The sequence below is a fragment of the Polynucleobacter sp. UK-FUSCHL-C3 genome (genome assembly GCF_040409815.1).
Classification (GTDB): Bacteria; Pseudomonadota; Gammaproteobacteria; order Burkholderiales; family Burkholderiaceae; genus Polynucleobacter.
The window spans coordinates 1,720,911-1,834,166 of sequence record NZ_CP099959.1 but is presented as its reverse complement, the minus strand read 5'-3'; the positions used below and the strand labels follow the sequence as shown (position 1 = coordinate 1,834,166).

Below are 113,256 nucleotides of genomic sequence, written 5' to 3'. Positions count from 1 at the left end.
AACCTGGCAGGTCATTATTGTGATGGGCGCTTTGCTTTTAGGGGGCGTTGTTTATCTCTATGCAACCGCCCGTTCAGAGTTAGCTCCAACGGAAGACCAAGGGATTGTTTTGATGTCAGCGATTGGACCACCAAATTCAACGGTGAACCAGATGCAAGGCTATGCTGATCAAATATTTCAGATTGCAAGTAATGAACCTGAGTATAAGCAGATGTTCCAGATTACGAGCCCAACATCTAGCTTCGGCGGCGTGATCATGAAAGACTGGGGTGAGCGCAGCCGCAGCGCGACCAAGTTTCAAGAAGACTTGCAAAATAAGTGGAGCAGTATTGCTGGAACACGGGTGGCAGCGTTTCAGTTCCCAGCATTACCGGGTGCGCAGGGATTTCCGGTCCAGGTAGTGATTAATACCACCGAGCCCTATACCAATTTAAATGAGGTATCACAGCAGGTCTTAGATAAGGCAAGGCAAAGTGGCATGTTCTTCTTTGTGGACTCTGATTTGAAGATTGATAAGCCACAAGATGTCTTGCAAATTGATCGCGAGAAAGTAGCTGCCTTAGGGATGTCTCAAAGAGATGTCGGTAATGCACTATCCGCTGCATTGGGCGGTGGGTTTGTGAATTACTTTTCGGTAGCAGGCCGTTCGTATCGGGTGATCCCGCAGGTTAAACAAACCGATCGATTAAATCCCGATCAAATATTAGATTACTACATTAAGACACCAAGTGGAGCGATGGTTCAAGCAAGAACAATTGCAAGTATCGAAAGCCGAGTTGTGCCACAGTCAATCAATCGGTTTCAGCAACTCAACTCTGCGACTATTAGCGGTGTTAGTACGCCATTTGTGTCGCAAGAGGAAGTATTAAGTTTCCTAGAAAAATCGATTAAAGAAGCAGCCCCTTCGGGCTACTCGGTTGACTACGCTGGACCTTCGCGACAGTTCAAGGCAGAATCTGGCGGCTTTTTGATCACTATGGTCTTTGCCGTGTTAATTGTGTTTTTAGTTCTAGCTGCGCAGTTCGAGAGCTTCAGAGACCCCTTGGTTATTTTGGTTTCTGTACCACTTGCCTTATTTGGTGCGCTGATCTTTATTAATTTGGGCTTTACAACCTTAAACGTATATACCCAAGTAGGCCTAGTAACTCTCATGGGCTTAATTAGTAAGCACGGTATTTTGATAGTTGAGTTCGCAAACGAATTACAAGAGGCTGGACGTAGCAAGCTTGAGGCAATTATTGAGGCGAGTAGCGTACGCTTGCGCCCTATTTTGATGACCACCGCTGCCATGGTGCTGGGCGTGGTTCCCTTGGTGATTGCATCAGGGGCTGGCGCAGCCGGACGTCAATCGATGGGGATAGTGATTTTTACTGGGCTTGCGATTGGTACTCTATTTACTTTATTTGTTGTGCCAGCCATGTATCTGTATATCGGCGCCGATCATCAGCAAAAGAAATTTAAGCAAGCTTAATCGCTATTGAATCGCTTTTATAAAATGAGTGTTCGTACAAATCATTTCGTACCAGCGTTTGATGTGTATCAGCTCTGTCCGTGGACCTGTTTTATCAGGGTACTGATCTGCCAGCATGATCCAGCGCTTAACGCATAGTGCAATAGTAATATCGCCCAGATTAAATTTGGAGCCCGAGCAAAAAGCTTGATTGGCAAGGACGCCATCAAAAATACCCAAAAGTCGATTAGATTCTTGGAAAGCATTTTTGATGGCAGTGTAATCACGTTCTTCCTCGGGGACACGAGTAAGGCCAAGAAATGGAACGCGCAATGATGGCCATAGAGTACTAATTTGCCAATCCATCCATTTCTCAGAAGAGGCTTGGCTTGCAAGATCATCTGGGAAGGCATTATTGGAGTCATACTTTTTAGCAAGATAGCGCATGATGGTATTGGATTCCCACAGAACAAGAGCTCCATCTTCTAGGGTTGGGACCAGGCCATTGGGATTTAGTTTTAAATAATCCGGGGTCTTATTGATACCAAAATGTAGACCCGCATCAATTTGTTTAAAGTCAGATCCCTCGTCCAAGCCAAGTTCCGCGAGTACCCAAAGTACTTTTTGGACATTAATCGACGATTTTCTACCCCAAAGTGTCATCATTTGATACTACCTTCTGGATCAAGAGCAAGTTGATTAAATTGACTTTGTGCAAACAAAAGTGGATGGCGATCTGAATCTTGCTCGATACTCAAAACACGCGCCACGATAATATGATGATCGCCGCCTTCATGAACAGCAACAGTTTCGCATTCAAAATAAGCCAAACAATTAGCAAGACGCATTAAACCGCTTGGCTCAATCCGGTGTTCCATTTGAATACTATTTTTATTAAGTTGTTTTGCAAAGACAAGAGCCAACTCTTTCTGATTAATATCTAGGACATGAATTAGTTGCTTCTGCCCAATACGGAAACAATTGCATAAGTCCGATTGACTGCCAATGCTCCAAAGTACCAATGGGGGGTTGAGCGATACCGTGTTAAATGAGCTTATTGTGATTCCAACTGGTTGTGCATCTTCATTTAAGCCGGTAATGACCGTGACACCGGTGGCAAAGCAAGAAAAAGCTCGTCTGAGTTCCTGGGCAGAAAATTGATTTTGCAATGACTTCTACTTTTATTTAGAGTTTGAGGGTTTTAGACCAGGAATAGGGATAAGCAGTTCATTTTCTTCGGCTTTCACACACTTAAAGCGATAGTCTTTGCCAGCTTTTGATATGAAACTCGCTCCAATATAAAAATCATCCTTACAAATTTTATTAGCAAAATCCATGACTTGTTGGGACTCAGCGCTAGAATTAATCAGGCGCATATTGCCCAAAGACATCTTCAGCTCAGAAGAGGCGCATGCGCTTAGAAAAAGAGGTGCTGCTAGCAGGATGAATACAATACGTTTCATGTAAAAGCCTCATAATGAACTTTGAAGTAGTAGGATAAACGCTTTTGCAAAATTTGATTTAGTTATCCCATTCATTTACTGATTTAGGAAAAAAATGTTTAGAGCCATTTTAATAAATAAAGATGAGCAAGGTTACCATGCTCAATTGAGTAATTTAGATGAAAGCGCTTTGCCAGAAGGAGATGTTCGCATCAAGGTGCATTATTCCACTCTAAATTACAAAGACGGTTTAGCCATTACCGGTAAGAGTCCGATTGTGCGGAGCTTTCCTATGATTCCAGGAATTGATCTTACAGGAGAAGTGATTGAGAGCAGCAGCTCGGAGTTTAAGCCGGGCGATCTAGTTTTATTAAATGGTTGGGGAGTGGGCGAATCTCATTGGGGCGGATTAGCTCAGCAGGCGCGACTTAAATCTGAATGGCTAATACCCCTTCCTAAAGCATTGACAGCAAAGCAATCATTGGCCATTGGGACCGCTGGGTATACCGCTATGTTGTGCATTATGGCGCTCCAAAAGCATGGTGTGCGAGTGGGCGATGGTGAGATATTAGTAACCGGTGCAGCCGGAGGAGTAGGCAGTTTTGCAATTAGCTTATTGCATGAGTTGGGGTATACCGTGGTGGCGAGTAGCGGTCGTCCAGAAGAGACTAATTATTTAAAGTCTTTGGGCGCCAGTGAGGTAATTGAGCGCGCCAGCCTTTCTCAGCCTGGCAAACCCTTGGCAAAAGAGCGCTGGGCTGCCGTGGTCGACTCAGTGGGAAGCCATACCTTGGCTAATGCTTGTGCCGCAACTAAAGCGAATGGCGCAGTAGCAGCATGTGGTCTGGCTCAAGGGATGGATTTCCCGGCAAGCGTTGCCCCTTTTATATTGCGCGGTATCACCCTGTATGGCATTAACAGCGTCACACAAGTAAAGGCAGTGCGGATAGAGGCCTGGGACTATTTAGCAAAACTTTGCAAACCGCAACAACTACTGGAGATTGCTAAAGAGATCTCCTTAGAAGAAGCCATCCAGGCTAGCAGTGATTTGATTGACGGTAAGATCCGTGGCCGCGTAATTGTGGATGTAAATCGTTAAATACACCTATGTCACTAGTGAGCCCACTGATCACAAAGTTTAAGAAAATTTTTGGGGAAAGATATTTTTTAGACGAAGAGAGTGATCGTACTCAATAAAATCTGGAATCTCTCCAGAAAGTAAGCGATCTTTATAGCTTTGCCACATTGCTGGATCAAATAAATCAGCATGATGCTTCAGCAGTAGTTGTTTAATACGATCATTTCCTAGCAAAAAGGTTTTATAAGTTTCAGGGAAGATATCTTTAGGCCCAATGCGATACCAAGGCTCACTTGCCATTTCATCGTCTTCATTGCGTGGTGCCGGGACGTGACGTACCTCACAATCAGTTAGGTACTCAATTTCATCGTAATCATAAAAAGCAACACGACCATAGCGCGTTACACCAAAATTTTTATAGAGTAAGTCCCCAGGGAAAATATTTGCAGCAATTAAGTTCTTAATCGCTTCTCCGTACTGAATTACCCCGTCCTCTACTTCGCTTGGAGAGCCCTCTTGCAGACGGATATTGAGCGGGGTCATCCGTCTTTCAATATAAAGGTGCTTGATGATGAGCTCTTTTTCTCCAGTGGGATTGATACTAAGTTCTAATAAGGAGGAGCACTGCTCTTGTATTTCAGAAAGTAGCTCAGGCGTGAAGCGCTCTAAAGGGAATGCTACATTAGAAAACTCTAATGAGTCGGCCATGCGCCCTACACGGTCATGCTGTTTCACTAATTGATATTTCGCCATAATTTGTTCACGGCTCGTTTCCTTGGGCGGTGGGAAATAATCTTTAATTAGCTTAAATACATAGGGATAGCTAGGTAAGTCAAATACCAGCATAACTAATCCCCGAATTCCAGGGGCGATCCGAAACCTATCGGTAGAGTGCATCAAGTGATGTTGAAAGTCTCTATAAAACAAGTTCTTACCATGTTTTTGTAAGCCCACCATATTGTAAATTTCTGCACGTGGCTTGTGAGGTAAGAGGCTACGCATAAATGTGACATAAGCTGATGGCACCTCCATATCAACTAAAAAGTAGCTGTGTGTAAAACTAAATATCAGACGCAAATGTACTTCAGTAAGTAAGACCCCATCAATAACAAGTTGGCCTTTCGGGTTATGCATCAAAGCTATAACAAGAGGGAATATTTTCTCCCCATTAATAATGCGACCCATAATATAAGCTGTTTTATTTCTAAAAAATAAAGTACTGAGAGCATGAATTTGAAAATCGGTCGAGCTATTGGTATCAGCTAATGAGTTTTCAATTAACTCAGTCGTGAGAGTGAGATCACGCTCTAGATTCTCAAAGGGATTTTGTAACTCAAAACTCGTCAGTAAGTTGCGCGTGACTGCTCTAAGCCCACTAATATCACCAGGATAGTAGGCTCGATACGATGGTTTACTTGGCGCTTCATCATTCTCAAGATATTCAGTGGAGATGGTAGGGCGTATGAAGATAAACTTATTATTAAAATACCTGCTCGCTAAGATACGGGTGGTTACCGAATTAAAAAAGGTCTCAGCAAGCTCTGGTTGATGTAAGTTAGACAGTAGTCCAATGTAATGAAGCTTAACTTGTTGCCAGATCTCATCTGAAATTGCATGGGCATCAAACTCCTCTTCAAGCGCTTCGGCCGTCTCAATGACTCGCTGATCATAAAAGGTGATTCGGTCGCGTAATAGTTGACGGATGTTGTGCCAATCTTGTTTCTCAAAGGATTCCTTTGCGGACTTACCAGCTTCCCTAAAAATACTGTAATGCCGCTGAAAACCCATTAACAAGGTCTGTGCCATATCAAAGGCTACCTGCGAGGATAATAGTTTTGGAAAGGGATTGTTCATAATAAGAGTGTATCTAGCATTTAAACTGGACTCAAATGACCCAAACTAACCCACCCTCTCAGCCTGCAAGTCCGCTGATTTATCCATATGGGGAGACCTTAGTGGAAGCAGGCCACACCATGGAGATTGCCCCAGGGATCTATTGGATCCGGATGCCTTTACCCTTTGCTCTTGATCACATCAACTTATGGTTGTTAAAAGACCGAATTGCCGATCAAGAGGGCTGGACGGTGATTGATTGTGGGATTACCAATGACGAGACTAAAACTCATTGGGAGTCTATTTTTGCAAAACATCTATACGGATTGCCGATTTTGCGTGTCTTGGTTACTCATATGCATCCAGACCACATTGGCCTTGCACATTTTTTATGTGAGCGATGGAAGGCCCCGCTATGGGTTTCCATGAGTGACTTTCTCATGGCACAGTGGTTAAGTAGTAAGGAGGGCGGAGTTGCTGTCGGCGCCAGTAGCGGCAGTGGTGGTGCAGCAGATCATTACGCTCGTCATGGTTTAGTAGGTACCGAAGACCTAGAGCGCATTCGAAGCCGTTCTGATTATTACAGTCGGCTAGTGCCACAGGTACCGCGTCGTTATCGCCGTATCATGGAGGGCGATGAGGTCCAAATTGGAGATCATCGATGGAAGGTATCCATGGGCTATGGTCATGCTCCTGAGCACGCTACTTTTTATTGCACAAAACTCAATATTTTTATTTCTGGGGATATGGTGTTGCCTCGGATCTCAACGAATGTGAGTGTGTATGATGCCGATCCTGATGCTGACCCCTTGGGTTTATATCTACGCTCATTAGAGCAATGGCTATCTTTACCGGTAGATACCCTCGTGCTGCCATCACATGGAAAGCCCTTTAAGGGCTTACATACTCGGATTGAGCAGTTGCATGAGCATCATCGCGCCCGTTTATCCGAAACCCTTGAGGCTTGCCAAACCCCTAAACATGCCTTTGAGATTATTCCTGTTCTATTTCGACGAAAGCTTGATAATCACCAACTTAGTTTTGCGATGGGAGAAGCTATTGCCCACCTGAATTATCTGTGGCATCAGAAGAAGCTGCGGCGCTCGCTTTGCGAGGACGGGATTTGGCGCTTTTGCGCGGCTTCGCCTTTGTAGAGCTTGTCTTAGCCTCAGAGCTAGAGCTTGGCGGGTTTGTCATGGCATCCCCAAAGGATTTGATTGCTAAGAGGGTCGCTCTTTGAACCTCCAAGGTTTGTATGGTGGATTTCAGGATATTCAGGTTGAGGGAAAGCCAAGACTCCACACTTTTGAGGTCTTTAATGCGCTTATCCAGTTCTTCAATATCAAAAGTAGGCATACCACCATTAAAGCTAGACATGCCCGAGCTCATGCCGGGCATAAAAGGGGAGCCTGCATTCGCCGTATTATTTTGATCCCACATGGTTTTGAACATCTCTAGGCTTTGATTGAAATCCGGGATAGCGCTAAACATAAATTCTCCTAACAGGCTAAATAGTCACATTATCGATAAAATAACGGGTTGATGAAGATTAATACCACTTCTGCAGTAATGCAAACCCAAACTAAGCAATCCAAGTCGGGGAAGCCCTATACCCGAGGGGCAGCCTTGCCTTCGCTCCTAAGGCAGCGCATTTTGATTCTGGATGGCGCGATGGGCACCATGATTCAGCAGAAAAAGTTTAGCGAAGCGGATTATCGAGGCTTAAAACATAGCCAGCGCTTTGCTAATCATCCAATCGATTTAAAAGGAAATAATGAGCTCTTGGTCTTAACGCAGCCCGAAGCCATTCGACAGATCCACGATGAGTATCTAGCAGCTGGTGCAGACATTATTGAGACCAACACCTTTGGCGCTACCTCGATAGCGCAGGAAGACTACAAAATGCCGGAGCTTGCTCGTGAGATGAATCTTGCAGCGGCTAAGTTAGCTCGTGCAGCATGCGATCAATTTAGCACCCCGGATAAACCTCGTTTTGTAGCCGGTGCGATTGGACCAACACCTAAGACAGCAAGTATCTCTCCGGATGTGAATGATCCAGGCGCCCGCAATGTGCATTTTGATGCTTTACGTAAAGCCTATCGCGAACAGGCAGAAGCATTATTTGAAGGCGGCTCAGACCTTTTTTTAGTAGAAACAATTTTTGATACCCTCAATGCAAAAGCAGCCCTTTTTGCACTCGATGAATTTTTTGAAGACTCGGGAGAGCGTCTACCAGTAATGATTTCTGGAACCGTGACAGATGCTTCAGGCAGAATTCTTTCCGGACAAACAGTTGAAGCATTTTGGAATAGCTTGCGACATATTAAGCCGCTCACTTTTGGTTTGAACTGCGCACTTGGAGCTGCATTAATGCGACCCTACATTGCGGAGCTAGCACGTGTTTGTGATGTTGCTATTTCATGTTATCCCAATGCAGGTTTACCTAATCCGATGAGTGATACCGGTTTTGATGAGACCCCAGAGGTTACCTCGACTCTAGTCGATGAATTTGCCCGCGATCACTTGGTTAATCTAGTTGGTGGTTGCTGCGGCACTACCCCGGAGCATATTCGAGCGATTGCACAAGCAATGACAAAGCGTCAGCCTCGCCCCTTCTATTCGGAGGCGACAGCGGAAATATGAGTCAATTACCCGTTATTCCAATGCGCTTATCCGGCCTTGAGCCCTGCAACATCTCTCCCCAAATTGGCTTTGTCAATATCGGCGAGCGCACTAATGTCACGGGATCAAAAGCTTTCTCGCGCATGATTCTGAATAATCAGTTTGATGAAGCATTAGCCGTTGCTAGACAGCAGGTCGAGAGTGGTGCACAGATGATTGATATCAATATGGATGAAGCCATGTTGGATTCAGAGGCGGCGATGGTGCGCTTTCTGAACTTGATTGCATCTGAACCTGACATTGCACGCGTCCCCATCATGGTTGATTCTTCGAAGTGGACGGTGATTGAAGCGGGGCTTAAGTGTATCCAAGGCAAACCTATTGTTAACTCTATCTCTTTAAAAGAGGGTGAGGAGCAATTTAAGCACCAGGCTAAATTAATTAAGCGCTATGGTGCCGCGACTGTTGTCATGGCTTTTGATGAAAAAGGTCAAGCCGATACGTATCAGCGCAAAACAGAAATTTGTAAACGATCTTATGCGATTTTGGTGAATGAATTGGATTTTCCTGCCGAGGATATTATTTTTGATCCGAATATTTTTGCAATCGCTACGGGTATTGAAGAGCACGATAATTATGCAGTCGACTTCATTAATGCAACCCGCTGGATTAAAGAAAATTTACCAGGCGCAAAGATTAGTGGTGGCGTCTCGAATGTGAGCTTCTCATTTAGAGGAAATGATCGCGTACGTGAAGCAATCCATACGGTATTTTTGTATCACGCCATTTCAGCTGGCATGGATATGGGCATCGTTAATGCAGGTCAATTGGGAGTCTATGCCGATTTAGATCCTGAGTTGCGCGAACGCGTGGAAGACGTGGTGCTGAATCGCTTTAAAGAAAAAGATGGGCAAAGTCCCACCGAGCGTTTGTTGGCTATAGCCGATCAATATAAAGGCGGCGGCATTAAGCAGGAAGAGAATTTAGTGTGGCGTGAAGAGCCTGTTCGGGAGCGTTTAACCCATGCCCTAGTGCATGGTGTAACCAATTTTATCGTGGATGATACCGAGGAATTGCGCGCTGAGATTATGGGTAGAGGGGGGCGGCCAATCGAGGTGATTGAAGGCCCGCTGATGGATGGCATGAATGTAGTTGGCGACCTTTTTGGCGCTGGAAAAATGTTTTTGCCACAGGTTGTTAAAAGTGCGCGGGTGATGAAGCAAGCAGTTGCCCATTTAATTCCCTACATTGAGGAAGAAAAGAAGCAATTGGTTGCCGCTGGTGGCGAGAGTAAAGCTAAAGGCAAGATTGTGATTGCGACCGTAAAAGGCGATGTGCATGATATTGGTAAGAACATTGTTACTGTCGTTTTGCAATGCAATAATTTTGAAGTAGTAAATATGGGTGTGATGGTTCCATGTGATCAGATATTGAAAAAAGCAAAAGATGAAAAGGCTGATATTGTCGGCCTCTCTGGTTTGATTACACCCTCTTTAGAAGAAATGACCTATGTTGCTCAAGAAATGCAACGCGATGATTATTTCCGACAGAAAAAAATTCCCTTATTAATTGGTGGGGCGACCACTTCGCGAGTTCACACGGCAGTAAAGATTGCGCCTCACTATGACGGCCCAGTTGTTTATGTACCAGATGCCTCTCGCTCTGTATCGGTGGCTTCGAATTTGTTATCGGATGAGGGCGCAAAGAAATTTATTGATGAGATGCTTGCTGATTACGAGCGGATTCGGCATCAGCATGCCAATCGTAAAAGTGTTCCACTAGTTAGCCTACAAGCTGCTAGAGATAATTATGAGCAATTGGACTGGAGTACCTATAAGCCCAGCAAGCCTAAATTTATTGGTAGGCGTGTATTTAAAAACTTTTCTTTGGCAGAAATTGCGAAGTTTATTGATTGGACTCCTTTCTTTCAGACTTGGGATTTGGCTGGCAAGTTTCCGGCAATTCTAGATGACGAAATTGTTGGTGATGAAGCCCGTAAAGTTTATGCCGATGCTCAAGCAATGTTAGAGAAATTAATTAAAGGACAGTGGTTGCAAGCGGATGCAATTGTTGGCTTATTTCCTGCGAATAGTCAGGGTGACGATATCTTGCTATATCCCGATGAGAGTCGCAGTAAACCATTTTTGATTTGGCACAATCTGCGTCAACAGTCAGAGCGACCTGTAGTGGATGGAGTAAAGCGCCCTAATCGGTGTTTGGCAGATTACGTAGCTAATCAAGCGAGTGGTATCCAAGATTATGTTGGCTGCTTTGCCCTGACTACCGGCCACGGAGTCGAAGAAAAGGTGGCGCAGTTCTTGGCGAAGCACGATGATTACAGTGCGATCATGCTCAAAGCATTAGCAGATCGTTTAGCAGAGGCTTTTGCAGAGTTAATGCATTGGCGTGTTCGAACAGATTTATGGGGCTACGCTCCTGGCGAGCAGTTGACTACCGAAGAACTCATTGATGAGAAATATCAAGGAATTCGGCCAGCACCTGGTTACCCAGCCTGCCCGGACCATCAAGTTAAGTTTGCCATGTTTCATGCAATGAAAGCTGATGAGATTGGGATGACCCTCACCGAATCTCTAGCAATGAATCCTGCGTCAAGCGTGAGTGGCTTTTATATTGCCAACCCTAATGCCATGTATTTCAATGTGGGCAAAGTTGCCTCCGATCAGGTAGGTGACTTTGCGAGGCGAGCAGGGCAGTCCCCTGAAGAGGTAAGACGCTCTTTAGCAACCCTCCTCGACTAATTAACTCCCCAAACAACCGGTTCATTATTCTTTTGAGCTTGTCTGAGAAGTTCTATAAAGGGAAACGCACGTCGACCCAGGGGGTCCTTTTTTAGGCCTTCAGACTTTTCAGATGGATCAGTATTTTTCGGCTGAGCAGTTCGTTCTAATTGAATGGCTTGGTCGAGTCGCTCAATGAAAGTAGGAATTTGCTCTGGCAACAGAATTCCTTTTTCTTCATAAGGGCGTTGCATCACTGCAAAGATCCGTTCAGTGAGATCATCTAGCATGATGACCGGAGCGCAATTCTTAGATCGAAATTGATGAATCATAGCCTCAGCATACCATCACTGATAAACTCTCATCTCTATGTTGTTAGTTCAAAAAAACCAACTCGTACACCTACTTGCCAATGCATTAAATGCCATTGCGCAAGAGCGCGGCCTTGCCGCCGGAGAATTTCCGATCCCTCACTTGGAGAGACCAAAAGCAGTAGATCATGGTGATGTGGCATGTAATATCGCATTACAGATTGCCAAAGCATGGAAAGCAAATCCCCGTGAATTAGCGCAGCTGATTGTGGCTCGTTTGGAGTCAAGTCCAGAATATCAAAACTTAATCTCCAGTTCGGACATCGCTGGCCCTGGCTTCATTAACTTTCGCTTAAGCCAACATGCAAAGTCGGCAGTTGTACAAATGATTCTGAATGATCGTAATCGATTTGGGCGGCGCGATCGCTCTGGGGTGCAAGATGCATCGATGCCGACTCGTGCCATGATTGAGTTTGTCTCAGCTAACCCAACGGGACCCTTGCACGTCGGGCATGGACGTCAGGCTGCTTTAGGTGATGCTTTAGCTAATCTAATGGATAGCCAAGAAATTAAAGTGCATCGGGAGTTTTATTACAACGATGCTGGGGTGCAGATTCATAATCTTGCAATTTCGGTACAGTCTCGCCTAAAGGGCTTAAGTCCCGTCAGTTCGGATTGGCCTAAAGATGCTTATAACGGTGAATATATTGCCGAGATTGCACAGTCGTATCAATCAGAGCAAAAAGACGAGAATGATCTAGAGGCTATCCGAAAATTTGCAGTGGCCTATTTACGTAAAGAGCAAGACATTGACTTAAAGACTTTTGGGGTTCGTTTTGATGAGTTTTATCTTGAATCCTCTTTGTATTCTGATGGAAGTGTGCAGAAGGTGATTGAGGATCTGGCAAGTGTTGACAAAACCTATGAGGCTGATGGAGCGCTTTGGCTGAAGACCACTTTAGACGGTGATGACAAAGACCGTGTCATGCGTAAATCAGATGGTAGCTATACCTATTTTGTACCCGATGTTGCTTATCACATTAATAAATGGAGTCGTGGTTTTGAGAAGGTAATCAATGTACAAGGTAGCGATCATCACGGTACGATTGCACGTGTTCGCTCTGGTATTCAGGGGGTAGCTCAGAAACGTCATTGGGCGATTCCAACCACATATCCAGATTATGTTTTACATAAGATGGTGACAGTCGTTAAAGATGGTGCAGAAGTAAAGCTGTCTAAGCGCGCTGGCTCCTACGTAACCCTCAGAGATTTGATTGAGTGGTCTGGTGGCGTTCATGCGCAAATGTCAGTAACAGAGCGAGAGCTGGCATTACAGCGTGGACGTGATGCGGTTCGGTTTTTCTTGATCTCACGAAAGGCCGATACAGAATTTGTTTTTGATGTGAACTTAGCGCTTCAGCAAAATGACGAAAATCCCGTTTTCTATGTGCAATACGCGCACGCTCGCATTTGCTCGATTTTGCAGCAGTGGGGTGGGGAGCAAAATAATCTCAGCGCTGCTAATTTAGATCTTTTGGATAGCAAAGCAGCGGATCATCTCTTACGTCGCTTAGCAGAGTATCCAGAGGTCTTAGCAAACGCTGCCCAAGATTTAGCTCCGCATGCCGTAGCGTTTTATTTGCGGGATTTAGCAGGAGATCTCCATACTTTTTATAATGCAGACCGTGTTTTAGTCGATGAGCTTGATCTAAAATTGGCCCGCCTAGCTTTATTATCAGCCTGTCGTCAGGTTTTAGAAAATGGCTTAAAAGTTTTAGGGGTTTCAGCCCCAAGCAAGATGTGATCTATTGAGTGCAATGGAGTGTTTAGTTTTTCCATCTTGAAGCGGGTAAGATAGAGATTATGAAGCCATACGAACATCAAAATACGGCCACACAGAGCATTAATTCTCATTTACTGCGTTCGTCGCAATCGGGTGGCATCATCATGGGCGTGGTCATTGGCCTATTGGTCGGCGTTGGCCTGGCACTATTAGTTGCTTGGTATTTAACAAAATCTCAGCCCCAAGAAAGACCTGGAGTTCGTGCGCCAAGCGCACCATCGTTTATGAAACCCGTCCCTCAAAAGGCAGAAAGAGAAGAGGAGGAGGAGACCTCGGTCGCCCCACCTCAGGTCGATCTTAATAAGCCTTTACAAGGAAAGAATGCTGGGCCTGGGGTGCGCGATCCAATTGCTGATATCGCTTCAGGAAAGACCCTTGATCCTAAGCCAGAGGCTAGAGGCGATACACAGTTTTATGTACAAACAGGCGTCTTTAATCAGCGCGCAGATGCTGACGCTCAAAAGGCTAATTTGGCGATGCAAGGTATACAGACTCAACTCAGTGAAAGTTCTGTTGAGGGGGTTACAGTTTGGAGAGTACGAATCGGTCCTTTTACTAGCATTGAAGACACTGCACCGACTAGAAGTAAGTTAACCATTATTGGCATTAAACCGACCGTTATTCGAGTTAATAAATCATGATCCATATGTTTAAATACCTCTCCATTTTTTTGATACTTTTTGGTTTACAGCACGGGGCCGTTGCACAGGCGCCCGTGAAAGTAGAAGAGGGATTTGATTATCGTGTGTTAACAATCACCCAACCTATTGATACCAAGGGTAAGGTCGAGGTTATCGAATTCTTTTGGTACGGCTGCCCACATTGTTATGAGTTTGAGCCAGAGCTTAAGGGCTGGATAAAGCGACAGAATAAAGACGTTGTGTTCAAGAAAGTCCCCATCGCCTTTCGAGAGGAGCTAATGCCTCATAGCCAGCTCTTCTATGCACTGGAGTCCATGGGCAAAGGCGATACTTTAAATGACAAAATTATGTTTGCGATGCATCGTGAGAACAAGCGTCTGCTTAATGAAAATGAGATTGCAGATTGGGTGGCGGCCCAAGGAGTGGATCGAAATGCATTCTTAGCTACTTATCGTTCGTTCGCCGTCTTATCAAAAGCTAGGGCTGCCAATCAGTTGGGAAATTCTTATCGTATTGATGGGGTGCCGACGGTCGCTGTTCAGGGTAAGTACATTACGTCACCTTCGATCGCAGGAACTAGAGCCAAGGCCGTCAATGTAATGGACTTTTTAGTAAGCAAAGTTCGGAAAGATGGTTATAAGTAAGTCAAGACAAGTTAGATTTTGACGAACTTACGTACGATCCAAAAATATATAGGGTACGGCAGGATTCGGAGAAATTTCAGGAATCCTGAGAAGCGTTTAGGAAAATGAATATCAAATTCACCACGCCCTATACCTTCTAAGATCTCAATGGCAGCCTCTTCCGCCGAAATAAGAGCGGGCATCTCAAAGTCATTTTTAGCAGTAGCCTCGGTGGCAACAAAGCCAGGCGAGATCATATGCACCCCAATCCCTTTGGGCTGAAGATCATAAAAAAGGGTTTCGCAGAAATTAATCATGGCTGCTTTTGTGGGCCCATAGGCCAGAGCTTTTGGTAGGCCGCTGTAGCCTGCAACGCTGCCTACAATGGCAAGATGCCCACGCCCTACTTGAAGCATATCTGGAAGCACGGTAGCTACAGCCCGCATTGGACCCAGAATATTGGAGTCAACTGTTTTTTGAGCATCTTCCATATTGAAGTCATCTGCTCGCAAGGGAATATAGATGCCAGACACAAAAAGTAATAGATCAATGCCACCCCATTGCGTCTTAATCGTCTGATAGGCGCGGGCAATCGATGATGGGTCGATGACATCAACCGGCACAACAAGTGAATGAGAGGGATCCGCAGATTGCGCAATGGCCTCTAGGCGCTCAATACGTCGACTAGACAAGGCTAATTTTGCCCCACGCTTTAATAATGCGCGTGCACACGCTTCGCCAATACCACTTGAGGCGCCAATGACCCAAACGCACTGATCCGTGAAGTCTGGAATGGACGCCTGTTTCATGGAGCGCCCCTACTTTTTTGATGGCTGAGGGTGAACTGGACCACATCGATATTCTTTTCTTTAAAGCCCGCCGCACAGTAAAGCAGATAAAAATTCCATAACCGTATAAAAGCTTCATCAAAACCAAGTTCTTTGATTTCAGAGATCTTCTGATTGAAGTTGTCAAACCACATGCACAGAGTTTTGGCATAGTCCTGACCAAATGCAAATTCCATCTCAATTTGAAGGCCTGCATTATTGGCATGATGTTGGAATGCTTCCCGAGATGGCAGCATACCTCCAGGAAAAATATACTGCTGAATAAAGTCAGTACTTTTGCGATATCGATCAAATAAATTCTCATTAATCACAATCGTCTGAATACAGGCCTTGCCATCTTGTTTTAAGCAACGTGCCAAGGCCTCAAAGTAACTCGGCCAATACTGCTCACCGACGGCCTCGAACATCTCAATCGAAGCAATCCCATCAAACTGATCTTTACAATCTCGATAATCCTGCATTCGTACTTGATGATAGTTAGGCCGGTGTCGCGCAAGTCGTTTGGAGGCATATGCTTGCTGTTCGGTCGACAGTGTTAAGCCTGTAATACGGTGACCAGCATGTGCTGCTGTTTCCATAAAACCTCCCCAGCCACAACCAATCTCCAGTAATTCACTATTTGGCGCTAGATCTAAGGATTTGAGGATGGCTTGATATTTAGCAGCTTGAGCATCCTCAAGAAGAGACTTTTCCTGTGCATTAAACCATGCGCTAGAGTAGGTCATGCTGGGATCTAGCCACAGGGTATAGAAGGCATTACCCAAATCATAGTGGGCATGAATATTTTTACGACTACCCACTTTACTGTTGCGATTCAAATAGTGTCGTATCCGATAGACCAAGGACCCAAACCAATTGCCATAGATAGCCTGCTCTAAGACATTGCGATTTTGAACTGCTAGGTCTAAGAGCTGTTCGAGGTTTGGGCTATCCCAATCTCCCCGAATATAGCCTTCAGCAAAACCAATATCACCATGCCTGAGGATATCTTTAAATGCACTCCAACGATGAAAGCGGATTTCAGCCTGGAGGGGATCCTGGGGTTTACCAAACACCCTCCTCTCGCCATTTGGGAAATACAAGGTTAGGTAGCCAGCGGACAGCTCCTGTAAGAGTCGCTCAATCGTTCTAGCAGCAAACGGGATGACGGCACCCACGTCCGGCTCATTAGAGCGTGAGAAGTTCAACTTCGCTAATAAAGACTGGCCAGGGCGCATCATGAGCTAATTTCCATCTTTGGAACATCAGGTTTGGAATGAAATGGTACCCCTTTTAGCCAAAGTTTGAGCGCTTGCCAATGAATCCGAGCAATAACTCCAAAAGTCATCATGGGGTATTGGAATTTGGCACGTCGTAGGGCTATCTTCGAGAGTATGTGGTCTTGACCACTAATGCTGGTGTAAATCAGGGGCTTTTGATCAAGATGTAACTCAATGCGACAAACAGAATTTGATTTACTTTCACTATCTTTGGAAAATAAAAAGCGAAAGCGATATTCACCGGAGACATCGCAAAAAGGAGAAACATGAAACTCTTTTTTACTGATGAGGGTTTCTCCAGAATACAGGGGTTCACCATTTTCTTTTCGTAATAAATAGCAGTGACGTTCGCCAAATGTGTTGTTAACTTCTGCTAAAACTGCACATACCGAATGGTCTGCACGTGTATAGATCCAAAAACTCACTGGGTTAAAGACATAACCCAAGATCCGTGGAAAGGTTTGTAACCAAATTTCTCCATCAGGGATATGGATACCTTCTTTGGCAAACAAATCTTCTACCCATTCCAAGCTATCCTTCTCACCCTTGCCATGGTCTTGATCATAAAAAGAGTAGAAGGCCCAGTGATTATCACCGATACCAAACTGTTCCAGTAGTGCTGGATTTCGCTTGCGTTCACGCATCGGAATCTTGAGAGTAAACACATCGTAACTAAAGCGATTCTGAGCAGGACGTAAACGAGAGTGCTTTACTTGACCATAGTTGATGAAGGGCTTATGCATTAGTTGGTTGATTGTAAGGGCGGTCTTGTTAGGGGCGAATGGAGTGAGGCAATCAGATCAGCCGCCACCAGCTCCCCAGATCGTAAGCCATCCTCATGAAAGCCATACCCAGTCCATGCCCCACAATACCAAATACCAGATTTACCCTGAATCAAGGGTAAGCTCTTCTGAGCGTTTATGGCAGCACTATTAAAAAGAGGATGCGCATACGAGATCTCAGCAAAAATCGTTTCCGGTTTAGGTGCGGTAAGTGGATTAAGACTCACAATAATTGCTTGCTCATCAAGACTAAAAGGTAATGGTTGTAATTTATTAATGAGGTAGTCCACACTCACCTCATGATCACCAAGCTGTGACCCTGCAGTTTTGTAGTTCCAGGCAGCCCAGCAGCGTCTCGTTTTAGGAAGAACAGTGGAATCGTGGTGCAAGATTGCCTTATTTTCTTGATAAGGGATCGCTTCAAGAAGGGATTGATCAAACGCATCAATACCATGCAAAAGTTCTAGACTTTGATTGCTGTGACAAGCCATGACAAGCTCATCAAAATAATGAACGCCCTTGGCGCTGATGAGTTCAACACGACGATCAATATCTTTTGCACTCGGTACATTAACCTTAAGAACTGCTTCGTTGATTAACTTAAAACGATCAGGATGCATGGAGTCTAAGATGCGTTTAACGTACTGCTTTGAACCGCCTTTGACGGTGAGCCACTGAGGCCTATTTTGAACTTGGATTAGACCGTGATTGTGACAAAACCGAATCATGGTCTCAATAGGAAACTCGAGCATTTGTGCAGTAGGGCAAGACCAAATCGCACCAATCATGGGTAAGAAATACCACTCCCGAAATGCCGTCTTAAATCCGTGCTGATCTAAAAATGAACCAATCGATTGTAATTTTGCAGGGTCTGTACCATGACCAGAACTTTGTTGTTGCAAAGCCAATTGCGTTGCTAATTGATTAAAGCGCACAATATCTTTAATCATTCCCCAAAAGGCGGGACGGGCGAGATTGAGACGTTGTCCAAAGAGGGTGTTGAGACTATCTCCAGACCACTCTAGAGATTGATCAATAGAGACCGAAAACGACATCTCGGAAAGCGCAAGCGGAACCTTTAGTTCTTCAAATAAACGCGTGAGACGGGGATAGGTTTTGCGATTAAATACTAAGAAGCCTGTATCAACACTACAAGGAATCCTGCCACGTGCTGTTTGTACCTCAATATCCACTGTATTACTGTGTCCGCCAATATGTTGGCCGCCTTCAAATAAAGTCACATGAACGTCCGCATTCTTTTGCAAAGAGTAGGCACAACCCAGCCCAGAAATGCCAGCACCAATTACAGCAATCTTCTTCATCGATGAATGGTTTTGATTCAGATGACTCACGAAGACTTACCCTTTAGCAACTTTTCAATTTCGGATGTAATCGATTTGCCATCCGGTTTGGACAAGCTATTGTATGACTCGACAATATTACCGTTACGATCAATTAAGTATTTATAGAAGTTCCATTTTGGGCTTGTACCGGTTTTGCTAATCAACATCTTAAATAGTGGATTTGCATCCTTACCGCTAACAGAGCTTTTGGCAAACATTGGAAATTTCACATCATAGGTGTTCTTACAGAACTCGGCGATCTCTTTATTGCTTCCAGGTTCTTGCTGACCAAAATCATTTGATGGAAAACCCAAAATCACAAACCCCTTATCTTTATAACGGGCGTAAACTTTTTCTAGGCCTTCGTATTGACTAGTAAATCCACAAAAACTAGCTGTATTAACAACCATAATTACCTTACCCTGGTATTGACATAGGTTTTGAGGCACCTCATCTTGTAGCCTTAAAAAGGTATGCGAAAGTGCTGGGGCGCAGGTGGCGCTGGCTGGATTTGCATTGGCATCGCTTGGATTGAGCATTAGATTAAGTACCATCAGAGGAAGAAAAAAAAGCCATTTCATAAGGTAAACCGTCTTCGATAGGGGAGAAGCTTAAAGTCTAACGCCTTCTAGAATCTTATGTTTGCTGAGGGATTTTTGAGTTTCGAGGCATTTTACTGACAGGTTCTCGGATAGATCATCTAGAATCTCAGAATGACCCAGCTAAGTTTGAAGCCACCAGCCTTTGAGTCAAAGGTTTGTTCCACAGAGGCCAGTAATCTAAGCCAGAAGCTATTGGCTCTTCCCCGCCCTCTAGTATTTACAAACGGAGTGTTTGATATTCTTCACCGTGGCCATGCTAGTTATTTGGCACAAGCACGCGAGCATGGCGCTAGCCTAGTAGTGGGTGTGAATTCGGATGCATCGGTCAAATTGCTAGGCAAAGGAGATGACCGACCGATAAATTCAGAAGGGGATCGAATGGCCTTGCTGGCTGCCCTAGAAAGCGTAGATCTAGTGATCTTGTTTTCAGAACAAACCCCCGTTGAGTTAATTAAACGAGTTCGTCCCGATGTGTATGTCAAAGGTGGCGATTACGCCATTGAAACGCTCGAGGAAACAAAGGTAGTGAAATCATGGGGTGGTAAAGCCTTCGCCATTCCATTTATTTACGATCGCTCAACTACCAGCCTATTGGGAAAAATACGCTCTTAGGCCGCCGTCACTACTTTTTGGTTTTGACCCAAGCCCAAAGACCACGCAATACTAGTCCCTGTACCCTTTCTGCCTTGATATTGTTTTGATGAAGTCGTATCAAGAGAGTATCTGCATGTCCGCCGTCAATCCAAATACGAGATATAGGCTGATTCCTATTTTTTGCAAACTCTAGGGCGCCCATTAATGCCCCAGCTTGCGCGAGCAAACAACCTTCCTCAATAGCGCTGGAAGTATTCAGGCCGATTCCAGAGCTCTTTATTCCATCCTCCGGAATATCTAGCCTTGCGGTATTTTTAATCAAGCTATTTCGCATTAATGAAACGCCCGGAAGGATCCAGCCACCATAGTGCATTCCATTGCTTCCCAAAAAGTCAATCGTGCTTGCGGTTCCTGCACTCACAATCAAGGTGTTATCACTAGATAGTTGGCGTGCTGCAATGATGGCCGCCCAACGGTCTGCACCTAGAGTTTGAGTTTGTTGATATTGGGTGCGTAACTGAGGGTATTCAGAGTTACCGAGTAGACGGTCTGTTGGAATTCCTTTCCAGTCCGCCAAGAGATTTTGTAGTGACTCGTAATAGGATTCTGCAGCCACACAACAGATACCAATCCGTTCTGGTTGTGGGATAGTACTTTTAATATAGTGTGCAAGTTCTGCGCGATGCTCTTCTGAGTCTAGTAGTTTGGTATCAATTGCCCCAGAATAAGCCCACACCTTCTTCTGACGCTCGCTAGGGTCACGATCATTTTCAACACAAGACCACTTGAGTCGAGAGTTGCCAATATCAAAGAGAAGAAGATTGCTCATGATCGTTTTTTAAGGGATAGATCACCAGCATAAATCACTTTTGCAGGGCTTCCAGGATGCTCTTCCAATAGAAGTGCCCCCTCCTGACTGACCCCTAGTGCAATCCCAGAGTATTGGGTCTTACCAAACTCGGTAATCTCAACCGCTTGATTTTGATAAGCATCCCAATTTTTCCATTCCGATTGAAAGGGGGCAAAACCCTCTCGGTTAAATACATCTAAATAGTTCCCTAGGGCATCAAGCAAGTTGAGCCACACTAAATCAGCTTCTATTCTTACCTGCTTCGTGTTGCATTGTGCCAGAGCGGCAATTGGGATCTGACTAGACTGTTCGATCTCAGTAGAGTGCTCTAGATTGATGCCAACCCCAATGATCATCCATGTTTTTTCAGTGGGGCTTGATGAGGCAAGTTTGCCACCTTCAATTAATAGCCCCCCCAGCTTCTTTCCATGAATCAGTAGATCATTAGGCCATTTAAGACCAACGCCCAGGCTATGCAATTTTTCTTCGGGCAATTGCAAACTATTTGCAATTCCTTTGATCGCAGCCAAGCCGCAAACTAAACTTAAGCCATGAAGACCTTGACTGTCGTGTGCAAAGGGATAGGCCAGGGAGAAGCATAGAGAACTTTGCGGGTTAGCAAACCAGCGCCTACCCGCCCTGCCCTTACCTTTCGTTTGATGGCGTGCTAGACGGGAGACTGGATCAATGAGCTCCCCTGCTCGCCAGCGGGCCATTAAATCTTCATTCGTAGACTCGGTTTGACTAACGCGCTCGAGGATACAGTTCCAGTTCATTTGTATATTGTAGAAAGGTCTAGATAGAATGGGTACTTATGTTCAATAAGCTCAGAAAAGACCCTGTTAAAAAGGGTGACGATTAAGTGCGAGAGCCACATCGCCTGAATTGGCCTTTACAAGCAATGCCTCTGGCGCGTGCTATTGCGATCGTCTATACCTTGTTAATTTTCTATGGTTGCCTAAACCCGTTTAATTTTGATCTTAATTTCGGTTTAGACCTCTTTGCGTGGTGGTATGGCCCTTTACCGAAGTACATCACATCATTTGATATGACCGCCAATGTATTGGGTTATATACCCTTGGGCTTCGTATTGGTGTTTGCGGTTTATCCGCGATGGCAGGGCTTAGCGGCTGTGGCCATTGCCTTGATATATAGCGGCTTAGTATCGGCGTCTATCGAGAGCGCACAAACTTGGCTACCTACCCGTGTGCCGACTCAAATGGATTGGTTCGCAAATATGTTGGGAGCATTTATTGGGGCGCTCATTGCAGTCCCTTTGGGACCGAGCTGGTTGTCGGGTAGCGCAGTACGAAAGCGATTTGATTATTGGTTTGGAACGCGATGGTTAAGTGTCACCCTATTTATTTTGTTTCCCTTTGCACAGATTTATCCACAAAGCTCATGGTTGGGAATGGGCTTCTTAAGTTTAGGACCCGATCTTTCTCCAAATTGGGGTACACAAGTGATTAATCACACGATTCAGGAGGGGCTCATCACGGGTCTGAGTTGGCTAGGAGTCGGACTGTTCTTCTCTTTGGCTTTGCGGCCCAATGTATCCAAGTACAAACTCCTTATGGTGCTCTTGCTGGTGACCATTCTCATCAAATCCTTATTTACGGCCTTACAGTTTGGTGCTGAGTATGGTTTTGTATGGCTCAGTGTGGGCGCTATCTGGGGTATGGTATTGGGGAGCCTATTTATATTAATAGGCCTAGACTTATCCGCACGCATCCGCCTAATTACCTGTATCACTGCCTTTATTGGTCTTATGGCACTGGTCAACTATTTTCCGGATAATCCATATTTTGCAATTAGCCTACCCCGCTTAAATCAAAGTCGCTTAGTGCACTTCAACGATTTGATGCAATGGCTTTCTTGGCTATGGTTGCCAGTAGCCTTGATATGGCTGGCTCACTACGCTAGGGGCATTAAACGCTAGAAAGTTACCCGAATTACATTCCATCGATATAATTTTGTTATGAGCTATCAATATCACCTATTTTTCTGTTTGAATGATCGCAGCAACGGAGATGATTGTTGCATTCGTCATAACTCCCAAGCCCTTTTTGACTTTACTAAGAAACGCGTTAAAGAATTAGGCTTAAATGGCAGCGGTAAGGTTCGTGTCAATAAGGCAGGTTGCCTAGATCATTGCGCCAATGGCCCAGTGATGGTGGTCTATCCACAGGGCACTTGGTATTCCATGATTGATACTGAAGATATAGAAGAAATTATTCAATCTCATCTAGTGCAGGGTAAGCCCGTTGAGCGCTTATTGATCTAGCCATATTTGAGCATGCTAAATGCTCTATGCATCTATGAATAGCCGCACTCACTTGATTACTGTTCCGGGCCCAGCGGGCCTGATTCAGTTATCAGTCGACTTACCCGATGAACTCAAACAAGACCCACATTTTGCTGTACGCGGCTTAGCTTTAATTGCACACCCACACCCTTTGTTGGGCGGCACGATGGATAACAAGGTCGTACAAACCTTGGCAAGAACATTTAATCAGCTCGGCTATGTCAGTGTGCGGCCTAACTTCAGAGGGGTGGGCTTATCAGCAGGCACCCATGATGAGGGCCGGGGAGAGCTAGACGATCTTTTGATGATCAGCGATTGGATGCGAACCCCACAATCATGGTTATCTCATTTAAATCAGGCTAGTGAGCAAGCATGGATCACTAAAACTAATCAACTGCCACTCGTATTGGCCGGGTTCTCGTTCGGAAGTTATGTTGGTAGTCATTTAGTACATCAACTTGGCGAGCTCGGTAAGCCCGTCGAGCGATTTGTGATGGTTGGTAGTGCTGCTGGTAAATGGAAGTTAGCGGATTCTGTACCTACTGATACTATCGTTATTCATGGTGAGAACGATGAGACCATTCCATTGTTGGCGGTATTTGATTGGGCTAGACCTCAGGAGTTAACGGTTCATGTCGTCCCAGGCGCGGACCATTTTTTCCATCGCAAATTACACTGTATTCGAAACATTATTTTGTCGCATTGGTTAGGCCAAGTTTCGTAATAATCTATTCATGAACTCAAAAGAAGCCCCCGAATCACTCATTCAGTACCCTTGCGATTTTCCGATTAAGGTGATGGGAAAGGCCACCCCAGAGTTTTTACCAGCAGTAGTGCATATTGCAAAACAATTTGATTCGGGTTTTCAAGAAGGAACCATAGAGCAGCGCCCATCGCGTGACGCAAATTATTTAGGCCTCACGATTACAGTCCATGTTCATAGCCGCGAGCAATTAGATGAAATTTATCGAACGCTCTCAACGCACCCCTTAGTGAGCGTGGTACTTTAAGTGGATCTCTAGGCATACGATGCAAATAAGTCCAGTATTGATCAAAAATTTGGGACTTGTTGACTATCAGGAGACCTATGAGGCAATGCAGCGCTTTACCAAAGAGCGCTTACCTGATACTCCCGATGAGCTTTGGGTTCTGCAACATCCTCCTGTATTTACTTTGGGCCTTGCGGGCAACCCAGCCAATCTTCATCAACCAATTGCGCACATCCCATTACTTGAGGTTGATCGCGGTGGCGAGATTACCTATCACGGTCCAGGTCAAATTGTTATTTATCTCCTTCTGGATTTAAAGCGCAAGACGCTTTTTGTGAAAGAATTAGTTAGCGCTATTGAACAATCTGTGATTGATGCCTTAGCTGGATATGGGGTGATGGCTGAGCGCAAGCCAGGAGCGCCAGGAATTTATATTGCCAAGCAAAACCAACCCACCTTATATGAGGGTGCAAAGATCGCGGCGCTTGGCCTAAAGATCACCAAGCAATGCAGTTATCATGGACTAGCTCTCAATGTGGTGATGGATTTAGGCCCTTTTGGGGCAATCCACCCTTGTGGATATGAGGGTTTGCAGACCGTTGATATGAAAACTCTTGGAATCAGCGAGAATATCGACTTAGTCGCCGCGCGCTTAGTAGACCATTTAAAAAGGCAATTGCATCTTGCACCAGTGTTATGAGTAATCCAAAAAAAGAATACGATCCGCTGCAAAAACAAAAGTCGGCCGACAAGACCGCTCGCATTCCAATCAAAATAGTTCCTCTGGCAGAGATTCTTAAAAAGCCTGATTGGATTCGGGTTAAGGCTGCCTCCAGCAGTTCCCGATTTACAGAGATTAAAAAGATCTTGCGCGAAAACCAGTTGGTCACAGTATGTGAAGAAGCGAGTTGCCCTAATATTGGTGAGTGCTTTGGTAAGGGTACGGCAACTTTTATGATCATGGGCGATAAGTGCACAAGGCGATGCCCTTTCTGTGATGTTGGACATGGCAGGCCAGATCCCTTGGATCAGAATGAGCCTGTTAACTTAGCCAAGACGATTGCTGCTTTAAAACTTTCATATGTCGTGATCACGAGCGTAGACCGTGATGATTTGCGTGATGGTGGCGCACAACATTTTGTAGACTGTATTACTCAGACCAAGAAACTTTCTCCCGCAACCAGGGTTGAGGTATTGGTTCCCGATTTTCGGGGGCGTTTAGAGAAAGCGCTTGACGTTTTTGCGAGTGATCCATTGGGTCTTCCCGATGTGATGAATCACAATCTAGAAACCGTCCCGCGTCTTTATAAACAAGCTCGACCAGGATCGGATTATGCTCATTCCTTAAAGTTGCTAAAAGATTTTAAGGGGCGCTTTCCTCACATACCAACAAAAAGTGGTCTGATGGTGGGTTTAGGTGAGACCGATGCAGAAATTTTGGATGTGATGCGCGATATGCGTGAGCATGATATTGATATGTTAACGATTGGTCAGTATCTATCCCCCTCCAATCACCACCTCCCTGTGCTGCGCTACGTTCATCCAGATGTCTTTCAAGATTTCGAAGAGAAGGCTTATCAAATGGGCTTTAGTCATGCAGCCGTTGGTGCAATGGTGCGCTCTAGCTACCATGCTGATCAACAAGCGCATGAGGCTGGTGTTGTTTAGGCCCTATCAACAGCTTCGTACCCTAGTCCTTTGTTTCTGCTTTGCATTTACTTTGTTGGCGTGCAGTCCTAAATTAGATTGGCGGACCGTTAAAAATGAGTCTCTTGGCTACGCTGCCCTTTTCCCTAGAAAGCCTCAATTAATCGATCGTAGCTTGAGCTATCAAGACAACAAACTTAAACAGTCTCTTGAGTTCGTTAAAGCGGATGACGATATCTTTGCCGTGATGACCACTGAAATCCCTGTGGCTCTCGCAAATCAAGTTTCGGCAATTGAGCAGCTACTAAAGTCGGTTCTTTTACAGCAGACTTTATCACCCAACCAAACCACCCCATCAGAATTTAATCAGGTGAAAGAAAGTAGCTCCAAAATAGGCGCTATTGGTCATCAGAAACAAGCAAGTCAGGATTATTTTTTAGATTTACCTCAAGCTAAACGAGTGATGCGGATTCGGTGGTTGATACGACCCATGGCAGACGGAGGGCTTTATTTGTATCAAGTTAGTGTAGTGCGGGCTCAAACACCTTCAAATCCCATGCCCTCCTTAGAGCAAGAGAATATCAATATCTTTTTTGATGAGTTCCGGCCAAATTAAGAAAATGAGTAAAGCGCATTACTCGCACTGGTATCGACAGCCCGACCAGCACTTAGCTTTGCCACTGGAGAGCACATTTGCCTTGCGTGTATTTCTGTGTTTTGCATTTGCCTACTTTATGTCCTATGCATTTAGAACCATTAATGTAGTGATTGCTCCTAATCTTGTTGATGACCTTGGGCTGAGCAATGCCGATTTGGGTCTTCTTTCCTCCGCCTACTTTATCGGTTTTGGCGCTACTCAAATTCCGCTTGGGCTGGCCCTGGATCGCTTTGGCTCCCGCATTACAGAGATATGGGTGATGACCCTGGCGGTCGTCGGCGCACTGATATTTGCCATCGCTGAGGATTTCACAACGCTGGTGATGGCCCGAGTGCTAATTGGCATGGGCGTCTCAGCATGTTTAATGGCGTCATTTTCGGGCTTTCGGGCTTGGTATGCGCCAGCACAACAGGGGCAATTAGCGTCTGCGATGCTGGTATTTGGGACCAGCGGTGCTCTAGCCAGTACATGGCCTGTCCACTTAGTGACCCCTTACATCGGTTGGCGTGGCGTATTTTTAGTGATGGCTGGCCTAACGTTTTTAGCTATTCTGATTTTGTATTTTGGTTTGCCAGTTAGAAAGTCCGCCTCCGTTGAGAGGCAGGCGTATCGATCATCTACAAATTTATCGTGGCAAAGCTATAAACCAATCTTGACCAATGCATTTTTCTGGCGCATTTTGCCTTTGGGTACATATTGTTATGGTGGCTTTATTGCGATTCAAACACTATGGTTTGGCCCATGGTTAATCGAGGTGATGGACTACCCACCAAAAACTGCAGCACAAATCGTATTTGGGTTCAATGTTGTTTTACTGCTCGCCTATCTCTTTAATGCGTGGGTTTTACCAAAGTTAGCTCGCGTTGGAATCGATACGATGCGCTACATGACATGGATGGTTGGCATCTCGATGATCATGCAAGCGTGCTCATATTTTTGGCAAACATCGTTCGTTTGGATTTGGTGGTATCTGTTTGCGGTTACCTGCGCATCTTTTGTTTTGGCTCAAAGTATTATTGTTTTATATTTTCCTAAGCATTACTCAGGACGAGTAAGCACTACCTATAACCTCACACTATTTGTCGGCGCATTTATTGTGCAGTGGGGTATTGGGCATATGCTCGACTTCGGAATTGCACAGGGTTGGAATAAAGCCAGCGCTTATGATCTGGCCCTTGCAGTTTTTCTGGTAATTCAGATCTTAGGATTTATTTGGTTTCTCATCGCCCCACGCTATTTTCCGATGACTGTTTTATATGATGATGAAAAACCTTAATACAGCAAATTAAGACTTCTTCTCTAGATCTGCAACTTTAGCCTCAAGGGCCTCTAACTTCTCACGCGTTTTGGCTAAGACACGAGATTGAATATCAAACTCTTCGCGGGTCACTAAATCCATTCTCTGGAATCCTTGACTCATCATCGCTCGCACATTCTTTTCAATGTCTTTGGCCGGCGAGTTCCGAATGGCCTCACCAATTTTGTTTTGCATATCGACCGCAATGGTCTGCATTTGCTCGAATACTTGACTGGGTTTTTGCATCCGTAAATTGTAGGGGCAATGGGGAATAAAGGTCGATTGCACTGATTTTGTGCAAAAAACTCTTGAATGTATTGCATTAATTTGGTGCAAAAGCCCAATAAAACACTGATTTTCCCTAAATTGAATCATTAATAGACCAACCCTAATCCTCAATAAAGTACTTAAGTAATTGATTTAAATGAATATTTACATAGCTGGCACACTTATTGCAAAAGACCCTATGTAGTGATTTTTTCATTCAACCAGAAAAATAGGAGTTTTTATGAGCATTTTTAAGAAAACCACATTGGCACTAGCCATTTCAGCATTAGCAGGCGGCGCATTGGCACAGTCTGCCCCAGCTCCGGCACCCGCCCCAGCGCCCGCAACAAGTCCTATTACAGCCAACGTTACTGTGGTCAATGACTATCGTTATCGCGGTATGACCCAATCAAATTACAAACCAGCTATTCAAGGCGGCTTTGATTACGCTCATGAAAGTGGCTTTTATATTGGCAATTGGAACTCATCTATTTCATGGATCGGTGATTCGTATCCCACAGGGAGCAATACAGGAGGTGTTGTTTCTGCTCCAGTAGAAATGGATTTCTATGCGGGTTTTAAAAAAGAATTCCTTGGTGCAGGTTTTGCATCTGACATTGGTATCCTTCAATACTATTATCCATCAAATGGCATTCGTCAAGCAGTTCAAAATACTACCAATTGTGGAACAACAAGTAGAGCAACTTGTGGAACTAATCCAAATACAACAGAGTTGTATTTGGCACAAAACTTTGCGTATGGACCGGTAAGTGGCTTTGCAAAAGTGTCATATTCAATTACAAATATTTTTGGGTATTACAACAGCAAGGGATCTTATTACCCAGATTTAACATTAAATTACGATACAGGGGTAATGGGTCTAACCCTGAATGCCCACGTCGGATATCAATATATTAGCAACACACAAACTTCTGGTGGCATTAAATATGATTTTTCATATACAGACTATAAGCTTGGAATTACAAAAGATTTTGGAGGCGGATTAATAGGCAACATTTCTTATGTTTCTACGTCCAATCCAAAAGTTGGCACAGCATATTTGTGGTCAACAACCACAACCCAAACCGCTCAAAGTGGCTCAGGAAAAAGTGGCGGCCTAATCTCCCTCACCAAAACCTTCTAATTCCTCTCACTATCTAGGAGATATACATGAAAATGATTACCGCAATCATCAAGCCTTTCAAGCTTGACGAGGTGCGCGAGGCTCTCTCAGAAGTTGGGGTTTCGGGTATCACCGTCTCAGAAGTGAAAGGCTTTGGTCGACAAAAGGGTCACACCGAGCTCTATCGTGGCGCTGAGTATGTCGTCGATTTTTTACCTAAGGTTCGTATTGAAGCTGCGGTAGAAGATGGCATTCTGGATCGCGCCATTGAGGCGATTGAGAAATCAGCGCGCACAGGGAAGATTGGCGATGGCAAGATTTTTGTCTCTTCAATCGAACATGTCGTTCGTATTCGTACCGGTGAAACCGGTACCTCAGCACTTTAATAGGGGTCAAACATGTTTAATTGGATGAAACGAGTTATTGCGGCGGGAGTCATGGCGCTTGCAGTCACCACTACTACCGGTGCTCTAGTTGCCCCTGCATACGCTGCAGATGACAAGAAGCCTGCTGTTACAGCACCTGCTGCTGCTCCCGCAGCTGCCGCAGTACCTGCTGAGCCAGCACCAACGCCTAACAAGGCTGATACAACTTGGATGATGGTCTCAACAGCATTAGTGATGTTGATGACATTGCCAGGCTTAGCATTGTTTTATGGCGGCCTTACACGTAGCAAGAACGTTCTATCGATCTTGATGCAATGTATGGTGGTGTTCTCACTAATCGCAGTGCTTTGGGCGGTTTATGGGTATAGCTTTGCATTCACAGAAGGCAGTGCTTTCTTTGGAGGCCTGGATCGATTGTTCCTGGCGGGGCTAACACCAGAGAGTAATGCGGCAACCTTTAGTAAGGGTGTTGTTATTCCTGAGCTGATGTTTATGGCATTCCAAGCAACCTTTGCATGTATTACATGTTGTTTAATCATTGGCGCATTTGCAGAGCGTGCTAAGTTTGCTGCTGTTCTCTTGTTCATGATCATTTGGTTTACCTTCAGCTATTTACCCATTGCACATATGGTTTGGTTCTGGGCTGGTCCAGATGGCATCAAAGATGCAGCTTCACTAGAGGCAGTTACTAATGGTGCTGGTTGGTTATGGCAAAAAGGCATCCTCGACTTTGCAGGTGGTACTGTAGTTCATATCAATGCTGCTATTGCCGGTTTAGTGGGTTCCTATGTTATTGGAAAGCGCATTGGCTACGGCAAGGAAGCAATGAAGCCTCATAACTTGGTTTACACCATGGTGGGTGCCTCACTCTTGTGGTTCGGCTGGTTTGGATTTAATGCCGGATCTGCATTAGAGGCTAATGGTAGCGCTGCACTTGCATTTGTTACCACTTTACTTGCAACAGCTGCTGCGGTGCTGGGTTGGACATTGGGTGAGTGGATCACCAAAGGTAAGCCATCAATGTTAGGTGCCGCTTCGGGTTGCGTAGCAGGTTTAGTTGCAATTACACCCGCAGCTGGTTTTGTTGGCCCAATGGGTGCCATCATTATCGGTTTTGTAGCTGGCGTACTTTGCTTGTGGGGCGTATCAGGCCTCAAGCGCATGTTAGGTGCTGATGATAGTTTGGATGTCTTTGGTGTTCACGGAATTGGTGGTATTACTGGCGCTCTGCTCACCGGTGTATTTGCTGATCCTGCCCTTGGTGGTGCTGGCATATATGACTACGTTGCAAATGCAGTAGCAAAGGATTACTCCATTGCAAGCCAAGTGGTCGTCCAAGCTCAAGGTGTCGTTTTGACATTGATCTGGTCTGGCGTTGTAGCATTTATTGCCTTCAAGATCGCTGACCTAGTATTTGGTTTGCGTGTCAAGGAAGAAGCAGAGCGCGAAGGTTTAGATATTACCTCGCATGGTGAGTCTGCCTACGAGTCTTAAAAGGGAATGGGTTTGTTGGTTTTTGGTGATTCCGGCAAACCCAGACTAATTAGAGATTTAAGCGTTGCAAGCATGATTTAGTCTGTTTATTTTTACCCCTCACTAGGCGACACTGGTTGGTTGCCTAGTTTTTAAGCGCGGAATCGAGAGATTCCGCGTCTTTCTTTCAAAAAAACTTACAATGCGGATATGGTCCCGCATCTTATTACCGCCCTTAGTGGCCCCCTTCTAGAGCTTGAGTCCAAAGTACTCGAGGCAACTCCGACAATAGAGCGCTGGTTTAGGCTGGAGTGGCAGGAACATACCCCGCCCTTTTATTGCTCGGTTGATTTGCGTAACTCTGGCTTTAAATTATCCCCCGTTGATACCAATCTCTTCCCGGGCGGCTTTAATAACCTTTCTCCGGAGATGCTCCCTCTGGCAGTTCAAGCTGCCATGGCTGCGATTGAGAAGATCTGCCCCGAAGCTAAAAACCTATTACTAATCCCCGAACGCCATACCCGCAATACTTTCTATTTGCAAAACATCGCTTGTTTGTCATCGATTCTGCGACAAGCTGGTCTTAATGTTCGCTTGGGCACTTTATCGGATGAAATTAAGAAACCGACTGCGATTGATTTACCAGAGGGGGGACGTTTAGTTTTAGAGCCTCTGACCCGTTTAGGTTTGCGCAAAACGCGTTTGGGCTTAAAAGACTTTGATCCTTGCTCAATCCTGCTCAATAATGATTTATCAGCAGGCATTCCACCCATTTTAGAAAATGTCCATGAGCAATATTTATTGCCCGGTTTGCATGCTGGCTGGCCAATACGACGTAAGTCCAATCATTTCTTGGCCTATGAAGAGCTTGCCAAGAAATTTGCCAAATTAATCAATATTGATCCGTGGATGATTAACCCCTATTTTGCTCGCTGTTCAGGAATGAACTTTCATGAGCAGAAGGGTGAAGAACAATTAATGGCAGCGGTTGATCAAGTACTCAAGAAAACTGCTAAGAAGTATCGCGAGTACGGAATAAAAGACAAGCCTTATGTTGTTGTGAAACCCGATGCTGGAACCTATGGCATGGGGGTCATGATTGCCCATGATGCAAATGATCTGAAGAATTTAAATCGACGCGATCGTAACAAAATGAGCGTGGTTAAAGAAGGTCTAGAGGTTAGTGATGTGATCGTACAAGAAGGTGTGTATACCTTTGAGAAGGTGAATGAAGCAGTCGCTGAACCCGTGGTTTATATGATTGATCGCTATGTGGTGGGCGGTTTCTATCGCGTTCATACAGATCGCGGCCCGGATGAGAACTTGAATGCCCCCGGTATGCATTTTGTGCCATTGGCATTTGAACAAAATGCAATGCCAGACATGCGGGCAAAGCCCGGAAGTGCTGCACCTAATCGTTTCTATTTATATGGCGTGGTGGCCCGCTTGGCCCTGCTAGCTGCCTCACTTGAGCTGGAGCGAACCGATCCAGACGCAGAGGCTGCCTAGTATTGGCCATTGCCATGAAACTTCTTTTTATTACCGACCCGCTTGATTCTTTTAAGGTAGAAAAAGATACCACCTTAGCCATGATGCGTGTCGCTCAAAGTGCCGGGCATGAAATTTGGTATACACAAAGCCATGATTTATTGTGGGGTCAAGGCAAAGCCAGGGCGCGAGCCCAGCCTCTAACAATAACGAGCGATCTGATTTGGTATCGATTAGGCGAAGTTGAAGAACACTCTTTAGACTACTTTACTGCGGTCTTGATGCGCCAAGATCCACCGTTCACGGTCGAGTATTTAACAAGCACTTGGATATTGTCAGCAGCAGTGCTGCAGGGTGCGCGGGTGTTTAATAATCCAGATGCTGTTCGTAATCATTCAGAAAAGTTATCCATTACTGAGTTCCCTCAATTTATTCCTCCCACCTTGGTAACGCGGGATATTCATGCGATACGGGATTTTCATGGGCTACATCACGATATTGTTATTAAGCCATTAGATGGCATGGGTGGCATGGGCGTATTTCGGGTGGGCTCCAATGGTCTAAATCTAGGAAGTATTGTTGAGACTCTGGGTGAAAACGGTTCGCGCACTTTAATGGCGCAGCGATTTCTCCCAGAAATTACAGCCGGAGACAAGCGGGTTCTCTTAATTGGTGGCGAGGTAATGCCTTATGCATTAGCCAGAATTCCGCAAGGAACGGAGATACGTGGCAATCTAGCAGTGGGCGGCAAGGGTTTAGCCATGGCGCTGACAGCCCGTGAAGAAGAGATAGCAAATCATCTTGCACCCATATTAGCGCAGCGCGGATTATTTTTGGTGGGCCTAGACATGATTGGGGGATATTTAACAGAGATTAATGTAACTAGCCCAACTTGTTTTGTAGAAATCGCTCAACAAACCGATTACGATGTTGCAAAAAAATGGTTAACACGACTTGAAAAGGAGTTAGCGTAACCATGCCCGGTATCTTAATTGTGGCGCATACGCCGATTGCAAGTTCCATGCTGGGGTTTATTGAGCACACTTATGGTGAACTGCCAGTTCGGGTTGCAGCAGTCGATATTCCACCTCACGAAGATGTGCGCATGAGTGAAGAGAGGGTAATGACAGCGGCAACGCAAGTCAAAAGTGCGGCTGGCATTTTGGTCTTAACGGATTTAATGGGCGCCACTCCCGCTAATGTGGCGTCCCGTTTAACAAAACCGGGTTTATTAGATTGCAAGATTTTGGTCTTAGCCGGTATCAATTTGCCAATGCTAATGCGAGCAATTTCCTATCGAGGCGATGGCTTGGAATCCGTTGCCCTTAAGGCGATGCAAGGGGGACAAAACGGTATTGTTCGGCTGGGGACACCAGTTACTCATGTAGATACCTCTGTAAATGAAAAGGTTGGGGATCCATAATGCCAAAGGTCGATATTGAGATCATCAATAAATTAGGTTTGCATGCACGCGCCTCGGCCAAGCTTTCTCAATTGGCGAGTGAATATCCTTGTGAAGTATTTCTGAGCAAGAACGGGCGCCGCATTAATGCTAAAAGCATTATGGGGGTGATGATGTTGGCCGCCGGAATTGGAAGTGTCGTAACGCTAGAAACCATTGGCGAGCAAGAGGATAAAGCTATCGCAGATCTTTGCGCTCTAATCAATGACCGTTTTGGCGAGGGTGAGTAGGTATGAGTTTTGCTCTCCATGGCGTATCAGTTTCAAAAGGGATTGCTATTGGTAAAGCAGTACTGATTTCGCGGGCGGCACTCGAGGTTAGCCATTATTTAGTTGAGCCAGGAACCGAAGAGCTCGAGGCAAATAAACTATTGCAAGCATTTGAGCGGGTCAGTAATGAGTTGAGTGCTCTAAAGACTACATTGCCAAAAGATGCCCCTCAAGAGATGGCTGCATTTTTAGATGTTCATCAAATGATTTTGTCAGACCCAACCTTGGCACAAAAGCCACTCGAGTTGATTCGTCAAAAGCGTTTAAATGCTGCGTGGGCCTTAACTACAGAGTTAAATGATCTGCTCGAGCAATTTTCGGAGATTGAGGATCCGTATCTTAAAGAGCGAGGCAATGATATTCGGCAGGTTGCAGAACGCGTTATAAAGGCAATCCATTCGCAAAATCGTCAAACAGTGATCGGGGGTGAAGGTTTAATCTCCGGTGACTTTGACGATGGAACAATTGTGGTGGCTCATGACATTGCACCTCACGATATGTTGCGTTTTAAGGAGAACGACTTAAGCGGATTTGTAACGGATTTAGGGGGGAAGACCTCACACACTGCAATTGTGGCACGCAGTTTAGAGATTCCGGCACTGGTCGGCATCCGCCATGCGAGTGACATTATCGAGCACGGTGATTGGTTAATTATTGATGGTAATGCGGGGATTGTGATTGTGGCGCCCGATGAGGCTCTGCTAAGTGAATACCGCACTTTGCAATCTGAACAATATCGTAAGACCCAAAAATTACAAGAGCTCAAATATAGTCCGACCAAAACAAAAGATGGTGTTGATATTGAACTCTTTGCCAATATCGAGTTACCCGAAGATACTAGACACGCAATTGAATTGGGCTCTGTGGGCATCGGCTTATTCCGTTCAGAGTTCTTATTTATGAACCAACAGCACGGCCTGCCCGATGAAGAAAAGCAATATCAAGAATATACGCGTGCTGTTGAGGCTATGTTTGGCTTGCCCGTAAATATTCGAACGATTGATATTGGCTCTGATAAATCCTTGTCCGGAGCGGAGACCGGGAGTACGGGCACGTCACCGTTAGGTTTAAGAGCAATTCGGTGGTCATTATCAGAGCCTGAGATTTTTTTAACCCAACTGCGCGCTATTTTGCGGGCATCGGCTCACGGTAAGGTACGACTCTTATTGCCAATGTTAGCGCACGCTCAAGAGATTTATGAAAGTCTTCGCTTGATCGATAAAGCAAAACAACAGCTTCGCGAACGTAGTCAGGCTTTTAATCCAAATATTGAAGTGGGCGCCATGATTGAGGTACCAGCGGCTGCTTTGATGATGCCTCTCTTTGTAAAACATTTTGATTATTTATCGATTGGTACTAATGACTTAATTCAGTACACCTTGGCAATCGATCGAGCTGATCATGCGGTCGCTCATCTATACGATCCATTAAATCCAGCGGTACTAAATTTGATTGCTTCGGTCATTCGGCAGGCCCAAAAGGCGAACGTGCCAATTGCAGTATGCGGGGAGATGGCAGGAGATCCAGCGCTAACTAAGCTTTTATTGGCAATGGGGCTTACTGATTTCTCAATGCACTTTAGTCAACTACTATTAGTTAAGCGTGAGATTTTGCAAGCGGATACACGAAAGCTGAAAAAGCATATTGATGAGCTCTTAGCCTCTTTTGATCCTGTAGAACAAAGCAAAATAATTAATCGCCTAGATTCAATCCACTAACACTTATTGACGGTGAGCCCCGCATACCGGGCAGTCGGGATTTCGTCGTATCTTGATTTCATCGATTTGCGAATTACGGGCATTCCAAATGAGTAGTCGCCCCAGGAGAGGCTCACCAAAACCAATCAAGATTTGTAAGGCTTGTGCGGCCTGGAGCGAGCCAATAATTCCAACTAGTGGAGAGAAGACGCCCATACTGGCGCAATTAGTTTCAGCAAAATTGGGGTCTGGTGGGAAAACACAGGCATAACAGGGTGAGCTCGGTTGCCTAAAATCAAATACACTGACTTGAGCGTCAAATCCAATTGCCGCTCCTAAGACCAGCACTTTCTTATGTTTGAAGGCGGCTCGATTAATGAGATGACGGGTCGCAAAATTATCGGTGCAATCAATCACCACCGATGCCTTTATGACAAGCTCTTCAAGTAATGCTTCATCGGCTTTTTGTTTGATGGCATTAATGATGATCCCAGGATTAAGGCTATTTAGAAATCGTTTTCCAGACCCAACCTTAGTCATGCCAACACTGTTGTTTTGATGCATGATCTGACGCTGTAAGTTAGTAAGCTCAACCCGATCGTGATCCACTAGGGTAATTTGACCCACTCCTGCTGCAACTAAATAGGGAGCACATGCAGAGCCTAAGCCGCCTGCACCAATCACTAAAACATGGCTATTGAGTAATTGCTCTTGACCCGCAATATCAATCTCTTCGAGCAGAAGGTGCCTAGAGTATCGTAGTAATTGCTCGTCATTCATGAGCAAAGAGAACTATTCAAGCTTGGATGCTGAGCGCTTCACAGTTTGACCGCTCAGAAAAGCAACAGCCTGTTGCAACATAAAATCATCGTTGCTTCCAAACTCAGGAGGGCGCTTACTTTTATCTTTTTCTCGTTCTTCAGGCGTCTTCTTGGCGTTGCGCTCTTCAATTAGCTGCAGCTCTTGAAGGCGGCGCTTCTCACGGTCTTTAATTAATGCTTCTTCTGAAGATTGCTTATTGCGTAAATGTTTTTCACTATCGATTTCACGAGTGATTAACACATCGTCAGGATCGCCATCTTTATTCTGATCAACCGGAATATCCGGTTTAATTCCAAACGCCTGAATCGATCGACCATTGGGCGTGTAGTAATAGGCTGTCGTAATTTTGAGTGCAGAGTCATTGCTAAGCGGTCTAACGGTTTGCACAGAGCCCTTACCAAAGGTGGTCTTACCAATGATGGTGGCGCGCTTGAAGTCTTGCAGAGCGCCTGCAACGATCTCAGAAGCGGATGCAGAATAAGCGTTCACCAGAACGACCATCGGTATTTTTTTGAAGAGAGGTGGAACCTCATCGAGAGGGTCGCCGGACTCATTAAGCTTATACATGGCAGGCACTGCATTAAATACCTGTTTGGAGTCAGGAGCCTGTCCTTTTGTAGAAACAATGACTGCACCTGGGGGCAAGAAGGCCGCCGCCACTCCAACAGCGCCTTGCAACAGACCGCCGCCATTATTACGCAGATCGAGCACTAAGCCTTTTAGCTTTGGATCTTTATTGGCAAGCTCAGCTAATTTTTTAGCAAGATCAGGAATGGTGCGTTCTTGGAAGCTCGTAATACGAACCCATGCAATATTGTTATCCACAATTTTTGCTTTGATCGATTGCACTTTAATTTCTGCACGTGTAATCGTCACCGGGAAGGTGCGTTCTTCACTCTTGCGGAAAATCGTGAGGGTAATTTTAGTACCTGGAGTGCCGCGCATAGTGCGCACTGCTTTATCTAAAGACATGCCACGGACAGGCTTATCGTCTAAGCGCGTGATTAGATCACCTGCTTGGAGGCCTGCCTTTGCAGCGGGCGATCCTTCAATCGGATTAAGCACCTTGACCAAACCGTCTTCCGAGGTAATCTCAATACCGAGACCCGCAAACTTGCCAGCAGTTTGCTCTTGCATCTCAGAAAAATCTTTTTTATCCAAATAGGCGGAGTGTGGATCAAGACTGCTGACCATGCCCTTGACCGCATCAGTTAACAATTGCTTATCCTCAATGGGCTCTACATACTCGCGTTTAATTTGCCCAAAGACATTCGAGAGTGTCCGGAGCTCATCTAAAGGAAGGGTATTAGTGCCCTGTTGAGCAGTAGCAGAGAGTTGAATGGTCGCGGCAATCCCGGCGACTAATCCGATTCCTATGAGGGCAATATTTCTAAATAGCTGGCGCATGCCCCTATTTTGCCTCTAAATAGAAATGTTGTTGCGGTTTTAGTTCATCGTCTAGCTCATATATCAAGGGACTGCCATTGGGGATGTTAATGCCCATGATGGCCTCATCGGAGACTTGGTCTAGATGCTTGATCAAAGCGCGAATACTATTACCATGAGCAACCAAGATAACCCTTTTACCTATCTTTAGGGCTGGAGCAATGGATTCATTCCATAGGGGCAAAACGCGCTGCACGGTATCTTTTAGGCATTCCCCTTGGGGGATGTCTTGCTCGTTTAGCTTGAAATAGCGGGGGTCTTTGGCAATTTCTGCGCGCTGTTCTTGGTTTAGCGGTGGGGGTGGAATTTCATAAGAGCGGCGCCAGATATGGACCTGCTCATCCCCAAATTGAGCTGCAGTCTCTGCCTTATTAAGACCGGTAAGACCGCCATAATGCCGTTCGTTAAGCCGCCAGCTATGTACCACCGGCACCCACATTAGATCCATGGAGTCTTGGATATGCCAGAGGGTCCGAATTGCTCTTTTGAGAACCGAGGTATAGGCGATATCAAATTCGTAACCCGCCTCCCTTAAAAGCTTTCCGGCATTCAGGGACTGCTCAACGCCGGTGGGGGTTAAATCGATATCGGCCCAGCCCGTAAACCGATTTTCAAGGTTCCACGCAGATTGGCCATGGCGCACAAGGATGAGTTGTTTCATAGATGCATTCTATAATCTAGCAATGGACTTCTTAGCTCAAACAGACAATTTAGTACTCGCCGCCTTAATGATCATTTCAGGTATGGCTCTATTCATGCCGACATTATCAACCCTAATGACTGGCAAGGGTCTAAGCCCTACCGATGCGACGATTTGGATAAACCGTCGCAAAGCAAATGTGATTGATTTGCGCTCGGAGGAGGATTTTAAGGCAGGCCATTTGCCCAATGCTAAAAATCTAGCCTTGGAGAGCCTTGATGCCGGCCTGAAGGCTTTGAAATTAGATCAGAAATTGCCAGTAGTATTGATTGGTCGTGGATCAGCGCATTCCCAAAAGGCTGCCAAAGAATTACGAAAATTAGGATTTGCTGAGGTGGGCGTTTTAGACGGTGGAATCGGTGCCTGGCATACCTCTGGTTTGCCTTTGATCAAGTAGACGGAGTCCTTATGCCTGAAGTATTGATGTATAGCACCCGTGTCTGCCCATACTGCGTAATGGCAGAAAAGCTCTTACAAAAAAAAGGTGTACTGAATCTTCAGAAAGTGTTGATTGATGTCGACCCCAGTCGGCGTGAAGAAATGATGACCCGTACGGGTCGCAGAACAGTTCCACAGATCTATATTGGCGATCACCACATTGGCGGTTATGACGATCTTGCAGCATTAGATCGCGCAGGCGGGCTTGATCCCCTGCTAGGATAATTTTTAGTTCTTACTCCCATCTTATCTAGAGAAAGAGATTTAACATGAGTGATGCTGCACCTAATTCTGCAACGGGTACTAATGACCCCTCCTTTGTGATTCAACGCATTTATTTAAAAGATTTATCTTTAGAACAGCCTAATGCACCAGGCATTTTATTGGTCGCAAGCGAACCACAAATTCAGGTAGAGCTTGATATTGCAGTAGATCGTTTGACCGATGAGTTATTTGAGGTTGCGCTACTGAGCACAGTTACAGCGAGGGTAGATGGTAAGGTTATGTTCTTGGTTGAGGCAAAACAAGCAGGTATTTTTGAGTTCAAAAATATTCCACCAGAGCAGATTGACCCGATGCTTGGTATTACATGCCCAACAATAATCTTCCCATATTTGCGCTCCAACGTTGCCGATATTATTAGTCGCGCAGGCTTTCAACCCATTCATCTCTCGGATATTAACTTTCATGGCATGTATGAGAATCGCTTGGCGCAAGCCGAAGCCGCGCAAGGTGCTCAAGCGGGTTCTGGTGACGCAGAAAGCAAGATTATCCTGCCCAACTAATGAATATCACGGTTCTTGGTGGTGGAGCATGGGGTACGGCAATCGCCCTATCTGCAGCCCGCCATCATGCCCCTTATTCGGTCTGTTTATGGGCGCGTGACCCACAACAGATGCAGGCACTGCAAATCGATGCAGAGAACAAACAATATTTACCCGGTATTTCGCTCCCTACGGAACTTCTACTAGAGGCTGATTTTCAAAAAGCTCTGGGCAGATTGCGCTTAGGCGACCTATTGGTTATTGCTACACCAATGTCTGGGTTGTCCCAAATCTTAGGGGATGTATTGATACAAGCGAAACATCCGCTCAATATTTTGTACCTATGCAAAGGACTAGAGCCCAATACTGCCTTATTGCCGCATCAAGTATTACAGCGTGAGCTAGCAAAGCATCCAAGCCATACGCATGCTTTTGGAGTTTTGTCAGGGCCGAGCTTTGCGCGAGAGGTCGGTGAAGGTTTGCCGTGTGCGCTAACGGTCGCTAGCCATCAAAAAGAGTTCTGTGAATTAGTCCAGCAGGTATTTCATCATGGAAATATTCGTGTATATGCCAGCGATGATTTAATTGGAGTGGAACTAGGCGGCGCGATTAAGAATGTCCTTGCGATTGCCGCAGGAATTGGTGATGGACTAGGCTTGGGAATGAATGCACGGGCTGCATTACTAACACGTGGCTTAGCAGAAATGATGCGTTTAACCAAGGCAGCCGGCGGTAAGAGTGAGACCTGCATGGGCTTAACTGGTTTAGGCGATTTAATTTTGACCGCAACCGGTGATTTATCACGTAATCGGCGCGTTGGCTTGTCCTTGGCAGCAGGCCAAGATCTAGAACACGTTTTACACGCATTAGGCCATGTGGCAGAGGGTGTCTTGTGCGCTAAAGCAGTGACTGATTTAGCAAAGCGCCTTCAGGTAGAAATGCCAATTTGTGCCACCGTTGTGGAGGTTTTAAATGGCAAATTAACCGTTGAGCAAGGCGTGCAGGCTCTCATGGGACGCGAACCCAAGGCCGAGTCTTAAAGACCTCCAGTAAATTGGTGTTGCCTCCACGCCTCATAGACCACAATCGCAACCGAGTTTGCAAGATTGAGACTTCGACTTGCAGGTAGCATGGGCAGTCGTAAATGATTGTCTTTAGGAATAGCCGCTCTTACCTCAGCACTAACCCCTTTTGTTTCTGAGCCAAAGACAAAATAATCATCTTTAAGAAATTTGCTGGTTAACAGGGATGACTGCCCTTTCGTTGTTAAGGCAAATACACGCGATAGATTTGCTTTACTCTTCTCTAGAAAATCAGTCCAGCTTTGATAAACCATAATGTTTGCAAACTCGTGATAGTCAAGCCCCGCCCTCCTTAACTTGGCGTGTTCGAGTGGAAAGCCAAGCGGTTCAATTAGATGAAGTCTTGCTCCAGTATTGGCACAGAGGCGAATAATATTCCCCGTGTTTGGCGGAATCTCGGGTTCAAATAAAACAACATTAAACATGCTGCGATCATATTGCAAATGGAGCACTCTTGGGTAGAGTTCGCAACACAACCCAAGCACTTACATGTTTAGCGCCATGATTTTTTAATAAGGATGCGATTGCATTCATCGTTGCCCCAGTGGTCATTACATCATCAAAAACAATAATTCTTTGGTTCTTAAAGCGCCCGGACCAATCTGTGTTTAGGTAGAACAAGTCCTGTGCCATCTCTTTGCGCATCTCTCGATTCCGCTGCGCTTGCGATGTCTCATCGTCGATGCGACCTAAGGCATTGGGTATCTTGCGAACGGTTTTAGGTAGCTGAATACGTTTCGCAATCTCCCAGCTTTGATTAAACCCTCGTTTTGTTAATTTGCGAACCCCAAGAGGGACTGGTAGAAGATAGTCGGCCGAACTTTGTAGGGTGACCTTAGCGGCACAATGGTTCCAAAGATAGGAGAAGCCTGCTGCACAGGCAAGTCGCCTTTGGTACTTATAGGCATGAAGAGCAGTTTGTAAGACACCAGCGTACGAGTCTATATAAAAAGTCTCGTCATAGGCTGGGCTATGTTCTACACAGCTAAAACATGGTGACTCGGGTGTTGCAATAGGTATGCCGCAAGTAGGACAATGCGGCGGTCCATTTAGCATATTCAGTGTAATTTTTGCTAGGCAATTAGCACAGAGCAATTTAGTTTGCACCTGTTCACATGCCATACACAAAGTTGGAAGCAGAAACTCAACAAAGGGGGTAAATAAATGCATGGGGCGCTGAGTATACTGAGCCCATGTCCACGTCTCTCTCATGGCTACAGGCTGAAATTTACCAACGGATGCTCGAAAAATTAGAGCCTATTAAATTACAGCCCAAGGCAATCTTGATCGGACCTGATTTTCCGGGTCTTCGTATTGGGCAATTCTCAAGACGATTTCCAAAGGCAAAAATTGATACCGTTGCTGACCCTCATTTAAGCCTTAATCAGGTAATGTGGCTTCGTATGCATCGTGCCTTGGGGGCTTTGTTTGGTCGGGGGAGGCTCTTTGGCCAAAGGCCGAGTGATCTAGAAAATCACTATGGGCTGATTGTCAGCGCCCTAGAGTTTCAGCAGTTCGAAAGACCACACGATTTGCTTGAGATAGCATATCGGCAAATATGTGAGGATGGCTTACTGTGTTTTAGCTATTTGGGACCAGATACTGGAAAAGAACTACGCGCATCACTTAAAGCAAGCCCTTATATAAAGAGTTTGCCGGGGGCATTGGATATGCATGACATTGGGGATGCACTTGTTCAAAAAGGCTTCTCTGATCCCGTGATGGACATGGAGTATTTGTATTTGGAATATGAATCGGAAACTAATTATCTAAGGGATGCCCTTGCTATTGGGCTCGTTCAGCCTGGCACGCCCCCAGATGCCCTGAGCGGGGCACTGAGAGCAAAAAGAATGACCCTAGAAATTGTTTATGGACACGCATGGGTTCTTGGTAAGAATCTGAGTAAATCGGATGGGAAAACAGCATATATTCGCCCAGATGCAATTAAACGTAAATAGTTACAAATCTCTTTTATAAGTAAGTACACACATTTAATTATCTGTAGAAAGGGTTTATCCCGAGCCCCTTTCCAAAATGAAGCCTGTCAGGCAAATCATCCTATAATCGAGTGTCTAAACTGTGATTAATGGCAATAATGGCACTTCACTTAATCTCGGGTGCCTCGGTAAATTTTGAGAAAAAAATGAACATTAGTAAATTCTTTGCAAAAACGTGGCTATTTCTTGGATTCAGCATTTGGAGTTTTGGTGTTGCAGCGCAAGATATGCCAGGAGGCCCAAAGGTCAATCAATTAAATTTCACAGCACCAGCAACCAAAATAATGGAAGAGATCCATTGGCTGCATTGGTTCATGATGATTATTTGTGTCGTCATTTTTGTTGGCGTATTTGGCGTGATGTTTTATTCCATCTTCAAACACCGCAAATCAAAGGGAGCCCAGCCAGCCTCATTTCATGAGAGTACATCGGTTGAAATTATTTGGACTGTAATTCCTTTGCTCATTGTGATTGGTATGGCCTTACCCGCTACAAAAACAGTGGTGGCTATGAAAGACACAACTAATGCAGACATCACAATTAAAACCACTGGATACCAGTGGAAGTGGGGCTATGACTACATTAAAGGTGAAGGCGAAGGAATTAGCTTTTTATCAACCTTGTCTACCTCACGTGAAGCCATCAATAACTTGGCGCCAAAGAGCCCAACATATTTGATGGAGGTTGATAATGAAATGGTGGTGCCTGTAAATAAAAAAATTAGGATGATCACCACAGCTAACGATGTTATTCATGCGTGGGCAGTTCCAGCTTTTGGTGTGAAGCAAGATGCTATTCCAGGATTTGTTCGAGATACTTGGTTTAAGGCTGATAGGGTTGGCACATATCGTGGCCAATGTTCTGAGCTTTGTGGTGCGCAACATGCGTTTATGCCAATCGTGGTCAAGGTTGTCTCTGATGAGGAATACACCCAATGGGTAGCTCAGAAGAAAAAAGAAATGGCTGCCACAGCGGATGATCCAAGTAAGGTATATACCCTTGCTGAGCAGATGGATCGTGGTGCTAAGGTATACGCTAGCAACTGTGCTGCTTGCCATCAAGCAAATGGTAAGGGTGCGGGAGCCTTCCCAGCCTTAGATGGTAGTAAGTTAGTGATGGGGCCAAAGGCTGCAAATTACAACATCTTAATTAATGGAAAAGGTGCCATGCCTAAATGGGGCGGCGTGATTTCTGATGGTGAATTAGCGGCGGTCATGACTTATACCCGTAATGCATGGGGTAACAAAACAGGTGACGTGATTCAGACCCAAGAATTTGCAACCGCACGTGCTGCAAAGTAATTTAATGAACTATTTTTATCGATTGATATTGAACTGGAGCAAAGTATGAGCAGCATATCCACAACCCACGATCACGCTCACGATCATGCACATGACCATCCGCATGGCTGGAGACGTTGGTTATTTGCTACCAATCACAAAGATATTGGGACGATGTATCTCATCTTCTCCTTTGTGAGTTTATTAGCTGGCGGTGTAATGGCCTTGGGTATCCGTTTGGAGTTATTCCAACCTGGCCTGCAATACCTGCGTCCAGAATTCTTTAATCAATTAACAACTATGCATGGTTTGGTGATGGTCTTTGGCGCCATCATGCCAGCCTTCGTTGGCTTTGCAAACTGGATGGTCCCATTGCAAATTGGTGCCTCGGATATGGCATTCGCACGCATGAATAACTTTAGTTTCTGGATTTTGCCAGTTGCTGCTTTATTGCTTTTTGGTTCCTTCTTGGTTCCAGGTGGAGCACCATCGGGTGGCTGGACACTGTATGCGCCTCTTACCTTACAAATGGGCCCTGGCATGGACATGGCTATTTTTGCTCTCCATTTGTTAGGTGCTTCTTCCATCATGGGCTCGATTAATATCATCGTGACCATTTTGAACATGCGCGCACCCGGCATGTCTCTCATGAAGATGCCAATGTTCTGCTGGACTTGGTTAATTACAGCCTATTTATTAATTGCCGTGATGCCCGTACTAGCGGGCGCCATCACCATGGTTCTCACCGATCGTCATTTTGGTACCAGCTTTTTCTCAGCTGCCGGTGGTGGCGACCCAGTAATGTACCAACATATTTTCTGGTTCTTCGGCCATCCCGAGGTGTACATCATGATTTTGCCAGCCTTTGGCATCATCAGTGAGGTTGTACCTGTCTTTGCAAGAAAGAGACTGTTTGGTTATGCCTCAATGGTTTATGCGACATCGTCGATTGCCATCTTATCCTTCATTGTTTGGGCGCATCATATGTTTGCTACTGGTATGCCTGTGACTGGCCAACTTTTCTTCATGTACGCCACGATGTTGATCGCCGTACCAACGGGAGTCAAGATATTTAACTGGGTAGCCACCATGTGGAAAGGTTCAATGACTTTTGAGACCCCCATGCTGTGGGCGATTGGTTTTATCTTTGTGTTCACAATTGGTGGATTTACTGGACTAGTACTTGCCATGGCACCAATTGATATTGGATTGCAAGATACCTATTACGTTGTTGCCCATTTCCACTACGTATTAGTAGCAGGATCTCTATTTGCAATGTTTGCAGGCTTTTATTACTGGTGCCCAAAATGGACTGGTCGCATGGCAGATGAGTTCCGTGGAAAAGTACATTTCTGGGGCTCTATGTTTTTCTTTAATTTAACCTTCTTCCCCATGCACTTCTTGGGCTTAGCTGGCATGCCACGTCGGTATGCAGACTACCCAACACAGTTTGCCGATTTCAATTTAATTGCCTCGATTGGTGGTTTGGGGTTTGGTTTGATGCAGGTTTATTTTTTACTGTTTGTCATTTTGCCCGCCTATCGTGGCCATGGTAAGAAGGCGTCAGATAGCCCTTGGGAAACTGCCAATACTTTGGAGTGGTCGATTCCATCGCCAGCACCATTTCACACCTTTGAACAACCACCCAAAGTTAGTTAAACGGAGTTGTTAGTGACCCAACGATCCAATTCAATGATGACCAACCGCCGCCTCGCGGCGGTGTTGTTATCAATTGCGTTGGCGTTTTTCTTGGGAATTGTCGTGAAGTACTGGATATTTGGTTGATCTATGGCTAGTAACCTCGGCTCCCTTAATAAACAAATCTTACTCAAGCTCCTTTTGCTAGCTGTCTTGATGTTTGGTTTTGGGTATGCCTTGGTGCCTTTGTATAAAGCACTGTGTGAAGTCACTGGTATCAATGTGATTACGAGCAAAAATAATTATGGTGTTCGGGCGCATGGCGCAAGCAAGCCCGGAAACACGCAGGTCGATTACTCGCGTAAGATCACGATTGAGTTTGACTCAAATAGCCGTGGACCTTTTGCGTTTAAGCCAGTCAAGAATTTTCTTGAAGTACATCCCGGCGAGCTACATGAAATTGTGTATGAGGTTGTTAATACTAAAGACCGTGCTATCGCCGCTCAGGCAATTCCCAGTTATGCCCCAAAGGCAGCTACCGAATTTTTCACAAAGATTGAATGTTTCTGTTTTCAAGAGCAGGCTCTTAACCCCCATCAAATCCGCCAAATGCCAGTGGTCTTTATTGTTGACCCTAATTTGCCTAAAGATGTGAAGACAATTACGCTTTCATATACTTTTTTTGAAACGGGCATAGCAAAACCAGTTGCACTGACGCAGCCATCAAAAGCGAGTGGATCGTGAAAAAGAAATTAAATCTTCTTCAATCGATCCGTGCTGTTTTATGGGCCTTTTTGGGCGTACGCAAGAACTCAGAACTACAAAACGATGTTGCTAGTCTTAGTTTTGTTCACATCATTATTGCTGGTGTGTTGGGCGCCATAATTTTTATGGCAATTCTTTTGTTGATTGTTCAGTTAGTTGTATCAAATTAATTTTTAAGCTAGAAAGAGCACGATGTTTTCGAACTCCACTCCTTATTATTTTGTTCCAAGTCCCTCGAAGTACCCTGTATTAGCAAGCATCGGCTTGCTTGGCTTTGGTGGTGGTATGTCTGCATGGGTTAATAACCTATCGTGGGGCGGCCCTTTGGTTTTGGGCGCAGTCATTTATATCTTGGTTGTGCTGTACGGCTGGTTTGGAGATGCAATTTCTGAAGGCAATACGGGAAAGAACGGTGTTAACGTTGACATCTCATACCGTTGGTCGATGAGCTGGTTCATATTCTCTGAGATCATGTTCTTCGCAGCCTTTTTCTCAGCCCTGTTCTACGCACGCAGCATTACAGTTCCTTGGTTGGGCGATGTGGACAATAAGATATTGTGGCCAGACTTTGTAGCGGCTTGGCCCACACTTGGCCCAACAGGCCTCGTCGAGAAATTCAGTACGATCGGGCCTTGGCCGATCCCCACAATTAATACCTTGCTGCTACTGAGCTCTGGGGTGACTGTCACCTATGCACATCACGCATTACGTGAAGGGCATCGCCAACAGGCAATTTATGGCTTATTTGCTACAGTACTTCTGGGAGTGATCTTCTTAGGTTTTCAGGCTTATGAGTACATTCATGCTTATTCGGATTTAAATCTCAAGTTAAGCTCTGGTATCTACGGCTCCACATTTTTTATGTTGACCGGTTTTCATGGATTCCATGTATTTCTAGGTGGTCTGATGCTGGCTATTATCTTGCGTCGTTTAATCCGTGGAGATTTCTCAGCCGATAATCATTTTGGTTTTGAGGGTGCTGCGTGGTATTGGCACTTTGTTGACGTTGTTTGGCTGGGCCTTTACATCGTCATTTACTGGATGTGAGTCATTAACGGTAGCTTCGGCCACCGTTTTTATTGGGCAACCTTTAGACCGGTGGATTGGATTAGGCCAAAGTAGTAGGCGATCCAAATGCCTATAAATAAGGCAATGGATAAGCCGATTCGTAGCATTAAAGAATGAACCATCCTGGAGCTCTTGCCCTTATCTTTCATCATGAAGTACAACGCTGATCCTAGGCTGCCAATAACAAGCAGCAGGACCAAAACAATTATCCATTTCATTACGGTACCGAGCCCTTGAGTTTTTTTTCTGTCTTCATTGTAGAGCGTAGAGTGGCGACTGTGGCGGCAATCGTAGTGATTGCGATTGGCCTCCTTGCTGGGCGCTGGCAATTGAGTCGGGCGGAGCAAAAAATAGTGTTGGCTAATCAAATTGCTACGATGGCCGCTAAAGAACGGATTGATCTAAATGCCAAGGCATGGACTTTATCAGAAGTCGAGTTTCGGGCTGTCCAGGCGCGCGGTCAGTTTTTATCCAACGAGATTGTATGGTTAGATAATCGCCCTAAACCAAACCACGGTAGCCTAAGTCAGGCGCATTCCGGCTTCTATGTATTGATGCCATTTCTCTTGGACGGACCGGCCACTCAGGTCATCTGGGTAAACCGTGGGTGGGCTCCTCGGAACAGTCAGGATCGACTCATATTACCAAGTATTAATACGCCTACAGGCAGGGTCACGATAGAGGGAGTGGCATTTGCGGGTGCTGGAAAGGTATTGGAGTTGGGTGACCAACCAAACTCCAAAGATCGTCCACGCATTCAACAAAATCTTGATCTTGCATATGAAGAAAAGCAGTTAAAGTACCCGCAGCTCCCATTTGTGATACGACAAAATGACCCAGATCGTAATGATGGCTTATTACGAAATTGGCCACCGGCAACGGTTGGAGTTGATCGCCATTATGCTTATGCTTTTCAATGGTTTGCTTTAGCAGCAGCGGCCCTCGTGTTTTGGTTTACAACCGGTTTTATGCGTTACCGCAATAAAGATAAATCGTTTTAATGGGACAAGACGCCAGTGAATGATCAAGATTTACTAATACCAGCCAGTCAAGTGGATCGGCAAGCGGTAGACGCAAGAACGCGACGGGGTCGAATCCAGATGATCTTGCTTTTATTGGCCTGTGCTGCTCCAGTCATTGCATCCTACTTAGCCTATTATGTTTTTAAGCCTGAGGGTGGAAAAACAAACTATGGGACTCTGATACAGCCTCCCCAGGCAATTAATCCCAGCTGGCTGGATATTTCCTTTAGCGGAAAGTGGACTCTTTTAGTAGCACGCCCCGCCAGCGAGTGTCGCAAAGGGAATGATGCTTGTGTAGAGCTCTTATATCTGATGAGACAAGTACGTCTTGCATTGGGGAAAGAGAAGAACCGCGTACAGCTTGTTTGGGTGGTCAGCGATCGCTTGCCCGTAGATCCTGATATCAAACAGGCCTACGATCCAGAAACTGCTGGATTTATCATTGTTCCTGCCCCAGATCCAAAAAATAGCACAGTCTGGTTGACCTGGTTAAATCAGCAGAATCTAGGGAGCGGGATTCAGTTGATAGATCCCAGTGGCGAAAAGATGATGGTGTTCCCCGATAAAGCAGAGTCAAAAGATTTTGTCAGAATGCGTAAAGATTTAGATCGTCTACTGAAGCTAAATCGCAAAGGTGAAAAAATATGATTTCCGAATCGGCTCTATTAGTTTTAGAGCTTGCTGGGATTGCCTTTGTCTTTGCCGGCTTACCTTTGGCTTATCTGGCGCGTAGAAAAGGCTTAGATATTTTTCAGAAACTAAATTGGGCAGTCGTCTTTTTAACCTTCGACCTCATTTTATTTGGCGCATTTACGCGTTTGAGTGATTCAGGTCTGGGCTGTCCGGATTGGCCAGGTTGTTATGGCACCTCAAATCCCTGGAGGGCGATGGAGGAGATCCGCGCCGCTGAGGTAGCGATGCCCACAGGACCTGTAACCGTATTTAAGGCTTGGGTAGAAATGATCCATCGCTATTTAGCAATGAGTGTAGGGGTATTAATCATTGCTCAAGTAGTTTTAGCCTTTAAGCAAATAGGGGCGCAACGCAGATTAGCCATTCAAGGCAGTCTATTTCTGCTGGTCTTGGTGTGCTTACAGGGCGCCTTCGGTGCTTGGACGGTAACCTTGAAGTTGCAACCCATTATTGTGAGTATGCATTTGATCTTGGCCCTAATTTTATTTTCTAGTATGGTTTGGTTTGCTCAGCGTAACGATAGCAAAACAATATCTTCAAAGGCTCAAGGTAAATCATTACCGATTACATGGATTGCATTCGCTACGATTACTTTACTTATTCAAATATTTTTGGGGGCGTGGGTTAGCACAAACTATGCGGTATTGGCTTGTCCTGATTTCCCAACCTGTATGGGCGCATGGTATCCCACCATGGATTGGCAAAACGCATTTTATTTATGGCGTGAGCTTGGTCAAGCAAAATCAGGTGAGGTGATTCCGATGACGGCTTTGGTAACCATACACTGGACTCATCGTGTTGGAGCCATTTTTGCATCCATTGTTTTGCTCTTGCTTGCAATCAAAGCATTACGCCATAGCCAATCAAATATTTCTTTTTGGGGCAAGGCTATTCTCGGTTTGTTAGCCTTACAAATAATTACGGGCATATCAAATGTTGTATTCCAGTGGCCTTTAGTTGCTGCCCTTCTCCATACCGGTGGAGCAGCGGCTATCTTATTTTGCTTAGTACGACTGAGTGCAGGAAGTGACTGTTCTTTTTTCTCGGGTCGTGATGTAGAGGGGCAGAGGTCATCGTGAGCACTTCGTCTTTTGAGCGCCCACCAATGCCCCGTTGGCGTCAGTATTGGGTTTTAACAAAACCACGGGTTACTCAACTTGCAGTCTTTTGTGCCATTATCGGTATGTTTTTGGCAACCCCGGGCATGGTTCCGTGGCCCATCCTGATTGGAGGTTCCATCGGTATATGGTTGCTAGCAGGTGCTGCGTTTGCAGTGAACTGCTTAATTGAGCAAGCTGTTGATGCGAAGATGCGGCGTACAGCATGGCGCCCATCTGCTACCGGAGAAATTACCCCCTTCCAAATTATTATTTTTTCATGCGGGCTTGGTGGCGCTGGTATGGTCGTTCTATGGTTTTATACCAACCCCTTAACGATGTGGCTTACCTTTGCCACCTTTGTTGGCTATGCGGTTATCTATACCTGGTACCTAAAGCCCGCAACTCCACAAAACATTGTAATTGGCGGCCTTTCAGGAGCGATGCCCCCCGCCTTGGGCTGGGTTGCTGTGACCAATCAACTCTCAGCCGAAGCTTGGCTACTCGTGCTGATTATTTTTGTATGGACGCCACCTCATTTTTGGGCACTTGCTCTGTACCGTCGTGAAGATTATGTACAAGCAGGATTACCAATGTTACCCGTGACGCATGGTGAGAAATTTACTCTTTTAAATATTTTGCTTTACACCTTAATTTTGTTAGCCGCATCGATCCTGCCATATATCTATGGAATGAGCGGTATTTTTTATTTGGTATCAGCGATTATTTTGAGCGGTATATTTATTTACTATGCGATTCGTCTTTATCAAAACTATAGCGATCAGTTGGCGCGTAAGACCTTTAAATACTCCATTAGCTATTTAGCACTATTATTTGCTGCAATCTTGATTGATCACTATCTTTAGTTCTATGAAGAAACTACTTACATTAGCAATGCTTACTTTATTGGCGGCTTGCTCACAGCCCAGTTTTAAAAATGTTGATATTACCGGCAGCAAGTTGTTTGGAAACAACTTTGTGTTGCTTGACTCTCAAGGCAAAGATAAAACACTAGCCGACTTCAAGGGCAAGGCTGTTGTCCTATTCTTTGGATATACCCATTGCCCTGATGTTTGCCCATCAACTTTGATTGAGATGCAGGGTGTCATGAAGGATTTGGGGCCGCTTGCCGATCGCGTGCAGGTTATTTTTATTACGGTCGATCCAGAACGGGATACCGCTGAGTTAATGGCGCAGTACCCGCCCGCATTTGATCCCCGTTTTATTGGTTTGAGACCTGCAGATGAAGCTGCGTTAATGAAGATAACAAAAGACTTTAAGGCTTACTACAGCAAAGTGCCTGGCAGCAATCCTAAAAACTATACGATTGACCATACAGCAGGTAGTTATGTGTTTGATCCTGCTGGAAACCTTCGCCTTTATATAAAGCATGGGCAGGGGGCAGAGCCCATTGCCCATGATTTAAAAATACTTCTAAAGTAATTAATGTAGTAAGGATTCTTCGTCTTTGAGAGCGAGCCGTAATTTCTTGAATGCAGCTACTTCAATTTGACGAACCCGTTCTGCAGAGATGCCATATTCTTGTGCAAGGTCTTGCAAGGTTTTGCAGCCTTGGCCATCTGCATCCATATTGAGCCAACGAGATTGCACAATCTCCCGACTGCGAACATCTAGGGTATTTAAAGCTTGCAGTAGCTTGGGGCCCTGCAATGCAAATTGATCATTTTGAGCAAGTCTAGCGCTGGGCTCATGGCGCTCATCCGCAAGCCACTGAATGCGTGCAAATTGGTCTTCATCCTGATCGTCGCCATCAATAGAGATGTCGCCACCTGCAAGGCGCATTTCCATTTCTTTGACATCAGCACCGCGTACATCAAGAGCCTTAGCAAGTGACTCAATTTCAGAATCAGTAAGAGCATTTGCAGAAAGTTTGTTGCTTCGTAAATTAAAGAAGAGTTTACGTTGCGCTTTTGTAGTCGCCACTTTAACTAAACGCCAGTTTTTTAGGATGTACTCATGAATCTCCGCTTTGATCCAATGAATCGCATAGGAGACTAAGCGCACGCCTTGATTGGGATCATAGCGCTTCACTGCTTTCATTAAACCAATATTACCCTCTTGAATGAGGTCGGCATGAGGAATTCCGTAGCCAAGGTATTGACGTGCAACAGAAGCCACTAGGCGCAAATGTGAGAGAACCAGTTGACGAGCCGCATCTAAATTTTCAGAACGACGATACTCCTGCGCAAGAGTAAATTCTTGAGCAGCGCTCAGCATTGGTAAGCGGTTGATATGCGCTAAATAGGCGTCAATCGTTCCAACGCCAAGCGCAGGCAAAGGCATAGCCAGACCGCCTGCCGAAGTATTGCGATTAATAGGTTTTAAGGCTGTATTCAAAGTCATCGATTTATTGATTAGTTTGATTGCAATATGTTATTTTAGCACTCCTATAAGGAGAGTGCTAATCTCACTATCAATTTATAAGACCTTGATTAATATGGTTATTCTACAAGCTCTTTAGCATATGCTTTTGCATTAAAGGGCTCTAGATCAGACAGACCCTCCCCTTTACCCAGGGCATAGACAAAGGTTTTGAAGGCGGTGGTGCCCGTTTCTGGGGGGGTCTCAAGGGCTTTGCTAAGCGCACAAATAACGCCACCCTTAGCAGTACCATCCAATTTGGTGACAATAATCCCCTGAAGACCAATGGCATTCCTAAATGCTATAACTTGTGCAATGCCATTCTGACCAGTATTGCCATCCAGAACGAGGACAATTTGATGGGGCGCATCTGGAACCACCTTGGAGATCACCCGTTTTACCTTTTTGAGCTCTTCCATCAGATTTCCTTGGGTCGCTAAGCGCCCAGCCGTATCAATAAACAGAACATCGATTTGGCGAGAAATCGCAGCGTGTATAGCGTCATGCGCAACGGCTGCCGCGTCACCACTTTCTTGGCTTAAGACTTGGACTTGGTTGCGCTCCCCCCATTCCTTGAGTTGATTGCGCGCCGCAGCTCTGAAGGTATCGCCAGCAGCCAATAAAACAGATTTACCTTGCACTTGAAAGTGATGACAAAGTTTGCCGATAGAGGTTGTTTTACCTGCACCATTAACCCCAACGATTAGCCAGATTTCAGGTTTGTGGTTTGACTGGCTTAATAAAAGAGGGTTTTGAGGATTTTCAAGAGGAGCTAAAAGACGGCTAATTTCCTGAACCAATAACCCTTTTAAATCCTCAGCATTTTGGATCGAATGGGATTTAGCTAGTTTACGAAGGCTAGCAATAAGTACGTTGGTGGTCGCAATCCCAACATCTGCCTTTAGAAGGGTTTCTTCTAATTGCTCAAACCAGGACTCATCAATTGGATGAAGACCAAATAGGGAACCAAGCGTTTTACGTAAACCAAACATTATCGATACAATCCTTTAGGTAGATCTTAACAAGTTCAAGACCACGTCAACAATGAGATGATAGTCACTCTAAACACACCTAGATTCGTTTGCTTATCCACCCTGAGGATTCTGATCCTGTTGGGCTTATGCGTCAGTGCATGCTTACCGCTAGGGGCGTGGGCCAATAAGATAGATACACACGAGTATCAATTTAAAAACGGCTTACGTTTAGTAGTGAAAGAGGATCGTCGTGCACCCACAGTGGCTCATATGGTTTGGTATCGCGCAGGATCGATGGACGAGCTTAATGGCAAGACCGGCGTCGCGCACGTGCTTGAACACATGATGTTTAAGGGAACAGAAAAGGTTAAATCGGGAGATTTTTCCAGAATGGTCGCAGCAGTCGGGGGGCGTGAGAACGCATTCACTGCCCGTGATTTCACGGGATATTTTCAACAGATTGAAAAATCAAAACTTGCCGATGTCATGCGACTAGAGGCTGATCGTATGGCAAATCTGAAGTTTTCAGATGAAGAGTTCTTAAAGGAAATTCAGGTTGTGATGGAGGAGAGACGTCTACGTACCGATGACAGCCCAAATGGCTTGATGCGGGAATTGATGATGGCCACCGCCTTTACAAGCTCTCCTTATCGCCATCCCATTATTGGCTGGATGAACGATTTACAAAACATGAAGCCCAATGATGCGAGGCAGTGGTATCGGGATTGGTATGCCCCTAACAATGCAATTGTTGTGGTCGTGGGCGATGTGAAATCCTTAGAGGTGAGAGCGCTTGTAGAAAAATACTATGGACCGATTTCTGCAAAGCAATTACCAGAACGTAAGCCGCAAGTAGAGCCCGAACAAAAAGGAGAAAAACGCGCTAATCTCAAAGCGCTGGCCGATAGCCAACAAATAATGATGGGGTGGAAAGTTCCTAAATTAGACCCAAAGAAAATGGATGATGCTGATCCCTATGCGCTTGAGGTCTTGTCTGCAGCGCTCAGTGGCCATGATAACTCCCGACTCAATCGCGAGTTAGTTCGTAGTAAGCGTCTGGCAAATAATGCGGGTGCGAGCTACGACCTCATTAGCCGCGGACCAGAGCTTTTTATGATTAGTGCAACTGTGGCTAAAGGACAGTCAGTTTCTGATCTGGAAAAAGGTATCTTACAAACTATACAAGAGATTGCCATGAATGGGATCACAGAGGCAGAGCTAAAAAGGATTAAGGCTCAACTTTTAGCCTCTCAAATCTATAAGCGTGACTCTATTTTTGCTCAAGCAATGGAAATTGGTAGTGCTGAGATTGCCCATGGCTCATGGAAAGATTTGGATCGAATCATTGAGCGCATTCAGCAAATCCAGTCAGAGCAAATCAAGGCAGCGGTTAAGCGATATTTCATTGGTGACGGTCTAACGATTGTCACCCTAGAACCACAAGCAAGAACCGTATCGGCAAATCCGAAACCTATTCCCTCCCTTCCTAGCAATTTGCGGCATTGAGAAAATATGATGCATATCGTTCAGATTTATATTAAGCGTTACCTCCTTATTTTTATCGCACTGGGGTGCGGTATATGGGGTAAGGCATATGCCGTCTTACCCATTCAAGAGATCGCATTAAGTAATGGCAGTAAAGCTTATTTAGTTCAGGCCACCACAATTCCAATGATTGATATTGAGATTAGTGTCGATGCTGGTAGTCGTTACGACCCAAAGGGAAAAAGTGGCCTAGCGGGCTTAACCGCAGCTCTATTAACCCGAGGAATTGAATGGAACGGCAGCCTTTTAAATGAGGCAATGCAAGCTGATGCTATTGCTGATCTAGGAGCAAGCATTAGCGCATCCGCAAGTGGCGAGCGTACTATTGTGCGAGCTAGGTCTTTGAGTAAGCCAGATGTATTTAATTCTGTTCTTGATTTATTAAGTGCTGCTATCTCAAAACCAATTTTTGATGTACAGATTGTTGCTCGGGAGAAACAACGGATTTCCTCGGCAATTGCAGAAGGGGATACAAAGCCTGAAGTAGTAATGCAAAAGCGCTTTCGTAAGGAGTTATTCCGGGATTATCCCTTAGCGGAGTCACCCAGCTTGCTATCGATTGCTTCCATTGACGCAGATGATCTAAAAAGATTCCATCGAAATTTCTATCGACAAGATCGCATGATTATCAATATGGTGGGTGATTTAGATGTAAAAACAGCTAAACAAGTGGCTGAGAAATTAATCGCTCAGCTCCCACAGCAGGGCCCAGCAATCCCGGCATTACCCCCTTTTATTCCTTCACCGCTTGCACCTGAGGCCGATCGACTAATTCGTATTCCGTTTCAGACGCAGCAAACTCATATTGCATTAGGAATGAGTTCTATTACGCGGAGTAATCCTGACTATTTTCCACTCCTGGTTGGTAATTATGTATTAGGGGGTGGTGGTTTTGTCTCTAGATTGGTTGGAGAGGTTCGTGATAAGCGAGGTTATGCCTATAGTGTGTTTAGCTATTTTCAGCCTGGTCGTGAAACTGGTAGTTTTGAGGCGGGCTTGCAGACGCGCAACGATCAAGCCAATCAAGCCCTAGTAGTTTTACAAGAAACAATCGCTCGCTTTATTAAAGAGGGGCCTAGTGATTCAGAGTTGGCAGCGGCCAAGTCAAATTTAATGAATGGATTTCCACTACGTTTAGATAGTAATCGTAAATTATTGGATAACTTGTCTGCCATTACTTGGAATCAATTGCCACTTAATACTTTGGATGTTTGGACTCAGCAAGTGGCTGCAGTAAAAAAAGAGGATGTACGTGCAGCGTTTCAGCGCAATTTAGATATGGGGCGCATGATTAGCATTCTGGTTGGAGGGGCGCAGTAATTGTCGGGCCATCCCAATCGGATTCGTATTATTGGTGGGGTCTGGCGTAGTCGACAAATTTCAGTCCTATCTCAAGAGGGTTTGCGCCCTAGCTCTGATCGTGTTCGAGAAACTCTTTTTAACTGGTTAGGTCAAGACCTAAGTGGCCTTAAAGTTCTTGATGCTTTTGCTGGATCAGGTGCTCTTGGTTTTGAGTCAGCGTCACGCGATGCAAAAGAAGTCGTTCTAATCGAAAAAGATAAAAAGATCGTTGCGCAGCTGCAATCCCAATATCAACTTTTGTTATCTTCCCCAATTCAAGGAAATTTAAAGGTCATGCAGGGAGATGGGATTATCCATATGGGCCAAGCGAACACCGCAGCCTATCATTTGATTTTTCTTGACCCACCCTTTAACCAGCCTGCGCTCTTAAAGCAGGCAGTCGTGGAAGCTGCACGTATTTGCGATGACTACTCTGGGGGCGGAATTTATATTGAATGTCCGATTACTCAAGATCTTTTAGAGTTAGAGTTATTAATACCTAATTGGACCTGTTCAAGACAAATGCAGACAACACAAACAAAAGCAGCATTATTTAGGCGCACTTCGGGCTAAACTCTTATGTATTCAGATTATTAAGGGTGTCTTATGACCATTGCCGTTTACCCAGGAACTTTTGACCCGTTTACTCGTGGACACGAAGATCTCGTACGTCGCGCTTCTAGTATTTTTACGAAGCTTATTGTCGGTGTTGCTGATAGTCGAAGTAAAAAGCCGATTTTTACCTTAGAAGAGCGTATTGAAATTGCAAAAGAGGTATTGGGGCACTATCCCAATGTAGAAATTGCTGGGTTCTGCGGACTGCTGAAAGATTTTGCAAGAGAGCACAATGCGCGCGTGATTGTGCGGGGCTTACGTGCAGTTTCTGATTTTGAGTATGAGTTTCAGATGGCAGGAATGAACCGATACTTGTTACCCGATGTAGAAACCTTGTTCTTAACGCCATCGGATCAGTACCAATTTATTTCAGGAACATTTGTGCGTGAGATTGCATTAATGGGCGGTGACGTCAGTAAATTTGTGTTTCCCTCAGTAGAAAAATGGTTACATCAAAAGAACGCACAAACCAAGACAAAATAAGCTATTCTGGTTTAGTTCGTACACTAAAGGTTTAAACCATGTCTTTAATGATTACAGATGAGTGCATTAATTGCGATGTCTGTGAGCCAGAGTGCCCCAATGATGCCATTTACATGGGTCTTGAAATCTATGAGATTGATCCAAATAAATGCACCGAGTGTGTTGGGCATTTCGATGTACCCCAATGTCGTCAGGTCTGCCCAGTAGACTGCATTCCATTAAATCCAAATTATTCAGAAACTCAAGAACAGCTAATGAGTAAATATCACACGCTGACCAAGATTAAAAAGGCCGCGGTTTAATTAGTCGGGCCCGTGGATAGCCTGCATCGCATTTTGAACATCACCTTTTATAAATAAAGGAAGTGTTCTTAAGGCTTTATCGATTGCTTGATCAATCTTACTTTGTTCCTCGCTGCTAGGCTTCTTTAATACATAATCAGCCACATCCATCTTTGCTTTATCGCCAGGAAGATCACGGGGATGGCCGATCCCAAAGCGTAGGCGCCAAAATTGTGGGCTTGATAAATGGGACTGAATATCTTTGAGACCATTATGACCACCATTGCCACCACCCTGTTTGAGCCGAGCCATACCTGGTTTTAGATCGAGCTCGTCATGAACAACCAAGACCTCTTGGGGTGTAATTTTATGAAAGCGACACAGCGGCCCAACCGATTCCCCGCTTAAGTTCATATAGGTATCGGGTGTTAATAAGTGAATATCCTGCCCTTCCACCCGAATCTTTGCTGCTTTGCCAAGAAAGCGTTTTTCAGGCTGAAGGAGCTGTTTGTGTTGACTCGCTAAGCGATCAATAAACCAAAATCCGGCATTATGACGATCCGATTCGTGCTTTGCACCAGGGTTACCAAGACCAACGATTAAGCGAATCATATGAGAATGCAGATCATTATTTATAGCAATCATCAAACTATAAACGAGTCGGATTGACCAATAAAAAACCCGCACAGGGCGGGTTCTTCAAGACATCAGAATAAGAGAGATTAGCTCTTTGCTTCTTTATCTTTTGCTTCCTTATCTCCAGCAGCGGCATCAGCCACAGGTGCTGTAGGTGCTGCGCTTGGCTCTGGTTCGGCCTTAACGGTTGGGATACGGGCATTGGCAATAACAGGATTTTCTTGTTCAATATGCAACACTAGGGCAACGCCTTTTGGCAAAGATACCTCTTTTGCATGGATCGATTGACCAACAGCAATCTTGCTAAGGTCAACCTCCAAGAACTCGGGCAGGTCAGCCGGTAAACACGTAATTTCTAATTCATTGGCAATATGGCTAACTACCGCACCACCAAACTTAACAGCTTCAGATTCCTCTGCGCCTTTAAAGTGCAACGGAACGCGCATATGAATTTTTTCTGTCGCAGAAACACGTTGGAAATCGACGTGTAATACGAGAGGCTTGAAGGGATGCATCTGATAGTCACGCAATAAGGCCTTTTGTGCCTTACCGTTGAGTTCGATGTCCAGAATGGAGGAATGGAAGGCCTCTTTACGCAAAGCGTGAAATAGGGCGTTATGGTCCAACTCGATTGCGCAGGGAGATTCTTGCTTTCCGCCATAGATAATTCCGGGGGTTTTCCCAGAATTGCGCAGGCGGCGGCTCGCACCAGTGCCCTGTACGCTTCTTTCAAATGCAACTACTTTCATGATGACTCCTAAGAATGTTAAATCTCCGTTCGCGACCAAACGGAAAGCCTTAAATTATAGCCCGAAAGGGCTAAAAAACCTCTAAAAGAACCTCTACAGAGAGCTTAGTCAGCAAAAAGCGACATCACAGAGTCACCTTTTGTGATGCGGGAAATGGTTTCTGCCAGAAGGGGGGCAATACTTAACTGCCTGATTTTATTGACTGCTAATGCATCTGAATTGAGTGGAATGGTGTCAGTGATCACTAACTCATCAATTTCAGATTTAGCGATTCTGGCGGCAGCGCCACCGGATAAGACAGGGTGAGTGCAATAGGCGGTTACGCTCTTAGCGCCCCGTTCTTTCAAGACCTCGGCAGCCTTGCACAGGGTTCCCCCGGTATCAATAATGTCGTCCATGATGACGCAATGACGGTTTTCGACCTCACCGATTAAATGCATTACCTCAGAAACATTTGGCTTTGGGCGGCGCTTGTCAATAATGGCCAAATCGCAGCTTAGCTGTTTAGCAAAGGCGCGGGCACGAACAACCCCCCCAATATCGGGAGATACCACGGTCAAATCAGCCTGATTCTTAGCCCGCAAATCTCCTAAAAGAACCGGTGAGGCATAAATATTGTCTACAGGGATATCGAAAAACCCTTGGATCTGATCAGCATGTAAATCCATGGTTAGAACCCTTTCAACCCCAGCAACAGATTGCAGCATATTGGCCACAATGCGGGCCGATATAGCAACGCGGGCCGATCGAGGCCTCCGATCCTGTCTGGCATAGCCAAAATAGGGAATAACGGCTGTTATACGGTTTGCTGAGGCCCGTTTCAGGGCATCAATCATGATCATCAGCTCCATCAGATTATCGTTTGTAGGAACGCAGGTTGACTGGATTACAACAACGTTCTTGCCGCGCACATTCTCTTGAATTTCAACCTGAATCTCGCCATCTGAAAAGCGCCCTACAAAGGCTTTGCCAAGCTGCAACTTCATTTGTTTGGCTACTGCCTCGGCTAAGGCGGGATTGGCGTTGCCAGTAAAAATAGTGAGCGCGTCAGAGGTCATGGTCTTGGCTAAATGTTAGTTATCAATCATAACGATGGCAGGGGAGGAAGGACTCGAACCCTCGCATGCCGGAATCAAAATCCGGTGCCTTGACCAACTTGGCGACTCCCCTGTAGCGTCATACTGATTAAACCGAATTGTAAGCGGGATTTTGTTTTAATCCCCGAACAAGCCGACCTACCCACCCAGAAGGAAGTTTTTGCAGCATGCGATCGACCTCAGGTGCGCTAATCGTTTTTGGGATAGCGGCAAACACACAGCTACCCGATCCCGTCATTCGTTTTACAGAATCCGGAGCTTGTTGTGCGATCCAATCTAATGCTCGGTTTACTTCAGGGCAGATCTTGCTTGCCACTGGTTGAAGATCATTCCCAAATTTGGGATCCTTCCAAGAGCTAGCAAGAAAGTCTGAGATTGTAATCGGAGCATGATTGCGGGTCAATGTGTCATCTCGGAAAACGTCTTTGGTGGCAACCGATTGCCCTGGGAAAATCACTAAAAATTGTTCCTCGGGTAGATCAAGCCTGTTTAATTGCTCACCAATGCCCTCAACAAATGCGTTTTGTCCAAATAAAAAGAAAGGGATATCAGCACCCAATTGCAAGCCTAGATGAGTAAGCTCGGATTGACGAAGGCCTAAGCCCCAGAGATGATTTAAACCAATCAAAACTGATGCGGCGTCAGACGAGCCGCCACCTAAACCAGCACCCATGGGAATATTTTTTTCTAGATGAATCTTTACGCCATATGGGTAAGATGCATACTTTTTTAATATACGCGCCGCACGAACAACTAAATCGTTTTCTGCATTAACCCCATCTGCCCCAACTGGCCTAACAATTTCATCGGCTTCAATAAGCTCAAGAGACACAGTGTCATACCAGTCGATGAGCTGAAATACAGATTGCAACTGATGGTAGCCGTCGTCTCGCTGGCCAATGATATGAAGAAATAAATTAATTTTGGCTGGAGCGTACAGCTCAATTTTTTTAGTCATTCACTTGATCAAATATCAAACGTACATCAATAGTGCCGGTATTCGTGTTACGAGTCATATTAAGACGCTCAATTTTTTGAGCATCACTCCACTTGTAGGCTAGATCCCAGCCATCTTGGGTAATATTTTTGACTTGACCGCGTTCGTCGCGTACTAATCGAGCCGTACTACCAGGACGAACTTGACCATTGAGCCAATTCGATAAACCGCGGGCAGGCAAGGGCAGTCCAAGCGTATTTTGAATGAGGGTATCAGCATCAATTGCCATTACCTTTTTCCCATCGCGCTCCAAAATGGCTTCCCCTGGATTAATCACAATCTTGGCAATCGCTCCACCCATAGGGCTTCGGATCTCAAGGGTATCACTAAAACCGGTTTTGCTGAGCGTAAAGCTACCGCTTCCACCTTGTGTATTGTTAGTGGGGCGATCATTCATCTTTACAGCAAAGCGTCCGTCCCATTGACTGGCTAATTTGTCCAGGGACATAATCCAGTCTGGCTTGAGGCGTCTTATAGTCTCTTTGAGGGTTGCATTATTTGCATCAATTAGTTCTCCTTGGCGCCAAGCTGCCTCTGCTTCCAGGGGTCGACCTAAGACCCACAACACTTCACCAAGGTGAGCGGCGATATCTGCCTCAGGCTTCATGCGAAATGCATCCTGAAGTTGCGTTAGGGCAAGCGATGTTTTATCCAAACGAAAGTTGACCCATCCCAAGCTATCAAGAATGAAAGCATCGTCGGGAGAAAGTTTGTGAGCCTTCAAGATGAGGTCATAGGCTTCAGTGAGTTTTATGTTGCGATCGGCCAAGGAGTAACCGAGGGCATTTAAAGAATTAATATTATTAGGATCTTTTTTGAGAATGATCCGTAAGGTTTTTTCCATGACCTCAAACTGACCAGCTTTCTCGGCAGCTAATGCATAGCTATACAAAACATCGGGGCTACTGGGCAGTGGGACTAAGGCTGAAATAATCTTGTAATAGGCCAGCATCGCGGCGCTCTCGTCCATGGCTCTACCAATTAAGCCTTGCCACTGCTTGAGTGTTTTCTCGCGCTCACTCAAGGGCTGTTGATTGAGAAGAGCCACCGCAGGCTTTACAGACTCTGACCAACGTTGATTGAGCATCAATAGGGTTACTAAGACCTCTTTAGGTCTAGTTTGGGATGGTTTAGAAAGCTCATCCCAGGTTTGAGCAGCCGCTAGTGCCAAATCAGGAGCATTGGCTGCAATCGCAATTTCCATTGCTCGTTGCGCAAGATCCGCTTCACCGGTTTGTCGAGCAAGGCTTAAATAGGTTTGGTAAGCCAAGCCAGCCTCGCCGCGTTGCAGGGCGATTTCTGAGGCCAATATCTCAAATACTTGTTCACTAGTCGCGCCCTTGGGTGGCTTTTGGGCATACGCATGCTGACTACTCAAGAAGGCAAACAACAGCATAAAAAGGCAGAGTAAACCAAGCCTGTTTGCTTGTTTTTGCATGAAATTGAGGTACATAAGCACATTCTAATCCCCGAAACTACAATTCATTTATGCCAGAACTGCCAGAGGTAGAAGTCACTCGTTTAGGAATCCAAGCCCATATTGAGGGGCGGTCGGTAACCGGGGTAAAGATTGTGGATGGTCGTTTGCGTTGGCCAGTCCCTAAATCATTGCCAAAGGTATTAATTGGACAACGTTTAGATACGATTGAGCGAAGAGGAAAGTATCTATTGCTCAAGATGGATTCTGGCTATTTATTGATCCATCTGGGAATGACTGGGGTATTGCGAGTCTTACCAATGACCGATCCTCTTAAACCGCATGACCGCGTCTTAATCCACTTTGGTCGCATTGGACTGCGGCTTCATGATCCCCGTAAGTTTGGCGCTGTCCTGTGGCATCCTTTTTCAAAGGGGCCTTTAGAGGAACACCCATTAATAAAGAAATTAGGACCAGAACCCCTTGCTTCAGAGTTTGCGGGTGAATTGGGGGCTATCCGCCTGTATCAATTCTCTCGAAAACGAACCATCGCCATAAAATCTTTTCTCTTAGCTGGTCAGGCGGTTGTAGGTGTCGGGAATATTTATTGCTCTGAATCATTATTTGAAGCGGGCATTCATCCGCGACTCCCGGCTGGGAAGTTAACGAAAATCCAATGCGCTCGTCTAGCTGATTCTGTTCGAAATGTTTTAAGTAAAGCGATTAAAGCGGGTGGAAGTAGCTTGCGTGATTTTGTGGATGCACACGGAGAGCCAGGCTATTTCATGATGCAAACTAAAGTCTATGACCGAGCAGGCGAACCCTGTCGTGTGTGCAAAACACCGATACAGCAAATTGTGCAAGGGCAACGCTCCACATATTTTTGCCCAGTCTGTCAAAAGCGTTAATCGATGGCATTTATCTTTGCAAACGCATTAATTTCTTGGCACGCAAAGCATGGGCGAGTTGGCATGCCTTGGCAGAACAAGCGCGACCCGTATGCGATATGGGTTTCAGAAATCATGTTGCAACAAACTCAAGTAAGCACAGTCAGTGAGCGTTATCTACTTTTTATGAAGCGCTTTCCAACCTTGAGCTCCTTAGCCAACGCACCAATCGATGATGTGATGGCCTTATGGAGTGGTTTAGGCTACTACTCACGAGCGCGCAATCTTCATCGTTGTGCTCAAAAAATTATGAGTGAGCATTCAGGAAAATTTCCTCGGGATCTCGATGCGCTTGAAAGCTTACCTGGTATTGGGCGATCAACTGCTGGAGCGATCGTAGCATTCGCCTATGATGTCCATGCCCCGATCTTGGATGCGAATGTTAAGCGGGTTCTTAGTCGTTTTCATGGAATAGAGGGTGATCTTCAAGATCGAGAAACAATTAAGCAACTTTGGGTAAGGGCGCAAGCACAATTACCAAAAGTATCAATAAAAATGCCAATCTATACACAGGCATTGATGGACTTTGGGGCCACATGGTGCACTCCAAAGCAAGCAAGGTGTATTAGTGATGAGGCGCGATGCCCCATGATGAATAACTGCCTTGCTTACCAAACTAATCGCGTAGATAAGATTCCAGCAAAGAAAAAAAAGTCTGCTTCTCCAAGCTTTCAGACCTCTATCTTTTTAATACAGAGCGGAGAATTTATTTTGCTGGAACGAAGAGCGCCAAAAGCGATTTGGGGCGGCTTATATTCCTTAATCGAATTACCATGGGAGCCGCAAAGTAAAGATATCGCCTTAATGACTGTGCGCAATGCTCGAAAAATACTAAGTAAAACACTGCTGGGCGACAAAGCCCTTGATATTGACTTCAAGCAAATTATGTCAGTACAGACCAGTTCAGTAATTCAGCATGTATTTAGCCATCGTCGTTTGCAGATGTATCCCTACCTTGTATCCTTAAATCAAAAATGGACAATAAGCCATCCTAATCTGATCTGGATTAAACGAGCAAACATAGCCGAAATTGGCTTACCTCAGCCAATCCGTGTTTTTTTAGAATCAAGCTCACGATGACGCTCTAGATAATAAATATCGTTAAACATATGATTTTCAGAAAAATACTTTTTGAGTTGTTGAACCAAATACACTGATCGGTGTTGACCACCGGTACACCCAATGGCGACAGTTAAATAACTACGCCCATCATGTAAATAGCGCAGTAACCACTTTTCTAAATAGGATTTAATGTCCTCCATCATTTGTGCAACTTCTGGGAACCGGCTGAGATACTCAGCAACAGGCGCATCTTTTCCACTGAGATCGCGTAACAGTGGTTCATAGTGGGGATTCGGTAGGCAACGCAGATCAAACACAATATCGGCTTCGCTAGGCACCCCTTTTTTAAAGGCAAAGGATTCAAAAATGACTGCAAGACCTATTGGCTTCTCTTTCAGATGATCGGAAATCCAGCTGCGTAAAGTGTGCGCAGGAATATGACCAGTATCAATCTGTTGGGCCTGATCGGCTAATGGGGCAAGTAATGTTCGCTCTTGCTCGATCACATCAATCAAGGTAGTGGATTCATTTGGATTCGAGAGCGGGTGGCGGCGACGCGTTTCAGAAAAACGTTGTACCAATGTATTGGTATCTGCATTTAAGAAAAGGATATTAACCTCATGATGTGCGCGTAATTTTTGCAAGAGCGCTGGTACTTGTGAAATAGATTCACCGCGACGTGCATCAATGGCAATTGCAATTTGCTTGCAATTTTCCGATTCTAATGTTGCGACCAATTGTTCGATGAGGGAAACGGGAAGATTATCAATACAGTCATAACCTGCATCCTCATAGGCTCGTAGGGCAACAGATTTACCTGAACCAGAAATGCCGGTAATCAGTTGGATTCGCATCTTAGAGTAAACGACCCTGGTTCTTATTATTTTCGCTATCCAAGCTCATTTGATTGCGTTGACGCTCAATGAAATCTTTTAGAGTATCAATGCCACGAAGTTGAAGTATGGTGTTGCGGACAGCTGCCTCAACCAGTACGGCCAGATTTCGTCCAGCTGCCACCTGAATCTTTACAGTGCGAATTGGAACATCAAGCACATTAATGAACTGTGATTCAATCGGCAGTCGTTCAAATTCACCATCGTTACGACGTACAAGCTGAACAATAAGGCGCAATTTAAGTTTTCGCCGAACAGCCGTTTCACCAAATATCGTCCGAATATCCAATAGACCCAAGCCACGAACCTCCAAAAGATCACGCAGAATTTCTGGGCAACGACCTTCAATATAGTCTGGTCCGAGGCGTGTGAAATCGACGGCATCATCTGCCACCAAGCCATGACCTCTAGAAATTAACTCTAGACCTAGCTCACTTTTACCAAGACCAGATTCACCAGTAATTAAAACTCCAAGACCTAATATATCCATAAACACACCATGCATGGTGCTGCACGGAGCCCCGATCTTGGTTAGATAAAACCGAAGATGGTCAATCACCTCTGCTGCCGAAGTGCCCGTTGAGAATAAAGGGGTCGATGACCGTTGACAATACAGCTGTAACTCTTCATCCGGTTTACAGCCATCGGCAACGATGATGCATGGAGGATTGCTAGTAATTAGTGAGCTCATTTGTGCTTGTCGCTCACTGCTTGAAAGTTTGGCGTGGTAATCCACTTCCTGGAGTCCGAAGATTTGAATTCGGCTGGGATGAATCATATTTAAGTGGCCCACCAGATCAGAAGAGGCTGCCGCTGCTTTCACAGCTTGTGAATCAAATGTGCGATCTGCACCTTCAAGCCCACTAATCCAAGACAGTTTTAAGTCAGCTATATTGTCATCAAAGATTTGTTGTGCTGTTATCCCTTCGAGTAAAAGCTGTTGACTCAATTTTTATGCCTCCCAATGGCAAATGAGTTGTTGGACTTTTTGTGGATCTGGCTCTGTGAGTAATTGTTCGCGAACTTGTGCATCTGAAAGCAACTGAGCAATCGCTGAGAGAATTTCAAGATGTTCTTGAGTTGCTTTTTCTGGAACCAATAAAAAAATGATTAAAGAGACAGCTTGACCGTCAGGGGCATTGAACTCAATGGGACTACTTAAGCGAAAGAAGGCAGCAGCCGGCTGTTTAAGCCCCTTAATGCGACCATGGGGAATTGCGACACCCTCACCTAAACCGGTGCTTCCTAATGCTTCCCGAGCTTCCAGAAATCCTAATACGGTTTCAGCGGGGATATCGAGTTTTTTAGCAAAGTACTGACTGGCAATCTCAAAGGCTTCGACTTTGGATTTAGCCAAACCATTGAGATTAATGCCATCAGCAGTAAAAAGGTCAGTGAGTACGCTCATGACCTTAGATTATAGGTCTCTATTGAGAAATACTTTGCACCTTATTTTTATCATGGTGGTGATCTTGGATAATTTCTTTGTGCTTGACCAATTGTCGGTCTAGTTTATCAATCACCGCATCCACTGCGTGGTACAGGTCCTCATGGTGAGCCTGGGCAAAGAGTTCCTTGCCTTTTAGGTGCAGAGTAAGTTCAGCGGTCTGGCGCAGGCTCTTCTCTTTGGCCTTATCCACCATCAGAAATGCAGATGCATCGATCACATGATCAAAATGCTTACGAATGCGCTCAAGACGGAATTCTAAATGTGTGCGGATTGCTGGAGTAACTTCAAGATGACGACTATTAATTCTTAAATGCATGACAAACCTCCATGATTAAGGTCTACGCAAATGCATGGTAGGGATGCGTAGCAACTCCCGATACTTCGCTACAGTGCTTCGTGTTAACGCTCACCCTGGACTCTTTAGAAAAAATTAATGCATTGACTAAGGAAGTACTTGGGTTCGAACAATCTCAAACTTAGAAATTTGATTGCTTACACGAGATACTGAGGTTTCATGCAACTCTAGGGTATCAGCGATTTCTTATAAAACCAATAGGAAAAAATCAATACCCCCTTCATTAAGGAAGTTTTTTGATCAACCATAAACCACTGAGCCAATCCCAGTATGGTTTTTAGAATATAAAGAGCTATCTCACTGAAAAAATTACTTCAGTCTGACGCAATGCACCAATCTAGGTTTAGTCTTTTCGGCTGGTTGATTCAATGCCAAAACGATTACATGCGGAAGTTTTCACCTAAATAAACTCTTCTTACCGCATCATTTTGGATAATTTCATCCGCCTTACCTTCTGCTAGCACGCTACCTTCGCTAATGATGTAGGCGTGGTCACAAATGCCGAGCGTCTCACGAACGTTGTGATCGGTAATCAGGACCCCGATTTGGCGGTCCCGTAAGAAACGTACAATACGTTGAATTTCACCAACTGCAATTGGGTCAACGCCGGCAAATGGCTCATCCAGTAAGATAAATTTGGGATGCGAAGCTAGGGCGCGAGCAATTTCAACTCTGCGGCGCTCTCCACCGGAGAGGGAAAGAGCCGGGTTATTGCGTAAATGTGTAATCTGTAGTTCACCTAAGAGCTCGTCTAAGCGCTCCTGGATTTGTTTTTTATTAAGCGGTCTTCCATCAATCTCCTGCAACTCAAGAACAGCCTGAATATTTTCGGCAACATTTAGTTTCCGAAATACAGACGCCTCTTGTGGAAGATAGGAGAGGCCCAGTCGAGCGCGCCGATGAATCGGCAGGCCACTAATCTTTTCCCCATCTAACAGAATGCTGCCACCGTCAAGAGGAACCAAACCAACAATCATATAAAAAGATGTGGTCTTGCCTGCCCCATTGGGCCCTAGCAAACCAACTACTTCACCACTTTTAACTTCAATACTGACATCGCGCACTACGGTTCGAGAGCCATAGCGTTTTTGCAAGCCTTCGGCCAGTAAAGTAGACGGTTTTGGTGAAATCATATTAATTAAGTACGACCTTCTTGCGGGGGGCTAGGATCGCACGAGATTGCGGTTGTGCCTTCGTATCCACTTTCTGAGGCCTTACTTTGTAGCTCTCTTTAATGTCTTCATATTCAATTTGCCAACCCTGTAATTGATCGAGCATTTGCATATTGAGAAGGCGTTTAATAGTGGCATTACCAGTCAAAATAACCTGTTCTTTCTTGTCATCATAAAAGACATCTCGACCAATTCCTTGCATAAACTCATCGGCCAGGCCCTCGCGACGCTGACGCAGCGTAGCAGGGGACTCTAACTTTCCCTTGAGATCAATATTCTGATAGCCTTGGGGATCAACCAGAATACTTCCTTTATCACCTTTTGCGATCATAGAACCTTTGATTAGCAAAACATCGCCATTAAGTTGATAGCTTTGCTTGACATCATCGACATCTACTTTATCCGCATTGATAACAAGGGGCTTATCTTGATCTGCTTTATTGGCCAGGGCGCTACCTACCCAAAGTGGCAATAAGAGCATCAAGATACGAAGGGCAGGGTTCAATTTCGTCCTCGTTGTTCGGAGGGCTCAATACGGCCGCGAACCTGACCAGTTAGTGTCACACTTTGTTGTACGTTATTAAATGTGCCACCACCTGTCGAGTTCATGATCGACATGCCTTGTTGAAGCTCTAAGGGTTTATCAGTGCGCACAATATCCTCATTGATGAGGGCCTGAAAAAAACTTGAGCGGGCCAGTAGTCGGGGCGAAGCTTTTAGATCGCCAGAAGCCTCTTGAGCGGGTCGGAATATTTCTCCATTACCAAATAGATCCAAAATAGTTAGATCTCCGTCTATGTGACCACGATCGGCTTTCACAGTGACCGGAGCGGAACCTTGAGCCTGAAAAGCACGCATTCGGGGAAGCTCTAGATCCATCGACGCATCATCTTCATAGTGGGTAAGTTTTTTACCAAGAATTCGATATTTGGTTTGCCCAAGTTCATTTAGGTTGGATAGTGAGGCATTCTTTAGGATGTAGTCAGGTACATGTTGAGGAACTCGTGCCAAAAGCAATGCCTCTGGTGGAGAACTTCTCTTAACCAACCAAAAGGTTGCTAAAGTAAGAGAGCCCATCAGTAAAAAGGGGAGAGTACGCAACAGCCCTCGCACTGTAACCTGATAGATCTGCCTGCTAGTGAATTTCATGATGTTCCTGACTGACCTTTTGCAGAGATCAGTAGCTGGTCATATTGGCCGCGCGCCTTTAAGATCACATCGCATGCTTCGCGAACAGCACCATAGCCACCTTTGGCATCGGTAATATAGTGTGCAATTTGACAAACTTCCAGATGGGCTTGTGCTGGAGCAATTCGAAAACCAGCACGCATGAGGATGGCTAAATCAGGCCAGTCATCACCCATAACCGCAAGGTCACTTGCTTTTAAAGCAACTCGCTTTAATAGCTCATCTAATACTGCGTTTTTGTCTTTTACGCCCGTGAATACATGTTTGATGTTGAGCTCATCACAGCGCGCTAGTACCATTTTTGAGTGACGCCCAGTAATCACAGCACATGGTATGCCAGCACTTTGTAGCAACTGAATCCCATAGCCATCCTGTATATCAAAACCTTTGAGCATCTCTTTACCATCGGGCCCAAAAAAGACCTGACCATTCGTAAGCACCCCATCAACATCTAGCACCAACATCTTTATTGCGCTAGCCCGCTCGAGAGCTTGCGGGTGCGCTTTTATAGGATTGGTGGTATGGGCATTGAAGGCAACCGACATGTTTAGATCACCTTCGCAGCAAATAAGTCATGAAGATTTAAAGCACCCAAGAGGGTTTTGTTGGCATCTGCAACGATAAGATGATTAATTCGATGGTGCTCCATCATCTCAATGGCTTCTTCAGCAATGAGATCAGGCGGAATAGTTCTGGGGTTTGCGGTCACGATCTGTACAAGACGAATAGTTTTTGTATCTTCACCCTTTTCGAGCAAGCGTCGTAAATCACCGTCAGTCAAGATACCAAGCACTTGATTGTTTGCATTCACGATCACAACTAAACCCATCTTATGGCGACTCATTTCTGCTAAAGCCTCCTGAAATGAGCTACCCTCAAAAACTTTGGGAGTATTTGCAAAATCACGCATGACCTCTGATACATGAATGAGTAATTTACGTCCCAGGCGCCCGCCGGGATGCGATCGTAAAAAGTCTTGGGCATTAAAACCTCGCGCATCGAGGAGAGCCACTGCGAGGGCATCACCCATGGCAAGTGCAGCAGTCGTGCTAGTTGTGGGTGCCATATTTAAGGGACACGCCTCTTTGTCGACACTAACATCTAAATGGGCATCGGCTAATTTTGCAAGGGATGAGCTTGGATCACCAGTTAGGGCAATCAGCTTGGCTCCGGTTCGCTTGATGATAGGAACAATCGTGAGTAACTCCTCAGTCTCACCAGAGTTGGAGATGGCAACAAAGACATCATCCCGCGTTACCATGCCCAAATCACCATGACTAGCCTCAGCGGGGTGGACAAAGAAGGCCGGTGAGCCTGTGGATGCAAAGGTCGCAGCAATTTTTCGGGCGATGTGACCCGATTTACCGATTCCTGAAACTACGATGCGACCACGACATTGCTCTAGGAGGGCGACCGATAAAACAAGGGCATCTTGACCTGTTTTTGCAAGCCGGTCTCGCATTTTGCGCAAAGCATCCGCTTCGATATCGAGGGTATCGCACGCCAACTCAAGCGCACGTGGGTTCTTAGCTATCATGGAGTAAGTATATGCCGAGCGTTCTTCAACTAACCCTATTTTTATTAGCCTCTGGTGTGGCGGGAGTCCTCATTTTCCGCTATTTTGGCTTGCCCCCCATTTTGGGCTATCTGGCTGCCGGCGTTTTAATTGGACCTCATGCTTTAGGCCTGGCTTCTGATTCAGAAACCGTGAAGTATCTTGCCGAGTTCGGGGTGGTCTTTTTGATGTTTTCAATTGGCCTTGAATTCAATATTCATAAATTACGCTCGATGCGTAAGATCGTTTTTGGTCTAGGCGCTAGCCAGGTTATTTTGACAATCGTTTTAACAATACCGATTGGCTTGATGATTGCCTGGATTTACCCCATGTCGTGGCAGGCAGCGCTTGCATTAGGGGGCGCCTTATCGATGTCATCGACCGCTATTGTCACCAAAATTTTGTCAGACAGGATGGAGCTCGAAACAGAGCAGGGTCGCAATGTAGTCGGTATTCTTTTATTTCAGGATCTTGCAGTAGTCTTTCTGTTAATTTTGATTCCCTCGCTTGCACAAAGCGGTAAAGATCTCATTACAGATATTTCAATCGCATTAGTCAAAATTTCGCTGGCTTTAGCGTTGATTTTTTATATCGGCCAAAACGTCATGAGTCGTTGGTTTAAGTTTGTAGCGGGGTATCGCTCGCAAGAACTATTCATGCTCAATTTGCTATTAATTGTATTGGGCATGTCAGCACTGACGGAGCATTTTGGTTTATCCATGGCGCTGGGGGCTTTTTTGGCAGGGATGCTGATATCGGAGACGCCCTATCGTCATGAGGTTGAAGACGATATCAAGCCATTTCGAGATGTATTACTGGGCCTGTTTTTTATTACGATTGGCATGTTGCTTGATCCACTAGTTATCTATGAGCAATGGATTCTTGTTTTACTGTTATTTGTTTTGCCCTTAGTATTTAAGTTCGGCTTAATTGCCATCCTCGCACGTGGATTTGGTTCAAGTTCGGGCATTTCCATTCGGACAGGTTTGTGTTTGGCACAAGCGGGTGAGTTTGGCTTTGTACTGCTGAATCAAATTGACGGCTTACACATGATTGATCCTGCCTTTAGTCAAGCCGTGCTCGCAGCTATGTTGCTATCCATGCTAATCGCCCCATTCTTAATTCAGTACAGTGATCAGATTGCACTGCGCTTTGCAAGTAATGAATGGCTATTACAGTCGCTTGCTTTAACTAAGGTGGCAACGAAAAGTGTTCGCAATAAAGATCATGTCATTATTTGTGGTTTTGGTCGTTCGGGTCAGGCGCTTGCCAAAATGCTCGACCAAGAGAACATTTCCTATCTAGCGCTAGATTTAGATCCAGACCGGATCGCAGATGCTGTAGCGGGGGGGAGTCATGTGGTGTATGGGGATGCAACCCGTGAGAACGTCCTCGTAGCAGGGGGCTTATCTCGTGCAAAAGCACTTGTCATATCGTTTGCAGATACGCAGGCTAGCTTAAAGATCCTGCGCTTGGTCGAGGGTTTAAAGCCTGGCATGACCGCATTGGTTCGTACGCGCGATGATGCAGATTTAGAAAAACTACAAAGTGCTGGTGCCACTGAAGTGATTCCAGAGCTCATCGAGGGTAGCTTAATGTTGGCCTCTCATGTTTTATTGATGATGGGCGTGCCCATGCGCAAGGTGGTACGGCGTATTACGGATGCTCGCGAAGAGCGCTATGGATTATTACGTGGGTATTTTAGAGGCGCCGAAGATGATGAGGTAAGCGCAAATCAATCCTGGCATCTCCATTCTGTTCCCTTGCAAGAAGGCGCTCAAGCCCTTGGTAAAAGACTTTCTGAGCTCTCACTGGACGAGGATGGGGTTAACATTCAAGCGGTACGCAGAAAATCGACTGAATCGGACTATACAAAGTTAGACCTTGCCGAGGACCCTGTTTTACAACAAGGTGATATTGTGGTTTTATCCGGTAGCCCAGAATCAATCGATTTAGCTGAGGCTCGCTTGCTCTAAAGATTTTTTCTTTTTGGCTGGTAATGGCGATTTAGCCTTTAACAACGGCTTCAGATATTTCCCCGTAAAGCTTGCTGCGTTATTAGCTACGTCTTCAGGCGAGCCCTTTGCAATAATTTGGCCACCACCGGCGCCACCATTTGGACCAAGGTCAATCAACCAATCTGCAGTTTTAATGACGTCCAAGTTGTGCTCAATGATGACCACTGTATTGCCTTGCTTCTTCAGTGTGTGAATAACACCCAGCAGTAATTTAATATCATGAAAGTGCAAACCAGTAGTTGGTTCATCCAAGATATACAAAGTGCGGCCGGTATCCCTTTTGGATAGTTCGAGTGACAGCTTGACACGCTGCGCTTCGCCGCCTGATAGCGTGGTGGCGCTTTGTCCGAGACAGACATAACCTAAACCAACATCAAGCAGGGTTTTAAGTTTACGTTTGACCACAGGCACTGCTTCAAAGAACTCATGCGCCTGTTCAATTGTCATTGCCAAAACCTCATGAATATTTTTACCTTTGTAACGAATGTCCAAGGTCTCACGGTTATAGCGTTTTCCATGACAGACATCACAAGGTACATAAACATCTGGTAAGAAATGCATTTCTACTTTAAGTACGCCATCACCCTCGCAGGTCTCGCACCGCCCACCTTTGACGTTAAATGAGAAGCGTCCTGCTTCGTAGCCGCGCTCTCGTGCTGCTGGCACTCCAGCAAATAACTCTCGGATTGGGGTAAAGACCCCAGTGTAGGTTGCGGGGTTGGAGCGAGGCGTTCGTCCGATTGGAGACTGGTCAACATTAATGACCTTATCAAAAAACTCTATGCCCTCAATTCGTTCATGGGGCGCAGGTTCAGCACTTGACCCATAGAGATGTTGAGCGACCGCATGAAATAAGGTGTCATTAATTAAGGTGGATTTACCGGAGCCCGATACACCGGTCACGCATGTTAATAAGCCCACTGGAATCTGCGCATCGACTTTTTGGAGGTTGTTACCTGCTGCGCCAATGATGCTCAAGAAACGCCCATCATTTTTATTTCGATGCTCAGGCACGGTAATTTCTTCTAGCCCAGATAAATAAGCGCCTGTTAATGAGTTAGGGTTATTTTCAACCTCCGTTGGAGTGCCGGTCGCAACGATTTGACCGCCATGAACACCAGCACCAGGACCAATGTCGATAACATAGTCGGAAGAGCGGATCATATCCTCATCGTGTTCTACAACTAAAACGCTATTACCTAGGTCCCGCAAATGTTTGAGAGTCGCAATGAGACGATCATTGTCGCGTTGATGTAAACCAATCGATGGCTCATCTAATACGTACATCACCCCAGTCAGTCCCGAGCCAATTTGTGAGGCTAAACGTATTCGTTGCGCCTCACCGCCGGAGAGAGTATCGGCACTGCGCTCAAGAGAAAGATAATCCAAACCAACATCGTTTAAAAAGCGAAGCCGGGAACCAATCTCTTTAACAATTTTGTCAGCAATCTCGCGCTTAGCGCCTTTGAGATTTAGTTCAGCAAAATAGTTTTGTGCCTCACGTAATGGCATGGCGCTAATTTCGTAAATAGCGCGGGCCTGTTTACTTTCACCCACTTTGACAAAACGCGCCTCTTTTCGAAGCCGTGTCCCCTTGCAATCAGGACAGGAGCGGATATTTTGGTAACGTGCCAACTCCTCACGCACTGCTGCAGAGTCGGTTTCGCGATAACGACGTTCAAAGTTGGCCAAGATCCCTTCAAATGAGTGCTCACGAACCACCGAGCGACCCTTTTCATTGAGATATTCAAATGGAATGGTATCTTCGCCAGAGCCATGCAAAATAAGTTCTTGAGCTTTCTTAGAGAGTTTTTCAAACGGCTTCTCCAGATCAAAGCCGCCGTATTTCGCTAAGGTTTGTAATAACTTGAAGTAAAACTGATTGCGTCGATCCCAACCTTTGATGGCACCCGAGGCTAAAGAAAGATCTGGGTGTGCGACCACCCGTTTAGGATCAAAAAAGGAGATATGACCAAGACCATCACAACTTGGGCAAGCACCCATCGGGTTATTGAAAGAGAATAATCGTGGCTCTAACTCTTGCAATGAGTATGAACAAACGGGGCAGGCAAACTTACTTGAAAAGATAGTTGCATCGCCGGTATCCATATTGACGATCATTGCTTTACCATCCGCAAGTCGAAGTGCGGTTTCGAAGGATTCAGCAAGCCGCTGCCCAATTTCTGCTTTTACGCGAATGCGGTCTACCACTACCTCGATAGAGTGCTTATCATTTTTCTTTAACTGAGGTAGGCGATCGGACTCAAAAATTTCTGCTTTAGCCGCATTGCTTGTTCCGCCTCCTGAGCGAACCCGAAAGCGGACGAATCCCTGGGCTTGCAAGTTTTCAAATAAATCGACAAACTCCCCTTTGCGTTCGCTGACAACAGGAGCCAAAATCATTAACTTGCTATCTTCTGGCATCGCTAATACTGTATCTACCATTTGGGATACGCTTTGTGCTTCTAGTGGAAGCTCATGATCGGGGCAGTAGGGTGTGCCTGCACGGGCAAATAACAAACGAAGGTAATCATGAATTTCAGTAACTGTGCCTACGGTAGAACGCGGATTATGACTGGTTGCTTTTTGCTCGATTGATATGGCCGGAGATAATCCCTCAATGACATCAACGTCGGGCTTTTCCATGAGTTGTAAAAACTGCCTTGCATATGCAGAAAGTGATTCCACATAGCGCCGTTGTCCTTCGGCATACAGAGTATCAAAAGCTAGGGAGCTTTTGCCCGATCCTGAAAGCCCCGTAAGCACCACCAGCTTCTCGCGCGGGATATCGAGATTAATGTTTTTTAGGTTGTGGGTGCGGGCACCGCGGATCTTAATTTCGTTGTTCATGATTTTTTAGCGTAACTTGTTAATATAGCCTTTTCTAATGAACTCTTCCGAACTCCGCTCAACCCTGGCTCTTGCCGGCATCTTTGGCTTGCGGATGCTAGGCCTTTTCCTGCTCTTACCCGTCTTTTCTTTGCATGCCAAGGATTTACCGGGGGGGCAAAATGCCCTCTGGGTAGGCTTAGCGCTCGGTATCTTTAATATTGTTCAGGCTTTTTTTCATATTCCTCTGGGTACCTTATCAGATCGAATTGGTCGAAAACCGGTCGTTTTGTGGGGCCTGAGCCTATTTATTGCTGGCGCATTCATAGCGGCTAGTCGAGATGATTTATTGTGGATCGCGATTGGTCGCGGCTTAATGGGGGCGGGTGCTATCTCTGCCGCGGTATCCGCTTGGGTTGCTGATTTAACCCGCGAACAAGTGAGGACCGCTGCTATGGCGATCGTGGGTGGCAGCATTGGTTTATCGTTTGCCATGTCTTTGGTGATTGCGACACCCATTTATCGTGCGATTGGGCTCGATGGCATGTTTTTATTACTAGCAGGGCTCGGCTTTGTTGGATTCTTGGTGGCATGGCTTTTGGTGCCCAACCCACCGAAGCAAATACGAGCAGCGCCTCAACCTTTGAGGCAAATATTTTTTCGCCCTGAACTGATGCGCTTAAATGTTGGCGTTTTTGTGCTGAATGCGACCCAAGTAGCGATGTTCTTGGTGGTCCCAAGACTTCTAGTCAATGCAGGATTACCACTCGATGATCATTGGAAGGTGTATTTCCCTGTGGTGGTTATCTCTTTTTTCTTGATGCTTCCGGGAATTATTTATGGTGAGAAAAAGAAACAGTGGCGTCGTGTTTTGCTGACTTCTGTTGTCATTCTTTTGTTGGCACAAGTACTATTTTTACAAGCGCATTCGCTTGCGTTGATTGTGCTTGCGCTGTTAGTTTATTTTGTGGGCTTTAATTTATTAGAGGCCTTGCAGCCTTCCATGGTCTCGCGTTGGGCTAAAGATGAAAAAGGAGCTGCGCTCGGTATTTACAACACTACACAATCCGTAGGATTATTTGCAGGCGCTGCTATTGGTGGCTTATTAATGCAATACTCCGGTTACTTATCGGTGTTTATTGGCGGCAGTGTTTTGATTATTCTCTGGCTTATAATTGCATGGCCAATGCGCAATGTTCCATCTGCGCAAGCGGCATCGTAGCTTTAGCCACACTTTTTATTTACTTTTTACTTCGGGAGACAAAATGGCTTCAGTCAATAAAGTCATCATAGTTGGTAATGTTGGGCGCGACCCAGAAACACGTTATATGCCCAGTGGTGACGCCGTCACCAATATTTCTGTTGCAACCTCAGACCGTTACAAAGATAAGCAGACGGGTGAGATGAAAGAAAATACAGAATGGCATCGAATAGCCTTCTTTGGCAAGCTGGCTGAGATCGCTGGTCAATATCTCAAAAAGGGTTCTCAGGTTTATGTGGAGGGTCGCTTGCGTACGCGTAAGTGGACTGATCAAAGCGGTCAAGAAAAATATTCAACCGAGATCATTGCTGACAGTATGCAAATGCTCGGAGCGCGTATGGCCGGTTCTGGGGATGCTGGTGATCGCCCCAAGTCTCCTGAAAGCACTCCTAGTCAAGCGCCCGGTGGTCTAGGTGCCATGGACGACGATATTCCTTTCTAAGCCCTTGTTGGATTACTGCCTGGCGTGACGAATATTGTTAGGCCAGGCAGCGTTGTAATCGGTCCGAAATGGATTGATATCCAAGCCGCCACGGCGTGTGTAACGCGCATATACCGATAATTTTTCTGGTTTACATTGCGCCTTGATATCGCAGAATATTTTTTCTACGCAGTGCTCATGAAATTCCCCGAGTTGGCGAAACCCAATTAGGTAACGGAGTAGTCCTTCCTCTCGAATCGGTCTTCCTTGATACTGAATTTGCACGCTGGCCCAGTCAGGCTGACCGGTAACTGGACAGTTCGATTTAAGTAAGTGAGATACGAAGGTTTGAGTGATTGGAGCAGATTTGTGATCGGCTTGTAATAAAAGTGGATCCGCTTTTTGATGGCTATTTATTTCAATGTCAAGACGATCTAATAACTGCCCCTCAAGTTCTTCAATAGGATTCATTTTTTTGTTTGCGGTGACTTCATTGGGCTGAACTAATTTCACCTGAAGACTAGCTCCCAAAACCTTGGCAAGGTCTTTCTGTAGGCATGCTCTTACGGATGCTAAGTCAGCAAAACAATGTTGGTTTAGGCTATTGAGATATAGCTTGAATGATTTGGATTCAATCATATTGGGAGACTCGGCAGGAATGATAAATTCTGCCAATGCAATTTGTGGTTTGCCTTTGAGGTTTAGCCAAGCAAGTTCATAAGCATTCCATATATCGACCCCAAAGAAGGGTGGCGTGGATTGCGCATTAAATCCTAGGGTAGATCGATTATCGGATCGTGCAATCGGAAAGAGGAGACTCGGATCGTATTGATTGGGGTAGGCACTTTGTTGCCCAAGGACGAATTCAGTCATGCGAACTTTGCTTAAGTTTTATTGCGCTCACTATTAGCGACTCCTGAGATTACATGACCCGTAGGAGCAACACTAGAAGCCGCATTGCAATGGCCGGTTTGATCATCAAAGAAAAAGTCTGGCTCAAACTCTTTTAAGAACTCGCGTTTGGATAAACCGCCTAAAAACATAGCCTCATCGACCTCAATTCCCCAGTCCATCAAGGTGCGAATCGCTCGTTCATGTGCAGGCGCAGAGCGTGCAGTAACCAAAGCAGTCCGAATCCGCATCTCACTTTTGGGCGCAGATTCATTTTGCAGTTGATGCAGCGCTGCCAATAAAGGCTTAAAGGGACCAGGTGGGAGTGGGATGGAAACATTTTTACTTTCATGGGCAACGAATGCTTTTAGTCCTTGATCCTGAAAAACTTGCTCTGCCTCATCAGAAAATAGTACTGCGTCGCCGTCAAAGGCGATACGGATTTCATTAGGATTATGTTCAGCCGTTTTACTGGACTCTGGATAAACACGCGCCGCTGGAAATCCTGCAGCAAGGGTGGCGCGTACATCCTCTTCATTGGCTGATAGAAATAAATTTGCCTGTAGGGATTTGAGGTAATGGTATGGGGGCCTACCCCTTGTGAACACTCCACGCTCAATATCAAGTCCATGATGCTTGGCGGAACGAAAGACACGCAAACCGCTAACAGGATCATTACGCGAGAGGATTACCACCTCAACCCGTTGCTTATCTTGGTTAAAGCGTAACAATTTTTTGACCAGTGGAAAAGCAACTCCAGTTTGCGCAGGGGCAGCTATTCGCTCAAGCTGCAATTTCATGTAGGCACTGTCATCGCTTTGCTCAAACAGACGATTCTCTTCCTCAAAATCAAATAAAGCCCTTGAGGAGATCGCAACTACCAATTTGCCATCGAGCGTATAAGACATATTATTTGAGAAACAATCGGTAAGCGGGGTTCTTGCTTTCATCCCAATGAGGGTAGCCCAAGGTCTTTAAGAAATGCTTGAAAGCCTGTTGTTCATTTTTTGGCACCTGAATACCAACCAAAATACGCCCATAGTCGGCACCATGATTGCGGTAATGGAAGAGACTAATATTCCAGTTAGGGGCAAGACTGTCTAAGAAGCGCATTAGCGCCCCCGGGCGCTCTGGAAACTCAAAGCGATAAAGCAGTTCATCCTTGGCTAGCGGGGAGCTACCACCCACCATATGACGTAAATGTGCTTTTGCAAGTTCATCATGACTAAGATCAATGGTTGCAAAACCAGCCTTCCGAAAGGACTGCGCAATCAATTTATTGTCGCCCGCCTTTTGTGTCGAGATACCTACAAAAATATGTGCTTTGTCTTGATGGGCGATGCGGTAATTAAACTCCGTGACATTACGCTTGCCTAGCATTTTGCAAAAGGACTTAAAGGATCCGCGCTCCTCTGGAATGGTAATCGCAAAAACAGCTTCTCTAAACTCACCAACATCCGCACGTTCTGCAACAAAGCGGAGACGACTAAAGTTCATATTAGCGCCACAGGCAATTGCTACAAAAGTTTTATTTTTAAGACGATGTTGCTCAATGTATTTTTTGGCACCTGCAATCGCTAGTGCACCAGCGGGCTCTAAAATACTTCGTGTATCCGTAAATACATCATTAATAGCAGCGCAGATCTCATCGGTATCCACAAGGACAATGTCATCCACTACACGCTGACAAATCTTGAATGTTTCTTTGCCGACTAGCTTGACTGCAGTGCCATCTGAAAATAAACCGACTTCCTTTAACTCAATCCGTTTACCAGCGGCGAGTGATTGCCTCATTGCGTCGGAGTCTAATGTTTGTACACCAATTATTTTAATGTTTGGGCGGACAGCTTTGACATATTCACCTACGCCCGAAATTAATCCGCCACCACCAATGGCGACAAAAATTGCATCGATCGTATCGGGATGTTGTTGCAGAATCTCTTGGGCAATAGTGCCTTGTCCGGCAATAACATCTGGATCATCAAAGGGATGTATAAATGTATAACCCTTTTTTGTTTGAAGTTGCTGCGCATGTTCGTATGCATCGCTATAAGAATCTCCAAACAAAATGAGTTCCACCCATTTTTTCCCGTGAGCCTTTACAGCATCAATTTTCACCTGTGGGGTTGTGACCGGCATAACGATAATTGCTTTGCACTTTAACTTTGCAGCAGCAAGGGCGACGCCTTGTGCATGGTTGCCTGCTGATGCGGCAATCACACCCTTTTTTAAAAGGGCTGGGCTCAGTTGCGCCATTTTGTTATAGGCACCCCGTAGCTTGAACGAGAACACTGCTTGATTGTCTTCGCGCTTTAAAAGAATGGAGTTGTGGAAGCGAGCACTGAGATTGTTCGCCTTTTCAAGTTCGGTCTCTCGAGCCAGGTCGTAGACCTTGGCGCTCAAGATTCGCTTTAAATAGTTACTCTTCATGCTCAAAGCGTACCATGGATGGTACTTAAGTCCTTCAATTGATTCAGGATTGTGTATTAGACCAAACTCACGCAAATTGAGAAGGTCTACTAAAATAGGCTTTTAATTGCTAAGCTCCTATGAACGCTCCCATCCCCTTAGACAGGTTGTCTGAGACCGATACGGAAACTCCCCGTTTGCGCGAGATTCCGTATAACTACACCTCGTTTTCAGATAAGGAGATTGTAATTCGCCTTTTGGGCAAAGAGGCTTGGCAAACTCTCGAGACATTGCGTGGAGTGAGGCGAACAGGCCGCTCGGCTAGGATGCTATTTGAGGTATTGGGAGATATTTGGGTAGTGCAACGTAACCCATACTTGCAGGATGATTTGCTCGACAACCCAGGACGTCGACGGGCGTTAATTGATGCGTTATGGCACCGCTTGGGTGAAGTTGAAAAGCGGGTGTCGGATGACTCTGCAAAGCAAGTGACTTTACTAATTACTAGTGCCAGAAAAGCAGTGCAATCATTTGAGCAGGAGTTTCAGACGGTAGAGCAGTTACGCAAGCAAGCGAAGCGTATATTTGGTAAATGCACACATCCTGACAATGTTTCTTTTGATGGCATGTCACGCGTCGCACATGTGACCGATGCTACCGATTGGCGCGTTGAATATCCCTTCGTCGTTTTAAAGCCAGACACTGAAGCAGAAATTCCGAGCTTAGTGAAAGCATGTATTGAGCTTGGCCTAACGATTGTGCCAAGGGGTGGTGGTACCGGGTATACCGGCGGCGCTATTCCCATGGTAGCAATGTCTGCTGTTATTAATACTGAGAAATTAATTGATTTAGGTGTGGTTGAAAAGAAAGCACTACCGGGCTTAAACAATTTAGTACCTGTTATTTATTCTGGCGCAGGCGTGGTTACGCGCCGTGTAGCGGATGCGGCAGAGCTCGCGGGTCTAGTTTTTGCTGTGGACCCCACCTCTGCAGATGCGAGTTGCATTGGTGGAAATATTGCGATGAATGCGGGTGGTAAAAAAGCAGTTCTATGGGGTACTGCACTAGATAATCTAGCAAGTTGGCGGATGGTCGACCCGCAGGGTAATTGGTTGGATGTTGAGCGCTTAGATCACAATTTAGGAAAAATACATGAGGTTCCTAAGACACGTTTTCAATTGATCTGGTCAGATGGCCATGATGAACCCGGCAAAAAAGTAATTCGCTCTGAACTGCTTGAGATTGATGGTGCCAAGTTTAGGAAATCAGGGCTGGGTAAAGACGTTACTGATAAGTTTTTGTCAGGCTTACCCGGAATACAAAAAGAAGGTTGCGACGGACTCATTACAAGCGCCACGTGGATATTGCATCGTATGCCCAAACATATGCGCACTGTCTGTTTGGAGTTTTTTGGACAAGCGCGCGAAGCGATTCCAAGTATTGTGGAGATCAAGGCATATTTAGACGATTTGAGCAAAAAGGGCGGCCCAATCTTGGCGGGTCTTGAGCATCTAGACGATCGTTATCTAAAAGCAGTGGGCTATTCAACAAAGTCCAAGCGCAATGGTTTACCTAAAATGGTATTGATCGGGGATATTGCTGGCGAGAGTGAAGAAGAAGTGGCGGCTGCAACGAGTGAAGTTGTTCGAATGGCTAATCGCCGTGTCGGTGAAGGCTTTGTTGCTGTCAGTGCGGAAGCTCGCAAAAAGTTTTGGCTAGATCGTGCCCGCACAGCCGCAATTGCTAAGCACACCAATGCATTTAAGATTAATGAAGATGTTGTAATCCCGCTTGAGCGTATGGGAGAGTACACCGATGGAATTGAGCAAATCAATATTGAGCTATCGCTTAAAAATAAGTTGCAACTACTCGATGCATTAGAGAGCTATATCAAGCAACCGCTATTACCCATTCGAGCTAATGAGGAAATTGAAAACATCTCACAAGCAGAAATGGTTGGCGATCGCGTGCAGCAGGCGCAAGCTTTAATCCAGAGTGTTCGGGATCAATGGTCAGACTGGTTAGGAAATATCAACGCTTACTTTCCGAAGATTCAGGACGGAGGCTTACGCGCTTCTTGGAAAATTCAATTATTAGCACCCCTACAAATAATCTTTGGCGGTGCAACGTTTGAATTAGTCCTTAAAGAAATCATTGCAATTCATCAAAAGATATTACGTAAGCGTGTATTTATTGCTTTGCATATGCACGCAGGTGATGGCAATGTGCATACCAATATTCCGGTGAACTCTGATGATTATGAAATGCTTCAAGATGCCCATCGCTCGGTTGATCGCATTATGGCCTTGGCGCGATCGCTTGATGGGGTGATCTCAGGCGAGCATGGAATCGGAATTACTAAATTAGAGTACTTGAGCGATGAGGAGCTAAAAGACTTTCGTTCATATAAGCAGCGAGTTGATCCTAATGGGCATTTCAATAAAGGTAAGTTAATGCCCAATGCTAATTTACAAATGGCCTACACACCAAGTTTTGGCTTAATGGGGCATGAGTCATTAATCATGCAGCAAAGCGATATTGGTGCGATTGCCGATAGCGTGAAGGATTGTCTACGCTGTGGTAAATGTAAGCCTGTTTGTGCAACCCACGTACCGCGAGCTAACTTACTCTATAGTCCTCGCGATAAGATTTTGGCAACCTCTTTATTAATAGAAGCGTTTTTATATGAGGAACAAACTCGCCGTGGCATCTCGGTACGCCATTGGGAAATGTTTGATGACGTAGCAGCGCACTGCACCGTTTGCCATAAGTGCTATACCCCCTGCCCAGTGAAAATTGATTTTGGTGATGTCACCATGAACATGCGCAACCTGTTGCGCAAGATGGGGCAGCGTCGTTTTAATCCTGGAACGGCAGCCTCCATGTTTTTCTTGAATGCAAGCAATCCCGAGACCATTCGTTTAACCCGGAAAGTAATGATTGAGTGGGGTTATGGCATTCAGCGCTTTGCCCATCAATTACTCAAGAAGTTAGCTAAACAACAAACAAAGCGACCCCCCGTCACTGTGGGTAAGCCGCCCATCCAAGAACAAGTTATTTACTTTATTAATAAGAAGATGCCCGGTAATTTACCAAAGAAAACGGCAAGGGCATTACTGGATATTGAGAATGCGGATTTCGTACCGATTATTCGTGATCCCCAGAAAACCAGCGCTGATACGGAGGCAGTTTTTTATTTCCCAGGCTGCGGCTCTGAGCGTTTATTTTCTCAGGTCGGCTTAGCAACCCAAGCCATGCTTTGGCATGCTGGTGTACAAACCATTTTGCCCCCCGGTTACTTGTGTTGCGGTTATCCCCAAAAAGGGAATGGTGACTTTGATAAAGCAGAAAAAATGATCACCGATAACCGTGTTTTATTCCATCGTGTGGCTAATACCTTGAACTATCTCGATATCAAGACGGTCGTGGTCTCCTGCGGTACGTGTTATGACCAGTTGGCCGGCTATCAATTTGAAAAGATCTTCCCTGGTTGCCGGATTATTGATATTCATGAGTACCTGTTAGAAAAGGGCATCAAATTAGAGGGCGTGAACGGCGTTCGCTATATGTACCACGATCCTTGCCATACCCCGATGAAGTTGCAAGATCCCTTAAAGACTGTGAATGAGTTAATTCAGACTCAAGATGGCGCTGTAATTACTAAGAACGATCGTTGTTGTGGTGAATCAGGAACCTTGGCGGTCACGCGCCCAGATATATCTACCCAAGTGCGCTTTCGGAAGCAAATCGAGATGGAGAAAGGTGCAACTGCCCTACGTCAAGATTTTGCGGGTGATGTAAAGGTTTTAACCAGCTGCCCATCTTGTTTGCAAGGCTTAAGCCGTTTTGATGCTGATAGTAAAACCAGCGCAGACTATATTGTGGTTGAGATGGCAAAGCATATTTTGGGGGACAATTGGATGCAAGAGTATGTTGCCAAAGCAAATCAAGGCGGCATTGAAAGGGTATTGGTTTAAATGATTCCAACAAATGTAATCGTTCATGAGACCTCAAAGGTCTTGGAGCTTGCTTATGAGAATGGCAAGAACTATCGCTTACCGTTTGAGTTTTTGCGGGTTTACTCCCCATCGGCAGAGGTGAGGGGTCACGGTCCTGGACAGGAGGTGCTGCAAACAGGTAAGCGAGAGGTGGCCATTGTTAACCTAGAGCCCGTTGGTCATTACGCGCTCAAGCCTACCTTTTCGGATGGGCATGATTCCGGTTTGTACTCTTGGGAGTATTTGCATGATTTGTGTGAGCATCAAGATGAGCTCTGGAACGACTATTTGCAACGCCTCGAAAGTGCTGGGGCTAATCGGGATGTTCCCATGGTGAGTCCAGCAAAGGGCTGCGGCCATTAACGAATAGCACATCAAGCACCTATGTCCCAAACTCACTTTGGCTATCAAAGCGTAGACGAAAAAGAAAAAGCCGAGAAGGTTGCTGAGGTTTTCCATTCTGTCGCCATGAAATACGACGTCATGAACGATTTGATGTCGCTCGGCATGCATCGCTTATGGAAAAAATTTACTATTGCGCAAGCTAATGTTCGCCCCGGGCAAAAGGTGTTGGATATTGCCGGTGGTACTGGCGATCTTGCCGCCGCCTTTGCCAAGGCCACGCAGTGGGGCGAGCACCCAGATGCCGAGGTTTGGCTAAGTGATATCAATGCCTCGATGTTGGGGGTGGGACGTGATCGTTTATTGGACCGGGGCTTGGCCCTTCCAGCTATTCAATTTGATGCCGAAAAAATACCATTCCCAAATAATTATTTTGATGTGGTGAGCGTTGCTTTTGGTCTCCGGAATATGACCCACAAAGAGGCTGCATTGGGCGAGATGGCTCGGGTGATTAAAGCAGGCGGTAAGGTTCTTGTGTTGGAGTTCTCAAAACCAGATGCCATGATCGCCCCCATTTACGATATTTACTCATTTAAGGTGCTGCCATGGCTTGGCGATAAGGTGGCTAAAGACGCTGCAAGCTATCAGTACCTTGCAGAATCAATCCGGATGCACCCAGATGCAGACGCACTCAAAACAATGATGTTGGGGGTCGGTTTTGATCAGGTAGATACCCATAGGATGACTGGGGGTATCGTCGCTTTACACATTGGGGTTAAATATTGAGCATTATTAGTAAATTAGTTATATATTGTGATTCACTAGGAGGCCGTAGCATATGAAAAACATCTTTTTGAAAGCCGGTGTATTTACGATTGCCCTGACATTTATGTCACTGATGCATGTAAGTACCGTAGACGCTAAACGTTTGGGTAATGGTACTAATGCGGGCCGTAGTTCGAATGCGCCCATGCAAAAGCAAGCACAACCTACTGCCCAGCAAAAACCAGTACAAGCACAACAACCTGCTGCTGCACCGCAAGCTGCAGCCCCTGCGGCAGCAGCCAAACGCTCTGGTATCGGTGGCATGCTTGGCGGCTTAGCCGCTGGTCTTGGAATTGCATACTTATTGTCCCACTTAGGTTTGGGTGAGGCAGCTTCTTCCTTCTTAATGGGCCTCTTATTAGCTGTGGCAGTTGGTATTGCACTGCTCTTTATCCTCAGACGTTTTATGCCAGCTAGTGCAAAGAGCACTCCTGAGCCGGTTGCTGTTCCTGCCGGCATGCAACGTACAGCCTACCAGGAACCCAGCTTTAATCCGCAAGCAAGCAATCAGTTTGGTGCACAAAGCCCTGTAATTGAAGAGCGTCCTGCATATCAGCTACCCGAAGGCTTTGATCAAATTGCATTCTTGGCCAATGCAAAACATTACTTTACGCGCCTCCAAAAAGCATGGGACTCTGGAGATTTAGAGGCCTTGCGCGAGTTCACAACTCCTGAGATGTTTGCCAGCTTACAACGCGATCTTCAGGGTCGTGCCGAAGGTGCTAATCAAACCGATGTAGTGACCCTCAACGCAGAATTGCTCGGGGTCGAAACAGATGCCAACACCTATTTGTGTAGCGTCCAGTTCTCTGGAATGATTCGGGAGCAGGCTGATGCCCCGGCTGAGCCATTTACCGAAATTTGGAACTTGTCTAAGCCTGTTAACGGGCCTGGAGGTTGGGTTTTGGCTGGGATCCAGCAATTGGTTTAAGCTTTTACTTTTCCCCAACGGAAAACCCGCCTTGTGCGGGTTTTTTACACTATGAACCCGAACTTTGATTTGCCGAAGGCGCTGTTAGTGCGCGGCATTAATCACGTCTTACAGCGTGAAGAATGGGCATTACGGGATTTAAAGAAGCATGATGGGAAAATTATTCGTTTGGTGTTTCCAGTTAGCGAAACCTGGATACAAATTAATGCAAGTGGCCATATTGATTTGTTGGGTACGGAAATTGAGGGCGCTCATCTCACGCTCGAGATTTCAAATGAATCTTTAACGCGGATTAGTGAGGCGAGTGGCAGCTTTCAAGAACGGGTAGTTAAAGCGGTCAAAATTGCAGGGGATGCTGAACTGGCTCAATTGATTGCCAAATTGGCAGGCCAGCTTCGTTGGGAGTACGAAGAGGATTTGGCTCAAGTCATTGGGGATGCGCCCGCCCACTTTATTGTTTCTCAGGCCAAGCGCTTTCATGAACTGACTCAGAAAGCTATTTTAGATTTGCAGCAAAATGTGATTGAGTACTTGAGCGAGGAAAAAAAAGTTTTAGTACATCAACGTGAATTTCTCTCACATAAAATAGCGTTGCAAGATCTGCGAGATGCGGTTGAGCGTTTGGAAAAACGCATTGGCTATTTACAAAAAAGTCAGGATTCATTGTGAGCCGTATAGCCCGCCTCAGTATTATTTTCTACACTGCTTGGCGCTTTAACTTATTTGGTTTAATTTGTGACAACCTAAAGCCTGGAGTACGCAAGACATTGCTCGGGCTTTTATCAAGCACATCCCCAAGTCAATTAGCCCGGGGTGAGCGCATTCGTTTAGCCCTAGAGGCCTTGGGCCCTATTTTTGTAAAGTTTGGTCAGGTTCTCTCTACGCGTCGAGACCTATTGCCAGATGATGTTTCTAATGAATTAGCCAAATTACAAGATCAAGTCCCACCATTTTCTAACGAGCAATCAAAAGCAATTATTGAAGCTGCTCTTGGCCAGCCTATTGAGCATACATTTTCTTTATTTGATGCGACCCCGGTAGCAAGCGCATCGGTTGCGCAGGTTCACTTTGGGGTATTGCGAGAAACAGATTCTCATCCTGAATGGGCTAATCAGGAAGTGGCCATCAAAGTATTACGCCCTGGCATTTTGCCGGTGATTGAAAGTGACCTAGCACTGATGCACGACTTAGCATGCATTGTTGAAAAGATTTCAGAGGATGGTAGACGGCTGAAGCCACGTGAAGTGGTCGCAGAATTTGATTCCTACTTGCACGATGAGTTAGATCTGATGCGTGAGGCGGCAAATGCTAGTCAACTACGCCGTAACTTTGCAGATTCTGACAAGCTCATGATCCCAGAAATGATTTGGGATTTATGCTATACCAATGTGATTGTGATGGAACGCATGTACGGGATTTCGATTGGCAAGACCAAAGAATTACGAGCAGCAGGCGTTGATTTCAAGAAGTTAGCAGTCGATGGTGTGGAAATATTCTTTACTCAAGTATTTGAGTATGGGTTCTTCCATGCCGATATGCATCCAGGCAATATTCTGGTGAGCTTAGATCCCAAAACCTTTGGTCGCTACATCTCGCTCGATTTTGGAATTGTTGGCAATCTCAGTGAGTTTGATAAAAATTATCTAGCGCAAAATTTCTTAGCATTCTTTAATCGTGACTATCGACGAGTTGCTGAGCTCCACATTGAATCAGGCTGGGTTCCAGAAAATACGCGCTTAGAAGAGTTGGAGGGCGCGGTTCGAACCGTATGCGAACCATATTTCGATCGTCCGCTTAAAGATATTTCTTTAGGTATTGTCTTGATGCGTTTATTTCAGACCTCAAGACGCTTTAAGGTGGAAATTCAACCACAACTTACGCTCTTACAAAAAACGCTATTAAATGTTGAGGGCCTTGGTCGTCAGCTTGACCCAGATTTGGACCTATGGAAGACAGCAAAGCCAATTTTGGAGCGCTGGGTTAGTCAACAACTTGGCTGGCGGGGTTTGGTGGATGGATTAAAGACAGAGGCACCCAATTGGGCAAAAATTTTGCCCACGCTCCCGCGTTTGCTAGCGGAAAGTTTAGAGCGATCTAGTCGTAAGGACTCTCGGCCGGAGCTCGACCTTCTCAAGCAACTTCTTTTTGAAGAGCGCCGTAAACGGCGTCAACTATGGGGCTCGCTGCTATTTCTGGGGGGGTTCTTGCTCGGGGCTTTATTTGTTTTGGCTCGCATCCATTCAATTTAAGTAAATTTCGACTGATTTTGAGCTAAGTCGCTAAAATAGTGGGTTAGGCAGGAAATCATGAAAAAATACTTTATCGCAGGCATTCTAGTTTGGATTCCAATAGCAATCACTGTTTGGGTGATTACTTGGGGGCTAGGCTTGATCGACCAAATTTATGGTTCGGTTATGAGCGCCCTCATTACTGTCCTGCCAGGTCAATTTTCGGGGAATCTAAAGCATTTTCGTGAAATACCTGGCCTTGGCATTCTGATTGTTTTGGTAGTCATCAGTTTTACAGGATTATTGGCGATTAGTTTTGCTGGGCAGTGGTGGTTGAAGGTATGGGACCGTTTTGTTACCCGCATTCCAATTGTGAGATCAATTTATTCAAGTGTGAAGCAGGTCTCTTCCACTATTTTTTCTGGAAACGGTCAAGCCTTTCGTAAGGCTCTGTTGATTCGTTATCCCCATGCTGAATCTTGGGTAATCGCATTTCAGACAGGGAATACGGGAGAGGAAATTGGGCAGAAATTGGGGGGTGAGTATGTCAATGTATTTTTACCAACCACACCAAATCCAACGTCGGGGTTTTTTATGATCGTCCCGCGTTCTGCTGTTATCGAGCTCGATATGAGTGTCGAAGAAGCTCTGAAACATATTGTCTCGATGGGTTCTGTGCCTCCACGGGTATCCGCAAGCCCTATCAAAAATCAAGTAAATCATCTTAATTAGGAATACTTATGTCGATGCGCAGCCATACCTGTGGGCAGGTAACTGATTCGTTAATTGGACAAGAAATTACCTTGGCGGGTTGGGTTAACCGTCGTCGTGATCATGGCGGTGTAATTTTTATTGATCTGCGCGATCACCAAGGCTTTGTTCAAGTAGTTTGTGATCCAGATCGCCCAGATATGTTTAAGCAGGCGGAAGAAGTGCGCAATGAATTTTGTATTCAGATAAAAGGCTTGGTCAGGGCTCGACCAGCCGGCACTGAGAACTCAGATTTAATTAGTGGAAAAGTAGAAATACTATGTCACGAACTTCAGGTTCTTAACGCCTCTGTCACCCCGCCATTCCAGTTGGATGATGACAATCTCTCAGAGACTACTCGCCTAACTCATCGGGTCTTAGATTTACGTCGCCCACAAATGCAGAAGAATTTGCGTTTACGCTACCAAGTTGCGATGGAAACCCGGCGCTATTTGGATGCAGCAGGATTTATCGATATTGAAACGCCGATGCTAACCAAGAGTACACCTGAGGGCGCCCGTGATTATTTAGTGCCATCCCGTGTGCATGATGGCCAGTTCTTTGCATTGCCACAGTCGCCGCAGCTCTTTAAGCAGCTCTTGATGGTTGCAGGTTTTGATCGCTACTATCAGATCACAAAGTGCTTTCGTGATGAAGACTTACGCGCCGATCGGCAACCAGAGTTTACGCAGATCGATTGTGAGACTGCATTCTTGGATGAGATCGAAATCCGCGACTTATTTGAGACCATGATGCGTCACATTTTTAAGACAGTTATGAACGTTGACTTACCCAATCCCTTCTTGATGATGCCGTATTCTGAGGCGATGGCACGCTTTGGATCAGATAAGCCTGATTTACGTGTAGCAATAGAATTTACAGAACTTACTGACTTGATGCGCGATGTTGACTTCAAGGTATTCTCAGGCCCAGCCAATCAAGAAGGTGGTCGCGTAGTCGCTCTCTGCGTTCCTGGCGGCGCTGAAATAAGTCGTAGCGAAATTGATGACTACACACAATTTGTGTCTATTTATGGTGCCAAGGGTTTAGCGTGGATTAAAGTTAATTCTGTTGCTGAGGGTCGTAATGGTCTTCAATCCCCAATTGTTAAGAATTTGCATGATGCTGCAATTGAAGGAATCTTAAAAAGAACTAGTGCCAAGGATGGCGATCTCATTTTCTTTGGTGCTGATAAAACAAAAGTAGTGAATGATGCAATCGGTAATTTGCGCTTACGGATTGGCCATTCTGATTGGGGCAAGAAGCATGGATTGATGGTCGAGGGTTGGAAGCCTTTGTGGGTAGTTGATTTCCCGATGTTTGATTATGACGAAGATGATGCTCGTTGGGTTGCCTGCCACCATCCCTTTACAAGTCCGAAAGATGAGCACCTGAAGTTTCTGGAAACTGATCCCCGTAAATGTTTAGCAAAAGCTTACGATATGGTCTTAAACGGTAGTGAAATTGGGGGTGGTTCCGTACGTATCCATCAAGAAACTGTTCAAAGCCAAGTATTTAGGGCTCTAAAAATTGGTCCTGAGGAAGCGGCAGCTAAATTTGGATTCTTGCTCGATGCCCTTCAGTACGGCGCACCTCCTCATGGCGGTATTGCGTTTGGTTTAGACCGAATTGTGACCATGATGACCGGAGCTGAATCGATCCGCGACGTGATTGCTTTCCCTAAAACACAACGCGCCCAGTGCCTCTTAACGCAAGCACCAAGCCCTGTTGATGAAAGACAGTTGCGTGAATTGCATATTCGTTTGCGCAATACCAATCCGGACAGTTAATTTGAAAATACCGATTTCAGTTTTAGTACTTATTCATAATCCGAATCGTGAGGTCTTATTAATTGAGCGTGCAGATCGCCCAGATTTTTGGCAATCAGTAACGGGTAGCTTAGATACCCCAGAAGAGACTTTGGACAGCGCAGCGGTTCGTGAGGTTGCTGAAGAGACTGGCATAGAGGTTTATGCACTAGCAAGAGGTTCTCTCAAAAATTTACATCACTATGTAGAGTATGAGATTTATCCAACATGGCGCCACCGTTATCCTCCGGATATAGAGCGCAATACCGAGCATTGGTTCGCATTAGAAGTTCCTGTGGGGACACCAGTTCACTTGGCCCCCAGGGAACATCTCAATTATCTTTGGCTCCCCTTTGAAGAGGCAGCCCAGAAATGTTTTTCACAGAGCAATCGAGACGCAATCCTAAAGTTTTTCACCCAGCCGAATGATTTTATGGGTCGAAGCGAGGACGGCATTCAATCATGATGGGGCATCGACAAGGCAGCTCTAGTCCGCTACCTGGAAGTGGCGGCGCATCACGTTCTGATTGGCGGGTGATTAAAGATCTATTGCCCTATCTACTGGAGCACCGAACACGAGTCGCCCTGGCAATTGCATGTTTAATTGCCGCCAAGTTTGCCAATCTTGGCGTCCCAATTATTCTAAAAGATTTAATTGATGCAATGAATCTCAAACCCGGTTCATTGCAAATCTATTTAATTGTCCCAGCAGGTTTGATTGTTGCTTATGGAGCGTTGCGACTATCTGCTTCTTTATTCTCAGAATTACGTGAACTCTTATTTGCTAAGGTTACCCAAGATGCAGTGCGTAAAATTGCTTTACAGGTTTTTGAACATCTCCATGCCTTAACACTTCAGTTTCATTTGGGTCGTCAGACTGGGGGGGTCAGTCGAGATATCGAGCGTGGTACGCGCGGAATCCAAACCTTGGTGTCGTTTTCGCTCTATAGCATTTTGCCAACAATCATTGAGTTTGTCCTGGTACTGGCTTACTTCGCTTATTACTACGATATTTGGTTTGCGATTATCACTTTCGTAGCACTTGTGATCTATATCGTATTCACCATCAAGGTGACCGAGTGGCGAACACACTACCGCCGTACCATGAATGAAATGGACTCTCGCGCCAATCAACGAGCGATTGATTCTTTGTTGAACTTTGAAACCGTGAAGTATTTTGGAAACGAAGACTTTGAATCAAAGCGTTACGATGAAAACCTTAAGCATTATCAATCGGCTGCTATTTTGTCGCAAAAGTCATTAGCAATCCTTAATTTAGGACAGCAGGCCATTATTGCGGTTGGTTTAGTTTTAATCTTATGGAGAGCTACCCAAGGTGTTGTGGATGGCTCAATGACCTTAGGCGATTTGGTGCTTGTGAATACCCTCATGATTCAGCTCTATATCCCACTTAACTTTTTAGGGGTTATTTATCGTGAGATGAAGCAATCGATTACCGATATGGATCGCATGTTTGCATTACTCAGCGCAGATCAAGAAATCAAAGATCGGGAGAATGCACCTGCACTGGTGATCTACGATTTTGCTCGGGGACCTGAAGTGCGTTTTGAGAACGTGTACTTTTCTTATAACGCTAAGCGTGAGATATTAAAGGATGTAAGTTTTACGATTCCGGCGGGAACGATTACAGCAGTAGTCGGTCAAAGTGGTGCTGGCAAGAGCACCTTAGCCCGTTTGCTATTCCGTTTTTATGATGTTCAATCTGGAATGATCCTGGTCGATGGTCAAAATATTCAGGATGTTCAGCAGGCGAGCTTACGCAAAGCAATCGGCATCGTTCCACAAGATACCGTTTTATTTAATGACACTATTGCATACAACATTGCTTATGGCAGCCCAGGCGCTAGCCTAGAAGCAATTCAAGAAGCCGCTCGTGCCGCACAGATGAGCCAATTTATTGAGCATTTGCCAGAAGGGTATGAAACGCAAGTGGGCGAACGGGGATTAAAGCTATCAGGCGGGGAGAAGCAGCGGGTTGCAATTGCTAGAACACTCCTTAAAAAACCTGCTTTACTAATCTTTGATGAAGCGACCTCAGCCCTGGACTCTAAAACAGAGCGGGCATTTCAGGAGGAGCTCTTTAATCTGGCACGTAATCGCACGACCTTAATTATTGCTCACCGACTTTCCACGGTGGTGCATGCGGATCAGATTTTGGTAATGAATCAAGGCAAAATCATTGAGCGTGGTACCCATCAGCACCTGCTACAGGCCAATGGTCGTTACACCTCAATGTGGCAGATGCAGGAGAGCAGTCTAAGTGCCCCCGATGATTCAGGTGTTAATTCAGCTTAAAATTAGGGCATGTCACCAGCTTCCTCCCCTTCAAATCCGCGCACGCTACTAGAAGGGGCATTTGCGGCAGCATTGGCCGTAGCTGACCCTAAAAAGATAGTGCCTGAGTATTTGGCTAAAGTCTTTTCACACGGGAATGAGCCAAAAGGACGCTGCTTGGTGGTGGGCGCAGGCAAGGCCAGTGCCTCGATGGCTACCGCGCTTGAGACCTATGCCAAGCAATATTGGCCAGCGATTGCCCTTGATGGTGTGGTCCTCACCCGATATGGGCACGGATCACCGACAAGTCATATCAAGATTGTTGAGGCTGGGCATCCAGTTCCAGATCAGGCGGGCATGGATGGCGCAGCTGAGATATTGAAATTAGTTAATCAACTCAACCCCGGCGACATTCTTATTACCCTTGTGTCTGGAGGCGGATCAAGCCTTTTAACATTGCCACAGACTGGCATCACGATTGCAGATATGCGGAAAACCACTGAAGCCCTTCTTCATAGCGGTGCACCAATTGAAGAAATGAATGTGGTCCGCAAACATCTATCCGCTATCTTGGGGGGTAATTTAGCTCGGGCTGCTTTGGCACGTGGTGCCCGGGTTGAGGCCTTCTTAATTTCAGATGTCACGGGTGATGATCCGGCTGATATTGCTAGTGGCCCCTGTGCACCTGATTACTCAAGCTATATAGATGCCTTACAAATATTAGCAAAGTATGGATTAAATGAGAGCAAGATACCTTCATCGGTCATCGATCATTTGCAAAAGGGCAAACGTGGAGAAATCCCGGAGACCCTCAAGCAAACCGATATCGATAAGCACCAGTCGCCAGTACGTAATCATGTGATTGCTACAGCACATCGGAGTTTGGAGGCTGCCGCAGACTTTTGCAAACAATCTGGTTACAAGCCCATTATTTTGGGGGATACCATTACTGGTGAGGCTCGCGATGTGGGCTTGGTGCATGCAGCGATTGCCCGCGAGCTAGTGCAATATGGAGAGTGGTCAAAGCCACCGCTTGCTTTAATTTCTGGGGGTGAATGTACCGTAACGCTACCGTCTGGCACAAAAGGCAGGGGTGGCCGTTGCAGCGAGTTTTTGCTCTCCTTATTTACTGCAAGCTCCGATCTAAAAACCCTGAGCGCCCTTGCAGCCGATACCGATGGTATCGACGGTAGCGAAAAGAATGCTGGAGCATGGTTTACACCCGATATTCGTGAGACTGCCAAAACGATTCAATTACGTGCTAGCCAATTTCAACAAGAGCATGATTGTTACGGTTTCTTTGCTAAGCTAGACGCCTTGGTTCATACTGGCCCAACCTTAACCAATGTGAATGATTTCCGAATCATTTTGATCGATTGAGATGAGTAAGAAACTGATAATTATTCGTCCCGATGACTGGCACTTGCATGTGCGCGATGGTGCGGTGCTGAAAGATGTATTGGCACATACGACCAAACAATTTGCGCGCGCAGTTATCATGCCAAACTTAAAGCCGCCCGTGACTACGGTTGATTTAGCGAAGGCCTATCGTTCACGCATAGATACTGCGTTACAGCAGTTAGGAGTATCGAACTTCAATCCATTGATGACACTGTATTTGACAGATAACACCAGTGCAGATGAGGTACGCAAAGCCAGTGAACACCAGATTATTGGATTTAAGTTATATCCAGCAGGCGCAACCACCAACAGTGATGCAGGTGTTACTAACATTAAACACGCTTACCCTGCTTTAGAAGCCATGCAAAAGCATTCGGTGCCTTTATTAATTCATGGTGAAGTTACTGAATCTGCTATTGATATCTTTGATCGAGAGGTCGTATTTATTGACCGAATACTGGAGCCAGTACGAAAAGATTTTCCAGAGCTTCGTATCATTTTTGAGCACATCACGACTAAACAAGCAGCTCACTATGTACGTGACGCTGATACCAAAGGTAAAAATACCTTGGGCGCAACGATCACCGCTCATCATCTTTTAATGAACCGTAATAGTTTGTTCACTGGCGGTATTCGACCACATCATTATTGTTTGCCAATCTTAAAGCGTGAAGAACATCGGCTTGCTCTAATGGAAGTAGCAACCAGTGGCAACCCACGATTTTTCTTGGGGACCGATAGTGCCCCACATCCAAAAGGTGAAAAAGAAAGTAGCTGTGGTTGTGCTGGTTGCTATACAGCACACAATGCAATGGGTTTGTATGCCGAAGCGTTTGATAGCGTTGGTCAACTTGACCGACTTGAGGGCTTTGCCAGTTTCTTTGGCCCCGATTTTTATTCTTTACCTCGTAATCAGGATCAAATCACCTTAGTTCAGCAGGCTGAAGAGGTGCCTTTTGAGTTCACTCTAGGCGATACCGTACTGGTCCCATTGCGCGCTGGCGAGACCATTGCATGGTCTCTAGCAAAGTAATTTTTAACTCAAATATCATACTCGTTTAGACTGTTAGCGCAGAGTTAACTAGGCAATCGCTGCTTTCGTAAGAAAGGAGAGGAAAGTCCGGACTCCATAGGGCAGGGTGTTGGCTAACAGCCATCCACGGTGACGTGCGGAATAGGGCCACAGAGACGAGCGTATTTAGTTACGGTGAAACGCGGTAACCTCCACCCGGAGCAATCCCAAGTAAGCAGATGTTGACGCGGCCCGTCGAGTCTGCGGGTAGGGAGCTTGAGCTTTTAGGTAACTAAAGGCCTAGAGGAATGATTGCCCCTTGATGCAAATCAGGGCGACAGAATCCGGCTTATCGGTTAACTCTGCACTATTTCAAAGCTATGAGTGATCTCAGCAGTCTTCCCTAACATGGCTGTGGCAGAGCAGTATTTGTCATGCGATAGATTAATGGCACGCTCAACTTTGCTGGGGTCCAAATCTTTTCCCTTAACCGTGAAATGTAGATTAATTTTGGTGAATACCTTGGGGTCGGTTTCTGCTCGCTCGGCTTGCAAGGACACCTCACAGGCGCTGATATTCTGGCGGGAGCGCTGTAGGATTAAAACCACATCGAAGGCTGTACAGCCCCCAGCCCCCGCCAGCATTAATTCCATTGGGCGCGGTGCTAGATTGCGGCCTCCAGCCTCTGGGGCCCCATCCATATTCAGAATATGCCCGGTACCGGTCTCTGCCATAAAGGCCATTCCCGAGGAGGCCAGCCAATTAATTTTACATTCCATTATTATTCCTTAAAAAATAATATTAATATATAAATCAATAAGTTATGATTTTGTATAGCCTTTAGGTCTTATATAACATCTAGGGTAAACCCAAATTTTTTCTTGCAATGCACAATCAAGATGTTTAAAATAACCACATTGATACCAAGTTTGTTTGATTTGAGGCTTAAAAGGCCGTTTTACAAGCTTGCATTCTACTGATGTCTCCTCCACCCAAACATAGGTGGATTTCAACCCGGGATTGATTCCCGGGTTTTTTTTAGGTTACAATTCAAGGCTTTACTGAATTATCGATTAGTCAACGGTAATTGTTTTACCAAATGCGATATCTGATCTGCGAGCCTGCAAACATAAGCGGAGCCAAAGTGCGATAACGATTTGGAGTGTGTGTGACTATAACAATTTGAAAGTAATCATGAAGACCTTTTCCGCAAAACCGCATGAGGTAAAGCGCGAGTGGTTCGTGATTGACGCTACGGACAAAGTCCTCGGTCGTGTCGCCAGTGAAGTGGCACTCCGTCTACGCGGCAAGCACAAACCCGAATTTACCCCACACGTTGATACTGGCGATTTCATTGTCGTCATCAATTCATCCAAGCTCCGCGTAACGGGCACTAAGGGATTGAATAAGATTTATTACCGTCATAGTGGTTATCCAGGCGGCATCAGCTCAACAAATTTTGACAAGATGCAAGCCCGTTTTCCAACACGTGCTTTAGAGAAAGCAGTGAAGGGGATGTTGCCAAAAGGCCCACTGGGCTATGCCATGATCAAAAAGCTGAAGGTTTATGGCGATGCAGATCATCCACATACGGCTCAACAGCCAAAACCTTTAGAGATCTAAGGAAGCGATATGTACGGAAATTGGAACTATGGAACAGGCCGTCGCAAGAGTTCAGTTGCACGCGTCTTTATTAAATCCGGTAAAGGTGAAATTACTGTCAATGGTAAGCCAATTGATGCTTACTTTGCCCGTGAGACCTCCCGCATGATCGCACGTCAGCCACTCGCTTTGACAAGTAATCTCACTACCTTTGATATTCAAGTTAACGTTAGTGGTGGCGGTGAAACTGGTCAAGCAGGTGCAGTTCGTCATGGCGTAACACGAGCATTGATTGACTATGATGCAGCCTTAAAGCCAACCCTTTCAAAGGCTGGCTTGGTAACTCGTGATGCCCGTGAAGTTGAACGTAAGAAAGTTGGCTTACACGGTGCTCGCCGTCGTAAACAATTTAGTAAGCGTTAAGCAAACCAAATTGCATCCTGGGGCCGCTTACGCGGCCCTTATTTTTTATACAATCAATCTATATCGCCGTTAATAAATGGAGAAGAGCATGATTAAGGTCGGCATTGTTGGAGGTACGGGCTATACCGGTGTTGAGCTACTCCGTCTTTTGGCTCAGCACCCTAGGGTGCAATTGCATTCCATTACCTCGCGCACAGAAGCGGGCACGCCGGTCGCCGAGATGTTTTCTTCATTACGTGGTCGGGTTCATTTGCAATTTACAACGCCGGATAAAGCCAATCTACACGAATGTGATGCGGTCTTTTTTGCTACACCGCATGGCGTGGCAATGGCGCAAGCTAAAGAATTACTAGCTGCAAATGTAAAGATACTGGATTTGGCTGCAGATTTTCGTTTGCAAGATACCGCTGTCTTTGAGAAATGGTACGGTATGCCACATGCCTGCCCCGAGATCTTGAAAGAAGCGGTGTATGGTTTACCAGAAGTAAATCGGGAAGCCATTAAAAAGGCACGTCTGGTGGGTTTAGCAGGTTGTTATCCAACTTCTGTGCAATTAGGTTTTGCACCACTGCTCTCATCCAAAAATAGTTTGAATCATCCATTGGTTGAATCTCAAAATTTGATCGCAGACTGTAAATCAGGAACATCTGGCGCAGGACGTAAGGCGGAGATCCCCACATTACTTTCAGAGGCTAGTGATAACTTCAAGGCCTATGGCGTTAAAGGGCACCGTCATTTACCAGAAATTATGCAAGGCCTAAAGGCGATCGCCGGTCATGACGACCTTGCATTGACCTTCGTGCCCCACTTAACACCAATGATTCGGGGGATCCACTCGACCCTGTATGCACGGATTCTGCCGGAGGGGCGTTCAATAGATTTCCAGGCCCTTTATGAGCAGTTCTATGCCAATGAGCCATTTATAGATGTTTTACCCCCTGGTAGCCATCCAGAAACTCGCTCCGTGCGGGGAAGTAATGGTATGAAAATAGCGATTCATCGCCCAGGAGGCGGAGATACCCTAGTAATCCTAGTGGTAGAGGACAATCTCGTAAAAGGGGCTTCAGGGCAGGGGGTCCAGTGCATGAATCTGATGTTTGGTTTTCCTGAGAACATGGGTTTGGAGCAGATTGCCCTCTTGCCCTAGATGCTTCTATGCACCCTGTGCAAACAGGGGAATTAAAGCCTAAAATGGATCTACATTAGAAATTTTGACAGGAGTAGCAAATGAGCCAAACCAATGCAGCAGTCGATGAAAGTACAGCTCTTGCTGAGCCACCAACCCCTTTAATCTTTACCGATAGTGCGGCAGCCAAAGTTGCTGATTTGATTGCCGAAGAGGGTAATACAGATCTGAAGTTGCGAGTCTTTGTGCAAGGCGGAGGCTGTTCTGGATTTCAGTATGGCTTTACTTTTGATGAAGCGGTCAATGAAGATGACACTACTTTTGAAAAGAATGGTGTTACTTTGTTAGTGGACTCCATGAGCTTTCAGTATTTAGTAGGTGCTGAGATTGATTACAAAGAAGATATCAATGGCTCACAATTTGTGATTAAGAATCCCAACGCAACCACAACCTGCGGTTGCGGATCTTCTTTCTCTGCTTAAGTAGCTGGGTAATACGCACCAAGCACGCGTAAACCTTTTGCACCCGTAACGGCTGGCATATTTGCTGGCCGTTTTCTTTGGTGCGCCCAGGCTAGCCAGGCAAAAGCCAAACCCTCTACTAGTTGAGGGTCAACACCATGCTGCGCAGAAGACTCAATCAGTAGCCCAGGAAGTTGTTGATGGGCATAAATTTTGAGAAGTTCGATTAGGGTAATATTTTTACTGCCACCGCCACACACAATTAGGCGTTGAGTATCTTTGGCATGAGCTTGCAAACTATTTAGAGTGCTCTGAATCGTTAATTGCAATAAGGTAGCCTGAATATCTTCTGATGAATAAGAGGCATGCTGTAGGTGACTTAGAATCCAATTTAGATTGAAGTGATCCCGTCCGGTGCTTTTTGGGGGAAGTTTTGAGAAAAAGGCATCGCTCATCATTCTGAGCAAAAGCGCGTCGTCAGGACGGCCAGAGCTTGCCCATTGACCATCCTGATCAAAATCCTTGCCTCGCTCTCTCCGAATCCAGGCATCTAGAAGAATATTCCCCGGGCCGCAATCAAAGCCACTAACCCCGCCATCCTTAGATAAGAGTGTAAGGTTGGCTATTCCACCCAAATTAAGAACCGCACGATTTTCCTTGGGTGAAAAAAATTGTTCTTGATGAAATACCGGAACTAAGGGAGCGCCTTGACCCCCTGCTGCCATATCCCGTAAACGAAAATTAGCAATTACATCAATACCAGTTAGTTCTGCGAGAAGGGCGGGGTTAAGGCTTTGGTGGGTATAGCTCTGTAAGACCTCGCTATGCGGTTGGTGTCTGAGGGTTTGTCCGTGAGCGCCAATAGCACAAATATGGTTAGCCTCAATACCCTGAATTCGTAAGAGTTTTGCACAGGCTTGTGCATAAGCAGCTGCCAAGCTATTTGCAGCCAAATGCTCACGATGGAGCTCATTAGAGGTTTCCTGCTGAAGGGCAAAAAATTCTTGTTTTAGAGCTAAATCAAATGGGAGGCTAATTGCTTGTAAAAGCTTTGTTTTACCTGAGGTATTTATTTCAGCCAAGACCGCATCGATACCATCTAAGCTGGTACCAGACATTAGTCCGATATACAGATTACTTGACAGGGATGAATTAGCAGAATTCAAGGGTGGGTGCTCAGGTTCTCGACAATGCGACAATGACACTTTAACAATATTTAGACCCTTAATTTAACCGAATCCAGAACATAGTATGACGTCTAAAACTTATCCGATAACCCCATCTGTTTTGCATGCCATGGAAGTGACTAAACGTGGCTGTGAGGAGCTATTGGTCGAAACGGATTGGTTGCAAAAATTAGCCCGTAGTGAAGCCACCAGCAAGCCCCTGCGTATCAAGCTGGGACTAGATCCTACAGCGCCAGATATTCATTTGGGACATACAGTTGTATTAAATAAGCTGCGCCAGCTTCAAGATCTTGGTCACACTGTGATCTTCTTAATCGGCGACTTTACCAGCATGATCGGTGACCCCTCTGGCCGAAATAATACTAGACCCCCCCTCACTGCCGAAGAGATTGCTGTAAACGCTAAAACCTATTATCAGCAAGCTAGCGCTATTTTAGATCCTAGTAAGACCGAGATTCGGTACAACAGTGAGTGGTGCGATCCGCTAGGTGCAAGAGGCATGATTCAGCTAGCAGCAAAATATACGGTTGCCCGTATGTTAGAGCGCGATGACTTTACTAAACGCTATCGCGGTGGCATCCCTATCTCTGTCCATGAGTTCTTATACCCACTCATGCAGGGCTATGACTCGGTTGCCTTACATAGTGATTTAGAGCTTGGTGGAACCGATCAAAAATTTAACTTACTAGTTGGTCGTGAGTTACAGAAAGAATATGGCCAAGAGCCTCAATGTATTTTGACAATGCCACTCTTGGTAGGTTTGGATGGTGTCGAGAAGATGAGTAAGTCCAAGGGCAACTACATTGGTATAAATGAGCCCGCCAATGAGATGTTTGGAAAACTCATGAGCATCTCCGATGATTTGATGTGGAATTATTTCACCTTGCTCTCGTTTAGGCCACTAGCAGAAATTGATCTAATGAAGCAAGAAGTGGCGGCAGGCCGCAATCCTAGAGACTGCAAGGTCCTTTTGGGGCAAGAGATTGTGGCACGCTTTCATACAGATGGCGCAGCAGAGAAAGCCCTAGAAGACTTTAATCATCGAGCCAAGGGCGGCATCCCCGACGATATTCCTGAGCTTCAACTAAGTGGCGCCCCACTTGGCATTGCTGCTTTATTAAAGGCTGCTAATTTAGTTCCCTCAAGCTCGGAGGCAAATCGCAATATCGATCAAAGTGGAGTGCGAGTTGATGGCACAGTAATTACTGACAAGACCCTAAAGCTCAATGCTGGTACTTATGTAGTGCAAGTCGGTAAGCGCCGCTTTGCAAAAGTAACCCTGACTGACTAAACGGCACAGTAATTAAAACAGTATTAATCCAGCAAATCTAGATTAGCGGAGTTACTAGGTGGTTTTAGGCCAAAGTGTTCATAGCTTTGGCGGGTTGCAATTCGACCGCGTGAGGTCCGTTGTAAATAGCCCTGTTGGATCAAGAAGGGCTCAAGCACATCTTCAATCGTATCGCGTTCTTCACCAATAGCAGCGGCTAAATTATCAATACCAACAGGACCGCCATTGAACTTATGAAGGATCGCCTCTAGTAATTTACGGTCCATGATGTCAAAGCCCATCGGATCAACATCAAGCATAGCCAGCGCAGCATCTGCCATTTCTTTAGTGATCATGCCACTACCTTTGACCTCTGCATAATCTCTGACCCGACGTAAGAGACGATTAGCGATTCTAGGGGTTCCGCGAGCACGCTTCGCAATCTCGACAGAGCCCTGAGGATCAATTTGCGCATTGAGTAACTTGGCAGATCGCTCAATAATTTGCGTTAGTTCTGGGGTGGAGTAAAACTCAAGGCGGGCGACAATACCAAAACGATCACGCAGAGGATTGGTGAGCATGCCAGCCCGTGTTGTGGCGCCAATTAGGGTAAATGGTTTGAGATCTAATTTCACACTACGTGCAGCAGGACCCTCACCAATCATGATATCGAGGGAGTAATCTTCGAGAGCGGGATATAAAATTTCTTCAACCACGGGTGATAAACGATGAATCTCATCAATGAAGAGGACATCATTCTCTTCGAGGTTAGTTAAGAGGGCGGCAAGATCACCAGGTCGATCTAAGACCGGGCCGCTCGTTTGGCGAAGATTGACACCAAGTTCTTTAGCAATAATATGAGCCAAGGTCGTTTTACCAAGACCTGGCGGACCAAAAAGCAGAACGTGGTCTAGCGCCTCTTTACGATTTCGGGTGGCATTAATAAAAATCTCGAGCTGGGCGCGGGCTTTGCTTTGGCCTACGTACTCATCGAGCTGCTTAGGTCTCAGGGCACGTTCAATGACCGCTTCTGCATTACCAGCACCTGGACTAACAATACGATCATTGCCGTCATCGATATCAAGATCATCTGTATGAATTGCCATATGTGATCAGCCCTTAGAAAGTGATTTAAGTGCTAGCTTAATACCTTCGGACACATTCACATCAGCCGGAATTTGACGAACTGCAAGATGAGCTTCTTTATCAGAATATCCAAGCGCCAGTAATGCTTGAGTAATTTCAGAGGCGACATCTGGTTTGCTAGATTTGTTTTGGCCATGACCTAAGTCGGGGGCGAGCTTTCCCTTTAGCTCAAGCAGGAGGCGCTCAGCCGTTTTCTTGCCAATCCCAGGGACCCGAGTAAGCGCCCCAGGCTCCTGAATGGTAATCGCTTGGACCAGTTCGTTAACGCTCATCCCAGATAAGACTGCTAAAGCAGTTCGCGCACCTACACCACTAATTTTAATTAGAGATCGAAAGGCATCACGTTCGGCATCCGTTGCAAAGCCAAATAATTGTTGTAGATCCTCGCGTACATGAAAATGAATCAGCAATGTGAGCTTTTGTCCAATCGGGGGGAGTTGATACAGTGTGCTCATTGGCACATCGACCTCGTAACCAAGCCCATTGCAATCAATGAGTAATTTGGGGGCGTTGATGCTAATTAAGGTGCCTTGAATACGTCCAATCATGCCTCTATCTTAACGCTTCGCATGACTGTTATGTACTTGGTGATGATGGGCCGCACAAATGGCAACCCCTAGGGCATCCGCCGCATCTGGAGAGGGACTCTTTTTGAGTTTGAGTAGACGTTTGACCATTTCTTGCATTTGAAGTTTGCTTGCTCGACCAGTACCTACAATGGCTTGCTTAACACCTCGTGCACTGTATTCTGAAACGGGTAAACCCGTTGAGACCAAGGCTGCAATCACGGCACCCCGAGCTTGTCCTAGCATCAAGGTCGAGCGCGGGTTGACATTAAGGAAGATTTCTTCAATCGCAGCTGCATCGGGTTGATAGGTCAGCAAGACCTCTTGAACACCGCTGTATAAAATACCAAGGCGTTTTGGCAAACCTTGCTCTACCTCACCACTTTGAATAATTCCGGAGCTTATATAGCGTAAGTGCTGACCTTCAAGTTCAATTACACCAAAGCCAGTGGTGCGCAAACCTGGATCGATACCTAGCCAGCGCATGGACGGCATCAATGCCTGAAATGGCGAGTGTTAGTGAAGACCATAGCAATACCATGTTCGTTTGCAGCAGCAATCACTTCCTCATCGCGCATACTGCCCCCGGGCTGGATCACACTTTTTGCGCCTGCTGCAACCACTACATCCAGACCATCCCGAAATGGAAAGAAGGCATCACTCGCAACAGCAGAGCCTTTCAGGCTAAGACCAGCATGCTCAGCCTTAATGCTGGCAATCCGCGCAGAATCAATACGACTCATTTGGCCAGCACCAACTCCTAAGGTCATGCCATTGGCGCAGTAGACAATCGCATTCGATTTAACAAATTTAGCCACACGCCATGCAAACATCAGATCTGTAAGCTCTGTGGGGGTAGGTTGACGTTTTGTAACAACTTTTAACTCACTGGGAAGAACATTTTTAGAGTCACTTGATTGCACCAAAAGACCACCGCCAACGCGCTTCAGATCATATTGTGCAAGGCTTGACACGCCTTCACCCAGTGGGATTTCAAGTAGACGAACATTCTGTTTACTTGCAAAAATAGCTTTTGCAGACTCGCTAAAGTGGGGCGCAATTAAGACCTCAACAAATTGCTTGGCAATCGCTTGCGCACAGGCCTCGTCACATTCACGATTAAGGGCAATAATGCCCCCAAATGCAGAGGTCGGATCGGTCTGAAGAGCCTTTTGATAAGACTCAAGAGCCGTACTAGCAATAGCAACACCACAGGGGTTGGCGTGTTTAATAATGACGCAAGCAGCTTTGCTATCACTAATACTCTTTACGCACTCCCAGGCAGCATCTGCATCAGCAATGTTATTAAATGACAGCTCTTTGCCTTGTAACTGCTTGTAATGAGCAAGACTACCCGCCGGTGCTTCGATATCCCGATAGAAAGCGGCTGATTGATGCGGATTCTCGCCATAGCGCATTTCTTGGACTCGTTCAAATGCTAGGTGAAGTGTTTGTGGATAAGGACTGCGCTTGGCATGCTTGTGCTGTTCATTGAGGGAAGATAGGTAATTAGCAATCGCACCATCATATTGAGCGGTATGGGCAAATACCTTTTTGGCTAAAGCAAGATTGGTGGTGTATGACACAGCGTTTTGATTGCGACGCATTTCTTCTAGAACGGAAGAGTAGTCGTCCGGTGATACGAGGACTGTGACGTCTTGATGATTTTTAGCAGCAGCACGCAGCATAGCTGGGCCACCAATATCAATATTCTCAACCGCCTCATCAAAACTACACTCAGACTTAGAAATCGTTTCAGTAAACGGGTACAGATTGATTACCAAGAGATCAATAGTATCGATGCCATGCTCCTGTATTGCTGCCATATGTTCTTTAGAGTCGCGACGTGCCAATAGTCCCCCGTGTACCTTCGGGTGAAGGGTCTTAACACGACCATCAAGCATCTCAGGAAAGCCAGTCAACGCAGAGACCTCGGTGACAGGAAGACCTTTATCAGCAAGTAATTTTGCCGTACCGCCCGTAGAGATTAATTTCACACCGAGTTGATGAAGGGCTTGGGCAAATTCCACAATGCCATTCTTATCAGAAACAGAAAGTAGGGCGGTCCGAATCATAATTTAGATCAGTCGATGTTCAAGAAGTTTTTTGTGCAAGGTATTTCGATTAATTCCTAAGTAAGCAGCAGCGAGGGATTGATTTTGTTTGGCATGAGCCATCACGAGCTCCAGCATGGGTTTTTCTACTACACTCAAAACCATTTGATAGATATCGCTTGGGGGGGTACCCTTGAGATCATCAAGGTAGCGCTGAAGATTAAGCTCAATACATTCGGTGACGGGATGTTTATTGTTTGGCATAGCTATAAAACTTAAGCTGCTTCTAAAAAAAGGAGTTGATCGGAGTGGAGCTTCATTTCATCAAAATAGTCATTGACCATTTGCAATTGGGTTTTGCAGTCATCTGCTGTATTCATGAGATGCCGGAAGGAATGTGAGTTACGTAAACCCTTGCAATACCAGCCAATATGCTTACGCGCTGTTCGTAAGCCCGTATATTCTCCATAAAATGCGTAATGATCGAGCAAATGTTCGTTCATGATGGCTTGGATCTCTGCAATTTGAGGATTGGGTAATTTGTTTCCGGTGAGCAAGTAATGATCCACTTCCCGAAAAATCCATGGTCTTCCTTGAGCAGCGCGACCAATCATCAGGGCATCAACACCGGTATACGTAAGAACCCATTTTGCCTTTTCGGGGGTGTTGATATCACCATTAGCAACGACAGGTATGCGGACTGATTCCTTTACAGCCGCTATGGTGTCGTACTCCGCTTCACCATGGTACAAATCAGCACGTGTTCGCCCATGAATCGTGAGCATGCTGATACCGGCCTCTTGGGCAATTTTCGCAATTGAGAGAGCATTTTTATGTTCTCGATCCCAACCTGTACGTATTTTGAGAGTGACAGGAACTGCATCGGGGCCAACGCCAACGGCATTAACTACTGCCTCAACAATCTGTTGAACCAGGGGTTGGTCCTTGAGTAAGGCTGAGCCGGCAGCAACATTACAAACCTTTTTAGCTGGGCAGCCCATATTGATATCAATGATTTGAGCGCCTCGATCAACATTGAGTTTGGCGGCAGCAGCCATCATGTCGGGATCGGCCCCAGCAATCTGAACCGCAATAGGTTTGAACTCACCTGTATGGTTAGCACGCCGTTGGGTTTTTTCACTATTCCAGAGGATGGCATTGGAGGCAATCATCTCTGAGACAGCATACCCAGCCCCTAATTTCTTGCAAAGCTGCCGAAATGGTCGGTCTGTAACCCCAGCCATTGGTGCGACAAAAAGCGCATTGGCTAATTTGTGATGACCGATTTGCATGCGTGTGGAATTTTTTCTTGGAATGGACCCAACACTTTATCACAGGCACGCCTGTGCTGCCTAATTTTTAAGCAAATACAAGTAGGGTGTTAGCGTCGCCCAAACATCATTTGTCTAGCAAGTGCTGTTTTTAAAGGCGGCATCCACTGCAAAACGGTTAAAGCTAAACCACGTGAAAGTTGTACTGGCAGGATGGGTGAGGTGAAGACTCTTGCCAAGAAATCTGTGATGCCAATCGTTGCACGCCGATCAATCTCCCGACTCTTTGCATATTCTTGCAGTGCATTTTGTACGGCACCGATTGTTTCTTCAGATGCGCTATGAGTTTGTATTTTATTTAGTGCTCGATTTAGCGATTGATTGTTTGCTTTAAATAATTCAGCTAGTTTTTCGGCCAGAAGATACGCATCACGCAGGCCAAGATTAAGACCTTGGCCAGCAACAGGATGAAGAGTTTGGGCAGCATTACCAATCCAAACCTCATGACCCTCAGAAACATGTTTGCGATAGTTCAAGCCTAAGTTATAGAGACGACGATTTGCTATTGCCTTAAATGAACCCAAGCGATGACCAAAGGCATTTTGTAGTTCGTTTAAGAATTCGGTGTCATTGAGATCTAAACGTCTTTGACTAGCATGAGGAGTGGCGCACCATACTAAATTGAGGGTATTAGGCCCTAGATGACTTGGAAGAAGGGCTAAAGGACCTTCATTGGTAAAACGCTCCCAGGCCTGATGGGGGATTGCCTTTTCTACTTCAACAGTCGCAACTAGAGCAGCCTGCTCATAATCGCGACCCGATTCGGTCCAATCTTGGTCTTTGAACAAACCGCCTTCGGCGTGGACCAAACAATCTGTCTCAAAGGGGAGCACAGAATCGCCAACATCATGCTGCCACTCAAAATGAGGGGCATGCTTTTGGATAGACCGCAAAGCCTTTCTAAGCGATACATGAATATCGGTATAGCGGCTAATGTGGCCTAGGGCTTCTTGTTTGAGCTCTTCTCGAGTCATTAGGGCACGACCAAAACGCCCAACTTGCGATACATGGATTTGATGAATGGCGGGGCAGTGATCGGGCCATGCATGAATCGTGTCCAAGAGAAGTTTGCTGCCATGCGATAGAGCAATGCCGCGCCCATCCCCTGCTTTCATGGCTTGGTCATCTGCGGGATTGCGATCCAGGAGTAGGAGTGATAAGCCGGCATTCTTTTGCAATAACCAGGCTGCGCAAGCAAGCCCAACCGGACCACCCCCTTGAATCACCACAGCATATGAATTGCTCATAGAAGAAATGGCATTAGGAGCGAACAATTGCTTCAATCTCACTAGGATCCACTGTAACCCCACGCGAGATCAACTCACAGCCTTGGTCGGTAACTACCGCATCATCCTCAATCCGAATTCCAATATTCCAAAATACATTGGGTATATCGTCAGCCGGACGAATATATAAACCAGGCTCGATGGTCAGTACCATATTTTTTTGTAAGAGGCGCCAAGGTTTCTCTTGGCCAGCTTGTTGACTGATTAGAGGATCTCGATAGGAGCCTACATCGTGAACATCCATACCTAGCCAATGGCTGGTGCGGTGCATATAAAACCGCTTATAGGCGCCTAGCTCAATCGCATTATCTAAAGAACCAACATCACTGAGTTTGATGAGTTTTTCATCAAGCAAGCCTTGGGTGAGAACTCGAACCGCAGCGTTGTGAGGATCAATGAAGGTCTTACCAGGGCGAGTTTCTAAAACCGCAGCTTCCTGAGCGGCCAAGGTAATGTCATATAAGGCGCGTTGACTAGCACTGTAGCGGCCATTAATCGGAAAGGTCCGTGTGATATCGGATGCATATCCGTTTAGCTCGCAGCCCGCATCAATTAAACAAAGCTCGCCGTCGAGCAATTCAGCAGAGCCTGCGCGGTGGTGTAAGACGCATGTATTAGCACCCGCAGCAACAATGCTGTTATAGGCAACGCTTTGGGAGCCACGATACCGAAACTCATGGAGCAGTTCTGCTTCCAGTTGATACTCGCGCTTGCCAGGTTTGCATGAGCGCATAGCCCGAATATGGGCTTCTGCAGAAATAGCGGCCGCTTGGCGCATGGTCTCGATTTCCTCAGGACCCTTTAAGAGACGCATCTCATGAACGAGTGCATCGATATCGTGAAAGACCTCGGGAGGATTGGTGCCCGATCTTGCTTGTTGACGCACCTGCCCCATCCACTCCCGAATCTGGCGATCGCTTTGCGCATTACTAGCAAGACGGATATAAATGGCTGATTGATTGGCTAGGAACTCGGGGAGTCTCTGATTAAGTTCTTGGCTAGAATAAGCAGCATCCAGACGCAAAATCTCGGGAGCCGCTTCAGGACCTAAGCGAAACCCATCCCAGATTTCACGTTCAAGGTCTTTGGGGCGACAAAATAAATAGGTCTCAAAACTTGTTTTCTGTATCAGCATGACCAAGGTTGCGCCGGGCTCATCAAAACCAGTGAGATAGAAAAAATCACTGTCATGCCGATAAGGAAAATCACTATCGCGATTACGAGCTTTTTCTTCGGCCGTCGAAAGAATTACTACACCACCAGCACTCTTGGCCTGAATAAGTTGTGCCAAGCGAGTTCGCCGTTGCTGGCAGGCAGCAACCTGAGGGTTATGAGAAGACAGACGATTCATGGCAATAGTCAGTTTATAGTTTATTAAGTTCAGCTAATCGTTCGGGGCTTCCTACATCGTGCCACGAACCCAGATATTTTTCACCAGAAACCCGATCATCTGCCATGGCCTTGCGCAATATGGGAGCCAATTTAGCGCTTTGCCCAGAAATGAGGCCCTTAAATAGGGTGTGGTGATAAATACCAATTCCAGAAAAAGTCAGTTTTGCACTCGTAGCCCCTGTATATCCATCATCTCTGACCATTGTTTGGTCGAGATAAAAGTCTCCATGCGGGTGTTGGGGTGGATTGGGAACCATAATCAGATGGGCCAATAATTGATCTTGGGAACGAAGCTCAAGAACTCGTTGGATTAAGCCCTGAATTGGAAACTGGGGGGTAAACACATCACCATTAATCACCAAGAAATAGTCATTAGCTCTAAGGAGTGGCAGTGCTTTACAGATACCACCCGCAGTCTCTAATGCTGATTCTTCTCGGGAATAAAAGATTTGAAGACCAAACTGCTTACCGGAGCCTAAGCTTGCCTCAATTTGTTCGCCTAACCAAGCATGATTAATGACGACCTGCGTAAGACCAGCTTTCGCTAGAGCTTCAAGATGCCAAGCCAGTAAGGATTTACCTTGAACCTGCAATAGTGGCTTAGGGATAGTATCGGTCAATGGCCGCATTCTTTCCCCACGTCCGGCTGCTAATACTAGGCATGGAATAGGATCAAAGTTATTTAACGCGGATGTAGCATTCATGATTTGTTTGTTTCTACTCGATCAAGAATACGTAATAGTGGCTTCAAAGCAATATAGCGAGTAGCAACCGCTCGTACATATTTCAGTACCAGCGGAATATCGTTCAAGTAATTCTCTTTACCATCGCGGTGATACAGTCGTGCAAAGATGCCAAGTATTTTGAGGTGTCGTTGTAATCCCATCCACTCAAAATCACGATAGAAATCTGCAAAGTCACTGGGAACCCCTAGACCTACCTTACGAGCCTTTTCCCAATAATCGATTAGAAAATCAATGACCTCTTCCTCCTGCCATTCAATATAAGCATCCCGCCAAAGCGAGACAGCATCGTATGTAATCGGTCCGTATAGCGCATCCTGAAAATCTAAGATCCCAGGATTATTATTCTCAGTGAGCATTAAATTACGCGAATGGTAGTCGCGATGCACATAGACTTGTGTTTGTGCCAAACTATTCTTTTTAATGAGAGCAAAGATTGATTTGAGTTCTACCCCCTCTTTTTGCCCTAACTGAATTTGGTGATGGCGCTTGAGGTACCACTCGTCAAATAAATCCATTTCACGTTGCAAGGTGGCTGCATCGTAAGGTGGCAGTACATTAGGTTTACTTGCTAACTGCATTTTGATGAGTGAATCACTCGCTTCGCCATAGAGTTGTTTGGCGTTCTTTAGATTAATGCCATGAAGATAGGTTTTTGTACCCAAATCACTTAATAACAAAAATCCCTCGGCTTGGTTTTCTGCCAAGACGATTGGCACATTGAGCCCAGCATTTTGGAGGAGTGTTGCTATCTGGATAAAAGGCCCCAATGTCTCTTTATCAGGGGGTGCATCCATCACAATCAGGGCAGAATGATGGGGCTGGATGCATTCAAGGCGGAAGTAGCGACGAAAGCTCGCATCGGCAGAGGCAGGCGCCAAAGTGGCGAGTTTAAGACCCCACCGATCCTTTTGGCTTTCTAGCCAGGCATTGATTTGCAGAAGGCGGTTATCAGGCATGATCGATTCGTATAATAAGGCTGTCTGGATCCATGAGTCATTATCGCCGTCGCGCCGGCACTAGCGCCCATCTTCTATCCGTAGAGGCCCCGCGCGCGTTCCTGGGCCTAGGTCTTTTGTCGTTTGTTCTTTGGTATGCCGAGCCAGTAAAGGGCCAAAATCTAGGCCCCGTGATTAATAGCATTACCCCATTATTGCCCTCACAGCAGCAGAATCAAACACAACAGCAATTACAAAATCAAGCGCCCACTCCGATTGGCGATCCACCAAGACCTCTGGCGGTCGGTTCTCTACCGACACCCACTTTAGTACCCAGTCGTGGAGAAGTGACAGTACTCAAGTTGGATGATCAGCTGCGACAAGGTAAGGCTATGCCAGATAACCAGGCTCTGACATTTAGCTTCAGCGATGAAATCGATG

121 protein-coding genes, 1 tRNA gene and 1 other RNA gene (2 of these 123 running past the window's edge) are annotated in these 113,256 nt (G+C 45.6%); 70 read left to right on the top strand and 53 right to left on the bottom strand.

Annotation, left to right across the window (positions count from 1 at the left end; genetic code table 11):
• Positions 1–1,471: the 3' portion of an efflux RND transporter permease subunit gene (locus NKE59_RS09320; protein ID WP_353438725.1), read on the top strand. It extends 1,586 nt beyond the left edge of the window; only the last 1,471 of its 3,057 coding nucleotides appear in the window; its start codon lies off the left edge, out of view; it ends in the stop codon at positions 1,469–1,471.
• Positions 1,472–1,474: 3 nt separating this feature from the next.
• Here NKE59_RS09320 and NKE59_RS09315 read toward each other — a convergent pair whose 3' ends face one another.
• Genes NKE59_RS09315 through NKE59_RS09305 form a run of 3 tightly spaced genes read right to left on the bottom strand, consistent with a single transcriptional unit; the run spans position 1,475 to position 2,913 of the window.
• Positions 1,475–2,116: a glutathione S-transferase family protein gene (locus NKE59_RS09315; RefSeq protein WP_353438723.1), complete on the bottom strand. Its 642-nt coding sequence runs from the start codon at positions 2,114–2,116 to the stop codon at positions 1,475–1,477.
• Positions 2,113–2,619 (bottom strand): flavin reductase family protein, encoded by a 507-nt coding sequence (locus tag NKE59_RS09310; protein ID WP_353438722.1) that lies wholly within the window; start codon positions 2,617–2,619, stop codon positions 2,113–2,115. Before NKE59_RS09310 ends, NKE59_RS09315 begins: the two co-directional genes overlap by 4 nt.
• Positions 2,620–2,631: 12 nt before the next feature.
• A complete protein-coding gene (locus tag NKE59_RS09305) occupies positions 2,632–2,913 on the bottom strand; it encodes a hypothetical protein (protein ID WP_353438721.1) in 282 nt (93 codons plus the stop codon).
• 94 nt (positions 2,914–3,007) lie between these two features.
• Between NKE59_RS09305 and NKE59_RS09300 the strand changes: the two genes are divergently transcribed.
• Entirely contained in the window at positions 3,008–3,991 is a 984-nt protein-coding gene (locus NKE59_RS09300; RefSeq protein WP_353438719.1) for an MDR family oxidoreductase, read from the top strand.
• A gap of 39 nt (positions 3,992–4,030) precedes the next feature.
• On the opposite strand, the gene aceK is transcribed toward NKE59_RS09300, so the two are convergent.
• Positions 4,031–5,824, bottom strand: coding sequence for a bifunctional isocitrate dehydrogenase kinase/phosphatase (gene aceK, locus NKE59_RS09295; protein WP_353438717.1), 1,794 nt, complete (start codon positions 5,822–5,824; stop codon positions 4,031–4,033).
• A gap of 35 nt (positions 5,825–5,859) precedes the next feature.
• Between aceK and NKE59_RS09290 the strand changes: the two genes are divergently transcribed.
• A complete protein-coding gene (locus NKE59_RS09290; RefSeq protein ID WP_353438716.1) occupies positions 5,860–6,957 on the top strand; it encodes an MBL fold metallo-hydrolase in 1,098 nt (365 codons plus the stop codon).
• On the opposite strand, the gene NKE59_RS09285 is transcribed toward NKE59_RS09290, so the two are convergent.
• The gene (locus NKE59_RS09285) at positions 6,860–7,294 is read right to left on the bottom strand and encodes a PhaM family polyhydroxyalkanoate granule multifunctional regulatory protein (protein WP_353438715.1); all 435 of its coding nucleotides are present in this window, start codon (positions 7,292–7,294) and stop codon (positions 6,860–6,862) included. The genes NKE59_RS09290 and NKE59_RS09285 overlap by 98 nt on opposite strands.
• A 78-nt stretch (positions 7,295–7,372) precedes the next feature.
• On the opposite strand from NKE59_RS09285, the gene NKE59_RS09280 reads away from it, so the two are divergent.
• The gene (locus NKE59_RS09280; RefSeq protein ID WP_353439952.1) at positions 7,373–8,446 is read left to right on the top strand and encodes a homocysteine S-methyltransferase family protein; all 1,074 of its coding nucleotides are present in this window, start codon (positions 7,373–7,375) and stop codon (positions 8,444–8,446) included.
• Positions 8,443–11,184, top strand: coding sequence for a methionine synthase (gene metH / locus NKE59_RS09275; protein WP_353438714.1), 2,742 nt, complete (start codon positions 8,443–8,445; stop codon positions 11,182–11,184). The genes NKE59_RS09280 and metH overlap by 4 nt, the downstream gene beginning before the upstream one ends.
• Here metH and NKE59_RS09270 read toward each other — a convergent pair.
• Complete coding sequence (locus NKE59_RS09270; protein WP_353438713.1) at positions 11,181–11,495, bottom strand: DUF1840 domain-containing protein; 315 nt, start codon at positions 11,493–11,495, stop codon at positions 11,181–11,183. The genes metH and NKE59_RS09270 overlap by 4 nt on opposite strands.
• Before the next feature lie 37 nt (positions 11,496–11,532).
• Here NKE59_RS09270 and argS point away from each other — a divergent pair, with 37 nt between their 5' ends.
• From argS to NKE59_RS09255, 3 genes are read left to right on the top strand one after another with little or no spacing between them, the layout of a single operon-like run.
• Positions 11,533–13,278 (top strand): arginine--tRNA ligase, encoded by a 1,746-nt coding sequence (argS, locus tag NKE59_RS09265; RefSeq protein ID WP_353438712.1) that lies wholly within the window; start codon positions 11,533–11,535, stop codon positions 13,276–13,278.
• A gap of 59 nt (positions 13,279–13,337) precedes the next feature.
• On the top strand, positions 13,338–13,958 hold the full coding sequence (locus tag NKE59_RS09260) for an SPOR domain-containing protein (protein WP_353438711.1): 621 nt from the start codon (positions 13,338–13,340) through the stop codon (positions 13,956–13,958).
• A 5-nt stretch (positions 13,959–13,963) separates the two neighbouring features.
• Positions 13,964–14,602: a thiol:disulfide interchange protein DsbA/DsbL gene (locus NKE59_RS09255; RefSeq protein WP_353438710.1), complete on the top strand. Its 639-nt coding sequence runs from the start codon at positions 13,964–13,966 to the stop codon at positions 14,600–14,602.
• Between the two features lie 11 nt (positions 14,603–14,613).
• On the opposite strand, the gene NKE59_RS09250 is transcribed toward NKE59_RS09255, so the two are convergent.
• From NKE59_RS09250 to NKE59_RS09230, 5 genes are read right to left on the bottom strand one after another with little or no spacing between them, the layout of a single operon-like run.
• A complete protein-coding gene (locus tag NKE59_RS09250; RefSeq protein WP_353438709.1) occupies positions 14,614–15,390 on the bottom strand; it encodes an SDR family NAD(P)-dependent oxidoreductase in 777 nt (258 codons plus the stop codon).
• Positions 15,387–16,649 carry a cyclopropane-fatty-acyl-phospholipid synthase family protein gene (locus NKE59_RS09245; RefSeq protein WP_353438708.1) on the bottom strand — a complete coding sequence of 421 codons (1,263 nt, stop codon included), beginning with the start codon at positions 16,647–16,649 and terminating at the stop codon, positions 15,387–15,389. Before NKE59_RS09245 ends, NKE59_RS09250 begins: the two co-directional genes overlap by 4 nt.
• Entirely contained in the window at positions 16,646–17,431 is a 786-nt protein-coding gene (locus tag NKE59_RS09240; RefSeq protein ID WP_353438707.1) for a DUF1365 domain-containing protein, read from the bottom strand. The genes NKE59_RS09245 and NKE59_RS09240 overlap by 4 nt, the downstream gene beginning before the upstream one ends.
• Complete coding sequence (locus tag NKE59_RS09235; RefSeq protein ID WP_353438706.1) at positions 17,431–18,822, bottom strand: FAD-dependent oxidoreductase; 1,392 nt, start codon at positions 18,820–18,822, stop codon at positions 17,431–17,433. Before NKE59_RS09235 ends, NKE59_RS09240 begins: the two co-directional genes overlap by 1 nt.
• Positions 18,819–19,352, bottom strand: a complete 534-nt coding sequence (locus NKE59_RS09230; RefSeq protein ID WP_353439951.1) for a glutathione peroxidase — start codon at positions 19,350–19,352, stop codon at positions 18,819–18,821. The genes NKE59_RS09235 and NKE59_RS09230 overlap by 4 nt, the downstream gene beginning before the upstream one ends.
• A gap of 174 nt (positions 19,353–19,526) precedes the next feature.
• On the opposite strand from NKE59_RS09230, the gene rfaE2 reads away from it, so the two are divergent.
• Positions 19,527–20,027, top strand: a complete 501-nt coding sequence (gene rfaE2 / locus NKE59_RS09225; protein WP_353438705.1) for a D-glycero-beta-D-manno-heptose 1-phosphate adenylyltransferase — start codon at positions 19,527–19,529, stop codon at positions 20,025–20,027.
• Positions 20,028–20,037: 10 nt separating this feature from the next.
• On the opposite strand, the gene NKE59_RS09220 is transcribed toward rfaE2, so the two are convergent.
• The gene (locus tag NKE59_RS09220) at positions 20,038–20,838 is read right to left on the bottom strand and encodes a type III pantothenate kinase (RefSeq protein WP_353438704.1); all 801 of its coding nucleotides are present in this window, start codon (positions 20,836–20,838) and stop codon (positions 20,038–20,040) included.
• The gene (locus NKE59_RS09215) at positions 20,835–21,635 is read right to left on the bottom strand and encodes a biotin--[acetyl-CoA-carboxylase] ligase (RefSeq protein WP_353438703.1); all 801 of its coding nucleotides are present in this window, start codon (positions 21,633–21,635) and stop codon (positions 20,835–20,837) included. Before NKE59_RS09215 ends, NKE59_RS09220 begins: the two co-directional genes overlap by 4 nt.
• 86 nt (positions 21,636–21,721) lie before the next feature.
• On the opposite strand from NKE59_RS09215, the gene NKE59_RS09210 reads away from it, so the two are divergent.
• Genes NKE59_RS09210 through NKE59_RS09175 form a run of 8 tightly spaced genes read left to right on the top strand, consistent with a single transcriptional unit; the run spans position 21,722 to position 27,734 of the window.
• Positions 21,722–22,798, top strand: coding sequence for a VanZ family protein (locus tag NKE59_RS09210; RefSeq protein WP_353438701.1), 1,077 nt, complete (start codon positions 21,722–21,724; stop codon positions 22,796–22,798).
• A gap of 39 nt (positions 22,799–22,837) precedes the next feature.
• Complete coding sequence (locus NKE59_RS09205) at positions 22,838–23,143, top strand: (2Fe-2S) ferredoxin domain-containing protein (protein WP_353438700.1); 306 nt, start codon at positions 22,838–22,840, stop codon at positions 23,141–23,143.
• Between the two features lie 34 nt (positions 23,144–23,177).
• The gene (locus NKE59_RS09200; protein WP_353438699.1) at positions 23,178–23,888 is read left to right on the top strand and encodes an alpha/beta hydrolase; all 711 of its coding nucleotides are present in this window, start codon (positions 23,178–23,180) and stop codon (positions 23,886–23,888) included.
• Between the two features lie 10 nt (positions 23,889–23,898).
• Complete coding sequence (locus tag NKE59_RS09195) at positions 23,899–24,174, top strand: DUF493 family protein (RefSeq protein WP_353438697.1); 276 nt, start codon at positions 23,899–23,901, stop codon at positions 24,172–24,174.
• A gap of 19 nt (positions 24,175–24,193) precedes the next feature.
• Positions 24,194–24,853: a lipoyl(octanoyl) transferase LipB gene (gene lipB, locus NKE59_RS09190; protein ID WP_353438696.1), complete on the top strand. Its 660-nt coding sequence runs from the start codon at positions 24,194–24,196 to the stop codon at positions 24,851–24,853.
• Positions 24,850–25,821: a lipoyl synthase gene (lipA, locus tag NKE59_RS09185; protein WP_353438695.1), complete on the top strand. Its 972-nt coding sequence runs from the start codon at positions 24,850–24,852 to the stop codon at positions 25,819–25,821. The genes lipB and lipA overlap by 4 nt, the downstream gene beginning before the upstream one ends.
• Positions 25,802–26,416, top strand: a complete 615-nt coding sequence (locus tag NKE59_RS09180) for a hypothetical protein (RefSeq protein ID WP_353438694.1) — start codon at positions 25,802–25,804, stop codon at positions 26,414–26,416. Before lipA ends, NKE59_RS09180 begins: the two co-directional genes overlap by 20 nt.
• Positions 26,397–27,734, top strand: coding sequence for an MFS transporter (locus NKE59_RS09175; protein ID WP_353438693.1), 1,338 nt, complete (start codon positions 26,397–26,399; stop codon positions 27,732–27,734). Before NKE59_RS09180 ends, NKE59_RS09175 begins: the two co-directional genes overlap by 20 nt.
• Positions 27,735–27,743: 9 nt before the next feature.
• Here the strand turns inward: NKE59_RS09175 and NKE59_RS09170 are convergent, their stop codons facing one another.
• A complete protein-coding gene (locus NKE59_RS09170) occupies positions 27,744–28,001 on the bottom strand; it encodes an accessory factor UbiK family protein (protein ID WP_353438692.1) in 258 nt (85 codons plus the stop codon).
• A 262-nt stretch (positions 28,002–28,263) separates the two neighbouring features.
• Here NKE59_RS09170 and NKE59_RS09165 point away from each other — a divergent pair, with 262 nt between their 5' ends.
• The 8 genes from NKE59_RS09165 (at position 28,264) to ptsP (ending at position 35,941) form a co-directional block, all read left to right on the top strand.
• A complete protein-coding gene (locus tag NKE59_RS09165; protein ID WP_353438691.1) occupies positions 28,264–29,166 on the top strand; it encodes a TorF family putative porin in 903 nt (300 codons plus the stop codon).
• A 26-nt stretch (positions 29,167–29,192) separates the two neighbouring features.
• On the top strand, positions 29,193–29,531 hold the full coding sequence (locus NKE59_RS09160; RefSeq protein WP_108509169.1) for a P-II family nitrogen regulator: 339 nt from the start codon (positions 29,193–29,195) through the stop codon (positions 29,529–29,531).
• 12 nt (positions 29,532–29,543) lie between these two features.
• A complete protein-coding gene (gene amt / locus NKE59_RS09155; RefSeq protein ID WP_353438690.1) occupies positions 29,544–31,025 on the top strand; it encodes an ammonium transporter in 1,482 nt (493 codons plus the stop codon).
• Between the two features lie 189 nt (positions 31,026–31,214).
• Complete coding sequence (gene gshA, locus NKE59_RS09150) at positions 31,215–32,513, top strand: glutamate--cysteine ligase (protein ID WP_353438689.1); 1,299 nt, start codon at positions 31,215–31,217, stop codon at positions 32,511–32,513.
• A 14-nt stretch (positions 32,514–32,527) separates the two neighbouring features.
• Complete coding sequence (gene gshB, locus NKE59_RS09145) at positions 32,528–33,466, top strand: glutathione synthase (RefSeq protein ID WP_353438688.1); 939 nt, start codon at positions 32,528–32,530, stop codon at positions 33,464–33,466.
• Between the two features lie 2 nt (positions 33,467–33,468).
• Entirely contained in the window at positions 33,469–33,915 is a 447-nt protein-coding gene (locus tag NKE59_RS09140; protein ID WP_353438686.1) for a PTS sugar transporter subunit IIA, read from the top strand.
• Positions 33,915–34,184: an HPr family phosphocarrier protein gene (locus NKE59_RS09135; protein ID WP_353438685.1), complete on the top strand. Its 270-nt coding sequence runs from the start codon at positions 33,915–33,917 to the stop codon at positions 34,182–34,184. Before NKE59_RS09140 ends, NKE59_RS09135 begins: the two co-directional genes overlap by 1 nt.
• Positions 34,185–34,186: 2 nt before the next feature.
• A complete protein-coding gene (ptsP, locus tag NKE59_RS09130; RefSeq protein WP_353438684.1) occupies positions 34,187–35,941 on the top strand; it encodes a phosphoenolpyruvate--protein phosphotransferase in 1,755 nt (584 codons plus the stop codon).
• A 3-nt stretch (positions 35,942–35,944) separates the two neighbouring features.
• Here the strand turns inward: ptsP and moeB are convergent, their stop codons facing one another.
• Genes moeB through gpmA form a run of 3 tightly spaced genes read right to left on the bottom strand, consistent with a single transcriptional unit; the run spans position 35,945 to position 38,849 of the window.
• Positions 35,945–36,700, bottom strand: a complete 756-nt coding sequence (moeB, locus tag NKE59_RS09125; protein ID WP_353438683.1) for a molybdopterin-synthase adenylyltransferase MoeB — start codon at positions 36,698–36,700, stop codon at positions 35,945–35,947.
• A gap of 12 nt (positions 36,701–36,712) precedes the next feature.
• On the bottom strand, positions 36,713–38,149 hold the full coding sequence (locus NKE59_RS09120; RefSeq protein WP_353438681.1) for a S41 family peptidase: 1,437 nt from the start codon (positions 38,147–38,149) through the stop codon (positions 36,713–36,715).
• Between the two features lie 4 nt (positions 38,150–38,153).
• The gene (gpmA, locus tag NKE59_RS09115; protein WP_353438679.1) at positions 38,154–38,849 is read right to left on the bottom strand and encodes a 2,3-diphosphoglycerate-dependent phosphoglycerate mutase; all 696 of its coding nucleotides are present in this window, start codon (positions 38,847–38,849) and stop codon (positions 38,154–38,156) included.
• A gap of 22 nt (positions 38,850–38,871) precedes the next feature.
• Between gpmA and NKE59_RS09110 the strand changes: the two genes are divergently transcribed.
• The 4 genes from NKE59_RS09110 to NKE59_RS09095 are packed head-to-tail and all read left to right on the top strand — an operon-like array spanning position 38,872 to position 41,130.
• Entirely contained in the window at positions 38,872–39,285 is a 414-nt protein-coding gene (locus NKE59_RS09110) for a rhodanese-like domain-containing protein (protein WP_353438678.1), read from the top strand.
• Positions 39,286–39,296: 11 nt separating this feature from the next.
• A complete protein-coding gene (gene grxC, locus NKE59_RS09105) occupies positions 39,297–39,551 on the top strand; it encodes a glutaredoxin 3 (RefSeq protein ID WP_353438677.1) in 255 nt (84 codons plus the stop codon).
• Between the two features lie 44 nt (positions 39,552–39,595).
• On the top strand, positions 39,596–40,111 hold the full coding sequence (secB, locus tag NKE59_RS09100) for a protein-export chaperone SecB (protein WP_353438676.1): 516 nt from the start codon (positions 39,596–39,598) through the stop codon (positions 40,109–40,111).
• Positions 40,111–41,130 (top strand): NAD(P)H-dependent glycerol-3-phosphate dehydrogenase, encoded by a 1,020-nt coding sequence (locus NKE59_RS09095; RefSeq protein ID WP_353438675.1) that lies wholly within the window; start codon positions 40,111–40,113, stop codon positions 41,128–41,130. Before secB ends, NKE59_RS09095 begins: the two co-directional genes overlap by 1 nt.
• Here the strand turns inward: NKE59_RS09095 and trmL are convergent.
• Together trmL and NKE59_RS09085 are read right to left on the bottom strand one after the other, a co-directional pair.
• The gene (trmL, locus tag NKE59_RS09090; protein WP_353438674.1) at positions 41,127–41,597 is read right to left on the bottom strand and encodes a tRNA (uridine(34)/cytosine(34)/5-carboxymethylaminomethyluridine(34)-2'-O)-methyltransferase TrmL; all 471 of its coding nucleotides are present in this window, start codon (positions 41,595–41,597) and stop codon (positions 41,127–41,129) included. The two genes, NKE59_RS09095 and trmL, sit on opposite strands and share 4 nt — an antisense overlap.
• 7 nt (positions 41,598–41,604) lie before the next feature.
• Positions 41,605–42,342, bottom strand: a complete 738-nt coding sequence (locus NKE59_RS09085) for a ComF family protein (protein WP_353438672.1) — start codon at positions 42,340–42,342, stop codon at positions 41,605–41,607.
• Positions 42,343–42,365: 23 nt separating this feature from the next.
• Here NKE59_RS09085 and NKE59_RS09080 point away from each other — a divergent pair, with 23 nt between their 5' ends.
• The 7 genes from NKE59_RS09080 (at position 42,366) to NKE59_RS09050 (ending at position 47,899) form a co-directional block, all read left to right on the top strand.
• On the top strand, positions 42,366–43,130 hold the full coding sequence (locus tag NKE59_RS09080) for a methyltransferase type 11 (RefSeq protein ID WP_353438671.1): 765 nt from the start codon (positions 42,366–42,368) through the stop codon (positions 43,128–43,130).
• A gap of 266 nt (positions 43,131–43,396) precedes the next feature.
• Entirely contained in the window at positions 43,397–44,470 is a 1,074-nt protein-coding gene (gene coxB, locus NKE59_RS09075) for a cytochrome c oxidase subunit II (RefSeq protein ID WP_353439950.1), read from the top strand.
• Between the two features lie 45 nt (positions 44,471–44,515).
• Positions 44,516–46,108: a cytochrome c oxidase subunit I gene (gene ctaD / locus NKE59_RS09070; RefSeq protein WP_353438670.1), complete on the top strand. Its 1,593-nt coding sequence runs from the start codon at positions 44,516–44,518 to the stop codon at positions 46,106–46,108.
• Between the two features lie 33 nt (positions 46,109–46,141).
• On the top strand, positions 46,142–46,234 hold the full coding sequence (locus NKE59_RS09065) for a cytochrome oxidase small assembly protein (RefSeq protein ID WP_353438669.1): 93 nt from the start codon (positions 46,142–46,144) through the stop codon (positions 46,232–46,234).
• A gap of 3 nt (positions 46,235–46,237) precedes the next feature.
• Positions 46,238–46,831 carry a cytochrome c oxidase assembly protein gene (locus NKE59_RS09060; protein ID WP_353438667.1) on the top strand — a complete coding sequence of 198 codons (594 nt, stop codon included), beginning with the start codon at positions 46,238–46,240 and terminating at the stop codon, positions 46,829–46,831.
• Positions 46,828–47,022: a DUF2970 domain-containing protein gene (locus NKE59_RS09055; protein ID WP_353438666.1), complete on the top strand. Its 195-nt coding sequence runs from the start codon at positions 46,828–46,830 to the stop codon at positions 47,020–47,022. The genes NKE59_RS09060 and NKE59_RS09055 overlap by 4 nt, the downstream gene beginning before the upstream one ends.
• 22 nt (positions 47,023–47,044) lie before the next feature.
• Positions 47,045–47,899: a cytochrome c oxidase subunit 3 gene (locus tag NKE59_RS09050; protein ID WP_353438665.1), complete on the top strand. Its 855-nt coding sequence runs from the start codon at positions 47,045–47,047 to the stop codon at positions 47,897–47,899.
• A 29-nt stretch (positions 47,900–47,928) separates the two neighbouring features.
• Here the strand turns inward: NKE59_RS09050 and NKE59_RS09045 are convergent, their stop codons facing one another.
• Entirely contained in the window at positions 47,929–48,138 is a 210-nt protein-coding gene (locus NKE59_RS09045; RefSeq protein WP_353438663.1) for a twin transmembrane helix small protein, read from the bottom strand.
• A 60-nt stretch (positions 48,139–48,198) separates the two neighbouring features.
• Here NKE59_RS09045 and NKE59_RS09040 point away from each other — a divergent pair, with 60 nt between their 5' ends.
• From NKE59_RS09040 to NKE59_RS09020, 5 genes are read left to right on the top strand one after another with little or no spacing between them, the layout of a single operon-like run.
• Positions 48,199–48,921: an SURF1 family protein gene (locus tag NKE59_RS09040; protein ID WP_353438662.1), complete on the top strand. Its 723-nt coding sequence runs from the start codon at positions 48,199–48,201 to the stop codon at positions 48,919–48,921.
• Between the two features lie 15 nt (positions 48,922–48,936).
• Positions 48,937–49,590 carry a hypothetical protein gene (locus tag NKE59_RS09035; protein ID WP_353438661.1) on the top strand — a complete coding sequence of 218 codons (654 nt, stop codon included), beginning with the start codon at positions 48,937–48,939 and terminating at the stop codon, positions 49,588–49,590.
• The gene (locus NKE59_RS09030; RefSeq protein ID WP_353438660.1) at positions 49,587–50,714 is read left to right on the top strand and encodes a COX15/CtaA family protein; all 1,128 of its coding nucleotides are present in this window, start codon (positions 49,587–49,589) and stop codon (positions 50,712–50,714) included. The genes NKE59_RS09035 and NKE59_RS09030 overlap by 4 nt, the downstream gene beginning before the upstream one ends.
• A gap of 26 nt (positions 50,715–50,740) precedes the next feature.
• On the top strand, positions 50,741–51,598 hold the full coding sequence (gene cyoE / locus NKE59_RS09025) for a heme o synthase (protein WP_353439949.1): 858 nt from the start codon (positions 50,741–50,743) through the stop codon (positions 51,596–51,598).
• A 4-nt stretch (positions 51,599–51,602) separates the two neighbouring features.
• Positions 51,603–52,175, top strand: coding sequence for an SCO family protein (locus NKE59_RS09020; protein ID WP_353438659.1), 573 nt, complete (start codon positions 51,603–51,605; stop codon positions 52,173–52,175).
• Here NKE59_RS09020 and rpoH read toward each other — a convergent pair whose 3' ends face one another.
• Together rpoH and ftsY are read right to left on the bottom strand one after the other, a co-directional pair.
• Positions 52,176–53,108 carry an RNA polymerase sigma factor RpoH gene (gene rpoH, locus NKE59_RS09015; protein WP_353439947.1) on the bottom strand — a complete coding sequence of 311 codons (933 nt, stop codon included), beginning with the start codon at positions 53,106–53,108 and terminating at the stop codon, positions 52,176–52,178.
• A gap of 86 nt (positions 53,109–53,194) precedes the next feature.
• Complete coding sequence (ftsY, locus tag NKE59_RS09010; protein ID WP_353438657.1) at positions 53,195–54,106, bottom strand: signal recognition particle-docking protein FtsY; 912 nt, start codon at positions 54,104–54,106, stop codon at positions 53,195–53,197.
• A gap of 120 nt (positions 54,107–54,226) precedes the next feature.
• On the opposite strand from ftsY, the gene NKE59_RS09005 reads away from it, so the two are divergent.
• The 5 genes from NKE59_RS09005 to NKE59_RS08985 are packed head-to-tail and all read left to right on the top strand — an operon-like array spanning position 54,227 to position 58,374.
• Entirely contained in the window at positions 54,227–55,594 is a 1,368-nt protein-coding gene (locus tag NKE59_RS09005; RefSeq protein ID WP_353438656.1) for a pitrilysin family protein, read from the top strand.
• Positions 55,595–55,600: 6 nt separating this feature from the next.
• Positions 55,601–56,953, top strand: coding sequence for a pitrilysin family protein (locus NKE59_RS09000; RefSeq protein WP_353438655.1), 1,353 nt, complete (start codon positions 55,601–55,603; stop codon positions 56,951–56,953).
• Positions 56,954–57,547: a 16S rRNA (guanine(966)-N(2))-methyltransferase RsmD gene (gene rsmD / locus NKE59_RS08995; RefSeq protein ID WP_353438654.1), complete on the top strand. Its 594-nt coding sequence runs from the start codon at positions 56,954–56,956 to the stop codon at positions 57,545–57,547.
• A 33-nt stretch (positions 57,548–57,580) separates the two neighbouring features.
• Entirely contained in the window at positions 57,581–58,072 is a 492-nt protein-coding gene (gene coaD / locus NKE59_RS08990; RefSeq protein WP_353438652.1) for a pantetheine-phosphate adenylyltransferase, read from the top strand.
• A 38-nt stretch (positions 58,073–58,110) separates the two neighbouring features.
• On the top strand, positions 58,111–58,374 hold the full coding sequence (locus tag NKE59_RS08985; RefSeq protein ID WP_353438651.1) for a YfhL family 4Fe-4S dicluster ferredoxin: 264 nt from the start codon (positions 58,111–58,113) through the stop codon (positions 58,372–58,374).
• Here the strand turns inward: NKE59_RS08985 and pth are convergent, their stop codons facing one another.
• The 6 genes from pth to NKE59_RS08955 form a co-directional block, all read right to left on the bottom strand.
• Positions 58,375–58,965: an aminoacyl-tRNA hydrolase gene (gene pth, locus NKE59_RS08980; RefSeq protein ID WP_353438649.1), complete on the bottom strand. Its 591-nt coding sequence runs from the start codon at positions 58,963–58,965 to the stop codon at positions 58,375–58,377.
• Positions 58,966–59,075: 110 nt separating this feature from the next.
• Positions 59,076–59,738: a 50S ribosomal protein L25/general stress protein Ctc gene (locus tag NKE59_RS08975; protein ID WP_353438648.1), complete on the bottom strand. Its 663-nt coding sequence runs from the start codon at positions 59,736–59,738 to the stop codon at positions 59,076–59,078.
• A 104-nt stretch (positions 59,739–59,842) separates the two neighbouring features.
• Positions 59,843–60,796: a ribose-phosphate pyrophosphokinase gene (locus NKE59_RS08970; RefSeq protein WP_353438647.1), complete on the bottom strand. Its 954-nt coding sequence runs from the start codon at positions 60,794–60,796 to the stop codon at positions 59,843–59,845.
• Positions 60,797–60,831: 35 nt separating this feature from the next.
• Positions 60,832–60,908 (bottom strand) — tRNA-Gln (locus NKE59_RS08965).
• A gap of 15 nt (positions 60,909–60,923) precedes the next feature.
• Positions 60,924–61,793, bottom strand: a complete 870-nt coding sequence (gene ispE / locus NKE59_RS08960) for a 4-(cytidine 5'-diphospho)-2-C-methyl-D-erythritol kinase (protein WP_353438645.1) — start codon at positions 61,791–61,793, stop codon at positions 60,924–60,926.
• On the bottom strand, positions 61,786–63,285 hold the full coding sequence (locus NKE59_RS08955; RefSeq protein ID WP_353438644.1) for a lipoprotein insertase outer membrane protein LolB: 1,500 nt from the start codon (positions 63,283–63,285) through the stop codon (positions 61,786–61,788). Before NKE59_RS08955 ends, ispE begins: the two co-directional genes overlap by 8 nt.
• Positions 63,286–63,320: 35 nt before the next feature.
• On the opposite strand from NKE59_RS08955, the gene mutM reads away from it, so the two are divergent.
• Positions 63,321–64,157 (top strand): bifunctional DNA-formamidopyrimidine glycosylase/DNA-(apurinic or apyrimidinic site) lyase, encoded by an 837-nt coding sequence (gene mutM, locus NKE59_RS08950; RefSeq protein ID WP_353438643.1) that lies wholly within the window; start codon positions 63,321–63,323, stop codon positions 64,155–64,157.
• A gap of 3 nt (positions 64,158–64,160) precedes the next feature.
• On the top strand, positions 64,161–65,276 hold the full coding sequence (gene mutY / locus NKE59_RS08945; protein WP_353438642.1) for an A/G-specific adenine glycosylase: 1,116 nt from the start codon (positions 64,161–64,163) through the stop codon (positions 65,274–65,276).
• Here the strand turns inward: mutY and rapZ are convergent.
• From rapZ to NKE59_RS08900, 9 genes are all read right to left on the bottom strand, one after another.
• On the bottom strand, positions 65,237–66,112 hold the full coding sequence (gene rapZ / locus NKE59_RS08940) for an RNase adapter RapZ (protein ID WP_353438641.1): 876 nt from the start codon (positions 66,110–66,112) through the stop codon (positions 65,237–65,239). The genes mutY and rapZ overlap by 40 nt on opposite strands.
• A 1-nt stretch (position 66,113) precedes the next feature.
• The gene (gene hprK, locus NKE59_RS08935) at positions 66,114–67,100 is read right to left on the bottom strand and encodes an HPr(Ser) kinase/phosphatase (protein ID WP_353438640.1); all 987 of its coding nucleotides are present in this window, start codon (positions 67,098–67,100) and stop codon (positions 66,114–66,116) included.
• Positions 67,101–67,103: 3 nt separating this feature from the next.
• On the bottom strand, positions 67,104–67,559 hold the full coding sequence (locus NKE59_RS08930; RefSeq protein WP_353438639.1) for a PTS sugar transporter subunit IIA: 456 nt from the start codon (positions 67,557–67,559) through the stop codon (positions 67,104–67,106).
• A gap of 19 nt (positions 67,560–67,578) precedes the next feature.
• Positions 67,579–67,917 (bottom strand): ribosome-associated translation inhibitor RaiA, encoded by a 339-nt coding sequence (gene raiA / locus NKE59_RS08925; RefSeq protein WP_353438638.1) that lies wholly within the window; start codon positions 67,915–67,917, stop codon positions 67,579–67,581.
• A gap of 419 nt (positions 67,918–68,336) precedes the next feature.
• A complete protein-coding gene (lptB, locus tag NKE59_RS08920) occupies positions 68,337–69,089 on the bottom strand; it encodes an LPS export ABC transporter ATP-binding protein (RefSeq protein ID WP_353438637.1) in 753 nt (250 codons plus the stop codon).
• Position 69,090: 1 nt separating this feature from the next.
• Positions 69,091–69,633, bottom strand: coding sequence for a lipopolysaccharide transport periplasmic protein LptA (lptA, locus tag NKE59_RS08915; protein ID WP_353438636.1), 543 nt, complete (start codon positions 69,631–69,633; stop codon positions 69,091–69,093).
• Positions 69,630–70,277 (bottom strand): LPS export ABC transporter periplasmic protein LptC, encoded by a 648-nt coding sequence (gene lptC, locus NKE59_RS08910; RefSeq protein WP_353438635.1) that lies wholly within the window; start codon positions 70,275–70,277, stop codon positions 69,630–69,632. The genes lptA and lptC overlap by 4 nt, the downstream gene beginning before the upstream one ends.
• Positions 70,274–70,861: an HAD hydrolase family protein gene (locus tag NKE59_RS08905; RefSeq protein ID WP_353438634.1), complete on the bottom strand. Its 588-nt coding sequence runs from the start codon at positions 70,859–70,861 to the stop codon at positions 70,274–70,276. The genes lptC and NKE59_RS08905 overlap by 4 nt, the downstream gene beginning before the upstream one ends.
• Positions 70,862–70,863: 2 nt before the next feature.
• Entirely contained in the window at positions 70,864–71,853 is a 990-nt protein-coding gene (locus NKE59_RS08900; RefSeq protein ID WP_353438633.1) for a KpsF/GutQ family sugar-phosphate isomerase, read from the bottom strand.
• Between the two features lie 11 nt (positions 71,854–71,864).
• Between NKE59_RS08900 and NKE59_RS08895 the strand changes: the two genes are divergently transcribed.
• Positions 71,865–73,847, top strand: coding sequence for a monovalent cation:proton antiporter-2 (CPA2) family protein (locus NKE59_RS08895; RefSeq protein WP_353438632.1), 1,983 nt, complete (start codon positions 71,865–71,867; stop codon positions 73,845–73,847).
• Here NKE59_RS08895 and uvrA read toward each other — a convergent pair.
• Complete coding sequence (uvrA, locus tag NKE59_RS08890; RefSeq protein ID WP_353438631.1) at positions 73,824–76,739, bottom strand: excinuclease ABC subunit UvrA; 2,916 nt, start codon at positions 76,737–76,739, stop codon at positions 73,824–73,826. The two genes, NKE59_RS08895 and uvrA, sit on opposite strands and share 24 nt — an antisense overlap.
• Positions 76,740–76,776: 37 nt before the next feature.
• On the opposite strand from uvrA, the gene NKE59_RS08885 reads away from it, so the two are divergent.
• Both NKE59_RS08885 and ssb read left to right on the top strand, forming a co-directional pair.
• Positions 76,777–77,940, top strand: a complete 1,164-nt coding sequence (locus NKE59_RS08885) for an MFS transporter (protein ID WP_353438630.1) — start codon at positions 76,777–76,779, stop codon at positions 77,938–77,940.
• A 43-nt stretch (positions 77,941–77,983) separates the two neighbouring features.
• A complete protein-coding gene (ssb, locus tag NKE59_RS08880) occupies positions 77,984–78,421 on the top strand; it encodes a single-stranded DNA-binding protein (RefSeq protein ID WP_353438629.1) in 438 nt (145 codons plus the stop codon).
• Between the two features lie 12 nt (positions 78,422–78,433).
• Here ssb and queF read toward each other — a convergent pair whose 3' ends face one another.
• The 3 genes from queF to ilvA are packed head-to-tail and all read right to left on the bottom strand — an operon-like array spanning position 78,434 to position 81,721.
• Positions 78,434–79,273 (bottom strand): NADPH-dependent 7-cyano-7-deazaguanine reductase QueF, encoded by an 840-nt coding sequence (queF, locus tag NKE59_RS08875; RefSeq protein WP_353438628.1) that lies wholly within the window; start codon positions 79,271–79,273, stop codon positions 78,434–78,436.
• A gap of 11 nt (positions 79,274–79,284) precedes the next feature.
• Complete coding sequence (locus NKE59_RS08870; RefSeq protein WP_353438627.1) at positions 79,285–80,199, bottom strand: 5'-nucleotidase; 915 nt, start codon at positions 80,197–80,199, stop codon at positions 79,285–79,287.
• A 1-nt stretch (position 80,200) separates the two neighbouring features.
• The gene (ilvA, locus tag NKE59_RS08865) at positions 80,201–81,721 is read right to left on the bottom strand and encodes a threonine ammonia-lyase, biosynthetic (protein WP_353438626.1); all 1,521 of its coding nucleotides are present in this window, start codon (positions 81,719–81,721) and stop codon (positions 80,201–80,203) included.
• A gap of 119 nt (positions 81,722–81,840) precedes the next feature.
• Between ilvA and NKE59_RS08860 the strand changes: the two genes are divergently transcribed.
• The 13 genes from NKE59_RS08860 to rnpB all read left to right on the top strand — a co-directional run bounded on the left by NKE59_RS08860 (position 81,841) and on the right by rnpB (position 97,658).
• Complete coding sequence (locus tag NKE59_RS08860; protein ID WP_353438625.1) at positions 81,841–85,677, top strand: FAD/FMN-binding oxidoreductase; 3,837 nt, start codon at positions 81,841–81,843, stop codon at positions 85,675–85,677.
• Positions 85,678–86,061, top strand: coding sequence for a DUF971 domain-containing protein (locus NKE59_RS08855; protein WP_353438624.1), 384 nt, complete (start codon positions 85,678–85,680; stop codon positions 86,059–86,061).
• A 21-nt stretch (positions 86,062–86,082) separates the two neighbouring features.
• Positions 86,083–86,826 carry a bifunctional demethylmenaquinone methyltransferase/2-methoxy-6-polyprenyl-1,4-benzoquinol methylase UbiE gene (gene ubiE / locus NKE59_RS08850; protein ID WP_353438623.1) on the top strand — a complete coding sequence of 248 codons (744 nt, stop codon included), beginning with the start codon at positions 86,083–86,085 and terminating at the stop codon, positions 86,824–86,826.
• A gap of 52 nt (positions 86,827–86,878) precedes the next feature.
• A complete protein-coding gene (locus tag NKE59_RS08845; RefSeq protein WP_353438622.1) occupies positions 86,879–87,796 on the top strand; it encodes a Tim44-like domain-containing protein in 918 nt (305 codons plus the stop codon).
• 51 nt (positions 87,797–87,847) lie between these two features.
• Positions 87,848–88,465 (top strand): hypothetical protein, encoded by a 618-nt coding sequence (locus NKE59_RS08840; RefSeq protein ID WP_353438621.1) that lies wholly within the window; start codon positions 87,848–87,850, stop codon positions 88,463–88,465.
• Positions 88,462–90,045, top strand: a complete 1,584-nt coding sequence (gene ubiB, locus NKE59_RS08835; RefSeq protein WP_353438620.1) for a ubiquinone biosynthesis regulatory protein kinase UbiB — start codon at positions 88,462–88,464, stop codon at positions 90,043–90,045. Before NKE59_RS08840 ends, ubiB begins: the two co-directional genes overlap by 4 nt.
• Before the next feature lie 57 nt (positions 90,046–90,102).
• A complete protein-coding gene (locus NKE59_RS08830; protein WP_353438619.1) occupies positions 90,103–90,756 on the top strand; it encodes a DUF502 domain-containing protein in 654 nt (217 codons plus the stop codon).
• A gap of 8 nt (positions 90,757–90,764) precedes the next feature.
• Positions 90,765–92,564, top strand: coding sequence for an aspartate--tRNA ligase (aspS, locus tag NKE59_RS08825; RefSeq protein WP_353438618.1), 1,800 nt, complete (start codon positions 90,765–90,767; stop codon positions 92,562–92,564).
• Position 92,565: 1 nt separating this feature from the next.
• Positions 92,566–93,048 (top strand): dihydroneopterin triphosphate diphosphatase, encoded by a 483-nt coding sequence (gene nudB / locus NKE59_RS08820; protein ID WP_353438617.1) that lies wholly within the window; start codon positions 92,566–92,568, stop codon positions 93,046–93,048.
• Positions 93,048–94,898 (top strand): ABC transporter ATP-binding protein/permease, encoded by a 1,851-nt coding sequence (locus tag NKE59_RS08815; protein ID WP_353439946.1) that lies wholly within the window; start codon positions 93,048–93,050, stop codon positions 94,896–94,898. Before nudB ends, NKE59_RS08815 begins: the two co-directional genes overlap by 1 nt.
• Positions 94,899–94,907: 9 nt before the next feature.
• Positions 94,908–96,257 carry a glycerate kinase gene (locus tag NKE59_RS08810; RefSeq protein WP_353438616.1) on the top strand — a complete coding sequence of 450 codons (1,350 nt, stop codon included), beginning with the start codon at positions 94,908–94,910 and terminating at the stop codon, positions 96,255–96,257.
• A gap of 1 nt (position 96,258) precedes the next feature.
• Entirely contained in the window at positions 96,259–97,311 is a 1,053-nt protein-coding gene (pyrC, locus tag NKE59_RS08805; RefSeq protein ID WP_353438614.1) for a dihydroorotase, read from the top strand.
• A 40-nt stretch (positions 97,312–97,351) separates the two neighbouring features.
• An RNA gene (gene rnpB, locus NKE59_RS08800) (RNase P RNA component class A) lies at positions 97,352–97,658 on the top strand.
• On the opposite strand, the gene NKE59_RS08795 is transcribed toward rnpB, so the two are convergent.
• Entirely contained in the window at positions 97,647–98,069 is a 423-nt protein-coding gene (locus tag NKE59_RS08795; protein WP_353438613.1) for an OsmC family protein, read from the bottom strand. The genes rnpB and NKE59_RS08795 overlap by 12 nt on opposite strands.
• A 415-nt stretch (positions 98,070–98,484) precedes the next feature.
• Here NKE59_RS08795 and rplM point away from each other — a divergent pair, with 415 nt between their 5' ends.
• The 4 genes from rplM to erpA all read left to right on the top strand — a co-directional run bounded on the left by rplM (position 98,485) and on the right by erpA (position 100,923).
• Positions 98,485–98,913: a 50S ribosomal protein L13 gene (gene rplM / locus NKE59_RS08790; protein ID WP_353438612.1), complete on the top strand. Its 429-nt coding sequence runs from the start codon at positions 98,485–98,487 to the stop codon at positions 98,911–98,913.
• Between the two features lie 9 nt (positions 98,914–98,922).
• Positions 98,923–99,315, top strand: coding sequence for a 30S ribosomal protein S9 (rpsI, locus tag NKE59_RS08785; protein WP_108509102.1), 393 nt, complete (start codon positions 98,923–98,925; stop codon positions 99,313–99,315).
• An 88-nt stretch (positions 99,316–99,403) separates the two neighbouring features.
• Positions 99,404–100,462 (top strand): N-acetyl-gamma-glutamyl-phosphate reductase, encoded by a 1,059-nt coding sequence (gene argC / locus NKE59_RS08780; protein ID WP_353438610.1) that lies wholly within the window; start codon positions 99,404–99,406, stop codon positions 100,460–100,462.
• An 80-nt stretch (positions 100,463–100,542) separates the two neighbouring features.
• Positions 100,543–100,923: an iron-sulfur cluster insertion protein ErpA gene (gene erpA / locus NKE59_RS08775; RefSeq protein WP_353438608.1), complete on the top strand. Its 381-nt coding sequence runs from the start codon at positions 100,543–100,545 to the stop codon at positions 100,921–100,923.
• On the opposite strand, the gene NKE59_RS08770 is transcribed toward erpA, so the two are convergent.
• The gene (locus tag NKE59_RS08770) at positions 100,920–102,107 is read right to left on the bottom strand and encodes an anhydro-N-acetylmuramic acid kinase (RefSeq protein WP_353438607.1); all 1,188 of its coding nucleotides are present in this window, start codon (positions 102,105–102,107) and stop codon (positions 100,920–100,922) included. The two genes, erpA and NKE59_RS08770, sit on opposite strands and share 4 nt — an antisense overlap.
• A gap of 46 nt (positions 102,108–102,153) precedes the next feature.
• On the opposite strand from NKE59_RS08770, the gene tyrS reads away from it, so the two are divergent.
• On the top strand, positions 102,154–103,380 hold the full coding sequence (gene tyrS / locus NKE59_RS08765; RefSeq protein ID WP_353438606.1) for a tyrosine--tRNA ligase: 1,227 nt from the start codon (positions 102,154–102,156) through the stop codon (positions 103,378–103,380).
• A gap of 23 nt (positions 103,381–103,403) precedes the next feature.
• Here the strand turns inward: tyrS and ruvB are convergent, their stop codons facing one another.
• The 10 genes from ruvB to NKE59_RS08715 all read right to left on the bottom strand — a co-directional run bounded on the left by ruvB (position 103,404) and on the right by NKE59_RS08715 (position 112,836).
• The gene (gene ruvB / locus NKE59_RS08760) at positions 103,404–104,465 is read right to left on the bottom strand and encodes a Holliday junction branch migration DNA helicase RuvB (RefSeq protein WP_353438605.1); all 1,062 of its coding nucleotides are present in this window, start codon (positions 104,463–104,465) and stop codon (positions 103,404–103,406) included.
• 6 nt (positions 104,466–104,471) lie between these two features.
• The gene (gene ruvA / locus NKE59_RS08755) at positions 104,472–105,053 is read right to left on the bottom strand and encodes a Holliday junction branch migration protein RuvA (RefSeq protein ID WP_353438604.1); all 582 of its coding nucleotides are present in this window, start codon (positions 105,051–105,053) and stop codon (positions 104,472–104,474) included.
• A 9-nt stretch (positions 105,054–105,062) separates the two neighbouring features.
• On the bottom strand, positions 105,063–105,557 hold the full coding sequence (gene ruvC / locus NKE59_RS08750) for a crossover junction endodeoxyribonuclease RuvC (protein WP_353438603.1): 495 nt from the start codon (positions 105,555–105,557) through the stop codon (positions 105,063–105,065).
• A gap of 8 nt (positions 105,558–105,565) precedes the next feature.
• Positions 105,566–107,146 (bottom strand): bifunctional phosphoribosylaminoimidazolecarboxamide formyltransferase/IMP cyclohydrolase, encoded by a 1,581-nt coding sequence (gene purH / locus NKE59_RS08745; protein WP_353438600.1) that lies wholly within the window; start codon positions 107,144–107,146, stop codon positions 105,566–105,568.
• A 3-nt stretch (positions 107,147–107,149) separates the two neighbouring features.
• Positions 107,150–107,389 (bottom strand): helix-turn-helix domain-containing protein, encoded by a 240-nt coding sequence (locus NKE59_RS08740; RefSeq protein ID WP_353438599.1) that lies wholly within the window; start codon positions 107,387–107,389, stop codon positions 107,150–107,152.
• An 11-nt stretch (positions 107,390–107,400) separates the two neighbouring features.
• Entirely contained in the window at positions 107,401–108,417 is a 1,017-nt protein-coding gene (dusB, locus tag NKE59_RS08735; protein WP_353438598.1) for a tRNA dihydrouridine synthase DusB, read from the bottom strand.
• A gap of 89 nt (positions 108,418–108,506) precedes the next feature.
• Entirely contained in the window at positions 108,507–109,703 is a 1,197-nt protein-coding gene (locus NKE59_RS08730) for an FAD-dependent monooxygenase (RefSeq protein ID WP_353438597.1), read from the bottom strand.
• A 13-nt stretch (positions 109,704–109,716) separates the two neighbouring features.
• Complete coding sequence (locus NKE59_RS08725) at positions 109,717–111,093, bottom strand: aminopeptidase P N-terminal domain-containing protein (RefSeq protein ID WP_353438596.1); 1,377 nt, start codon at positions 111,091–111,093, stop codon at positions 109,717–109,719.
• A 13-nt stretch (positions 111,094–111,106) separates the two neighbouring features.
• Entirely contained in the window at positions 111,107–111,838 is a 732-nt protein-coding gene (gene murU, locus NKE59_RS08720) for an N-acetylmuramate alpha-1-phosphate uridylyltransferase MurU (protein ID WP_353438594.1), read from the bottom strand.
• Complete coding sequence (locus NKE59_RS08715; RefSeq protein ID WP_353438593.1) at positions 111,835–112,836, bottom strand: phosphotransferase; 1,002 nt, start codon at positions 112,834–112,836, stop codon at positions 111,835–111,837. Before NKE59_RS08715 ends, murU begins: the two co-directional genes overlap by 4 nt.
• Positions 112,837–112,868: 32 nt before the next feature.
• Between NKE59_RS08715 and NKE59_RS08710 the strand changes: the two genes are divergently transcribed.
• Positions 112,869–113,256, top strand: the beginning of a protein-coding gene (locus NKE59_RS08710) for an LPS-assembly protein LptD (protein WP_353438592.1). Its footprint extends 2,207 nt past the window's final position; the window shows 388 of its 2,595 coding nt (coding positions 1–388); the start codon lies at positions 112,869–112,871; the stop codon falls past the right edge of the window.

Excerpts from the sequence above, each read along its gene's own strand:
- metH (WP_353438714.1), top strand. The coding sequence starts at position 8,443 with ATGAGTCAATTACCCGTTATTCCAATGCGCTTATCCGGCCTTGAGCCC.
- rfaE2 (WP_353438705.1), top strand. The coding sequence starts at position 19,527 with ATGACCCAGCTAAGTTTGAAGCCACCAGCCTTTGAGTCAAAGGTTTGT.
- NKE59_RS09240 (WP_353438707.1), bottom strand. The coding sequence starts at position 17,431 with ATGCATAAGCCCTTCATCAACTATGGTCAAGTAAAGCACTCTCGTTTA.
- NKE59_RS08725 (WP_353438596.1), bottom strand. The coding sequence starts at position 111,093 with ATGAATCGTCTGTCTTCTCATAACCCTCAGGTTGCTGCCTGCCAGCAA.
- lipA (WP_353438695.1), top strand. The coding sequence starts at position 24,850 with ATGAGTAATCCAAAAAAAGAATACGATCCGCTGCAAAAACAAAAGTCG.
- NKE59_RS09095 (WP_353438675.1), top strand. The coding sequence starts at position 40,111 with ATGAATATCACGGTTCTTGGTGGTGGAGCATGGGGTACGGCAATCGCC.
- NKE59_RS08810 (WP_353438616.1), top strand. The coding sequence starts at position 94,908 with ATGTCACCAGCTTCCTCCCCTTCAAATCCGCGCACGCTACTAGAAGGG.
- NKE59_RS09160 (WP_108509169.1), top strand. The coding sequence starts at position 29,193 with ATGAAAATGATTACCGCAATCATCAAGCCTTTCAAGCTTGACGAGGTG.
- lptB (WP_353438637.1), bottom strand. The coding sequence starts at position 69,089 with ATGATTTCACCAAAACCGTCTACTTTACTGGCCGAAGGCTTGCAAAAA.
- ilvA (WP_353438626.1), bottom strand. The coding sequence starts at position 81,721 with ATGAAGAGTAACTATTTAAAGCGAATCTTGAGCGCCAAGGTCTACGAC.
- NKE59_RS09135 (WP_353438685.1), top strand. The coding sequence starts at position 33,915 with ATGCCAAAGGTCGATATTGAGATCATCAATAAATTAGGTTTGCATGCA.
- tyrS (WP_353438606.1), top strand. The coding sequence starts at position 102,154 with ATGACGTCTAAAACTTATCCGATAACCCCATCTGTTTTGCATGCCATG.
- NKE59_RS09230 (WP_353439951.1), bottom strand. The coding sequence starts at position 19,352 with ATGCTCAATCCAAGCGATGCCAATGCAAATCCAGCCAGCGCCACCTGC.
- NKE59_RS09220 (WP_353438704.1), bottom strand. The coding sequence starts at position 20,838 with ATGAGCAATCTTCTTCTCTTTGATATTGGCAACTCTCGACTCAAGTGG.
- NKE59_RS09030 (WP_353438660.1), top strand. The coding sequence starts at position 49,587 with ATGATTTCCGAATCGGCTCTATTAGTTTTAGAGCTTGCTGGGATTGCC.
- pyrC (WP_353438614.1), top strand. The coding sequence starts at position 96,259 with ATGAGTAAGAAACTGATAATTATTCGTCCCGATGACTGGCACTTGCAT.
- secB (WP_353438676.1), top strand. The coding sequence starts at position 39,596 with ATGAGTGATGCTGCACCTAATTCTGCAACGGGTACTAATGACCCCTCC.
- NKE59_RS09165 (WP_353438691.1), top strand. The coding sequence starts at position 28,264 with ATGAGCATTTTTAAGAAAACCACATTGGCACTAGCCATTTCAGCATTA.
- NKE59_RS09205 (WP_353438700.1), top strand. The coding sequence starts at position 22,838 with ATGAGCTATCAATATCACCTATTTTTCTGTTTGAATGATCGCAGCAAC.
- NKE59_RS09110 (WP_353438678.1), top strand. The coding sequence starts at position 38,872 with ATGGACTTCTTAGCTCAAACAGACAATTTAGTACTCGCCGCCTTAATG.
- aspS (WP_353438618.1), top strand. The coding sequence starts at position 90,765 with ATGTCGATGCGCAGCCATACCTGTGGGCAGGTAACTGATTCGTTAATT.
- gshB (WP_353438688.1), top strand. The coding sequence starts at position 32,528 with ATGAAACTTCTTTTTATTACCGACCCGCTTGATTCTTTTAAGGTAGAA.
- grxC (WP_353438677.1), top strand. The coding sequence starts at position 39,297 with ATGCCTGAAGTATTGATGTATAGCACCCGTGTCTGCCCATACTGCGTA.
- purH (WP_353438600.1), bottom strand. The coding sequence starts at position 107,146 with ATGATTCGGACCGCCCTACTTTCTGTTTCTGATAAGAATGGCATTGTG.
- rapZ (WP_353438641.1), bottom strand. The coding sequence starts at position 66,112 with ATGCGAATCCAACTGATTACCGGCATTTCTGGTTCAGGTAAATCTGTT.
- NKE59_RS09120 (WP_353438681.1), bottom strand. The coding sequence starts at position 38,149 with ATGCGCCAGCTATTTAGAAATATTGCCCTCATAGGAATCGGATTAGTC.
- cyoE (WP_353439949.1), top strand. The coding sequence starts at position 50,741 with ATGCCCCGTTGGCGTCAGTATTGGGTTTTAACAAAACCACGGGTTACT.
- queF (WP_353438628.1), bottom strand. The coding sequence starts at position 79,273 with ATGACTGAATTCGTCCTTGGGCAACAAAGTGCCTACCCCAATCAATAC.
- rplM (WP_353438612.1), top strand. The coding sequence starts at position 98,485 with ATGAAGACCTTTTCCGCAAAACCGCATGAGGTAAAGCGCGAGTGGTTC.
- coaD (WP_353438652.1), top strand. The coding sequence starts at position 57,581 with ATGACCATTGCCGTTTACCCAGGAACTTTTGACCCGTTTACTCGTGGA.
- gshA (WP_353438689.1), top strand. The coding sequence starts at position 31,215 with ATGGTCCCGCATCTTATTACCGCCCTTAGTGGCCCCCTTCTAGAGCTT.
- NKE59_RS09245 (WP_353438708.1), bottom strand. The coding sequence starts at position 16,649 with ATGATGCGCCCTGGCCAGTCTTTATTAGCGAAGTTGAACTTCTCACGC.
- ispE (WP_353438645.1), bottom strand. The coding sequence starts at position 61,793 with ATGACTAAAAAAATTGAGCTGTACGCTCCAGCCAAAATTAATTTATTT.
- ftsY (WP_353438657.1), bottom strand. The coding sequence starts at position 54,106 with ATGTTTGGTTTACGTAAAACGCTTGGTTCCCTATTTGGTCTTCATCCA.
- trmL (WP_353438674.1), bottom strand. The coding sequence starts at position 41,597 with ATGTTTAATGTTGTTTTATTTGAACCCGAGATTCCGCCAAACACGGGG.
- NKE59_RS09290 (WP_353438716.1), top strand. The coding sequence starts at position 5,860 with ATGACCCAAACTAACCCACCCTCTCAGCCTGCAAGTCCGCTGATTTAT.
- ctaD (WP_353438670.1), top strand. The coding sequence starts at position 44,516 with ATGAGCAGCATATCCACAACCCACGATCACGCTCACGATCATGCACAT.
- aceK (WP_353438717.1), bottom strand. The coding sequence starts at position 5,824 with ATGAACAATCCCTTTCCAAAACTATTATCCTCGCAGGTAGCCTTTGAT.
- NKE59_RS09305 (WP_353438721.1), bottom strand. The coding sequence starts at position 2,913 with ATGAAACGTATTGTATTCATCCTGCTAGCAGCACCTCTTTTTCTAAGC.
- gpmA (WP_353438679.1), bottom strand. The coding sequence starts at position 38,849 with ATGAAACAACTCATCCTTGTGCGCCATGGCCAATCTGCGTGGAACCTT.
- rpsI (WP_108509102.1), top strand. The coding sequence starts at position 98,923 with ATGTACGGAAATTGGAACTATGGAACAGGCCGTCGCAAGAGTTCAGTT.
- NKE59_RS08840 (WP_353438621.1), top strand. The coding sequence starts at position 87,848 with ATGAACCCGAACTTTGATTTGCCGAAGGCGCTGTTAGTGCGCGGCATT.
- NKE59_RS08845 (WP_353438622.1), top strand. The coding sequence starts at position 86,879 with ATGAAAAACATCTTTTTGAAAGCCGGTGTATTTACGATTGCCCTGACA.
- NKE59_RS09200 (WP_353438699.1), top strand. The coding sequence starts at position 23,178 with ATGAATAGCCGCACTCACTTGATTACTGTTCCGGGCCCAGCGGGCCTG.
- dusB (WP_353438598.1), bottom strand. The coding sequence starts at position 108,417 with ATGCAAATCGGTCATCACAAATTAGCCAATGCGCTTTTTGTCGCACCA.
- amt (WP_353438690.1), top strand. The coding sequence starts at position 29,544 with ATGTTTAATTGGATGAAACGAGTTATTGCGGCGGGAGTCATGGCGCTT.
- NKE59_RS09300 (WP_353438719.1), top strand. The coding sequence starts at position 3,008 with ATGTTTAGAGCCATTTTAATAAATAAAGATGAGCAAGGTTACCATGCT.
- NKE59_RS08955 (WP_353438644.1), bottom strand. The coding sequence starts at position 63,285 with ATGTACCTCAATTTCATGCAAAAACAAGCAAACAGGCTTGGTTTACTC.
- NKE59_RS09000 (WP_353438655.1), top strand. The coding sequence starts at position 55,601 with ATGATGCATATCGTTCAGATTTATATTAAGCGTTACCTCCTTATTTTT.
- NKE59_RS08830 (WP_353438619.1), top strand. The coding sequence starts at position 90,103 with ATGAAAAAATACTTTATCGCAGGCATTCTAGTTTGGATTCCAATAGCA.
- coxB (WP_353439950.1), top strand. The coding sequence starts at position 43,397 with ATGCCAGGAGGCCCAAAGGTCAATCAATTAAATTTCACAGCACCAGCA.
- NKE59_RS09270 (WP_353438713.1), bottom strand. The coding sequence starts at position 11,495 with ATGATTCATCAATTTCGATCTAAGAATTGCGCTCCGGTCATCATGCTA.
- NKE59_RS09065 (WP_353438669.1), top strand. The coding sequence starts at position 46,142 with ATGATGACCAACCGCCGCCTCGCGGCGGTGTTGTTATCAATTGCGTTG.
- NKE59_RS09260 (WP_353438711.1), top strand. The coding sequence starts at position 13,338 with ATGAAGCCATACGAACATCAAAATACGGCCACACAGAGCATTAATTCT.
- NKE59_RS09050 (WP_353438665.1), top strand. The coding sequence starts at position 47,045 with ATGTTTTCGAACTCCACTCCTTATTATTTTGTTCCAAGTCCCTCGAAG.
- NKE59_RS08715 (WP_353438593.1), bottom strand. The coding sequence starts at position 112,836 with ATGCCTGATAACCGCCTTCTGCAAATCAATGCCTGGCTAGAAAGCCAA.
- raiA (WP_353438638.1), bottom strand. The coding sequence starts at position 67,917 with ATGCATTTAAGAATTAATAGTCGTCATCTTGAAGTTACTCCAGCAATC.
- NKE59_RS08815 (WP_353439946.1), top strand. The coding sequence starts at position 93,048 with ATGGGGCATCGACAAGGCAGCTCTAGTCCGCTACCTGGAAGTGGCGGC.
- NKE59_RS08885 (WP_353438630.1), top strand. The coding sequence starts at position 76,777 with ATGAACTCTTCCGAACTCCGCTCAACCCTGGCTCTTGCCGGCATCTTT.
- NKE59_RS09280 (WP_353439952.1), top strand. The coding sequence starts at position 7,373 with ATGCAAACCCAAACTAAGCAATCCAAGTCGGGGAAGCCCTATACCCGA.
- NKE59_RS09045 (WP_353438663.1), bottom strand. The coding sequence starts at position 48,138 with ATGAAATGGATAATTGTTTTGGTCCTGCTGCTTGTTATTGGCAGCCTA.
- NKE59_RS08860 (WP_353438625.1), top strand. The coding sequence starts at position 81,841 with ATGAACGCTCCCATCCCCTTAGACAGGTTGTCTGAGACCGATACGGAA.
- argC (WP_353438610.1), top strand. The coding sequence starts at position 99,404 with ATGATTAAGGTCGGCATTGTTGGAGGTACGGGCTATACCGGTGTTGAG.
- NKE59_RS09250 (WP_353438709.1), bottom strand. The coding sequence starts at position 15,390 with ATGAAACAGGCGTCCATTCCAGACTTCACGGATCAGTGCGTTTGGGTC.
- murU (WP_353438594.1), bottom strand. The coding sequence starts at position 111,838 with ATGAATGCTACATCCGCGTTAAATAACTTTGATCCTATTCCATGCCTA.
- NKE59_RS09170 (WP_353438692.1), bottom strand. The coding sequence starts at position 28,001 with ATGCAAAAACCCAGTCAAGTATTCGAGCAAATGCAGACCATTGCGGTC.
- ruvC (WP_353438603.1), bottom strand. The coding sequence starts at position 105,557 with ATGCGCTGGCTAGGTATCGATCCAGGTTTGCGCACCACTGGCTTTGGT.
- mutM (WP_353438643.1), top strand. The coding sequence starts at position 63,321 with ATGCCAGAACTGCCAGAGGTAGAAGTCACTCGTTTAGGAATCCAAGCC.
- mutY (WP_353438642.1), top strand. The coding sequence starts at position 64,161 with ATGGCATTTATCTTTGCAAACGCATTAATTTCTTGGCACGCAAAGCAT.
- NKE59_RS08905 (WP_353438634.1), bottom strand. The coding sequence starts at position 70,861 with ATGTCGGTTGCCTTCAATGCCCATACCACCAATCCTATAAAAGCGCAC.
- NKE59_RS08740 (WP_353438599.1), bottom strand. The coding sequence starts at position 107,389 with ATGCCAAACAATAAACATCCCGTCACCGAATGTATTGAGCTTAATCTT.
- ptsP (WP_353438684.1), top strand. The coding sequence starts at position 34,187 with ATGAGTTTTGCTCTCCATGGCGTATCAGTTTCAAAAGGGATTGCTATT.
- pth (WP_353438649.1), bottom strand. The coding sequence starts at position 58,965 with ATGATTCGCTTAATCGTTGGTCTTGGTAACCCTGGTGCAAAGCACGAA.
- lipB (WP_353438696.1), top strand. The coding sequence starts at position 24,194 with ATGCAAATAAGTCCAGTATTGATCAAAAATTTGGGACTTGTTGACTAT.
- NKE59_RS09060 (WP_353438667.1), top strand. The coding sequence starts at position 46,238 with ATGGCTAGTAACCTCGGCTCCCTTAATAAACAAATCTTACTCAAGCTC.
- NKE59_RS08870 (WP_353438627.1), bottom strand. The coding sequence starts at position 80,199 with ATGTCTTATACGCTCGATGGCAAATTGGTAGTTGCGATCTCCTCAAGG.
- NKE59_RS09020 (WP_353438659.1), top strand. The coding sequence starts at position 51,603 with ATGAAGAAACTACTTACATTAGCAATGCTTACTTTATTGGCGGCTTGC.
- NKE59_RS08900 (WP_353438633.1), bottom strand. The coding sequence starts at position 71,853 with ATGATAGCTAAGAACCCACGTGCGCTTGAGTTGGCGTGCGATACCCTC.
- NKE59_RS09175 (WP_353438693.1), top strand. The coding sequence starts at position 26,397 with ATGAGTTCCGGCCAAATTAAGAAAATGAGTAAAGCGCATTACTCGCAC.
- NKE59_RS09215 (WP_353438703.1), bottom strand. The coding sequence starts at position 21,635 with ATGAACTGGAACTGTATCCTCGAGCGCGTTAGTCAAACCGAGTCTACG.
- argS (WP_353438712.1), top strand. The coding sequence starts at position 11,533 with ATGTTGTTAGTTCAAAAAAACCAACTCGTACACCTACTTGCCAATGCA.
- ruvA (WP_353438604.1), bottom strand. The coding sequence starts at position 105,053 with ATGATTGGACGTATTCAAGGCACCTTAATTAGCATCAACGCCCCCAAA.
- NKE59_RS09080 (WP_353438671.1), top strand. The coding sequence starts at position 42,366 with ATGTCCACGTCTCTCTCATGGCTACAGGCTGAAATTTACCAACGGATG.
- erpA (WP_353438608.1), top strand. The coding sequence starts at position 100,543 with ATGAGCCAAACCAATGCAGCAGTCGATGAAAGTACAGCTCTTGCTGAG.
- NKE59_RS08855 (WP_353438624.1), top strand. The coding sequence starts at position 85,678 with ATGATTCCAACAAATGTAATCGTTCATGAGACCTCAAAGGTCTTGGAG.
- NKE59_RS09140 (WP_353438686.1), top strand. The coding sequence starts at position 33,469 with ATGCCCGGTATCTTAATTGTGGCGCATACGCCGATTGCAAGTTCCATG.
- uvrA (WP_353438631.1), bottom strand. The coding sequence starts at position 76,739 with ATGAACAACGAAATTAAGATCCGCGGTGCCCGCACCCACAACCTAAAA.
- NKE59_RS08930 (WP_353438639.1), bottom strand. The coding sequence starts at position 67,559 with ATGAGCGTACTCACTGACCTTTTTACTGCTGATGGCATTAATCTCAAT.
- NKE59_RS08975 (WP_353438648.1), bottom strand. The coding sequence starts at position 59,738 with ATGAAAGTAGTTGCATTTGAAAGAAGCGTACAGGGCACTGGTGCGAGC.
- ssb (WP_353438629.1), top strand. The coding sequence starts at position 77,984 with ATGGCTTCAGTCAATAAAGTCATCATAGTTGGTAATGTTGGGCGCGAC.
- NKE59_RS09180 (WP_353438694.1), top strand. The coding sequence starts at position 25,802 with ATGAGGCTGGTGTTGTTTAGGCCCTATCAACAGCTTCGTACCCTAGTC.
- ubiE (WP_353438623.1), top strand. The coding sequence starts at position 86,083 with ATGTCCCAAACTCACTTTGGCTATCAAAGCGTAGACGAAAAAGAAAAA.
- NKE59_RS08795 (WP_353438613.1), bottom strand. The coding sequence starts at position 98,069 with ATGGAATGTAAAATTAATTGGCTGGCCTCCTCGGGAATGGCCTTTATG.
- NKE59_RS09285 (WP_353438715.1), bottom strand. The coding sequence starts at position 7,294 with ATGTTTAGCGCTATCCCGGATTTCAATCAAAGCCTAGAGATGTTCAAA.
- ruvB (WP_353438605.1), bottom strand. The coding sequence starts at position 104,465 with ATGGCAATTCATACAGATGATCTTGATATCGATGACGGCAATGATCGT.
- NKE59_RS08895 (WP_353438632.1), top strand. The coding sequence starts at position 71,865 with ATGCCGAGCGTTCTTCAACTAACCCTATTTTTATTAGCCTCTGGTGTG.
- NKE59_RS09315 (WP_353438723.1), bottom strand. The coding sequence starts at position 2,116 with ATGATGACACTTTGGGGTAGAAAATCGTCGATTAATGTCCAAAAAGTA.
- NKE59_RS08985 (WP_353438651.1), top strand. The coding sequence starts at position 58,111 with ATGTCTTTAATGATTACAGATGAGTGCATTAATTGCGATGTCTGTGAG.
- NKE59_RS09195 (WP_353438697.1), top strand. The coding sequence starts at position 23,899 with ATGAACTCAAAAGAAGCCCCCGAATCACTCATTCAGTACCCTTGCGAT.
- NKE59_RS09085 (WP_353438672.1), bottom strand. The coding sequence starts at position 42,342 with ATGCATTTATTTACCCCCTTTGTTGAGTTTCTGCTTCCAACTTTGTGT.
- NKE59_RS08730 (WP_353438597.1), bottom strand. The coding sequence starts at position 109,703 with ATGAGCAATTCATATGCTGTGGTGATTCAAGGGGGTGGTCCGGTTGGG.
- NKE59_RS08970 (WP_353438647.1), bottom strand. The coding sequence starts at position 60,796 with ATGACCTCTGACGCGCTCACTATTTTTACTGGCAACGCCAATCCCGCC.
- lptC (WP_353438635.1), bottom strand. The coding sequence starts at position 70,277 with ATGAAATTCACTAGCAGGCAGATCTATCAGGTTACAGTGCGAGGGCTG.
- NKE59_RS09255 (WP_353438710.1), top strand. The coding sequence starts at position 13,964 with ATGTTTAAATACCTCTCCATTTTTTTGATACTTTTTGGTTTACAGCAC.
- moeB (WP_353438683.1), bottom strand. The coding sequence starts at position 36,700 with ATGAATGACGAGCAATTACTACGATACTCTAGGCACCTTCTGCTCGAA.